97 protein-coding genes and 1 riboswitch (1 of these 98 running past the window's edge) are annotated in these 100,706 nt (G+C 74.2%); of the genes, 64 read left to right on the top strand and 33 right to left on the bottom strand.

Going from position 1 to position 100,706, the window contains the following annotated elements; translation table 11 throughout:
* The first annotated feature begins 469 nt into the window (after nt 1-469).
* Genes dprA through Q5530_RS19990 form a run of 3 tightly spaced genes read left to right on the top strand, consistent with a single transcriptional unit; the run spans nt 470 to nt 3,596 of the window.
* Nucleotides 470-1,618 carry a DNA-processing protein DprA gene (dprA, locus tag Q5530_RS20000; protein WP_415364179.1) on the top strand — a complete coding sequence of 383 codons (1,149 nt, stop codon included), beginning with the start codon at nt 470-472 and terminating at the stop codon, nt 1,616-1,618.
* A 33-nt stretch (nt 1,619-1,651) separates the two neighbouring features.
* On the top strand, nt 1,652-2,629 hold the full coding sequence (locus Q5530_RS19995; RefSeq protein ID WP_415364177.1) for a tyrosine-type recombinase/integrase: 978 nt from the start codon (nt 1,652-1,654) through the stop codon (nt 2,627-2,629).
* On the top strand, nt 2,604-3,596 hold the full coding sequence (locus Q5530_RS19990) for a FliA/WhiG family RNA polymerase sigma factor (RefSeq protein ID WP_380633239.1): 993 nt from the start codon (nt 2,604-2,606) through the stop codon (nt 3,594-3,596). The genes Q5530_RS19995 and Q5530_RS19990 overlap by 26 nt, the downstream gene beginning before the upstream one ends.
* Before the next feature lie 207 nt (nt 3,597-3,803).
* On the opposite strand, the gene Q5530_RS19985 is transcribed toward Q5530_RS19990, so the two are convergent.
* Entirely contained in the window at nt 3,804-4,622 is an 819-nt protein-coding gene (locus Q5530_RS19985; RefSeq protein WP_415364175.1) for a peptidoglycan DD-metalloendopeptidase family protein, read from the bottom strand.
* A 368-nt stretch (nt 4,623-4,990) separates the two neighbouring features.
* Here Q5530_RS19985 and rpsB point away from each other — a divergent pair, with 368 nt between their 5' ends.
* The 5 genes from rpsB (at nt 4,991) to Q5530_RS19960 (ending at nt 9,148) form a co-directional block, all read left to right on the top strand.
* Entirely contained in the window at nt 4,991-5,860 is an 870-nt protein-coding gene (gene rpsB, locus Q5530_RS19980; RefSeq protein WP_415364174.1) for a 30S ribosomal protein S2, read from the top strand.
* 100 nt (nt 5,861-5,960) lie between these two features.
* Nucleotides 5,961-6,776, top strand: a complete 816-nt coding sequence (gene tsf, locus Q5530_RS19975; protein WP_415364173.1) for a translation elongation factor Ts — start codon at nt 5,961-5,963, stop codon at nt 6,774-6,776.
* A 126-nt stretch (nt 6,777-6,902) separates the two neighbouring features.
* Nucleotides 6,903-7,613, top strand: coding sequence for a UMP kinase (gene pyrH, locus Q5530_RS19970; RefSeq protein WP_344035384.1), 711 nt, complete (start codon nt 6,903-6,905; stop codon nt 7,611-7,613).
* A 48-nt stretch (nt 7,614-7,661) separates the two neighbouring features.
* Entirely contained in the window at nt 7,662-8,219 is a 558-nt protein-coding gene (frr, locus tag Q5530_RS19965; RefSeq protein WP_380633232.1) for a ribosome recycling factor, read from the top strand.
* A gap of 80 nt (nt 8,220-8,299) precedes the next feature.
* Complete coding sequence (locus tag Q5530_RS19960) at nt 8,300-9,148, top strand: phosphatidate cytidylyltransferase (RefSeq protein ID WP_415364172.1); 849 nt, start codon at nt 8,300-8,302, stop codon at nt 9,146-9,148.
* Here the strand turns inward: Q5530_RS19960 and Q5530_RS19955 are convergent.
* The gene (locus tag Q5530_RS19955; RefSeq protein WP_415364171.1) at nt 9,145-9,951 is read right to left on the bottom strand and encodes a VOC family protein; all 807 of its coding nucleotides are present in this window, start codon (nt 9,949-9,951) and stop codon (nt 9,145-9,147) included. The genes Q5530_RS19960 and Q5530_RS19955 overlap by 4 nt on opposite strands.
* A gap of 75 nt (nt 9,952-10,026) precedes the next feature.
* Nucleotides 10,027-10,839: a VOC family protein gene (locus tag Q5530_RS19950; protein WP_415364169.1), complete on the bottom strand. Its 813-nt coding sequence runs from the start codon at nt 10,837-10,839 to the stop codon at nt 10,027-10,029.
* Nucleotides 10,840-10,894: 55 nt separating this feature from the next.
* Between Q5530_RS19950 and Q5530_RS19945 the strand changes: the two genes are divergently transcribed.
* Both Q5530_RS19945 and Q5530_RS19940 read left to right on the top strand, forming a co-directional pair.
* On the top strand, nt 10,895-11,641 hold the full coding sequence (locus tag Q5530_RS19945) for a class I SAM-dependent methyltransferase (RefSeq protein WP_415364168.1): 747 nt from the start codon (nt 10,895-10,897) through the stop codon (nt 11,639-11,641).
* A 164-nt stretch (nt 11,642-11,805) separates the two neighbouring features.
* Complete coding sequence (locus Q5530_RS19940; protein ID WP_415364166.1) at nt 11,806-12,789, top strand: aldo/keto reductase; 984 nt, start codon at nt 11,806-11,808, stop codon at nt 12,787-12,789.
* A 1-nt stretch (nt 12,790) separates the two neighbouring features.
* Here Q5530_RS19940 and Q5530_RS19935 read toward each other — a convergent pair whose 3' ends face one another.
* Nucleotides 12,791-13,441: a PadR family transcriptional regulator gene (locus Q5530_RS19935; protein WP_415364165.1), complete on the bottom strand. Its 651-nt coding sequence runs from the start codon at nt 13,439-13,441 to the stop codon at nt 12,791-12,793.
* Nucleotides 13,442-13,611: 170 nt separating this feature from the next.
* Here Q5530_RS19935 and rlmN point away from each other — a divergent pair, with 170 nt between their 5' ends.
* Nucleotides 13,612-14,718: a 23S rRNA (adenine(2503)-C(2))-methyltransferase RlmN gene (gene rlmN, locus Q5530_RS19930; protein WP_380639686.1), complete on the top strand. Its 1,107-nt coding sequence runs from the start codon at nt 13,612-13,614 to the stop codon at nt 14,716-14,718.
* Between the two features lie 7 nt (nt 14,719-14,725).
* Here the strand turns inward: rlmN and Q5530_RS19925 are convergent, their stop codons facing one another.
* Complete coding sequence (locus tag Q5530_RS19925; protein ID WP_415364163.1) at nt 14,726-15,709, bottom strand: hypothetical protein; 984 nt, start codon at nt 15,707-15,709, stop codon at nt 14,726-14,728.
* 174 nt (nt 15,710-15,883) lie between these two features.
* Here Q5530_RS19925 and Q5530_RS19920 point away from each other — a divergent pair, with 174 nt between their 5' ends.
* Nucleotides 15,884-16,084: a hypothetical protein gene (locus Q5530_RS19920; RefSeq protein ID WP_415364162.1), complete on the top strand. Its 201-nt coding sequence runs from the start codon at nt 15,884-15,886 to the stop codon at nt 16,082-16,084.
* 52 nt (nt 16,085-16,136) lie between these two features.
* Here Q5530_RS19920 and Q5530_RS19915 read toward each other — a convergent pair whose 3' ends face one another.
* Nucleotides 16,137-16,625, bottom strand: coding sequence for a beta-class carbonic anhydrase (locus tag Q5530_RS19915; protein WP_415364160.1), 489 nt, complete (start codon nt 16,623-16,625; stop codon nt 16,137-16,139).
* Between the two features lie 115 nt (nt 16,626-16,740).
* Between Q5530_RS19915 and Q5530_RS19910 the strand changes: the two genes are divergently transcribed.
* A complete protein-coding gene (locus Q5530_RS19910; RefSeq protein ID WP_415364158.1) occupies nt 16,741-18,315 on the top strand; it encodes a protein kinase domain-containing protein in 1,575 nt (524 codons plus the stop codon).
* 28 nt (nt 18,316-18,343) lie between these two features.
* Here the strand turns inward: Q5530_RS19910 and Q5530_RS19905 are convergent, their stop codons facing one another.
* On the bottom strand, nt 18,344-18,601 hold the full coding sequence (locus Q5530_RS19905) for a DUF2631 domain-containing protein (RefSeq protein ID WP_415364157.1): 258 nt from the start codon (nt 18,599-18,601) through the stop codon (nt 18,344-18,346).
* 209 nt (nt 18,602-18,810) lie between these two features.
* Between Q5530_RS19905 and Q5530_RS19900 the strand changes: the two genes are divergently transcribed.
* From Q5530_RS19900 to Q5530_RS19875, 6 genes are read left to right on the top strand one after another with little or no spacing between them, the layout of a single operon-like run.
* A complete protein-coding gene (locus tag Q5530_RS19900) occupies nt 18,811-19,986 on the top strand; it encodes an ABC transporter ATP-binding protein (protein ID WP_380639678.1) in 1,176 nt (391 codons plus the stop codon).
* Nucleotides 19,979-21,127: a spermidine/putrescine ABC transporter substrate-binding protein gene (locus tag Q5530_RS19895; protein WP_415364155.1), complete on the top strand. Its 1,149-nt coding sequence runs from the start codon at nt 19,979-19,981 to the stop codon at nt 21,125-21,127. The genes Q5530_RS19900 and Q5530_RS19895 overlap by 8 nt, the downstream gene beginning before the upstream one ends.
* Nucleotides 21,127-21,969, top strand: a complete 843-nt coding sequence (locus Q5530_RS19890; RefSeq protein WP_415364154.1) for an ABC transporter permease — start codon at nt 21,127-21,129, stop codon at nt 21,967-21,969. Before Q5530_RS19895 ends, Q5530_RS19890 begins: the two co-directional genes overlap by 1 nt.
* Nucleotides 21,966-22,772 carry an ABC transporter permease gene (locus Q5530_RS19885; RefSeq protein WP_415364152.1) on the top strand — a complete coding sequence of 269 codons (807 nt, stop codon included), beginning with the start codon at nt 21,966-21,968 and terminating at the stop codon, nt 22,770-22,772. The genes Q5530_RS19890 and Q5530_RS19885 overlap by 4 nt, the downstream gene beginning before the upstream one ends.
* Nucleotides 22,773-22,830: 58 nt before the next feature.
* Nucleotides 22,831-24,465, top strand: coding sequence for a sensor histidine kinase (locus Q5530_RS19880; RefSeq protein ID WP_415364150.1), 1,635 nt, complete (start codon nt 22,831-22,833; stop codon nt 24,463-24,465).
* A 3-nt stretch (nt 24,466-24,468) separates the two neighbouring features.
* Nucleotides 24,469-25,119: a response regulator gene (locus Q5530_RS19875; RefSeq protein WP_380639667.1), complete on the top strand. Its 651-nt coding sequence runs from the start codon at nt 24,469-24,471 to the stop codon at nt 25,117-25,119.
* Nucleotides 25,120-25,224: 105 nt separating this feature from the next.
* Here the strand turns inward: Q5530_RS19875 and Q5530_RS19870 are convergent, their stop codons facing one another.
* Nucleotides 25,225-25,491, bottom strand: coding sequence for a GlsB/YeaQ/YmgE family stress response membrane protein (locus tag Q5530_RS19870; RefSeq protein WP_033431425.1), 267 nt, complete (start codon nt 25,489-25,491; stop codon nt 25,225-25,227).
* A gap of 182 nt (nt 25,492-25,673) precedes the next feature.
* On the opposite strand from Q5530_RS19870, the gene dxr reads away from it, so the two are divergent.
* From dxr to map, 7 genes are all read left to right on the top strand, one after another.
* Nucleotides 25,674-26,894 carry a 1-deoxy-D-xylulose-5-phosphate reductoisomerase gene (gene dxr / locus Q5530_RS19865; protein ID WP_415364148.1) on the top strand — a complete coding sequence of 407 codons (1,221 nt, stop codon included), beginning with the start codon at nt 25,674-25,676 and terminating at the stop codon, nt 26,892-26,894.
* A 2-nt stretch (nt 26,895-26,896) separates the two neighbouring features.
* Nucleotides 26,897-28,090 (top strand): M50 family metallopeptidase, encoded by a 1,194-nt coding sequence (locus Q5530_RS19860; RefSeq protein ID WP_380639663.1) that lies wholly within the window; start codon nt 26,897-26,899, stop codon nt 28,088-28,090.
* 14 nt (nt 28,091-28,104) lie between these two features.
* Entirely contained in the window at nt 28,105-29,259 is a 1,155-nt protein-coding gene (gene ispG, locus Q5530_RS19855) for a flavodoxin-dependent (E)-4-hydroxy-3-methylbut-2-enyl-diphosphate synthase (RefSeq protein WP_415364146.1), read from the top strand.
* A 49-nt stretch (nt 29,260-29,308) separates the two neighbouring features.
* Complete coding sequence (locus Q5530_RS19850) at nt 29,309-30,163, top strand: GNAT family N-acetyltransferase (RefSeq protein ID WP_415364144.1); 855 nt, start codon at nt 29,309-29,311, stop codon at nt 30,161-30,163.
* Between the two features lie 55 nt (nt 30,164-30,218).
* The gene (locus Q5530_RS19845) at nt 30,219-32,018 is read left to right on the top strand and encodes a penicillin-binding transpeptidase domain-containing protein (RefSeq protein WP_415364142.1); all 1,800 of its coding nucleotides are present in this window, start codon (nt 30,219-30,221) and stop codon (nt 32,016-32,018) included.
* A gap of 14 nt (nt 32,019-32,032) precedes the next feature.
* Nucleotides 32,033-32,305, top strand: coding sequence for a hypothetical protein (locus tag Q5530_RS19840; protein ID WP_415364141.1), 273 nt, complete (start codon nt 32,033-32,035; stop codon nt 32,303-32,305).
* 216 nt (nt 32,306-32,521) lie between these two features.
* Nucleotides 32,522-33,379, top strand: a complete 858-nt coding sequence (gene map / locus Q5530_RS19835) for a type I methionyl aminopeptidase (RefSeq protein WP_415364139.1) — start codon at nt 32,522-32,524, stop codon at nt 33,377-33,379.
* Here map and Q5530_RS19830 read toward each other — a convergent pair.
* Nucleotides 33,366-34,064, bottom strand: a complete 699-nt coding sequence (locus tag Q5530_RS19830) for a hypothetical protein (protein WP_415364138.1) — start codon at nt 34,062-34,064, stop codon at nt 33,366-33,368. The genes map and Q5530_RS19830 overlap by 14 nt on opposite strands.
* Before the next feature lie 41 nt (nt 34,065-34,105).
* On the opposite strand from Q5530_RS19830, the gene Q5530_RS19825 reads away from it, so the two are divergent.
* Together Q5530_RS19825 and Q5530_RS19820 are read left to right on the top strand one after the other, a co-directional pair.
* Complete coding sequence (locus Q5530_RS19825; RefSeq protein WP_415364137.1) at nt 34,106-35,629, top strand: cobyric acid synthase; 1,524 nt, start codon at nt 34,106-34,108, stop codon at nt 35,627-35,629.
* Between the two features lie 108 nt (nt 35,630-35,737).
* Entirely contained in the window at nt 35,738-37,648 is a 1,911-nt protein-coding gene (locus Q5530_RS19820; protein WP_415364136.1) for an ATP-binding protein, read from the top strand.
* A 358-nt stretch (nt 37,649-38,006) separates the two neighbouring features.
* Here Q5530_RS19820 and Q5530_RS19815 read toward each other — a convergent pair whose 3' ends face one another.
* Nucleotides 38,007-38,915 (bottom strand): pentapeptide repeat-containing protein, encoded by a 909-nt coding sequence (locus Q5530_RS19815; RefSeq protein ID WP_415364135.1) that lies wholly within the window; start codon nt 38,913-38,915, stop codon nt 38,007-38,009.
* Nucleotides 38,916-38,936: 21 nt separating this feature from the next.
* On the bottom strand, nt 38,937-39,839 hold the full coding sequence (locus tag Q5530_RS19810) for an EamA family transporter (protein WP_415364134.1): 903 nt from the start codon (nt 39,837-39,839) through the stop codon (nt 38,937-38,939).
* Between the two features lie 73 nt (nt 39,840-39,912).
* On the opposite strand from Q5530_RS19810, the gene Q5530_RS19805 reads away from it, so the two are divergent.
* Nucleotides 39,913-40,821 (top strand): LysR family transcriptional regulator, encoded by a 909-nt coding sequence (locus Q5530_RS19805; protein ID WP_415364133.1) that lies wholly within the window; start codon nt 39,913-39,915, stop codon nt 40,819-40,821.
* A 163-nt stretch (nt 40,822-40,984) separates the two neighbouring features.
* On the opposite strand, the gene Q5530_RS19800 is transcribed toward Q5530_RS19805, so the two are convergent.
* Nucleotides 40,985-41,656, bottom strand: a complete 672-nt coding sequence (locus tag Q5530_RS19800) for a FadR/GntR family transcriptional regulator (RefSeq protein ID WP_415364132.1) — start codon at nt 41,654-41,656, stop codon at nt 40,985-40,987.
* 204 nt (nt 41,657-41,860) lie between these two features.
* Between Q5530_RS19800 and Q5530_RS19795 the strand changes: the two genes are divergently transcribed.
* The gene (locus Q5530_RS19795; protein WP_415364130.1) at nt 41,861-43,000 is read left to right on the top strand and encodes a CynX/NimT family MFS transporter; all 1,140 of its coding nucleotides are present in this window, start codon (nt 41,861-41,863) and stop codon (nt 42,998-43,000) included.
* A 94-nt stretch (nt 43,001-43,094) separates the two neighbouring features.
* On the opposite strand, the gene Q5530_RS19790 is transcribed toward Q5530_RS19795, so the two are convergent.
* Together Q5530_RS19790 and Q5530_RS19785 are read right to left on the bottom strand one after the other, a co-directional pair.
* Complete coding sequence (locus Q5530_RS19790) at nt 43,095-44,471, bottom strand: mycothione reductase (protein ID WP_415364129.1); 1,377 nt, start codon at nt 44,469-44,471, stop codon at nt 43,095-43,097.
* Nucleotides 44,472-44,515: 44 nt separating this feature from the next.
* Nucleotides 44,516-45,043, bottom strand: a complete 528-nt coding sequence (locus Q5530_RS19785; protein ID WP_415364128.1) for a YbhB/YbcL family Raf kinase inhibitor-like protein — start codon at nt 45,041-45,043, stop codon at nt 44,516-44,518.
* A 222-nt stretch (nt 45,044-45,265) separates the two neighbouring features.
* Between Q5530_RS19785 and Q5530_RS19780 the strand changes: the two genes are divergently transcribed.
* Nucleotides 45,266-46,903: a PstS family phosphate ABC transporter substrate-binding protein gene (locus tag Q5530_RS19780; RefSeq protein WP_415364127.1), complete on the top strand. Its 1,638-nt coding sequence runs from the start codon at nt 45,266-45,268 to the stop codon at nt 46,901-46,903.
* 165 nt (nt 46,904-47,068) lie between these two features.
* Here Q5530_RS19780 and lon read toward each other — a convergent pair whose 3' ends face one another.
* A complete protein-coding gene (gene lon / locus Q5530_RS19775; protein ID WP_415364126.1) occupies nt 47,069-49,435 on the bottom strand; it encodes an endopeptidase La in 2,367 nt (788 codons plus the stop codon).
* A gap of 389 nt (nt 49,436-49,824) precedes the next feature.
* Here lon and Q5530_RS19770 point away from each other — a divergent pair, with 389 nt between their 5' ends.
* Both Q5530_RS19770 and Q5530_RS19765 read left to right on the top strand, forming a co-directional pair.
* Nucleotides 49,825-52,587 (top strand): ATP-binding protein, encoded by a 2,763-nt coding sequence (locus tag Q5530_RS19770; protein WP_415364124.1) that lies wholly within the window; start codon nt 49,825-49,827, stop codon nt 52,585-52,587.
* Nucleotides 52,588-52,702: 115 nt separating this feature from the next.
* Nucleotides 52,703-53,503 carry an SAM-dependent methyltransferase gene (locus Q5530_RS19765; RefSeq protein ID WP_415364123.1) on the top strand — a complete coding sequence of 267 codons (801 nt, stop codon included), beginning with the start codon at nt 52,703-52,705 and terminating at the stop codon, nt 53,501-53,503.
* Between the two features lie 91 nt (nt 53,504-53,594).
* Here the strand turns inward: Q5530_RS19765 and Q5530_RS19760 are convergent, their stop codons facing one another.
* Together Q5530_RS19760 and Q5530_RS19755 are read right to left on the bottom strand one after the other, a co-directional pair.
* Nucleotides 53,595-55,487: a patatin gene (locus tag Q5530_RS19760; protein WP_415364122.1), complete on the bottom strand. Its 1,893-nt coding sequence runs from the start codon at nt 55,485-55,487 to the stop codon at nt 53,595-53,597.
* Between the two features lie 34 nt (nt 55,488-55,521).
* On the bottom strand, nt 55,522-56,178 hold the full coding sequence (locus Q5530_RS19755; protein WP_415364121.1) for a CatB-related O-acetyltransferase: 657 nt from the start codon (nt 56,176-56,178) through the stop codon (nt 55,522-55,524).
* 73 nt (nt 56,179-56,251) lie between these two features.
* Between Q5530_RS19755 and Q5530_RS19750 the strand changes: the two genes are divergently transcribed.
* From Q5530_RS19750 to Q5530_RS19740, 3 genes are all read left to right on the top strand, one after another.
* Nucleotides 56,252-56,833, top strand: coding sequence for a TetR/AcrR family transcriptional regulator (locus tag Q5530_RS19750; protein ID WP_415364119.1), 582 nt, complete (start codon nt 56,252-56,254; stop codon nt 56,831-56,833).
* A 180-nt stretch (nt 56,834-57,013) separates the two neighbouring features.
* Complete coding sequence (locus Q5530_RS19745) at nt 57,014-57,334, top strand: hypothetical protein (protein WP_415364118.1); 321 nt, start codon at nt 57,014-57,016, stop codon at nt 57,332-57,334.
* Nucleotides 57,331-57,990 (top strand): hypothetical protein, encoded by a 660-nt coding sequence (locus tag Q5530_RS19740; protein WP_415364116.1) that lies wholly within the window; start codon nt 57,331-57,333, stop codon nt 57,988-57,990. Before Q5530_RS19745 ends, Q5530_RS19740 begins: the two co-directional genes overlap by 4 nt.
* A gap of 58 nt (nt 57,991-58,048) precedes the next feature.
* Here Q5530_RS19740 and Q5530_RS19735 read toward each other — a convergent pair whose 3' ends face one another.
* Nucleotides 58,049-59,005, bottom strand: a complete 957-nt coding sequence (locus Q5530_RS19735) for an alpha/beta hydrolase (RefSeq protein WP_415364115.1) — start codon at nt 59,003-59,005, stop codon at nt 58,049-58,051.
* A gap of 69 nt (nt 59,006-59,074) precedes the next feature.
* On the opposite strand from Q5530_RS19735, the gene Q5530_RS19730 reads away from it, so the two are divergent.
* Nucleotides 59,075-60,109, top strand: a complete 1,035-nt coding sequence (locus tag Q5530_RS19730; RefSeq protein ID WP_415364113.1) for a M48 family metallopeptidase — start codon at nt 59,075-59,077, stop codon at nt 60,107-60,109.
* Nucleotides 60,110-60,163: 54 nt separating this feature from the next.
* Nucleotides 60,164-60,943, top strand: coding sequence for a S1 family peptidase (locus tag Q5530_RS19725; RefSeq protein WP_415364111.1), 780 nt, complete (start codon nt 60,164-60,166; stop codon nt 60,941-60,943).
* Nucleotides 60,944-61,014: 71 nt separating this feature from the next.
* On the opposite strand, the gene Q5530_RS19720 is transcribed toward Q5530_RS19725, so the two are convergent.
* Nucleotides 61,015-61,620 carry a LysE family translocator gene (locus tag Q5530_RS19720; RefSeq protein WP_415364110.1) on the bottom strand — a complete coding sequence of 202 codons (606 nt, stop codon included), beginning with the start codon at nt 61,618-61,620 and terminating at the stop codon, nt 61,015-61,017.
* A gap of 175 nt (nt 61,621-61,795) precedes the next feature.
* Between Q5530_RS19720 and Q5530_RS19715 the strand changes: the two genes are divergently transcribed.
* Both Q5530_RS19715 and Q5530_RS19710 read left to right on the top strand, forming a co-directional pair.
* Nucleotides 61,796-62,518: a serine protease gene (locus Q5530_RS19715; protein WP_415364109.1), complete on the top strand. Its 723-nt coding sequence runs from the start codon at nt 61,796-61,798 to the stop codon at nt 62,516-62,518.
* A 49-nt stretch (nt 62,519-62,567) separates the two neighbouring features.
* A complete protein-coding gene (locus Q5530_RS19710) occupies nt 62,568-63,029 on the top strand; it encodes a GNAT family N-acetyltransferase (RefSeq protein WP_380639603.1) in 462 nt (153 codons plus the stop codon).
* Here the strand turns inward: Q5530_RS19710 and Q5530_RS19705 are convergent.
* The gene (locus Q5530_RS19705) at nt 62,980-64,161 is read right to left on the bottom strand and encodes an 8-amino-7-oxononanoate synthase (RefSeq protein WP_415364107.1); all 1,182 of its coding nucleotides are present in this window, start codon (nt 64,159-64,161) and stop codon (nt 62,980-62,982) included. The genes Q5530_RS19710 and Q5530_RS19705 overlap by 50 nt on opposite strands.
* Before the next feature lie 36 nt (nt 64,162-64,197).
* Here Q5530_RS19705 and Q5530_RS19700 point away from each other — a divergent pair, with 36 nt between their 5' ends.
* From Q5530_RS19700 to Q5530_RS19650, 11 genes are all read left to right on the top strand, one after another.
* Nucleotides 64,198-65,427 carry a cytochrome P450 gene (locus Q5530_RS19700; RefSeq protein ID WP_415364106.1) on the top strand — a complete coding sequence of 410 codons (1,230 nt, stop codon included), beginning with the start codon at nt 64,198-64,200 and terminating at the stop codon, nt 65,425-65,427.
* Nucleotides 65,428-65,560: 133 nt separating this feature from the next.
* Nucleotides 65,561-65,674: riboswitch (cobalamin riboswitch) on the top strand.
* A gap of 39 nt (nt 65,675-65,713) precedes the next feature.
* Complete coding sequence (locus tag Q5530_RS19695; RefSeq protein ID WP_415364105.1) at nt 65,714-67,753, top strand: VWA domain-containing protein; 2,040 nt, start codon at nt 65,714-65,716, stop codon at nt 67,751-67,753.
* A 9-nt stretch (nt 67,754-67,762) separates the two neighbouring features.
* Nucleotides 67,763-68,377: a cob(I)yrinic acid a,c-diamide adenosyltransferase gene (gene cobO, locus Q5530_RS19690; RefSeq protein WP_415364104.1), complete on the top strand. Its 615-nt coding sequence runs from the start codon at nt 67,763-67,765 to the stop codon at nt 68,375-68,377.
* Nucleotides 68,371-69,753, top strand: a complete 1,383-nt coding sequence (locus Q5530_RS19685) for a cobyrinate a,c-diamide synthase (protein ID WP_415364103.1) — start codon at nt 68,371-68,373, stop codon at nt 69,751-69,753. Before cobO ends, Q5530_RS19685 begins: the two co-directional genes overlap by 7 nt.
* A 64-nt stretch (nt 69,754-69,817) precedes the next feature.
* A complete protein-coding gene (locus Q5530_RS19680) occupies nt 69,818-70,999 on the top strand; it encodes an SAM-dependent methyltransferase (protein ID WP_415364102.1) in 1,182 nt (393 codons plus the stop codon).
* A 1-nt stretch (nt 71,000) separates the two neighbouring features.
* Nucleotides 71,001-71,843 carry a bifunctional cobalt-precorrin-7 (C(5))-methyltransferase/cobalt-precorrin-6B (C(15))-methyltransferase gene (locus Q5530_RS19675; protein ID WP_415364101.1) on the top strand — a complete coding sequence of 281 codons (843 nt, stop codon included), beginning with the start codon at nt 71,001-71,003 and terminating at the stop codon, nt 71,841-71,843.
* Nucleotides 71,840-73,108, top strand: a complete 1,269-nt coding sequence (locus Q5530_RS19670) for a cobalamin biosynthesis protein (protein WP_415364100.1) — start codon at nt 71,840-71,842, stop codon at nt 73,106-73,108. The genes Q5530_RS19675 and Q5530_RS19670 overlap by 4 nt, the downstream gene beginning before the upstream one ends.
* Before the next feature lie 102 nt (nt 73,109-73,210).
* A complete protein-coding gene (locus tag Q5530_RS19665; RefSeq protein ID WP_415364099.1) occupies nt 73,211-73,996 on the top strand; it encodes a S1 family peptidase in 786 nt (261 codons plus the stop codon).
* Nucleotides 73,997-74,063: 67 nt separating this feature from the next.
* Entirely contained in the window at nt 74,064-74,411 is a 348-nt protein-coding gene (locus tag Q5530_RS19660) for a hypothetical protein (protein ID WP_415364097.1), read from the top strand.
* Between the two features lie 51 nt (nt 74,412-74,462).
* Nucleotides 74,463-75,680, top strand: coding sequence for a uroporphyrinogen-III C-methyltransferase (gene cobA / locus Q5530_RS19655; protein WP_415364096.1), 1,218 nt, complete (start codon nt 74,463-74,465; stop codon nt 75,678-75,680).
* 39 nt (nt 75,681-75,719) lie between these two features.
* Nucleotides 75,720-76,574: a DUF5937 family protein gene (locus Q5530_RS19650; protein WP_415364095.1), complete on the top strand. Its 855-nt coding sequence runs from the start codon at nt 75,720-75,722 to the stop codon at nt 76,572-76,574.
* A 4-nt stretch (nt 76,575-76,578) separates the two neighbouring features.
* Here Q5530_RS19650 and Q5530_RS19645 read toward each other — a convergent pair whose 3' ends face one another.
* From Q5530_RS19645 to Q5530_RS19615, 7 genes are all read right to left on the bottom strand, one after another.
* Nucleotides 76,579-78,204 (bottom strand): ABC-F family ATP-binding cassette domain-containing protein, encoded by a 1,626-nt coding sequence (locus tag Q5530_RS19645; RefSeq protein WP_415364094.1) that lies wholly within the window; start codon nt 78,202-78,204, stop codon nt 76,579-76,581.
* Between the two features lie 300 nt (nt 78,205-78,504).
* Nucleotides 78,505-79,989 carry a DEAD/DEAH box helicase gene (locus Q5530_RS19640; RefSeq protein WP_415364093.1) on the bottom strand — a complete coding sequence of 495 codons (1,485 nt, stop codon included), beginning with the start codon at nt 79,987-79,989 and terminating at the stop codon, nt 78,505-78,507.
* Nucleotides 79,990-80,326: 337 nt separating this feature from the next.
* Nucleotides 80,327-81,301, bottom strand: coding sequence for a serine protein kinase RIO (locus Q5530_RS19635; protein ID WP_415364091.1), 975 nt, complete (start codon nt 81,299-81,301; stop codon nt 80,327-80,329).
* A gap of 217 nt (nt 81,302-81,518) precedes the next feature.
* Nucleotides 81,519-82,007: a hypothetical protein gene (locus tag Q5530_RS19630; RefSeq protein WP_380639577.1), complete on the bottom strand. Its 489-nt coding sequence runs from the start codon at nt 82,005-82,007 to the stop codon at nt 81,519-81,521.
* A gap of 159 nt (nt 82,008-82,166) precedes the next feature.
* Nucleotides 82,167-82,904, bottom strand: a complete 738-nt coding sequence (gene yaaA / locus Q5530_RS19625) for a peroxide stress protein YaaA (RefSeq protein WP_415364090.1) — start codon at nt 82,902-82,904, stop codon at nt 82,167-82,169.
* Nucleotides 82,905-82,915: 11 nt separating this feature from the next.
* Nucleotides 82,916-83,728 carry an endonuclease/exonuclease/phosphatase family protein gene (locus Q5530_RS19620; RefSeq protein ID WP_415364089.1) on the bottom strand — a complete coding sequence of 271 codons (813 nt, stop codon included), beginning with the start codon at nt 83,726-83,728 and terminating at the stop codon, nt 82,916-82,918.
* An 81-nt stretch (nt 83,729-83,809) separates the two neighbouring features.
* Nucleotides 83,810-84,160, bottom strand: coding sequence for a VOC family protein (locus Q5530_RS19615; protein ID WP_415364088.1), 351 nt, complete (start codon nt 84,158-84,160; stop codon nt 83,810-83,812).
* A 151-nt stretch (nt 84,161-84,311) separates the two neighbouring features.
* Between Q5530_RS19615 and Q5530_RS19610 the strand changes: the two genes are divergently transcribed.
* On the top strand, nt 84,312-86,060 hold the full coding sequence (locus Q5530_RS19610; RefSeq protein ID WP_415364086.1) for a proline--tRNA ligase: 1,749 nt from the start codon (nt 84,312-84,314) through the stop codon (nt 86,058-86,060).
* Here Q5530_RS19610 and Q5530_RS19605 read toward each other — a convergent pair.
* From Q5530_RS19605 to Q5530_RS19595, 3 genes are read right to left on the bottom strand one after another with little or no spacing between them, the layout of a single operon-like run.
* The gene (locus tag Q5530_RS19605; protein WP_415364085.1) at nt 86,050-86,742 is read right to left on the bottom strand and encodes an HAD family hydrolase; all 693 of its coding nucleotides are present in this window, start codon (nt 86,740-86,742) and stop codon (nt 86,050-86,052) included. The genes Q5530_RS19610 and Q5530_RS19605 overlap by 11 nt on opposite strands.
* Nucleotides 86,739-87,428, bottom strand: a complete 690-nt coding sequence (locus Q5530_RS19600) for a hypothetical protein (RefSeq protein WP_415364084.1) — start codon at nt 87,426-87,428, stop codon at nt 86,739-86,741. The genes Q5530_RS19605 and Q5530_RS19600 overlap by 4 nt, the downstream gene beginning before the upstream one ends.
* The gene (locus tag Q5530_RS19595) at nt 87,428-88,531 is read right to left on the bottom strand and encodes a hypothetical protein (protein WP_415364083.1); all 1,104 of its coding nucleotides are present in this window, start codon (nt 88,529-88,531) and stop codon (nt 87,428-87,430) included. Before Q5530_RS19595 ends, Q5530_RS19600 begins: the two co-directional genes overlap by 1 nt.
* Nucleotides 88,532-88,652: 121 nt before the next feature.
* On the opposite strand from Q5530_RS19595, the gene Q5530_RS19590 reads away from it, so the two are divergent.
* Nucleotides 88,653-89,684 (top strand): ABC transporter permease, encoded by a 1,032-nt coding sequence (locus Q5530_RS19590; RefSeq protein WP_415364081.1) that lies wholly within the window; start codon nt 88,653-88,655, stop codon nt 89,682-89,684.
* Here Q5530_RS19590 and Q5530_RS19585 read toward each other — a convergent pair.
* A complete protein-coding gene (locus Q5530_RS19585; protein ID WP_380639563.1) occupies nt 89,580-89,987 on the bottom strand; it encodes a YjbQ family protein in 408 nt (135 codons plus the stop codon). The two genes, Q5530_RS19590 and Q5530_RS19585, sit on opposite strands and share 105 nt — an antisense overlap.
* Before the next feature lie 62 nt (nt 89,988-90,049).
* Here Q5530_RS19585 and Q5530_RS19580 point away from each other — a divergent pair, with 62 nt between their 5' ends.
* Genes Q5530_RS19580 through Q5530_RS19565 form a run of 4 tightly spaced genes read left to right on the top strand, consistent with a single transcriptional unit; the run spans nt 90,050 to nt 93,107 of the window.
* Entirely contained in the window at nt 90,050-90,826 is a 777-nt protein-coding gene (locus Q5530_RS19580; RefSeq protein ID WP_415364079.1) for an SDR family NAD(P)-dependent oxidoreductase, read from the top strand.
* 26 nt (nt 90,827-90,852) lie between these two features.
* Nucleotides 90,853-91,326: a DUF4442 domain-containing protein gene (locus tag Q5530_RS19575; protein ID WP_380639559.1), complete on the top strand. Its 474-nt coding sequence runs from the start codon at nt 90,853-90,855 to the stop codon at nt 91,324-91,326.
* Between the two features lie 7 nt (nt 91,327-91,333).
* Entirely contained in the window at nt 91,334-92,344 is a 1,011-nt protein-coding gene (locus Q5530_RS19570) for an aminotransferase class V-fold PLP-dependent enzyme (protein ID WP_415364078.1), read from the top strand.
* A gap of 55 nt (nt 92,345-92,399) precedes the next feature.
* A complete protein-coding gene (locus tag Q5530_RS19565; protein ID WP_415364076.1) occupies nt 92,400-93,107 on the top strand; it encodes a hypothetical protein in 708 nt (235 codons plus the stop codon).
* A 169-nt stretch (nt 93,108-93,276) separates the two neighbouring features.
* On the opposite strand, the gene Q5530_RS19560 is transcribed toward Q5530_RS19565, so the two are convergent.
* Together Q5530_RS19560 and Q5530_RS19555 are read right to left on the bottom strand one after the other, a co-directional pair.
* Nucleotides 93,277-93,705 (bottom strand): ferritin-like domain-containing protein, encoded by a 429-nt coding sequence (locus tag Q5530_RS19560; RefSeq protein WP_380639553.1) that lies wholly within the window; start codon nt 93,703-93,705, stop codon nt 93,277-93,279.
* Nucleotides 93,702-94,160, bottom strand: coding sequence for a hypothetical protein (locus Q5530_RS19555; protein ID WP_380639552.1), 459 nt, complete (start codon nt 94,158-94,160; stop codon nt 93,702-93,704). The genes Q5530_RS19560 and Q5530_RS19555 overlap by 4 nt, the downstream gene beginning before the upstream one ends.
* Nucleotides 94,161-94,315: 155 nt before the next feature.
* On the opposite strand from Q5530_RS19555, the gene rimP reads away from it, so the two are divergent.
* The 7 genes from rimP to Q5530_RS19520 all read left to right on the top strand — a co-directional run.
* Nucleotides 94,316-94,840 (top strand): ribosome maturation factor RimP, encoded by a 525-nt coding sequence (rimP, locus tag Q5530_RS19550; protein ID WP_380639550.1) that lies wholly within the window; start codon nt 94,316-94,318, stop codon nt 94,838-94,840.
* Nucleotides 94,837-95,859 (top strand): transcription termination factor NusA, encoded by a 1,023-nt coding sequence (nusA, locus tag Q5530_RS19545; protein ID WP_380639548.1) that lies wholly within the window; start codon nt 94,837-94,839, stop codon nt 95,857-95,859. The genes rimP and nusA overlap by 4 nt, the downstream gene beginning before the upstream one ends.
* A gap of 22 nt (nt 95,860-95,881) precedes the next feature.
* Nucleotides 95,882-96,226 (top strand): YlxR family protein, encoded by a 345-nt coding sequence (locus Q5530_RS19540; protein ID WP_415364199.1) that lies wholly within the window; start codon nt 95,882-95,884, stop codon nt 96,224-96,226.
* A gap of 87 nt (nt 96,227-96,313) precedes the next feature.
* Complete coding sequence (gene infB / locus Q5530_RS19535) at nt 96,314-99,436, top strand: translation initiation factor IF-2 (RefSeq protein ID WP_415364073.1); 3,123 nt, start codon at nt 96,314-96,316, stop codon at nt 99,434-99,436.
* 76 nt (nt 99,437-99,512) lie between these two features.
* Nucleotides 99,513-99,809, top strand: coding sequence for a DUF503 domain-containing protein (locus Q5530_RS19530; protein WP_380638800.1), 297 nt, complete (start codon nt 99,513-99,515; stop codon nt 99,807-99,809).
* A gap of 18 nt (nt 99,810-99,827) precedes the next feature.
* Nucleotides 99,828-100,277 (top strand): 30S ribosome-binding factor RbfA, encoded by a 450-nt coding sequence (rbfA, locus tag Q5530_RS19525; protein ID WP_380638799.1) that lies wholly within the window; start codon nt 99,828-99,830, stop codon nt 100,275-100,277.
* 10 nt (nt 100,278-100,287) lie between these two features.
* Nucleotides 100,288-100,706 carry the beginning of a DHH family phosphoesterase gene (locus tag Q5530_RS19520; protein WP_415364071.1) on the top strand. 583 nt of this gene lie beyond the right edge of the window, so only the first 419 of its 1,002 coding nucleotides appear in the window; its start codon is at nt 100,288-100,290; the stop codon falls past the right edge of the window.

The following is a 100,706-nucleotide window of genomic DNA, read 5'->3' as shown; positions in this document are numbered from 1 at the left end:
GACCACGTGGCAGCCGCCCTGGAGTTCCGCGAGCGGAGGAAGTCATGACCACCCACCGAACCTCCAGGCAACCCCCCACCCCCAGCCCTGCCACCACCCTCACCCCCATCCCTGCCACCACCCTCACCCCCATCCCTGCCACCACTCTGGCTACCACCCGGGTTGCCCCCGCCCCTGCTCCCGCCAACCCTGCCTCCACCAGTCCTGCCCCCGCCTGCTCCGCCTCCACCGGCCCTGCTCCCGCCAACTTCGCCTCCGCCAACCCCGCCTCCACCGGCCCCACCGCCACCGCCACTCGGGCCACTACCGCTGTTGCCGCCGCTCCCATCACCGCCCGCCTCGCCCCTCTCACTCCGTCCACCGCCGCCGTCCCCGCTCTTGCCCCACCCCTGCCATCCGCACCGCCGCGCCTTGCTCTCCCCCCAGTCCTTGCCGGGTTTTCAAGGGGCTCCATCCCCAGGAGCCGGCGATGAACAGCGATGAGCTCCGGCTGGCCCGCGCCTACCTCTCCCGGGTAGCCGAACCACCGGCGCTCGCCCTCACCGCCTTCGTCGCCGAGGTCGGTCCCGTCGAGGCCGCCGCCAGGGTCCGGGTCGGTGAGGTGCCCTCCGCCGTCGACGTCCAGACCTCCGCCCGCCGCGCCGAGGACCGGGCCGCGTTCGACCTCGACCTCGTCACCGAGGCCGGGGGTCGGTTGCTGATCCCCGAGGACGAGGAGTGGCCGAAATGGCCGTTCAACGCCCTGGCCATCGCCGCCGCCAACGGGCTGCGCTGCGGTCTCGAACCCCTCGCCCTCTGGGTGCGCGGCAGTCACGACCTCGCCGCGTTGACCCGGCGGGCCGTCGCGGTGGTGGGGAGTCGGGCGGCGTCCGACTACGGACGGCACGTCGCCGGCGAGTTCGGCTTCGGCCTCGCGGGAGCCGGGGTCACCGTGGTCTCGGGCGCCGCCTACGGCATCGACGGTGCGGCGCACCGGGGTGCTCTCGCCGCCGACGGCCCGACCATCGCGGTGCTGGCCTGCGGGGTGGACACGGCCTACCCGGCCGGTCACCGGGTGTTGATCGACCACATCGCCGCGCAGGGTCTGGTCGTGAGCGAGTACCCGCCCACGCACAGCCCGGCCCGCCACCGGTTCCTGACCCGGAACCGCCTCATCGCCGCACTGTCGGAGGGGACCGTGGTCGTCGAGGCCGGGCGGCGCAGCGGGGCCAAGAACACGGCCGCGTCCACCTCGGCCCTCGGACGGGTGCTCATGGCGGTGCCCGGTCCGGTTACCTCCGCCAGCTCGCTGGGATGCCACGAACTGCTGCGGTCGGGGGAGGCGCTGCCGGTGACCAGCGTCGCGGAGGTTCTCGAATCGACCGGGCGGCTCGGCGTCGACCTGGTCGAGGCCACGCGGGACACCGGCACCGGTCCGCCGCAGGGCGACGCGATGCGGGTCTTCGAAGCCCTGGGGCTTTCGTTCGGGTGCAGTCCCGAGGCCGTTTCGGTGGAGTCCGGCGTCGAGCTGAAGCGGGTGCGGGCGCTGCTACCCCAATTGGAACTGGCCGGTCTCGCCGAGCGGACCGAGTCAGGTTGGAAGCGCTCCCAGGAGGCGACTTGGCGTGGCGATACTTGACCAAGTGCGCTTGAGGGCGCAGCGTCTGGGTCTATGTCCCCGCCGCCGCCAGCTCGGACACCCAGAGTCGACCTCGCACGCCTGCGTCGAGGGCTGCCCGGCGACGTCGGGGCGGCGCTGGACCGCTACGAACGCCACCTGGCGTCGGAACGCTCGTTATCCCCTCACACGGTTCGCGCTTACCTGGGTGACGTGGTGGCCCTGCTGGTCCACCTGGCCGGTGGCGCACCCGAGCACGTCGCCGTCGAAGCGGTCGACCTCGCCGGTCTGCGGTCCTGGCTGGGGGTGCAGCACTCGGCCGGCACGAGCCGCACGACGCTCGCCCGCCGCGCCGCCGCCGCCCGCGCGTTCACCGCGTGGGCCGCCCGGACCGGTCTGCTCGCCGAGGACCCGGGCTCGCGGCTGGTCGCGCCCCGCCCGCACCGGACCCTGCCCCAGGTGCTGCGGCCGGAACAGGCCGGGGCTGCGATGGCAGCCGCCGAAGTAGGCGCGGAACAGGGCGATCCGGTTGCGCTGCGTGACCGGGCCGTGGTGGAGTTGCTGTACGCGACAGGTGTTCGGGTCGCCGAGTTGTGCGGTCTCGACCTCGACGACGTGGACTACTCCCAAAGGGTGATTCGGGTTCTGGGCAAGGGCAGCCGCGAACGTGTGGTGCCGTTCGGCGTTCCGGCCGAACGGGCAGTACGCCTCTGGGTGGAACGCGGCCGATCGGCGCTGGTCAACGACCGTTCACAGACGGCACTGCTGCTCGGTGCGCGCGGCGGTCGGCTCGACCCCCGTACCGCCAGGAAGATCGTCCACGACGTGGTCGGCGCGATCCCCGGCGGGGTCGACACCAGCCCCCACGGTTTGCGCCACTCGGCAGCCACGCACCTGTTGGAAGGGGGAGCGGACCTGCGCACCGTCCAAGAGCTCCTTGGTCACGCTACGCTCGCAACAACTCAGCTCTACACACACGTCACCGTCGAACGGCTGAAGGCGATCCATGACCGAACCCACCCCCGTTCCTGACGTCGCAGGGGGAGGTTCGCGGACCGCAACCGTGACCTCTCCTTCCGCCGCGCACGTCGGGACCTCGTCGGAGGCGAGCACCCCGGCCGGGGCGAACGGTCACCACGCCGACGGCGAGCCGTCGCACAACGGGCACGCCGTGAGCTCCGGTGGTAGACCGGCACACCCGGCCTCGGAGTCGCGCACGGCCGACGACGTGGAAGCCGGCATCATCGCGCTCTGGCACACCTACGGCGTGTCCGGCGAGCAGGCCCTGCGCGACCGCCTGGTGCTCCACTACGCCCCGCTGGTCAAGTACGTCGCGGGCCGCGTGGGCACCGGCCTGCCCGCGCACGTGGACGTGGCCGACCTGATCCAGTCGGGCATCTTCGGCCTGGTCGACGCGATCGAGAAGTTCGAGCCCGAACGCGGCCTGAAGTTCGAGACCTACGCGATGCAGCGCATCAGGGGCGCCATCCTCGACGACCTCCGGTCGCAGGACTGGGTGCCGCGCTCGGTCCGCAGCCGGGCCCGCGACGTGGAACGCGCCCTCGAACGCCTCGGCGCCCGCCTCCAGCGCACCCCGACCGACCGCGAACTGGCCGCCGAGCTGAAGATCGGCCTCGGTGAGCTGCGCGAGCTGTACGCCCAGCTCCAGCTGACCAGCGTGGTGGCGCTCGACGAGCTGATCGCGGCGGGCCGCAGCGCGGGCGGCGCGGGCTCGTCACTGGCCGAGTCCCTGCCCGACGAGGGCGCGGAGGACCCGATCGCCACGCTCGTCGACCAGGACAGCCGCCGCCAGCTGGCCGACGCCATCGCCCAGCTCGCCGAACGCGACCGCGTCGTGGTCACCCTGTACTACTTCGAGAACCTGACCCTGGCCGAGATCGGCAAGGTGCTCGGGGTGACCGAGTCCCGCGTCTGCCAACTCCACACCCGGGCGGTCCTGCGCCTCCGCACCAAGCTCAACGAGCAGCTGGAGAGCTGACCCGACCGGATGCCGTGGGTCGGATGCGGTGGGGCCGGATGACGGGGCGGGTCGGACGGGGCGGGTCGGACGGGGCGGGTCGGACGGGGCGGGTCGGACGGGGCGGGTCGGACGGGGCACGCAGTGAGTGGGTCGGCCGGAGCGAGCGAGTCGCATTGCCTCCTTGGCCGCTGGTCAAGCTTCTTGGGCTGCTTCCTTGGCCGCTGGTCAAGCTGGCGTGGGTTTCGGTAGGTCGGTTGGCGGCGGGCTGGCTGGGGTCAGGTCGGTTGGGGTCAGGTCGGTTGGCGGTGGGTCGGCTGGGGCCAGGCTGGCCGGGATTGGGTCGGCTGGCGGCGAATTAGTTGGGGCCAGGTTGGCTGGAGCCAGGTCGGCTGAGGCCAGGCTGGCTGGGGTTGGTTGGTTAGTTGGTGGCGGGTCGGCTCGGATCAGGCCGGCTGGGGTTGGGTCGGCTAGGGCCAGGTCGGCTGAGGTCGGGTCGGCAGGCGTTGGGGCGGCTGGCGTCGGGTTGGTCGGGAGTGCCGGCAGCAGGCGGATGCGGGGGCTTGTGAGCAGGCGCAAGGGGTTCAGGTGTTCCCGGGGGCGGGGTGGTTCCACCCTGAGCGCGCCCCAGTGCAGGCACGCTTCCGCCGGGCAGTCCCGGTGGCCCGTGCGCAGCGTCCCGATCCGCTCGCCCCGGCGCACCAGCGCACCGCGCACGACCGAGGGCTCCACCGGCTCGTAGGTGGTGCGCAGCCCACCTACGTGGGCCAACGACACCAGCGGCCGGTCAGCCACCGGGCCCGCGTGCACCACCACGCCGTCGGCGGCGGCCAGGACCGCAGTGCCGGGGGCGGCGCGCAGGTCCACGCCCCGGTGCCCCGCGGCGTAGGGGCCGGGTGGTGCCTCGAACGCGCGCACCACCTCGTGCGGCGGTACGAGCGGCCAGCCGAAGCGGGTTGCTCGGGCGCGGGCGTCCGGGTGCGCCGGCACGAGTACGAAGAGCACGGTCAGGGCCAGGACCAGCGGTGTTCGGGGTGGTGGGGTCATGGGTCCACGGTGCCGGGGGTGGGTGGGGGGTGCCAGGGGGTTGCGGGGATCTGTGGACAACTCGCGGGGCTGTGGACAACTGCCTGTGGACAACTGTCGGGGCCGGTTCGTGGTTCCGACCCCCGACGGCGTACACTCGTGCCGCGCCCCGTGTACGTGCAGGGCGACTTCGCGTGCCACTGCAGATCCGACCCGCTTCCGTGGTCGAGTCACGGCGTCCGGCGGTCCCGAGGGTCGGAAAAGACCCCCTGGTTCGGGCGACGGCAAGGGCACCAGGGCGGCGGTCCACCCCGGTCCGCCGCGATGAACCGGAACGCGTGCCGGCCCAGGTCGCCGGCGCGCCCGAACGAAGAGGTGCGAACCCGGCCATGGCCGTCGTCACCATGAAGCAGCTGCTCGACAGCGGCGTGCACTTCGGGCACCAGACCCGCCGCTGGAACCCGAAGATGAAGCGCTACATCTTCACCGAGCGCAACGGCATCTACATCATCGACCTCCAGCAGACGCTGAGCTACATCGACCGCGCCTACGAGTTCGTCCGCGAGACGGTCGCGCACGGTGGGTCGATCCTGTTCATCGGCACCAAGAAGCAGGCGCAGGAGGCCATCGCCAACGAGGCCCTCCGCGTCGGCATGCCCTACGTGAACCAGCGCTGGCTGGGCGGCATGCTCACCAACTTCTCCACGGTGCACAAGCGCCTCCAGCGGCTCAAGGAGCTGGAGTCGATGGAGCAGACCGGCGGTTTCCAGGGTTTCACCAAGAAGGAAATCCTGATGATGAACCGCGAGAAGGACAAGCTGGAGCGCACGCTCGGCGGTATCCGCGACATGTCCAAGGTGCCCAGCGCCGTGTGGATCGTGGACACCAAGAAGGAGCACATCGCGGTCGGTGAGGCGCGCAAGCTCAACATCCCGATCGTGGCGATCCTCGACACCAACTGCGACCCGGACGAGGTCGACTACCCGATCCCGGGCAACGACGACGCGATCCGCTCCGCCGCGCTGCTGACCAAGGTCGTGGCCGAGGCCGCCGCCGCGGGTCTGATGTCCCGCTCCGGCGCCCGCACCCAGGTGGCCGACGGCGCCGACAAGCCCGAGCCGGGCGCCAACGAGCCGCTGGCCGAGTGGGAGCAGGAGCTGCTGGTCGGCGCCGACGCGACGACCGACAAGCCGGCGCCCGCCGCTGAGGCCGCCGAGACCGCTGAGGTCGCCGAGGGCACCGAGGCCGTCCAGTCCTGAGCCGGCCGCACGCCGCGCTCCTCCTCCTCACCAGCGGAGGGGCGCGGCGTGCGCACAGAACCACCCGCGCGTCAACCGCAGAAGGAACGGATTCAGCACGATGGCGAACTACACCGCCGCTGACGTGAAGCGCCTCCGCGAGCTCACCGCCGCCGGCATGATGGACTGCAAGAAGGCGCTGGAGGAGTCCGACGGCGACTTCGACAAGGCGGTCGAGATCCTCCGCATCAAGGGCGCGAAGGACGTCGGCAAGCGCGCCGAGCGCACGACCTCCAACGGCCTGGTCCAGGCCGAGGACGGCGTGATGATCGAGCTGCGCTGCGAGACCGACTTCGTCGCCAAGAACGCGGACTTCCAGGCGCTCGCCTCCCGCATCGTCCAGGTCGCCAAGACCGGCCGCCCGGCCGACGTCGACGTGCTCAAGGCCGCCGACCTCGACGGCCAGTCCGTCGACGCGGTCGTCCAGGAGTTCTCCGCCAAGATCGGGGAGAAGCTGGAGGTGGCCAAGGTCGCGGTCTTCGACGGCAAGGTGACCACCTACCTGCACCGCCGTGCCGCCGATCTGCCGCCCGCCGTGGGCGTCGTGGTCGAGTACACCGGCGACAACGACGAGGCCGCCCGCGGCGCCGCGATGCAGATCGCCGCGATGCGCCCCCGCTTCCTCACCCGTGACGAGGTCCCCGCCGACGTGGTCGCCAACGAGCGCCGCATCGCCGAGGAGACCGCGCGCGAGGAGGGCAAGCCCGAGGCGGCGCTGTCCAAGATCGTCGAGGGTCGCGTGAACGGCTTCTTCAAGGACGTCGTGCTCCTGGAGCAGTCGTCGGTGACGGAGTCGAAGAAGACGGTCAAGGCCGTGCTGGACGAGGCCGGGGTCACCGTGACCCGCTTCGCCCGGTTCGAGGTCGGCCAAGCCTGATCCACGTGGGGGCGGGGTTGCGCGAGAGGTCGCGACCCCGCCCTTGCCGTGTCCAGAGGAGGACCTGTGAGCGCAGAGGTAGACCACGACCGCGGTGAGGACCCGGCCACCGGCTACCGCCGGGTGATGCTCAAGCTGGGCGGCGAGATGTTCGGCGGTGGCGGCGTGGGCGTCGACCCCGACGTCGTGCAGACCGTGTCCCGCCAGATCGCCGCGGTCGTCCGAACAGGGGCCCAGGTCGCGGTCGTCATCGGCGGTGGCAACTTCTTCCGGGGCGCCGAGCTCCAGCAGCGCGGCATGGACCGCAGCCGCGCCGACTACATGGGGATGCTCGGCACCGTCATGAACTGCCTCGCCCTCCAGGACTTCCTGGAGCGGGAGCACGGCATCGAGACCCGCGTGCAGACCGCCATCACCATGGGGCAGATCGCCGAGTCCTACATCCCCCGCCGCGCCATCCGGCACCTGGAGAAGGGCCGCGTGGTCATCTTCGGCGGCGGCGCGGGCATGCCGTACTTCTCCACCGACACGACGGCCGCGCAGCGCGCGCTGGAGATCGGCTGCGAGATCGTCCTGATGGCCAAGGCCGTCGACGGCATCTACACCGCCGACCCCAGGGTGGACCCGGACGCGCTGATGTTCGACAACATCACCCACCGCGAGGTGCTCGAACGCGGCCTGAACGTGGCCGACGCGACCGCGTTCAGCCTGTGCATGGACAACAACATGCCGATCATGGTCTTCAACCTGCTCACCGAGGGGAACATCGCCCGGGCCGTGCGTGGTGAGAAGATCGGGACGTTGGTGAGCACCCCCGGTGGTCGTCCGTCCTTCTAGACCTGCTGGGATTCGAGCCGAACCGCGCACACCCCAAGGGAGTCAGCCGTGATCGACGAGACCCTCCTCGACGCAGAGGAGAAGATGGAAAAAGCGGTGTCCGTGGCCAAGGAGGACCTGGCCTCGGTGCGGACCGGCCGCGCCACTCCCTCGATGTTCGCCCGCATCGTCGTCGAGTACTACGGTTCGCCCACGCCGCTGAACCAGCTGGCCAGCGTCGCGATCCCCGAGGCCCGCATGGCCGTCATCAAGCCCTACGACCAGAGCCAGCTCCACTCGGTCGAGAAGGCCATCCGCGACTCCGACCTGGGCGTCAACCCCGGCAACGACGGCACGGTGATCCGCGTGATGATCCCGCAGCTGTCCGAGGAGCGCCGCCGCGAGATGGTCAAGGTGGCCAAGGGCAAGGGCGAGGACGCCCGGGTCTCGATCCGCAACATCCGCCGCAAGGCCAAGGAGGAGCTGGACCGCCTGGTCAAGGACGGCGAGGTCGGCGAGGACGAGGGCACCCGCGCCGAGAAGGAGCTGGAGAACGTCACCCACCGGTACGTGGCGCAGGTGGACGAGCTGGTCAAGCACAAGGAAGCCGAACTGCTGGAGGTCTAGTCGGCGTCGGCTGCGTCCGGTCGGGTTCCCGGCCGCACGCCTCGCTCGGCCGGTCGGCGGCCGTGATGGGAGCACAACAGGTGTCAGGCGGTGAGCGGGGCGCGCCGGGGAAGAGCGCATCACGCGCGGGGCGCGACCTGCCCGCGGCCATCGCCGTGGGGGTCGGCCTGGGCGCGGTGATCCTCGTCGCGCTGCTGACGGTGCGGGAGCTGTTCATCGGCGTGGTCGCCGTCGCCGTCGCGATCTCCACGTACGAGTTGGCGAGCGCGCTGAAGCGCGGAGCGGGCATCCAGGTCGCCCTGGTGCCCGTGCTGGTCGGCGGGCAGGCCGCGCTGTGGCTGGCCTGGCCGCTGGGGCGCGCCGGGGTGCTGGGCGCGTTCGTGGTCACGATGCTGGTCTGCCTCATGTGGCGGCTCAAGGACGGCGCGGACGGCTACCTGCGGGACGTGACCGCGTCGGTGTTCACGGTGGCCTACGTGGCGGTGTTCGCCTCCTTCGCGGTGATGCTGGTGGTGCCGGAGGACGGGGTGTTCCGCGTCCTGGCGTTCCTGATCGGCGTCGTGCTGTCCGACACCGGCGGCTACGTGGCCGGCGTCCTCCTCGGCAAGCACCCCATGGCCCCCACCATCAGCCCGAAGAAGTCGTGGGAGGGCTTCGCGGGCTCGATGGTGGCGGGCATGGTCGGTGGCGCCCTCACCGTCGGCGTGCTGCTGGACGGCCAGTGGTGGCAGGGCGTGCTGTTCGGCGCCGCGATCGTGGTCACGGCCACGGCGGGCGACCTGGTGGAGTCGTTGATCAAGCGCGACCTCGGCATCAAGGACATGGGCACGCTGCTGCCCGGCCACGGCGGGCTGATGGACCGGATGGACTCGCTCCTGCCCTCGGCCGTCGTGTCCTGGCTGCTGCTGCACCTGTTCGTGCCCGCTTAGGCGCTGCGCCCCACCTCCAGGACCCGCTGGTGGGGGTCGACCAGCGAGAACCGCGCGCCGTACGGGTCGCGCAGGACCGCGGTGCGCCCGTGCGGCGAGTCGAACGGGGGCAGCTCCACCGCGCCGCCCAGGTCGATCGCCAGCTCGGTCGCCGCGTCCACGCCGGCGACCGGGTCGACGGCGAAGTGGACCACCCAGCGCGACGGCGGCGTGCGGGTCGACCGCCACCGGGCCGGCGCGGCGCCGGCGAACGCCGGCCGGGACCGCTCGCCCGCGCGGTGCTGCCCCTGGTCGTGGGTGAACGACCGGCCCGGGGGACCGGGCTGCCGCTGCTCCTGGCCGAACACGCCGCCGTAGAACCGGGCGGCCGCCGCCGTGTCCCGGGTGAGCAGCTCGACGCGGTTCAGCGCGCCGGTCCGGCCGGTGGCCAGGGGCCGGTCGGCGGTGGGCTGCCAGAAGCCGACCGCCGCGCCGGTCGGGTCGGTCGCCAGCAGGGCGCGCCCGGCGCCGGGCAGGTCCACCGGGCCCGCGACGACCTGCCCGCCCAGGGCCGGGACCCGGTCCCGCACGGCGTCCACGTCCGGCGCGTGCAGGTAGAGCAGCCAGCCGGGCGGCACGCCCTCGGACGCCTCGTAGAGGCCCGCGACCAGCTCACCGCCGCGCCGCGCGACGGTGTAGCCGTGGTTGAGCGGGTCGAGGGACACCTCGAAGGACCACCCGAGCAGCCTGCCGTAGAACTCCCGGCTCGCGGCCGGGTCCTCCGCCGAGACCTCCACCCAGGCGGGTGTTCCGGGCACGGGCATGACGCACCTCCTCGCACACGTGTTCGAATCCGTGCGGGACGGTACGCCGGGGGTACGACAGAAGCCGAGGGCGGCTCAGTCGTCGAGGTCGTCGATGCGGGACGAGTAGTCGTCCTCGGTCATCGGGGTGACGCGGGACGGGTCGATCACGGAGAACACCGCGCCGGAGTGGTCCGCCACCACGGTGACGCGGCCGAGCGGCGTGTCGTACGGCTCCACGGTCACCCGTCCGCCCAGCTCGAGCACCCTGGTCGCGACCGAGTCGGTGCCGATCTCGGGCGCGGCGGTGAAGTAGACCATCCAGTGCGGCGGGGTGTCCGGCGCGAACGCCCGGCCCATCCGCTGCCGGCCCAGCACGGTGTTCCCCTGGATGTCCCACAGCGTGTAGTCGACGGCCTGCCCATCACCTATCTGGGTGATTTCGAACCCGCACAGCTCGTGGAAGAACGCGTCCGCCGCGTACCCGTCGCGGGTGTTCAGCTCGGCCCACGCGTACGCGCCGTGCCCGTTGGTGCCGAACACCCAGTCCGGCGGCACGTGCCGGAAGCCCACCACCGCGCCGGTCGGGTCGGCCAGCAGGGTGACCAGCTCGGACGGTTCGCCGAGCACCGACCCGCCCAGCGCGTGCGCCTTCTCCGCGGTCGCCCGCGCGTGCGGGGTGTTGAGGTACAGCGTCCACGCGCTCGGCTCGGCCGCGGCGACCAGTTCGGCCACCGGCAGCCCGCCGACGACGGCGACCGCGCGGCCCTCGACGTCGGAGTAGTGCCAGCCGAACAGGCCGGTGTAGAAGTCGAGGGTGGCCTGGAGGTCGGTGGTGGCGAGGTCGACCCAGCAGGGCGCGCCGTGGTGCAGTTCGGCCAGGGCGGGGGAATTGGGGACGATCGACACCGGGGACCTCCTGGTAACCGAGGATTCGGCCACGCTACGGCTCTAGAGTCGTCCCGTGAAGGGATTCGTCCGCGCGGCCCTGGCCGCGGTCCGCCCGGCGGACGTGCTGCCGAGCCCGAACATCTGGCACTGGCCCGAGGTCTACGAGGTCGAGAACCGCGCGCAGGACGTGGGCGGCGCGATCTGGGCCGCGCTGCGCGAGGAGTGCGACTGGGCCGGTCGGGACGTGGTCGACGTGGGCTGCGGTGACGGGTTCCACCTGCCGGTGTTCGCCGCTCGGGCGCGCTCGGTGACCGGTGTGGAGCCGCATTCCCCGTTGGTGGCACGTGCGCGGGCCCGCGTGGCCGACGTGCCGAACGTCGAGGTCGTCGCCGGCCCCGCCCAGCGGCTGCCGCTGCGCGACGCGAGCGCCGACCTCGTGCACGCCCGCACGGCCTACTTCTTCGGTCCCGGCTGCGAACCCGGCCTGCGCGAGGCGGACCGGGTGCTGCGGCCCGGCGGCGCGGTGGCGGTGGTGGACCTCGACGGCCTGGCCGAGCCCTACGGGCCGTGGTTGCGCGCGGACGAGCCCCGCTACGACCCGGCCGAGGTGGAGCGGTTCTTCGCCGACCAGGGGTTCTCGCTGCGGCGGGTGCGGGCGCTGTGGCGGTTCGAGCGGCGGGCGGACCTGGAGGCGGTGCTGCGGATCGAGTTCTCCGGCGGGGTGGCGGAGCGGGCCCTCGCGGAGACCCCCGGGTTGGCGTTCGAGGTGGGTTATCGCGTCCACGTGCGGCGCAAGCCCTCCGGGCTCGTGCTGCCCTGAGGGGGACGGGGCTGAGGGGGACAGGGCTGAAGGGGCGGGGCTGAAGGGGCGGGGCTGAGGGGGCGGGCGAGAAGGAGCGGGACCCCGGGACAAGGCGCCGGTGTGGCGTTGGCGACGCGGCCCTGGGCGGCGCGCGGTGGGAGCGCGCACATAGGATCGGCCCCGTGGAGCAGAGGAACGCGGGCAGGTTGGGTCGGCAGGTCGGCGTCGTCGGGCTGGGCTGCTGGCAGCTCGGTGGGGACTGGGGTCGCGTCGAGGAGTCCGACGCGCTCGCGGTGCTGCACGCCGCCGCGGACACCGGGGTGGACTTCTTCGACACCGCCGACGTCTACGGCGACGGCCGCAGCGAGACCCTGGTGGGCAGGTTCCTGCGCGAGCGCGGCGACTCGGGCATCACGGTGGCCACCAAGATGGGCCGCCGGGTCGAGCAGACCCCGGAGAACTACACCCGCGAGAACTTCCTGGCCTGGAACGACCGGTCGCGCGCCAACCTGGGCGTGGACACCCTCGACCTGGTCCAGCTGCACTGCCCGCCGACGCCGGTGTACTCCACCGACGAGGTGTTCGACACCCTCGACGAGATGGTCGGGGCCGGGCGGATCGCCGCCTACGGCGTGAGCGTGGAGACCGCCGAGGAGGCGCTGACCGCGATCGCGCGGCCGGGTGTCGCGAGCGTGCAGATCATCCTGAACGCGCTGCGGCTCAAGCCGCTGGAGCGGGTGCTGCCCGCGGCGGCGGAGGCCGGTGTGGCGATCATCGCCCGCGTCCCGCTCGCGTCGGGCCTGCTGTCCGGCAAGTACACCGCGTCGACCACGTTCGGCGAGGACGACCACCGCAACTACAACCGCCACGGCGACGCGTTCGACGTCGGCGAGACGTTCTCCGGCGTGCCGTTCGAGGTCGGCCTCCAGGCGGTGGACCGGCTGCGCCCGCTGCTGCCCGAGGGAGCGACCACGGCCCAGTTCGCGCTGCGGTGGATCCTGGACCAGCCGGGCGTCACCGTGGTCATCCCGGGCGCCCGCAACGCCGACCAGGCGCGGGCCAACTCGACGGCCGCCGACCTCGCCCCGCTGCCCGAGGGGGCGCGGGACGAGGTGCGCGCGGTCTACGACGAGCTGATCCGGCCGCTGGTCCACGACCGCTGGTAGTTCACCCGTCCGTGACGTCGTCCTCTTCGACGTCCAGCTCGCCCAGGATCGCGTAGAGCTTGCGGCGGGCCTCGTTGAGGACCTCGACGGCCCGGGTCTTCTGCTCGCGCGTGCCCGCGTGGGCCATCTGCTGCATCGCCGAACCGAGGTGCCGCGCCGCCGTGCGCAGCTTCGCCGCGTGCAGGTCGACCTCGTCGTTGACCTGCTGCCACGGTGGCGCGCCCTCGTGCCCGGCCGCCTCGGCGCGGCCCGGTTCGGTCAGCGTGAACAGCTTCTTGCCGCCCGCCTCCTCCTCGACCGAGACCAGGCCCTCGTCGGCCAGCATCTGGAGGGTCGGGTAGACCGAGCCGGGGCTGGGCCGCCACAGGCCGTCGGTGCGGCGGCCGATCTCCTGGATCATCTCGTAGCCGTGCATCGGTCGTTCGGCCAGCAGCGTCAGGACCGCCACGCGGACGTTGCCCTTGCGCTGCCTGCCGCGCCCGCGACCGGGCCCCGGGCCGTGGCCGTGACCGGGGAAACCGGGCGGCTCGGGCGGCACCGGGGGACCGGGGAAGTGGCCGGGGCCGAAACCGCCGCCGAAGCGCGGGTCGCCCGTGCCGCGACTGCGGTGGTGCCGGTGTTCGTGGTGGGGGTGTTCGGAGGGAAAACGCATCGTTGGCTCCTGTCGTCGATCGGTCTTGATGTATCTACGATATATCGGAACGTATCGCGATGCAACGCCGATCGGTTGTTGGCTTGCTCGACGGTCCCGCCGACCCGTGTCCGGGGCCACGGGCGGCCGGCTCCGGCGAGGCCGTCCGGCGTGGGAGACTGGGAGGTGCTATGACTGCCCTCCCCCTCGTCTTCGACGCGCCCAAGCGCGGCCTGCCGCCGCGCCACCTCGCCGACCTGCCCGCCGACCAGCGCCGGGAGGCGGTGGCCGCGCTCGGTGAGAAGCCGTTCCGCGCCCAGCAGCTGTCGAACCACTACTTCTCGCGGCTCACCGTCGACCCCGACGCGATGACCGACATCCCGGCGGCGGCGCGCGAACGCCTGGTCGCCGACCTGATGCCGCCGCTGTGGACCGAGCTGCGCAGCGTCGAGGCCGACAGCGGGTCCACGCGCAAGACGCTGCTGCGCGCCCACGACGGCACGCTGGTCGAGAGCGTGCTCATGCGCTACCCCGACCGCGCCACGCTGTGCATCTCGTCGCAGGCGGGGTGCGGCATGGCGTGCCCGTTCTGCGCCACCGGGCAGGCCGGCCTCACCCGCAACCTGTCCACCGCGGAGATCGTCGACCAGGTGCGGCGCGGCGCGGCGGCCATGCGCGACGGCGAGCTGCCGGGTGGCCCGGGGCGCCTGTCGAACATCGTGTTCATGGGCATGGGCGAGCCGCTGGCCAACTACAAGCGGGTGGTCGAGGCGATCCACCGCATCTGCGACCCGGCGCCGGAGGGGCTGGGGATCTCGCAGCGCTCGGTGACGGTGTCCACGGTGGGCCTGGTGCCCGCGATCCGGAAGCTGACCGAGGAGAACCTCCAGGTCCGGCTCGCGGTGTCGCTGCACACGCCGGACGACGAGCTGCGCGACACGCTGGTGCCGGTGAACACCCGGTGGAAGGTCGCGGAGGTGCTGGAGGCGGCGCGCGGCTACGCCGACAAGACCGGCCGCCGGGTCTCCGTCGAGTACGCGCTGATCCGCGACATCAACGACCAGGGCTGGCGAGCGGACCTGCTGGGCAAGGTGCTGCGCCGGTACCTGGGGCAGCTGGTGCACGTGAACGTGATCCCGCTGAACCCGACGCCGGGGTCGAAGTGGGACGCCTCGCCGAAGCCGGTGGAGCGCGAGTTCGTGCGGCGGGTCAAGGAGCAGGGCGTGGAGTGCACCGTGCGCGACACGCGGGGCCAGGAGATCGCCGCGGCCTGCGGCCAGCTCGCCGCCGAGGGCTGAGCGCGGCTCACGCCCCCGCCGCGGGGGCGTGACCGGGCCCCGACGAGGCCCGTCCGGGCGGGCCCCCGGTCCCGTCGACGGGGACCACCAGACGGAGTCCGACCTCGGGGTGCCACTCGACCCTCATGAGGTCCGGCCGTTCCACGGTGGCGTGCACGAGCTGGATCACGATTCCCGAGTCCTTCCGGATCAACGCGCGCAGTCCGTGGTTGAGGCAATCCATCACCCTGCCGGACAGGTCGCGGTTCGGCGGATGGAACTCGTGCTCCGGGGGCGTGCAGTGCCGCCAGGCGAGGAGTGCGAGGAAGAACGCGTAGTAGACGTACGTCCCGCCGGTGCTGTACGTCGCGCAATCCGAACGCTGCGCCAGTTTTCCCAGTTTTCCGGCCAGGTGCCACGGCTTGCCGCCCGACATGACGCTCACGGCCATGCTGAGGTCGGAAAGGCTGTGCTCGATCAGTTCACCCACCCGGCCAGTCCGGTCGGCCGGCGCGGTGTCGAGGGCTTCTCGCATTCTCATGCCGCAAGAGAGGAACTTGCGGATCGTGTACTGGAGTTCGGAGAACGCGTCGGACAGGCTTTCCTGATCCGCCTCCGCGTCGTCCCCGGCGACGAGGTCCACCACCAGTTCGGCGACGTCCCGTTCCGCCGCCAGCTCCTCCAGTCGCTCCGGTGGCAGGCCGGTCCCGTACCGCTTCTGCGCCGCGGTCGTGCCGACCCCCAGGGCCTCGCCGATATCGCTCCACGGGACGCCCTCGGTGCGCGCCTCGGCGATCACCTCCCGCCGAACCTGATCGACCTGCGCCGCGATCTCGTTGATCGCCGACAGGGCCGCGAGCGCGGGAGTTCCCGGCCGCGGGTCCTCCTCACCGCGGTTCCGCAGAAGTTCGACCACTGCCCGGCGCACCTCGAAACCGGCGGGGGTCGACGTGTAAGGCCACATCGGCGATCCGCACCCAATGCCGGGCCACGGCGTCCGGGAAGTCGTCATGCCGTCACGTTACCGGTGTCCCGCCGCCCAGTGGAGAAAAGCCGATCCACTGCGGGTGGATCGGCTTCCACCCGTGGTGGACGACTTCCACCGGGCGTGGACGGGACCGGTGGACAGCGGAATCGCCCTTGCCGATGATTCGTGGACAGGTCTCGATCGGCGAGGAGCGGTGATATGAAAAACCGGTTGACGAAGAATGGTGCACGGGCTTGCACCCACTGCGCCGAAAATGATCGTCGGTTGCCGTTGCGGTGGGCGTTCATCGTTGTGGTGGGCGGTGTCGTGGGAGCGCTTGTCGGTATTGGTTTTTCGGTGCCGGCGGGTATCGCCGCCGCGATCACCGTGATGGGTTTCCTGCACAAAGTGCTCGCGTGAGCGGACCTCCCGGGTCCGCTTCGCCGGGGGCCTGACCGGGCCCGGGGAGGAACTACGCCACCTCGTTCAGCTCCCCCGTCGCCACGTCGAACACGAAGCCCCGGATCGAGTCCTTCACCGGCACGAACGGGCTGTTGCGGATCCGCGCGACCGACTGCCGCACGTCCTCGTCCAGGTCGGCGAACGCCTCCGCCGCCCACGCGGGCTTCACGCCGACCTCGTCCTGGATCGACCGCTTGAACCCGTCGTCGGTGAAGGTCAGCATCCCGCAGTCCGCGTGGTGGATCAGGACGACCTCCCGCGTGCCCAGCAGGCGCTGGCTGATCGCCGGCGACCGGATCCCGTCATCGGTCACCACGCCGCCCGCGTTGCGGATGACGTGCGCCTCGCCCTCCCGCAACCCGAGCACCCGGTAGACGTCGAGGCGGGCGTCCATGCACGCCACGACCGCGACCCCCTTGGCGGGCGGCAGGGGGAGGGGACCGGAGAACCCGGCGGCGTAGGCGGCGTTGTTGGCGAGCAGCTCGTCCGTCACGGACATGGCGTGGTCCTGTCTGCCGGGGGCAACGGAGCGTCACCGAGCCAACCGGCCGCACGCGGATGCGGGCAACCGGTGTTCAGCGGGTGGGACCAGGTGACCGGCTACCATCCAGCCGTTGGTCTACGAGGGGGGACTGGTGCGGTCGAAGCTGGTCGCGGGCCGCTACGCGACGGTCCGCGAGCTGGGTCGCGGCGGCATGGGCGTGGTCTGGTTGGCCGAGGACAGGGTCATCGGGCGGCGGGTCGCGCTCAAGGAGCTGCGGACCTCCTCGAACACCGACGTGGAGCGCGTCCTGCGCGAGGCCCGCACCGCCGGCCGCCTCAACAGCCCCGCCGTGGTCACCGTGCACGACGTGCTGTCCGAGCACGGCACCACCTACCTGGTGATGGAGCTGGTCGAGGCGCCGACGCTGGCCGACCTCATGCGCCGCGGCCCGCTGCCGGCCGACCGGGTCGTCGCGATCGGGCTGGCGGTCCTCGGCGCGCTGGAGACCGCCCACGCGGCGGGCGTGGTGCACCGGGACGTCAAGCCGAGCAACATCATGGTGCTGCCCGACGGGCGGGTGAAGCTCGCCGACTTCGGCATCGCCCGCGCGCTGGACGACCCGGCCCTGACCGCGACCGGCGGCGTGATGGGCTCGCCCGGCTACCTGGCCCCGGAGCTGTTCGCGGGCGCGCCGCCCTCGCCCGCCTCCGACCTGTGGGCGCTCGGCGCGACCCTGTTCCACGCCGCGGAGGGCCGCTCGCCGTTCCAGCGCGAGACGACCGCCGCCACGCTGCACGCGATCATGCAGGGGGAGCCGGTGCTCACCCGGTGCCGCGGTCCGCTCGCGACCGTGGTCAGGGGCCTGCTGACGCAGTCGACCGCCGACCGCATGACCGCCGGCCAGGTGCGCGCGAACCTGACGGGCTTACCGCCGCGCGCGGCCGAGCCGGACACGGTGGTCATGGCGCCGGTGGGGCACCGCGGCGGTGACACCCGCCTGAACCCGGTGACCTCCGGTGGCGACACCCGCCTGAACCCGATGACCCCCGGCGGGGTCGACACCCGCCTGAACCCGGTGACCCCCGGCGGGCGCCGGTCCCGGCGGGTCGCGGCGCTGGTGGGCGCGGGCGCCGCGGTGACCGCGGTCGCGGTGGTCTCGGCGTTCGCCCTGACCCCGGACCGGGAGCCGGGTCGCGCGTCGGGGATCGCGGTGGGGGACCGGTCCTCGACCGCCCCGACCAGCGCCCCGACCACGACCGCCCCGTCCTCGGCACCCGCGACCACCACGACGCCGGTCACCACCACGACCACCACCCCGCAGGCCCCGCCGCGGCAGACGACCGCGCTGACCCGGTTCCGCGACGCCGCGGGCTGGCACTACAGCGGCTCCACGCTGCTCGCCACGCCCGGTGGCTACGCGCCGGAGGTCTCGCTGGGCAAGCTGGTGGTCGACCAGGAGCCGGGCACCGCGCCGCTGTACTCGTGCCAGATCGCCAACAGCCCGGACCGGATGACCTCGACCGCCGCGAACTGCGAGGGGCAGGCGGTGTACGGGCTGCTCGGGCACGTGTTCGCCCAGCAGCCCGCCGACGCGCCCGCCCTGCCGATCTACCGCTGCAACGCGGGCGGCCACCACTTCGAGTCGCTCGACCCCGCCTGCGAGGGCCACCCGGCGGAGTTCCAGCTCGGCTGGGTCCTGCTCTGAGGGCCCGGCGTTCCGCTCCGGGGGTTCCTCAGCGCCGCCAGGGGGTGCGCCCGCGCACCTGGAGCCAGATCAGGCCCAGGGCCATGGCCGCGCCGATCCCGACGACCCAGATGTTCTCGACCTGGCCCTTGTGGTTGCCGATCAGCAGCGAGAGCACCGCCAGGGTGGACAGCCAGCCCGCGATCTTGATGCCCTTGGGGAACGTGCCGTGCCAGCCCCACTCGGCCGACGGCTCGTCGTGGGGGTCGACCGCCGGACGCCTGTCCAGCTCGGAGGACGAAGACACAGCCGCACGACCTTCCTGCCCGATCACGTTCGCTTGCACGGCAATCGTCGCACACGGGCGCGCCGCGTGAGACGTGAGGTGCGCGGCACCGCCGCGACGTCTACCCTCGGCCCTCGCGCCCGTCCGCACCGCACCCCACCCGTCCGAACCCACGCTCGGCGCTGCCCAAAAGGCGAGCCGCGGCCGTCGAGCCAGGAAAGGCCACGAAGTTGACCGAACAGCCGGTCCACGGCTTCCACCCGGCCGAGGCGCGCACGCCCGACACGTTCGCGCCCGTCGCGGTCGGCCTGCACGGCGTCACCAAGCGCTTCGCCGACCAGACCGCCGTGGACGACGTCACGCTGAGGGTGCACGAGGGTGAGTTCTTCTCGGTGCTCGGACCCTCGGGTTGCGGGAAGACGACGTTGCTGCGCATGATCGCGGGCTTCGAGCACCCGACGGCGGGTCGGATCGAGCTGGACGGCGTGGACATGGTGGGCGTGCCGCCCTACCGGCGGGACGTGAACACCGTCTTCCAGTCCTACGCCCTGTTCCCGCACCTGTCGGTGTGGGACAACGTCGCCTACGGCGTCAAGCGCAAGGGCGTGCGCGGCGCGGAGCTGAGGAAGGTGGTCGATGGGCACCTGGAACTGGTTCGACTCCAGCAGTACGCCAAGCGGCGGCCGGCGCAGCTGTCCGGCGGCCAGCAGCAGCGGGTCGCCATCGCCCGCGCGCTCGCCGCGGGACCCCGGATCCTCCTGCTCGACGAGCCGCTGGGCGCGTTGGACGCGGTGCTGCGAAAGGAGCTCCAGATCGAGCTGATGCGCATCCAGCGCGAGGTCGGCACCACGTTCCTCTACGTGACGCACGACCAGGAGGAGGCGCTGGTGCTGTCCCACCGCATCGCGGTGATGAACGCCGGCCGGCTGGAGCAGGTCGGCTACCCGGAGGACGTCTACGAGCGGCCCGCGACCCGGTTCGTGGCCGGCTTCATCGGCACCTCCAACATCCTGGACGCGCGCGTGTCCGGTGTGGACGGCGACTGGGTGGTGCTCGACGCGCCGGGCGTCACCGGCCTGCGCGCGCCGCTGGCGGGCCGGACCGTCCGGCACGGGCAGCGGGTCGCGGCGACCGTGCGCCCGGAGAAGGTGCACCTGCACGACCTGGACGACGAGCCGCCGGGCGGCTGGTGCGTGCTCACCGGCACCGTGCGCGACGTCGTCTACACCGGGGTGTCCACGCAGTACGCGGTGGACGTGCCCGGCGGGACCGGACTGGTCGCGTTCGCGCAGAACACCCGCCGCGTCGCCGACGCGGGCACCCCGGGGCAACCGGTGCGGATGGCCTGGGAACCCGACTTCACCGTGCTGTTGGAGAGCGCCGCCCAAGGAGGCAGGGATGACTGAGCAGAACCTCCGGATCGCCCGGTTGTGGGACCTCGACAGCGCCCGGGTGACGCGGCGCACGATGCTGCGCTCCTCCGCGTTCTTCGCGCTGGCGGCCACCGGCGCGTGCGGCGTGGGCAGCGGGCCGACCCCCGCGAGCACCGCGCCGGCGACCCCGGCGAAGGCCACCAACGCGCAGGCCGAGCCGAAGCTCAACTTCTACAACTGGACCGACTACATCGCGGACGACACGCTGTCCGGCTTCACCGCCGCCACGGGCATCGAGGTCACCTACGACAACTTCAGCACCAACGACGAGATGGAGGCCAAGATCGCCTCCGGCGCGGCGGGCTACGACCTCGTGGTGCCCAGCGACAACTTCCTGCGCCGGTTCCTGCGCTCCGGCCTGCTCTCGCCGCTGGACCACGACCTGCTGCCGAACCTGGCGAACCTGGAGCGGCGGTTCACCGAGGCCGACTACGACCCGGGCAACGCGTACTCCGTGCCGTGGGCGTGGGGCACCACCGGCCTGGCCTACTCCACCTCCCAGCTGGGCGAGGTGACCGGCTTCTCCGCCTACGACCTGGCCGCCGCGCAGGGCCGCGCCACGATCCTGGACGAGGCCCGCGACGGCCTGGCCGTGGGGCTGCTCAAGCTCGGGCACGACCCGAACACCACGGACGCGAAGCAGCTGGCCGAGGCCGTGACCGCGCTGCTGGAGCTGAAGAAGGCCCTGGGCCAGATCACCTCGGACGTGATCGAGCCGCTGACCTCCGGCCAGGTGCCGCTGGCCCAGGCGTACTCCGGTGACGCGTTCCAGGCCCGCGACACCAACCCGGACGTCGCCTACGCCATCCCCACCGAGGGCGGCCTGTCCTACGTGGACCTGCTGTGCGTGCCCAAGGACGCGCCGCACGCCGAGAACGCCCACCGGTTCATCAACCACGTCCTGACGCCGGAGGTCGGCGCGGCGCTGGCCAACGCCATCCGCTACGGCAGTCCGAACGAGGCCGCCAAGCCGTTCATCGACCCCGAGCTGCTCGACGACCCGCTGGTGTACCCGTCGGCCGAGCAGCTGGCCAGGCTGCCGTTCACCAAGGACCTGGGCGCGGACGTGGAGGCCCGCTACGCCGACGCGTGGACCAGGGTGAAGACCGGCTGATGGCGCGTCCCCGCTGGCTCGTCGCCACCGGTCTGCTCGCGCCGACCGGGCTGTGGCTGGGCCTGTTCTTCATCGCGCCGCTGGCGCTGGTGGTGCAGTTCAGCTTCGCCACCCGTGACACGGGCGTGGCGCGGGCGGTGCTGCCGTGGACCACGCAGGCGTACGCGACCGCGATGGACCCGGCGTTCCTGCCGATCTTCGGCCGCACGCTGGCCTACGCGGGCGCCACCACGGCGCTGTGCCTGCTGCTGGGCTTCCCGCTGGCCTGGTTCATCGCCCGGCACGGCGGCCGGTACCGGACCGCGCTGCTGGCGGCCGTGCTGGTGCCGTTCTGGTCGAGCTACCTGGCCCGGATCTACGCGTGGAAGGCGCTGCTGGACGGCGAGGGCCTGGTCAACGCCCTGCTCGGGTACGTGGGGCTGGACCGCGAGGGCGGGTTCCTGCTCACCCACGGCGCGGTGGTGCTGGGCCTGACCTACGGGTTCCTGCCGTTCATGGTGCTGCCGCTGTACGTGGCCTGCGAGCGGTTCGACCACCGCCTGGTGGAGGCGTCCCACGACCTGGGCCACGGGCGCGCGTCGACGTTCCTCCGGGTGGTGCTGCCGGGCGTCGCGCCGGGCGTGCTGGCCGGGTCGCTGCTGGTCCTGGTGCCCGCGGCGGGCGACTTCGTGACGCCGCGGCTGCTCGGCGGGGTCGGCCAGTCGACGTTCGGCAGCGTGATCGACGACCAGTTCCGGGGCGGCAACAACTGGCCGCTCGGGTCGGCGATGGCGGTGCTGCTGCTGGTGCTCGTGGTGCTGGTGCTGGTGCTGCGCGGCAGGCGCGGGGAGGACGTGCTGTGACCCGGCGGCCGTGGGTGCTCGGCGGCGTGGCCGCGCTGGTGCTCGCCTTCCTGTACGCGCCGATCGCCTGGCTCGCGGTGGTGTCGTTCAACGACTCGCGGTCGCTGAGCCGGATCACCGGCCTGTCCACCCGCTGGTACGCGCAGCTGGTCGCGGACGACCGCGTGCTCGACGCCCTGGGCCTGACCCTCAGGCTGGCCCTGACCAGCGCGCTCGTGTCCACCGCGATCGGCACGCTGGCCGCGTTCGGGCTGCGGCGGGCCTTCCCGGGGCGCGGTCCGTGGACGGTGCTGCTGAGCCTGCCGCTGGTGGTGCCCGAGGTGGTGCTGGGCGTGGCCGTGCTGGGGTTCTGCGTGAAGCTCGCGGGCATCCCGCTCGGCTTCGGCGCGCTGCTGGCCGCGCACGTGGCGTTCTCGCTGAGCTTCGTGGTCGTGGTGGTGCGCTCGCGGGTCGCGGGCATGGACCCCCGGCTGGAGGAGGCCGCCGCGGACCTGGGCGCGAGCCCGCTGGCGGCGTTCCGCACGGTCACCCTGCCGCTGGTGGCCCCGGCGGTGGCGGCGGGCGCGGCGTTCGCGTTCCTGCTGTCGTTCGACGACGTGGTGACGTCGAGCTACCTGACCGGCGTCGGCTCGACCACGCTGCCGGTGTTCGTCTACGCGCAGGCGAGCAAGCGGGGCGTGTCGCCGGAGATCGTGGCGCTGTCGACGCTGCTGGTCGCGGTGACCGCCCTGCTGCTGGTCGTGGGCGTGCTGGTGACCGCCTGGCGGGCCCGCCGGGCGGGGTCGGCGTCAACTTTCGTCTAACGCGCCCGATACCGACGCACGCCGACCCGGGCGCGGCGGTTCTCTACGGTGGGCGGCTGTGACGTCTGTCGTTCAGCGGCTCCGGCTCGACCCGCCGGGCCTCCGGGGAGCACCCGCGGCGTTCCTGCGGGAGCACGCCGACCGCCTGACCCGGGTGACGCCGTGGCGGGTGGGGCGCGAGGTGCTCGCGGTGCTCGTGGTGCTGCTCCTGGACGTGTTCCCGGGCTGGCTGGGCGGCGACCCGGACCTGCCGCCGTGGGTGCTGCTGGCCCTGGGCGCGGGCTACGCGGCGCTGTACCTCTCGCGGCTGATGTTCCCGGCCCTGGCGCTGCTGGCGGGCACCTGGTCGGTGTTCAGCACCCAGCACGGCGGCGTCGCGCTGGTCGTCATGCTGAGCTACGCCGCCGGCTACCGGATCATCCCGTGGCAGCGGGCGCTGCTCACCGCCGTGCTCGCGCTGGCGCTGCACATGCTGGCCTGGGACGTGTCCACGCCGGGGCTGAGCGGGCTGTTCGGGTCGTGGGTGATGCTGACCGTGTACGGCATGGTGGTGGCCCTGCCGTTCCTGGTCGGCCGGTACGTCGCGCAGCGCAACGCGCTGGTCGCCGCGTTGCAGGAGCGCGAGGAACGGGTGGTGCGCGAGCGGCGGATGGTGTCCCGCCAGGTGCGGCTGCGCGAGCGCAACCGGATCGCCCAGGACATGCACGACAGCCTCGGCCACCGGTTGAGCCTGATCTCGGTGCACGCGGGCGCGCTGTCGCTGGACGGCGGGCTGGGCGAGCACCAGCGGGAGGCGGTGCAGGTGCTGCGCAGCGCCGCGCTGACCGCCATGGAGGAGCTGCGCGGCGTCATCGGCGTGCTGCGGCGCGACGAGGAGCCCGAGGAGGACCCGGTCCGGCGCACCGTGGACGCGATCGACGAGCTGGTCGACGGCACGCGGCGGGCCGGGGTGCGGGTGAGCCTGGTGCGCGGCGGCCAGCCGGTCGCGCTGCCCGCGAAGGTCAGCCACGCCGCCTACCGCATCGCCCAGGAGGGCCTGACCAACGCCAGCAAGCACGCGCCGGGGGCGAGCGTGCAGGTGACGGTGAAGTACGAGCCGGACGCGCTGGTGGTGGAGGTGCGCAACAACGCGCCGCGCGTCAAACCGCCGAGGGGCGCCGGGTTCGGCCTGGTCGGGCTGGGGGAGCGGGTGCGGCTGGCGGGCGGGATGCTGCACGTCGGCGAGCCGCCCACCGGCGGGTTCCGGATCGCGGCCGTGCTGCCGTACGAGGACACCGCCGCGCCCGGCGACGAGCCCGCCGACGAGGAGCCCGCCGCGGCGGCCAAGCCCAGCGGCATCCGCAAGTGGGCGGGCGTCGGGTCGATAGTGCTGGCCGGCGCGGTGGTGGTCGTGGTGGTCGGCGGCTACACGTGGCTGGGCATCCAGCCCGCCACCAAGGTCGTCGACCAGCGGCTCTACGAGTCGATCGAGGTGGGGCAGGACGAGGCCGAGGTGGTGGCGCGGCTGCCCGGTGGGGCGGAGCCGCCGGTGGGCGACGTCAAGTCGCACGCGCTGCCCGAACCGCCGGGGGCCGAGTGCGTGTACCGCGTGGCCGACGAGCAGACCTACTCGTCGCGGGCGACGAAGGTCGTGCGCTTCTGCTTCGCGGACGGCAAGCTGATCGAGAAGAAGACTCACCTCCAGAGGATGTGAACGGTGATCCGGGTCCTCATCGCCGACGACGAGCCGCTGATGCGCGCGGGCATCAAGGCCATCCTCGGCACCGCAGACGACATCGAGCTGGTCGCCGAGGCCGGCGATGGTCGGGAGGCCGTGCGGATCGCGCGGGAGCGGCGGGTGGACGTCGCCGTGCTCGACATCCGGATGCCGCGGCTGGACGGGCTGTCGGCGGCGCGCGAGCTGCGGTCGGTGGCGCCCTCGGTGCGGGTGGTGGTGCTCACCACGTTCGGCGAGGACGACAACATCGTCCGGGCGCTGTCGGACGGCGCGGCGGGGTTCCTGCTGAAGGACTCGGCGCCGGAGGAGCTGCTGCGCGCGGTGCGGGCCGTGCACGCGGGCGAGGCGTACCTGTCGCCCATGGTGACCAGCCGGGTGGTCGGGATGGTCGCCCAGGTGGGGCAGCCGCGCCGACAGGAGGCGCGGCGGCAGGTCCAGGGTCTGACCGAGCGCGAGGTCGAGGTGCTGGCGCTGCTGGGGCTGGGCATGTCCAACGCGGACGTGGGCCAGCGGCTGCACATGAGCGAGGCGACCGTGAAGACCTACGTGAGCCGGTTGCTGGCCAAGCTGGGCCTCACCAACCGGGTGCAGGCGGCGCTGCTGGCGCGCGACGCCGGGTTGGCGGGCTGACAAGGCGGGGCACCGGCCCCGGAACGTGGAGCGGCCCCCTCCGACAGCTGTCGGAGGGGGCCGCTCGGGTGGGGCTCGTCAGACCCGCCGAGGCGGGTGATCAGGTCAAGCCCTGGCTCGGTTGCCGGTCACCAGGCGGTAGACGCCGAGCACGATGAGCGAGCCGAGGATGGCCAGCAGCCACGTGCTCAGGTCGAAGAACGAGTTGATGTCGGAACCGAAGATCGCACGGCCGACGAAACCGCCGATGATGGCGCCGACGATGCCGAGCAGCATCGTGATGATGATGCCACCGGGGTCGCGGCCAGGCATGATGGCCTTGGCGATGGCACCCGCGATCAGGCCGAGAATGATCCAACCCAAGATGCCCACGGGGGCTCTCCTTCCTGATGGCCGCGGCGGGCGGATCCGTCGCGGCGCTTGATCGAGGAGTGCCCACGTTCGGGTGAGAACACGCACCGGTTATCATTCTGTTATCAAACTACCGCTGTGCGGGTCCCCTGACCGGGTCCTCCGGGCGGGCCCTCAGGACGGGTCCGGAACAATGGTGCGTGATGAGCACACCACGCACCGTCCTGGTCCTCGGTTCCACGGGCTCCATCGGCACCCAGGCCCTCGACGTCATCGCGGCCGACCGCGACCGCTTCACCGTCGTCGGCCTGGCCGCGGGCGGCGCCGACCCCGCCGCCCTCGCCGCGCAGGCCCTGTCGGCCGGGGTCGAGGCCATCGCGGTGGCCCGCGCCACCGCGGTCGAGGACGTCACGCTCGCCCTCTACGCCGAGGCGCAGAAGCGCGGCTTCTCGCGCGGTGAGTTCACGCTCCCGCGCATCCTCGCCGGCCCCACCGCGATGACCGACCTGATCGACTCCACACCCGCCGACGTGGTGCTCAACGGCATCACCGGCTCCATCGGCCTCGCGCCCACGCTGCACGCGCTGGCCACCGGCGCGACCCTGGCCCTGGCCAACAAGGAGTCGCTGATCGCGGGCGGGCCGCTGGTGCTCAAGGCCGCGAAGCCCGGCCAGCTGGTGCCGGTCGACTCCGAGCACTCCGCGCTGGCCCAGTGCCTGCGCGGCGGCCGGGCCGACGAGGTCGCCAGGCTCGTGCTCACCGCCTCCGGCGGCCCGTTCCGCGGCCGCTCCCGCGCCGAGCTGGCCGGCGTCACCGCGGCCCAGGCCATGGCCCACCCGACCTGGTCCATGGGGCCGGTCATCACGATCAACTCGTCCACCCTGGTCAACAAGGGCCTGGAGCTGATCGAGGCGCACCTGCTGTTCGGCGTGCCCTACGACCGCATCGACGTGGTCGTGCACCCGCAGTCGGTCGTCCACTCCATGGTGACCTTCGTCGACGGCTCCACCCTCGCCCAGGCCAGCCCGCCGGACATGCGCCTGCCCATCTCCCTCGCCCTGGGCTGGCCCGAGCGCGTCCCCGGCGCCGCCGCCGCGTGTACCTTCGACGTGGCGACCGCCTGGACGTTCGAACCGCTGGACGACGAGACGTTCCCGGCGGTGCGGCTGGCCAGGCAGGCGGGCTCCGGCGGGGGCTGCCTCCCGGCCGTCTACAACGCCGCCAACGAGGAGGCGGTCGACGCCTTCCTCACCGGTGACACCCCCTTCACCTCCATCGTGGACACTGTGGAACGGGTGCTGGCGGAAGCGGGCGGCTGGTCGCGGGAACCGGCGGACGTGGCCGAGGTGCTCGCGGCGGAGGAGTGGGCCCGGGCACGGGCACGGGAACTCGTGGCCACCTCGGTGGGCCCCGGGAAGGACTGACAGTGGTCTACTTTTTGGGCATCCTGCTGTTCGCCCTGCTCATCGGCATCTCCATCGCCCTGCACGAGCTGGGGCACCTGGGTACCGCGAAGATGTTCGGGATGAAGGTCACCCGGTACTTCATCGGGTTCGGCCCGAAGATCTGGTCGTTCCGGCGCGGCGAGACCGAGTACGGCCTCAAGGCCATCCCGGCGGGCGGGTTCTGCGAGATCACCGGCATGACCTCGCTGGAGGAGGTCCGTCCCGAGGACCAGGCCCGCGCGTTCTACCGGCAGAAGACCTGGAAGCGCGTCGTCGTGCTCTCCGCGGGCTCCATCACGCACTTCATCCTCGGGTTCGTCATCCTCTACCTGATGGCCTTCACCCTCGGCCTGCCGAACCTGCGCAACACGCCCGTGGTCGAGGAGGTCTCCGCCTGCGTGCAGAGCAGCGTCGAGGCCGACTGCGCCCCCGGCGCGCCCGCGCCGGCCAGGGACGCGGGCTTCCTGGCCGGTGACGAGATCGTCGCCGTGGCCGGCACCGCGACGCCGACCTGGACCGACGTGCTGAAGGCCACCCGCGAGCGGTCCGGCGACACCGAGTTCACCGTGCTGCGCGACGGGCGGGAGCTGCGCCTGGACGTGGACGTGGCCCGGGTCGAGCGGGAGCTCGTGCGCGAGGACGGCTCGACCTACAAGGACGAGGTCGGCGCGATCGGCATCATCCACCAGCGCAACTTCGAGTACAACGCGCTGACCGCCCTCGGCGGCGCGGGCGACTTCACCGGCGACATGTTCGTCAACACCTGGCACGGCCTGCTCCGGTTCCCGGAGAAGATCCCGGCCGTCGTCGAGGCCATCGCGGGCGGCGAGCGCGACGTGGACAGCCCGGTCAGCGTGGTGGGCGCGAGCCGGCTCGGCGGCGAGGCGGTCGAGCAGGGCCTGTGGCAGTTCTTCTGGATGATGCTCGCGGGCCTGAACTTCTTCGTCGGTGTGTTCAACCTCCTGCCCCTGCTGCCGCTTGACGGTGGTCACATCGCCGTCAACCTCTACGAGCGGGTGCGAAACTGGGTGAGGAAGCTCCGCGGCCTGCCCGTCGGGGCGCCGGTGAACTACCTGAAGCTGCTCCCGCTGACCTACTTCGTGATCTTCGTCGGCGGTGCCATCACGCTGCTGACGGTCACCGCGGACATCGTCAACCCGATCCGGCTCCAGTGAGAGGTGTTCAACCGATGAGCGACGGCGTCATGCTCGGGATCCCGGCGATGCCGCCCCCGGTGTTGTCGGAGCGGCGCAAGACCCGGCAGCTCATGGTGGGCTCGGTCGGGGTCGGCTCGGAGTTCCCGGTGTCGGTGCAGTCGATGACCACCACCCTCACCTCGGACGTCAACGCGACGCTCCAGCAGATCGCGGAGCTGACCGCGGCGGGCTGCGACATCGTGCGGGTGGCGTGCCCGTCGCAGGACGACGCGGACGCGTTGGCGGCGATCGCGCGCAAGTCGCAGATCCCGGTGATCGCGGACATCCACTTCCAGCCGAAGTACGTGTTCGCGGCCATCGAGGCCGGGTGCGCGGCGGTGCGGGTCAACCCGGGCAACATCCGGAAGTTCGACGACAAGGTCAAGGAGATCGCCGCGGCGGCCCGCGACCACAACACGCCGATCCGGATCGGCGTCAACGCCGGGTCGCTGGACCCGCGGTTGATGGCGAAGTACGGCAGGGCGACGCCGGAGGCGTTGGCGGAGTCGGCGCTGTGGGAGGCGTCGCTGTTCGCCGAGCACGACTTCCACGACCTGAAGATCTCGGTCAAGCACAACGACCCGGTGGTGATGATCCGGGCCTACGAGATCCTGGCCGAGCAGTGCGACTACCCGCTGCACCTCGGGGTGACCGAGGCGGGCCCGGCGTTCCAGGGCACGATCAAGTCCGCGGTGGCCTTCGGCGCGCTGCTGCGCCAGGGCATCGGCGACACGATCCGGGTCTCGCTGTCGGCGCCGCCGGTGGAGGAGGTCAAGGTCGGCCACCAGATCCTCCAGTCGCTCAACCTGCGGCCCCGCAAGCTGGAGATCGTGTCCTGCCCGTCGTGCGGCCGGGCCCAGGTGGACGTCTACACCCTCGCCGAGCAGGTCACGGCCGGTCTGGAGGGCATGGAGGTGCCGCTGCGCGTGGCCGTCATGGGCTGCGTCGTCAACGGCCCCGGCGAGGCCCGCGAGGCCGACCTGGGCGTGGCCTCGGGCAACGGCAAGGGCCAGATCTTCGTCAAGGGCCAGGTGATCAAGACCGTGCCCGAGCACCAGATCGTGGAGACCCTCATCGAGGAGGCCATGCGCCTCGCCGAGGAGATCGGGGAGTCCGCCCCCGGCGAGCCGGTCGTGACGGTCGGCTGAGCGGGTGGCCGGCGCGCGCGACCAGCCGTCCATCTGGCACGCTTGACGCGTGTTGAGGCTCGCTGGCGCGCGGATGCTCGACGAGCGGGACCTGCCCGAGGTCCTCGCGGTGCTCGCGGCCGACCCGGTGGCGTCCTGCATGGTCGCCTCGCGGGTCGAGGTCGCCGGGCTCGACCCGTGGCGGCTGGGCGGTGAGCTGTGGGCCTACGACCAGCGCTCGCTGCGCGGCGGCCGGATCGACGCGCTGTGCTTCGCGGGGCCCAACCTGATCCCGCTGTGCGGCAGCCCGGCGGCGCTGCGCAGCTTCGCCGACCGGGCCCGCCGCCGGGGCCGGATGTGCTCGTCGCTCGTCGGGCCCGCCGAGCAGGTGCTCGGCCTGTGGGAGGAGCTGACCCCGGACTGGGGTCCCGCCCGCGAGGTGCGCCCCGAGCAGCCGCTGATGGCGCTGGGCGGCAGCCCGGAGGTCCGGGCCGACCCGCTGGTGCGCCCGGTGCGGCCCGACGAGCTGGACCGGTACCTGCCCGCGGCGATCGCCATGTTCATCGAGGAGGTCGGCGTCGACCCCTGCGCCGACGACGGCGGCGCGTCCTACCGGGCGCGGGTGGCCGAGCTGATCGCGGGCGGGCGGGCGTTCGCCCGGTTCGAGGGCGGCGAGGTCGTGTTCAAGGCCGAGATCGGCGCCATGTCGAGCAAGGTCGGCCAGATCCAGGGCGTGTGGGTGCGGCCGGACCGGCGCGGGCACGGCCTCGGCGCGACCGGCACCGCGGCCGTGTCCGAACGCCTGGTCAGGGGCCTGGGCCGGACCGCCTCGCTGTACGTGAACTCCTACAACGACGTCGCCCGGTCCGCCTACCGCAAGATCGGCTTCACCCAGGTCGGCCAGTACGCGACCGTGCTGTTCTGACACCGGCCCCGAACCGGTCGAACCCCGGTGGCCGCGGACCGGCATACTCGGGGTCGTGATCCCGCGCACGGTGGCCCTCTCCGGGGCCGTGCTGCTGCTCGTCAGCGGCTGTGGCCTGTTCTCCTCCCGACCGGGTCCCGACGAGGTGGCGAACGACTTCCTGACCCGGGTCGCGAACGGGGACCTCGACGGCGCGGCGGCCGCCACCGACGACCCCGCCGGTGCCCGGGAGCTGCTGGGCAGGGTGCGCGAGGTGCTCAAGCCCGCCGGTCTGCGCACCACCGTGGACCAGGTCCGCTCGTCGGGGGAGTCCGCGGTCGCCGAGGCCGAGGTGCGCTACGACTGGGACCTCGGGCACGGCCACTCGTGGGGCTACCAGGCGGGGCTGGAGCTGCGCCGCGAGGAGGACGACTGGAAGGTGCGCTGGGCGCCGTCGGTCGTGCACCCGAAGCTGGGCGCGCAGCAGGTGCTGGGCATGGTCGAGGTGAAGCCCGACCCGGCGCCCGTGCTGGACCGCGAGGGCGTGCCGCTGCTCTCGCCCGAGGTCGTCGTGTCCGTGCTGCTCGACCCCCGCGAGGCGGGGGACCTGGAGGCGGTCGCCGGGTCGCTGGCGGCGGCGCTGTCCCCGATCGACGCCGGGATCACGCCCGCGTCCGTCGTGGAGGGCGCCTCGGCCGTGGCCTCCGGGCAGGTCTACCAGGTGGCCGCCCTGCGCGACGCCGACTACCAGACCGTCAAGCCCGCCATCTACGAGCTGCCGGGCGTGCGGTTCACCACGCAGAAGTCGCTGCTCGCGCCGTCGCGGACGTTCGGCTCGCAGGTGCTGCCCGCGGTGCGGCGGTTCGTGGAGGAGGACATCGCGGGTCGCTCCGGCCTGCGGGTCTACACCGTCAACGCGACCGGCGAGGAGGTGGAGACCCTGCACGACGTGCCGCCCCAGCACGCGGAGGCGATCCGGACCGTGCTCAGCCGGTCGGTGATGACGGCGGCCGAGGACGCGGTGGAGCCGGTGCCCGGGGCGGCGATGCTGGTGGCGGTGTCCGCGTCGACCGGCGACCTGCTGGCCGTGGCGCAGAACGAGCCCGCCGACAAGGAGGGCGCGGTGGCGCTGACCGGCCAGTACCCGCCCGGGTCGACGTTCAAGGTGGTGTCCGCGGCGGCGGCCCTGGGCGCCGGGCAGGTGACCGCGGAGAGCCCCGTGCCGTGCCCCGGGAGGACCACCATCGACGGGCGGCGGATCGTGCCGAACGACCGCGAGTTCGACAAGGGCACCATCCCGCTGCGCACGGCGTTCGCGGTGTCGTGCAACACGACGTTCGCGCAGCTCGCGGCCGGCATGGCGCCCGACGCGCTGACCAAGGCCGCCGACTCGTTCGGCCTGGGGGTGGACTTCGGCATCCCGGCCGTCACCACGATCACCGGCTCGGTCCCGCCCGCGACCGACGTGGTGGAGCGCGCGGAGGACGGGTTCGGCCAGGGGAAGGTGCTGGCCAGCCCGTTCGGCATGGCGCTGGTGGCGGCCACGGCGGCGTCGGGGGAGGTGCCGGTGCCGTCGGTGCTGGCCGATCGGGAGACCGAGGTGGACCACGTGCCGGCCCCGCCGTCCCCGGCGGTCCTGGAGCCGCTGCGGGCGATGATGCGCGAGGTGGTCGAGTCGGGGTCCGCGCCGCAGCTCAAGCCGTTCGGGGACGTGCGGGGGAAGACGGGCACGGCGCAGTTCGGGGACGGCACCAACTCCCACGGCTGGTTCATCGGGTACCGGGGTGACGTCGCCTTCGCCACGCTGCTGCTGGGCACGAACTCGTCGGGGCCGGCGGTGGAGGCTTCGGCGCGGTTCCTGGGCGCGTTGGGCTGAATGGAGCGGGTGTGATGACCGATCACGGACGTGTGGTGGCCGAACCGGGCCTGCCCGGCGAGGGCACGCCGGGGTGGTGCGATCGGCTCGTCCTCGGCGGCGAGCTGATCCGTGGTCGGGGCGGGGCGTTCCCCGAGCCGCTGCCCCCCCGCCTCCGGCACGCCGGTCCCGGAGGTGCTGCGCCGGCTGCGCGAGGACGAGCGCCGGTGATCCACCTCGACACCTCCGCCCTGGCCAAGTTGGTGCAGACCGAAGTCGAGACGCCGGCGCACTCCCGCTCCCGCTGAAGTCGCTCGACGCGATCCACCTCGCGTCCGCCCTGCGGCTGCGCGGCGACCTCGACGCGTTCGTGGCCTACGACAAGCGCTTGCTCACCGCCGCCGACGAGATGGGGCTGCCGGTCGCGGTCCCGGGAACGGCGGAAGAGGCCGCCTGATCGGCACGTCCGCCGGCGTTGACCACGTGGTGGTCGCCCGGCGCGCGTCCCGCCGTAACCTGGGGGCATGTCCGTGCGTGCCGTCCTCCAGCCAGGTGTGCAGTCCCCGCGTCGCCCCGTGCCCGCCCACATCGTGCGGCCCGAGTACGTCGACCGGCCCGAACCCCAGCGCAACACCGATCCCTGGGTGCAGCCGCCGGAGGTCGTGGAGGCGATGCGGGTGGCCGGGCGGCTCGCCGCGCAGGCCCTCCAGGAGGCGGGCAAGGTCATCGTGCCCGGGGTCACCACCGACGAGATCGACGCGGTCGCCCACGAGTTCCTGTGCGACAACGGCGCGTACCCCTCGACGCTGGGCTACCGCGGGTTCCCGAAGTCCTGCTGCACCTCGCTGAACGAGGTCATCTGCCACGGCATCCCCGACTCGACCGTGGTCGAGGACGGCGACATCGTCAACGTCGACGTCACCGCCTACCTCGGCGGCGTGCACGGCGACACCAACGCCACCTTCCTCGCCGGTGACGTCCGCGAGGACGTGCGGCTGCTCGTCGAGCGCACGCACGAGGCCACCATGCGCGCCATCAAGGCGGTCAAGCCGGGCCGCCGGCTCAACGTCGTGGGCCGCGTCATCGAGGCGTACGCCAACCGCTTCGGCTACGGCGTGGTCCGCGACTTCACCGGCCACGGCATCGGCCGCACCTTCCACAGCGGCCTGGTCGTGCTGCACTACGACGCGCCGCACGTCCCGACGGTGATCGAGCCGGGCATGACCTTCACCATCGAGCCGATGATCACCCTCGGCGGCATCGAGCACGACATGTGGGACGACGGCTGGACGGTCACCACCCGCGACAAGAGCTGGACCGCCCAGTTCGAGCACACCATCGTGGTGACCGAGGACGGCGCGGAGATCCTCACCGTCTGCTGAGCAGCGGCACCAGCGCCGCCGCGACCCGGTCGGGCGCGGTGGCGGCGGCCAGGTGGTGCGCGTCGAGCGACACCACCGGCCAGCCCATCGACCGGGCGGCCTCGGCCGCGCCGTCGTAGGTCCCGCTCAGCCGCAGGTACGAGCACGCCCCGGTCCACGGCACGGTGGGCCGGGGCTCCTTGAGGAACGCCAGCGGCACCTCGGGCGCCTCGGCGACGATCTCCTCCAGCAACCGCACGTCGGGCACCATCGCGGACAGCGCCTCGGGCGCGAACCACAGGTCCCAGCGCGGCATCAGGCCGTCCCGCGAGATGGCTTTCAGCCTGGTCATGCGCTCCGCGGGCGCGCCCTCGCGCCAGCTGCGGCCGGGCGTGGGCAGCTCGGCGTCGAGGAACACCAGCCCGCGCACGGGCGTCTCCAGGGCGTCGGCGAACGCGGGCAGCAGCGGACCGGCCCCGCTGTGCCCGACGAGCACCAGCTCGCCCTCGACCCCGGCGTCCTCCACGGCGTCGGCGAACACGCCGATCAGGCGCTGGTGCACGGGCGCGGCGTTGACCGTGACCCGCAGGTCGAGCAGGAGCACGGGGTGACCCAGCTCCGCCAGCGCCCCGGCGAGGGGCCGGAGGCTGGCCGGTCCGAGGTAGGGGCTGTGCACCAGGACTGCGGTGGCGGGCTGGTCGACCATGACGTGGATGATGTCAGCCTGGACCGACACAGGGGGCGTTCGTGCGAGGTGCGTTGCTGGTGGCGGGGACCACCTCGGACGCCGGGAAGAGCGTGCTGACCGCCGGTTTGTGCCGGTGGCTGACCCGGCAGGGCGTGCGGACGGCGCCGTTCAAGGCGCAGAACATGTCCAACAACTCGGTGGTCACCCGGGACGGCGGCGAGATCGGCCGCGCGCAGGCGCTCCAGGCCGCCGCGTGCGGGCTGGAGCCGAGCGTGCGGTTCAACCCGGTGCTGCTCAAGCCGGGCGGTGACCGCAGTTCGCAGGTCGTGGTGCTGGGCCGGGCGGTCGGCGAGGTGTCCGCGCTGTCCTACCGCGAGCGCAAGGCCGAGCTGTTCACCACCGTGCTGGCCACCCTGGAGGGGCTGCGCGCCGATTACGACGTGGTGGTCTGCGAGGGCGCGGGCTCGCCCGCCGAGATCAACCTGAGGGCGAACGACATCGCCAACATGGGCCTGGCGCGGGCGGCGGACCTGCCGGTGCTGGTGGTCGGCGACATCGACCGCGGCGGGGTGTTCGCGCACCTGTTCGGGACCCTGGCCCTGCTCGACCCGGCGGACCAGGCGCTGGTCGGCGGGTTCGTGGTGAACAAGTTCCGCGGCGACCCGGAGCTGCTGCGGCCCGGCCTCGACCAGCTGCGCGCCCTCACCGGGCGGCCCGTGCTCGGGGTGCTGCCGTGGCGCGAGGAGCTGTGGCTGGACGCCGAGGACTCGCTGTCCTACGCCGCCGACGGCGTCATCGGCCGCCCGGAGCCGCCGCGCGGCGACCAGTGGCTGCGGGTGGCCGTGGTGCGGTTGCCGAGGATCTCCAACGCCACCGACGTGGAGGCGCTGGCCTGCGAGCCGGGCGTGTCGGTGAGGTTCGTCACCGAGCCGTCCCGGCTGGCCGACGCGGACCTGGTGGTCGTGCCGGGCTCCAAGGCGACCGTGACCGACCTGGCCTGGTTGCGCGCCACCGGCCTGGCCGACGCGATCACCGCGCACCCCGGCCCGGTGCTCGGGATCTGCGGCGGGTTCCAGATGCTCGGCGCGCGGGTCTCGGACGAGGTCGAGTCGCGGCGGGGCGACGTGCCCGGCCTGGGCCTGCTCGACGTGGACGTGCGGTTCGAGCCGGACAAGACCCTGGAGCAGCCGCGCGGCACGGCGTTCGGCGAACCCGTCACCGGCTACGAGATCCACCACGGGCGGGTGGTGCGCACCGCCGAGGAGGGCCTGGTCACCCTGCCGGACGGCACGTCGGAGGGCGCGCTGCGCGGCCGGGTCGCCGGCACCCACTGGCACGGCCTGCTGGAGAACGACGCCTTCCGCCGCGCGTTCCTGCGCTGGGCCGCGGGGCACGCCGACCGCAGCGGCTTCGAGCCCGCGCCGGACACCTGCTTCGCGGGCCGCCGGGCGGCGCAGCTCGACCTGCTCGGGGACCTGGTGGCCGACCACCTGGACACGGACGCGGTGCGGGCGCTGGTGGAGCGCGGCGCGCCGGCCGGGCTCCCGGTGGTCCCCCCGGCGGGCGCGCCACCCGTGGGGTGAGGCGGTCGGGGGACTCCGCGGGCCGGGATGCCCGGCGGGGGTGCCCGACCGGCGGGTCCGGGAGTAGAAAGGATCGTGGGCGATTCGCGCAACGAGGTGAGCGGGACCGTGTCGGGGCCGCTGATCCAGGCCCGCGACGTCGCCTTCGCCGCCGCCCCGCCCGCCGCGCCGGCCGGCCTGCCGCCGGTGGACCTGTTCACCGGGCGCACCACCGACCTGGCCGTGCTGGCGGCCGCCCTGCGTCCCGACCCGGCCGCCGCCCCCGTGGTGATCTCGGCGGTCGCGGGGCTCGCCGGGGTCGGCAAGACCACCCTCGCGGTGCGCGCCGCGCACGAGGCCGTCGAGGAGGGCTGGTTCCCCGGCGGCGTGCTGTTCATCGACCTCCAGGGGTACGACCCGCGCGGGCGGCCGAGCCCCGACGCGGCACTGTCGACCCTGCTGCGCGCCCTCGGCGTGTCGGCGGAGCACATCCCCGACGAGCGGGCGGGGCGCGAGGCGCTGTACCGGTCGCTGCTCGCCCGCCGGGAACCGGTGCTCCTCGTGCTGGACAACGCCTCGTCGGCGGACCAGGTGCGGCCGCTGCTGCCCGGCACCCGGACCCACCGCGTACTGGTCACCAGCCGGCACACCCTGGCCGACCTCATCGGTGCCCGCCAGTTCGACCTGAACGTCCTGGCCGAGGCCGAGGCGGTGAGCCTGCTCGACAGCGCGGTGCACGCGGCCCGCCCGGACGACGACCGCGTGGCGGCCGACCCGGCGGCGGCCGGTGAGCTGGTCCGGCTGTGCGGGTGCCTGCCACTGGCGCTGAGCATCGTGGCGGCGCTCCTGGTGGCCGATCCCGGGCAGCCGCTGGAGGACCTGGTGGCCGCGCTGGGGGAGGCGTCGACCAGGTTGGGCGAGCTGGCGTTCGGGGACAGCTCCGGCGTGCACGCCGCGTTCGACCTGTCCTACCACCGGCTCGCGCCCGCCGAGGCGCGGCTGTTCCGGCTGCTGTCGCTCAACCCGGGCCGGCAGGTCGGCACGGCGGCCGCGGCGGCGTTGGCCGACCTGTCGGAGCGGCGGACCGACAAGCTGCTGAGGTCGCTGTGCCGGGCGCACGTGCTGGAGCCGGGCGAGCCGCGCGGCTGGTACCGCTACCACGACCTGCTGCGGCTCTACGCCCAGGAGCGCGCGGCCGACGACCCCGACGAGGCCGAGCGCGCCTTCGCCCGGCTGCTCGACCACTACGTGGAGGCGGTGCGGGAGGCCGACGAGCGGCGCAACCCCGCGCACGAGTACTCGCGTGCCGCGCTGGCCTGGTTGGACGTCGAGCACCCGACCCTGGTCGAGGCGGCGCTGGTGGCCTCGCGCACCGGCCACCGGGAGCGCGCGCCGGCGTTGGCGTTCCCCCTCACGGGGTTCCTGTTCTACCGGCGGCACTGGGACGACTGCGCGGTGCTGTACACCACCGTGTACGAGATGGCGGTGGACGCGGGCGACCGCGCCGGCGAGGCCGGCGCCGTGCACCGGCTCGCCCGGCCGGCCCGGGAGATGCGCGAGCACCAGCGGGCGCGTCGGCTGTACGAGAAGTTCCTGGGGTTGAGCCGGGAGGCGGGGGACCTGCCCGCCGTGGCGCAGGCGCTGCACAACCTCGGTTCGATCGCCCGCCGCAGCGGGGACCTCACGGCGGCGCTGGGCCACTACGACGAGGCGCTGGACCGCTACCGGCAGCTGGGGGACTGGCGCGGCGAGGCCGACATCGTGTTCAACCTCGGCACGGTCGCGCGGGAGCTGCGTCGCGACGAGGAGGCCGCCGCCCGCTACGCCGAGGCCATGCGGCTCGTCGTGGCGCACGGCGACCGGCTGCGCGAGGCGCGGGTGCTGGTGCACCTCGGCACCCTGGCCAGGCGCCGCCGGGACCACGACGACGCCCGGCACCGGTGGGTGCGCGCGATGAACCTCTACGCGGCTCTGGGGCACGAGGACATGGTCCGCGGCATCCGCAAGCGGCTGGTGGGGCTGCGCCGCCGCGGGCGCTGAGGAGGGGTTTCCGGTCATCCCGCCCGGGAAGGGCAGCCCGTCGCCTGGCGGAACCCGGTGGCCGCGTGCGACCACCAAGCCGCTCTGGTCACCGGTGCCGCGTGGGCGACCGGTCCCCGACCGGAGAAGGTGCCCGACCACCAAGTCGGGCGGAGCACCGCGCCGGGAACCGTCGGGCCGCTGTGCCGCGGACGAGACGGGTGGAATCCGCAGTGGACGCCTGCTCGGCGTCCGGGAAACCGCTGAGGCGCGAACGGTTCCGGTACCGCATGTCGCACCTCCGCTCCGGTTCGGGCCTACACCCTGAAGGTACCGAGGACGGCTCAGGGGATACGTCGCCCGATCGGGCCAAGGGCGCTCACGATCCGTGCACGAGAGCGGCCCAGTCGGGACCGTCGGCGCGCTCCACCCACCCGTCGGGCCACTTCCGCCGCACGTCGCGGGTCCGCGTGCGGGCTCCGGTCAGCGTCGCGTCGGTGTGCACGCCGAAGTCGGTCTCGCCCTCGAACACCGCGCCGCGGAACGCCGACTCCCCGAACCCGACCCGCCGGAAGTCCGCCAGGCCGCGGAAGCGCGCCTCGCGGAAGTCGGCGCCCCGGGTGAAGGTCGTGCCCCGGAACGTCGCCGGCCCGGTGAACGTGGTGCCGACGAACGAGGCCGTGCGCACCTGCGCGCGCGTCAGCACCAGCTTCACCAGGGTCGCGTTGGACAGGTCGAGCGCGATGTCCGCCCAGAACGCCTCCGCCCGGTCCGGCCGCAGGTGCTCGGCGAGCAGCCCGGTGGCGGTCCGCCTGACCTCCAGCTCCTCGAACCGGTGGGCGTCGCGCGGCCCCACCCGCACCTCGGGCGGCGGCGTGAACGGCATCCGCAGGTAGGCGCAGACCAGGTTCACGATCGTCTGCCGGTGCGCGGGGTGGTGCTGCGTGAGCCGCTCCAGGGCGTAGAGCCCGGCCAGCCGCACCGGCGCCTTGTCGCTGCCCAGCTGGTCGGCCGCCTTGCCGTACATCTCGGTGACCCGCCGCTCGGTGGCGTCGTGGTCCTTCTGCCGCAGGTCCAGCTCGGTGGAGCGCTGGCGGCGGGCGGTCAGCAGCAGCGCGGCGCCGCCGCCCGTGCCGAGCACGATGCCGGAGGCGGTGCGCACGACGTCGAGCCGCACCCCGTCCCGGGGTTCGCCGGAGCCGAGGGCGATCAGCAGCACCGCGGTCGAACCGGCGGCCACGACCGCCAGCCCGATCGCCCAGAGCGTGATCGTCCTGGTCGACAGCACCCGGTGCTCCACCCGTCCAGCTCAGCGAACCCCCGCGGCCGCGTCAACCGCCCGTGCGGGGGTCCCGGGCGCCCGTCGCCGCACCGTGGCCGCGGCCATGCCCAGCACCACCAGGCCCGCCCCGGCCAGGCGCACCGCCATGGTGGTCTCGCCGAGCAGCAGCCACCCGGACAGCATCCCGGTGACCGGCACCAGCAGCGCGAACGGCACCACCGCGCTCGCCTCGTACCGGCGCAGCAGGAAGTTCCACAGCCCGAAGCCGAGCAGCGTCGACACCCACGCGATGAACAGGACCGCGCCCACGCCCGTCCAGGTCAGCGCCCGCAGCGCGGCCAGGTCCGCCGCCGCGCCCTCGAACACCAGCGACAGGCCCAGCAGCGGCGGCACGGCCAGCGCGCTCACCCACACGATGAAGTTCAGCTGGTCCGGCGGCTGCGCGCGGCGGGTGGCCACGTTCGCCAGGCCCCACGCCACCGCGCCCAGCACCACGAGCAGGAACGCCGACAGCGGGCCGCCCACCCCGTAGTCCAGGGCGATGACCACGATGCCGACCGCCGCCACGGTCATCCCGACCAGCTGCGCGGGCCGCGGCCGCTCGCGCAGCAGCACGGCCGCGAACAGCACGGTGAAGAACACCTGGCTCTGGAGCACCAGCGACGACAGGCCGGCCGGCATCCCGGCGGCCATGCCCAGGAACAGCAGCCCGAACTTGGTCACGCCCAGCGCCAGCGCCACCGCCACGACCCAGCGCCACGCCACCTTGGGCGCGCCGACGAACAGCAGCGCGGGCACGGCGGCGACCAGGAACCGCAGCGCGGAGAAGAACAGCGGCGGGAAATCACGCAGGCCCACCTTGATGACGACGAAGTTGATCCCCCAGATGGTGACGACGAGGACCGCGAGGGCGACGTGGCGTGGCTTCACACCGCTCACCCTCGACGCCACGACCGTTAAGCACCAGCAATTAATACTCACGCTTGTCGTTTAGCATCGCTGCATGTTGGATCTCGGCAGGCTGCGCGCCCTGCACGCGGTGGCCACCCACGGCTCGGTCGGCGCGGCGGCCACCGCGATCGGCTGCACGCCCTCGGCGGTGTCCCAGCAGATCGCCAAGCTGGAGCGGGAGACCCGCACCACGCTGCTGGAGCGCCGGGGCCGGGGCGTCGCCCTCACCGACGCGGCCCACCTGCTGGCCGGCACCGCCCGCCAGGTGCTGGCGCTGGTCGAGCACGCGGAGGTGGCGCTGGAGGAGCAGCGCGGCGAGGCGGTGGGCCAACTGCGCGTCGGCGCGTTCCCCACGGCCGCGCGCGGCCTGCTGCCCGCCGCGCTGGAGGCGCTGTCCCGGGACCACCCGCGGCTGGACGTGCGCGCGGTCGAGCTGGACCCGCCGGACGGACTGGACGCGGTGGCGCGCGGCGAACTGGACCTCGCCGTCACGCACGACTGGGTCAACGCGCCGCTGCCCGTGCCCGAGCCGGTGTCGCGGACGCGCCTGGGTGAGGACGTCGCGGACGTGCTGCTGCCCGCTTCGCACCCGCTGGCCGACCGGGCGGCGGTGACCCCCGAGGACCTGGCCGGGGAGCGGTGGATCTGCCAGCCGGAGGGCACGATCTGCCACGACTGGCTGGTCAACACCTTCCGGAGCGCGGGGCGGGAGCCCGACCTGGCGCACCGGGTCGCGGAGTACGAGACGCAGCTGGCCCTGCTGACCAGGGGGATCGGCGTGGCGCTGCTGCCGCGGCTGGGCCGGAGCGGGCTGCCGGGCACGGTGCGCGCGGTGCCGTTCGTGCCCACGCCGACCCGCCGCGTGTTCGCCGTCTGGCGCACCCGGGCGGGCCGCCGACCCGCCGTCACGGCCGCCCTCGCGGCCCTGCGCGCGTGCTGGGAGCGGCGCGACACGGCGTAGAGGCGGCGCGGGGCCGCCGGCCCTTCCTCGCGGCCCGTCGCGTCGGGAGTTCGGCCTCGTCGCACCGGGAGCGCGGGCCCGTTGTACGGGGAGCGCGGCCTCGCCGGGTCGGGAGCGCGGCCCCGTCGCGCCGGGACCGCGGCCCCGTCGCGCCGGCCCGCGGTCAGCCCCTGTGGCGCTCGAGCAGGTCCTCCAGGAACCCGCCCGCCTCGGCGGCGGCCCGCGCGGCGTCGCGGTCGCGCACGGCGTCGAGCAGGCCGGCGTGCGAGACGTGCTCGTCCTCGTGGTCGGTCTCCACCGTGGCCGTGATGCTGGCCCGGACCGCCTCGGTCAGGCCCTGGTACAGCTCGGCGAGCAGGGTGTTGTGCGAGCACTGCACCAGCAGCACGTGGAACGCGGTGTCGCGCTCGACCAGCCGGGCCCAGTCCTTCGCGGCCAGCGCCTCGTCCCGCTGCGCCAGCAGCTCCGCCAACCGGCCGAGCTCCTCCTCGGTCCGCTGGACGGCGGCCAGGCGGGCGCCCTCGACCTCCAGCGTCCGGCGCACCTGGAGCACCTCGCGCAGCTCGGTCCCGCACATCCGGCGGACCGCGCCGGACAGCTCGCTGGTGGCGCGGACGAACGTGCCGTCGCCCTGGCGGACCTCCAGCAACCCGGCGTGGGACAGCGCGCGCACGGCTTCCCGCACGGTGTTGCGGCCCACGCCCAGGGCGGTCACCAACTCGGGTTCGGGCGGGATGCGGCGACCGACCGGCCATTCACCGGCGGTGATCGCTCCCCTCATCTGGTCGATCACCTGGTCGACGAGCCCGGCCCGCCGAGTAGTGGCCAATGGCACAGGTCCATCCTTTCATCCGAACATCCCATGTCTGCAATAGTAAGCCGCGTGACGCTCCAGCAGACCCAGCCCGACCCGTCACCGTCGATGGTCCACAGTGCCACCGAACACGGTGCCGAGGCGACGATCGCGGCCCATCCTGCTGGTGATGCTGCCGGTCCCGGGGGCCGGAGCAGGCAGGTTGCCCTGGTCGGCAGCACCCTGTTGGCGATCGGCGTAGCGCTGGCCGCCGCCAACCTCCGCCCCGCGGTCACCAGCCTGGCCTCCGTGCTCGGCGACGTGCGCGCCTCCCTGGGCGTCTCCACGGCCTGGACCAGCCTGCTGACCGCCGTGCCGACGCTGTGCTTCGGCGTCGCCGCGTTCCTCGCGCCGTGGCTCGGCCGCCGCCTGGGCATGGCCCGCGCGGTCGGCCTGTCCCTGGCCGTGCTGACTCTCGGCCTGGTGCTGCGCGTGGTCAACGGCCCGTCGACGGTGCTCGGCGGCACGTTCATCGCGTGCGCGGGCATCGCGGTCTGCAACGTGCTGATCCCGGTGGTGGTGAAGGACTCGTTCCCGACCCGCGTGGGCCTGGTGACCGGCGTCTACACCGCCGCCCTGGCCGCCGGCGCGGCGCTCGGGGCCGCCCTCACCCCCGGCCTGGAGTCCCTGCTCGGCTCGTGGCGGCTCGCCGCGGGCGCCTGGGCGACCCTGTCGCTGGCCGCCCTGCTGATCTGGCTGGCCGGCGCCCGGCACGGCCGCGAGGTCCGCGCCACCGCCGCGCCCGCCGCGGTCGGCCGGTCCCTGCTGCGCAACCCGCTGGCCTGGGTGATCACCGTGTTCTTCGGCCTCCAGTCGCTGCTGGCCTACACGGTGATGGGGTGGCTGCCGCAGATCCTGGTCGACGCCGCCGGCGTGGACCGCGCCACGGCCGGCCTGCTGCTGGCCGTCACCATGGTGCTGGGCGTGCCGGTGAGCCTGGTCGTGCCGCCGCTGGCCGCCCGCCGGCCCGGTCAATCCGGCCTGGTGGCGGTGCTCGGCGCGCTGTCGGTGCTCGGCGTGCTCGGCCTGGCCGTGGCCCCCGCCGCCGCGCCAGCCCTGTGGGTGGTGCTGATCGGCGTGGGCATGGGCATGTTCCCGCTCGCGCTGGTGATGATCTCGCTGCGCACCTCGTCCGGCGCGGACACCGCGCGGCTGTCGGCGATGGCCCAGAGCATCGGCTACCTGATCTCCGCGGCGGGCCCGTTCGCGTTCGGGGTGCTGCGCGGGGCGACCGGCACGTGGACGACCTCGATGCTCGTCCTGGTCGGCCTGCTGGTCCTGCTGACCGCCCTGGGCTGGGTCGCGGGCCGGCCGCGCACGCTCTAGGTGATAACGCCCCACCCGGCACGCGCGATGTGCCGGTGACGGGGAAGAGGCGGAGAGCCCGGCCGCTCGAGGGGTCCGGCCGGGCTTCCGCTCCTCAGTACTCCAGCGGCAGGTTGAGCAGCGCGTTCTCGACCACCTCGGGCATACCCGGGTGGATCCAGTACTGACCGCGCGCCACCGACCTGGCGTCCTGGCCGAAGCTCATCGCCTGGATCAGCGGCTGGATCACCGTCGGCGCCTGCGGCCCGATGACGTGCGCGCCCAGGATCTCCCCGGTGCCCGGGTCGGCCAGCACCTTCGCGAACCCGGTCGTGTCCTCCATCGCCCACCCGTACGCGATCGACGCGTACGCCTGCGACCCCACCACGTACCGCACGCCGCGCTCGGCCGCCTGCTCCTCGGTCAACCCGACCGAGGCGATCTGCGGCGAGGTGAACACCGCCGCCGGCACGTGCCGGTGGTCGGCGGCGATCGGCTCGTCCGGGTGCAGCAGGTTGTGCTGCACGACGCGCGCCTCGTGGTTGGCCACGTGCTTGAGCTGGTGCTCGTTGCTGATGTCGCCCAGCGCGTAGACGCCCGCCGCGGAGGTCCGCTGGTGCTCGTCCACGACCACCCGGCCGTCCGGGTGCAGCTCGACCCCGGCGGCGGCCAGGTCCAGCAGGTCCGAGTTGGGCGTGCGGCCGACCGCGACCAGCAGCTCCTCGCCGTCCACGGACACCGAGCCCTGGGGCCCCTCCAGGTGCAGCCGCACCACGCCGTCCACGCGCTCGGCCCGCACCGCCTTGTGGCTCAGCCGCACGTCCCACTTCTCCGACGCGAGCCGGGTGAACCGCTGGGCGACCTCCCGGTCCTCGCGCCGCAGCAGCAGGTCGGACCGGGCGATCAGGGTCACCCGCACCCCGAACGACGAGAACACGTGCGCGAACTCCGCGGCCACGAACCCGCTGCCCAGGATGGTCAGCCGGGGCGGCAGGGCGTCGAGGCGCATGATCGTGTCGCTGGTGTGGTAGCCGACCGACTCCAGGTCGGCCACGTCCGGCACCACCGGGCGGCTCCCGGCCGCCAGCACGAAGCGGTCGGCCGTGATGGTCTCCCCGGTGCCCGTGTCGAGGGTCCGGGGGCCGACGAACCTGGCCGTGCCCGCGAACACGGTGACGTTGGCGTTCTCCTCCGCCCGCCACCGCCGGCCGCCCTCGGAGATCGGGTCGATGCGCCCGAAGATCCGGTCGCGCACGTCGGTCCAGCGCACCCCGTCCAGGTGGGCGTCGACGCCCAGCCGCGCGCCGGAGGCGGGCGCGGCGGCCACGTCCGCGGTGTGCACGAACATCTTGGTGGGGATGCACCCGACGTTCAGGCAGGTGCCGCCGAAGACGCCCTTCTCGACGATCGCGACCCGCTGGTCGGCGAACCTCTCGTCGAGGATGGAGTTGCCGGAGCCGGAACCGATGATGACCAGGTCGAAGTGCCTCACGTCGTGCTCCAACCCGCGGCGCGGGGCACTTGTTCCCGGCCCCGTCAGTGCGCGTAGGTCGGCACGAGCAGCGCCCGCGCGAGGGTGTGGAAGGCCAGGTTGAAGCTCACCACGGCGGGCGAGGCGTCGCCGTCCACGTCCAGCCGCTCCACGTCCACCGCGTGCACGACGAAGCAGTACCGGTGCACCTGGTCGCCGGGCGGCGGGGCGGCACCGTCGAACGCGCGCGTGCCGTAGTCGTTGCGCACGTGGAACGCGCCGTCGGGCAGCGTGTCGTCGGACTCTCCCGCGCCGGTGTCCAGGGACGTCACCGACGCCGGGATGTTCACCGCGACCCAGTGCCAGAAGCCCGAGGGGGTCGGGGCGTCCGGGTCGAAGCAGGTGACCACGAAGCTCCTGGTCCCCTCCGGGAACCCGGTCCAGCTCAGCTGCGGCGAGGTGTTGCCGCCCTCGTGCACCTGGGCCTGCGGCAACGCCTGCCCGTCCTCGACGTCGGTCGAGGAGACGGTGAACGACGGCACCTGCGGCAGCAGGGCGTAGGGGTCGGGGGTGACAGGGCGCTCGAGGCTCATCGGGTCCTCCCACACGTGATCTTGTCGGACCGCACGACCCTATCCCCGCGCGAACGGCCGCGCAGGCGGCAACCGGTCAGCCGGGTGACGCAGAACACGCACCGGCCCGGGGCCGACGCCGGCAGGCCCGTCCCATCCCTCCTCCCCTTACCGGTCGGTGAAGTGGTGGTGAACCCCTGGCGATCGCCGGAACACCGCCGGATCCCCGACCGAGAATCCGGTGTGGAGAAGCTGAGGTCCGCGCTGGACTTCCTCGGCGGCCCCGGGCCGGTGGCGCTGGCGATCGCGCTGCTGTTCGCGGCGCCGGTCATCGACCGGCTGTTCGTGCGCCGCAAGCGGCTCGGGTACCGCGTGCTGTACAACTCGAAGATCGGCCTCGGCCCGGAGCAGCTGCACGACGGCTCCGACCCGAACCCGCCGCAGCTGCGCGAGCTGGTCCGGGTGCTGGACCGGATGAGCATCGTGGTCATCCGAATTCGCAACACCGGCAGCTACCCGGTCCACGGCGGCGACTTCACCACGCCGCTGACGTTCACCTTCGGCGACCGGGTGGTGTGGAACGCCAGGGTGTCCGAGGCCGGCAGCGAGGAGCGGAAGGCGGAGATCCGGCGCACGCTCCAGTTCTTCGGCACGGAGGCGAGCCCGGTGCGCGCGTCGCTGCCGACCGTGCGCGAGCGGATGGCGCAGCTGGTGGCGAAGTGGGGTCGGCTGCCGGTGACCGCGGAGGTGCCGGGGGAGCCGGTATGGCACGGCGTGCGGCTGGAGAAGCTGTCGCTGGGGCGCAAGGAGAAGTTCAAGCTGCTGGTGGTGCTGCGCGAGCCGGACGGCAACCCGGACGGCGAGCTGGGCAAGGAGGTCGAGGTCGTCGGCGACCTCGGCGGCGCCGGGATCGTGCACGACGAGCGGCCGGAGCGGCTGGTGACGCTGCCCCGGCTCACGGGCGGGCTCGCGACGGTGCTGGCGGCCGTGCTGGTGCTCGTGCTGGCGTGGCCGCCGTCGTCGACGGACGCGTCCGTGGCGTGCGGGACGGGGACGCTGCGGGTGGAGGGGTCGAGCGTGTTCATGCCGACCGCGCGGACCATCGCCGACCGGTACCAGCGGGCGTGCCCGGACGCGCGGGTCGTCACCCGGGCGACGGGCAGCATCCAGGGCGTCCGCGAGGTGGCCGGCGGCGACGCGGACCTGGTGGTGCTGTCCGACGGCAGGCAGGACGTGCCGGGCGTGCACGCGCAGCAGTTGGCGATCGTGGTCTACCACGTGGTGGTGCACGCGTCCGTCGGGGTGGACGCGATCAGCCTGGAGCAGCTGCGCGGCGTCTACTCCGGCGCGTACACGGACTGGAGCCAGCTGCGGGGCGGCGACCCGCTGCCCATCCGGGTCGTCGGGCGCGGTGGCGAGTCGGGGACGCGGGAGCTGTTCGAGCGGCGGGTGCTGGGCACGAGCGAGAGCGCGCTGTCGTCCAACGACTGCCGGGTGAAGGACCGGGCGCCCGACGCGCCGGTGATCCGTTGCGAGCGGGACGACAACGCCGACGTGGTGCGGGAGATCGGCGCGGTGGAGGGCGCGATCGGGTACGCCGACGCCCCGTCGGTCGCCGAGGCCCGCAAGACCAACCGGCTGACGGCCCTGTCCCTGGACGGCAAGGTCTTCGACGCCGCCGCGGGCGTGGAGGCCGGCTACCCGTTCTGGACCGTCGAGTACCTCTACACCCGCACCGAGCCCGCCCCCGGTTCCGCCGCCGCCCGCTTCATCACCTACGTCCGCCAGCACGAAGCCCCGCGCCTGCACCTCAAGGACGCGGGCTACCTCCCCTGCCACACCCCCGACAACCTCCCCCTCCCCCTCTGCACCCACCGCTGACCCCGCGCGAGTCGTACGTCCAGGTCACGCGAGTCGTACGTTCCGGACCCCCGAGTTACACGTTCAGGACCCCCGGGCTGCACGTTCGGGGGATCCTGAACGCTGAACTCGGGGGTCCTGGACGTACGACACGACGGGTCTGGACGTACGACTCGCGCCTGGGGTTTAGGCGGCGGTGACGGTGGTGGCTGTGGTGGCTGCGGTGGTGGGTTCCAGGGCCAGGGTCAGGACTTCGCTCACGTCGCGGACCAGGTGGACGGTCAGGGCGTCGCGCACCTGCTCCGGCACGTCGTCCAGGTCCGGCTCGTTGCGCTGCGGCAGCAGCACGGTGGTGATGCCCGCGCGGTGCGCGGCCAGCAGCTTCTGCTTGACCCCGCCGATCGGCAGCACCCGCCCGGTGAGCGAGACCTCGCCCGTCATCGCCACGTCGGAGCGCACCGGGCGACCCGACAGCAGCGACGCCAGCGCCGTCGTCATCGTCACGCCCGCGGACGGCCCGTCCTTCGGCACCGCGCCCGCCGGCACGTGGATGTGCACCCCGCGCTCGGCCAGCTCCTCCGCGCCCGCGTCGTGCGACTTCAGGTACGACAGCGCGATCTGCGCGGACTCCTTCATCACCTCGCCCAGCTGCCCGGTCAGCACGACCCCGGCCGACCCGGTGCCCTTCGGCGCCAGCGACGCCTCCACGAACAGCACGTCACCGCCCGCGCCGGTCACCGCCAACCCCGTGGCCACGCCCGGCACGGCGGTCCGCTCGGCCGACTCCGGCGTGTGCTTGGGCGAGCCCAGGTACCCGCGCAGCTCCGGCACGTCCACCGCCACCGGCAGCGCCGCCTCGTCCAGCGCCACCCGGGCCGTCACCTTCCGCAGCACCCGTGCCAGCGAGCGCTCCAGCTGCCGCACGCCCGCCTCGCGGGTGTACTCGCCGGCCAGCTTCCGCAGGGCCGCCTCGCTGATCGAGACGTCCTCCGGCGCCAGCCCGGCGCGCTCGACCTGCCGGGGCAGCAGGTGGTCGCGGGCGATGGTGACCTTCTCGTCCTCGGTGTACCCGTCGAGCCGGACCAGCTCCATGCGGTCCAGCAGCGGGCCCGGGATGGACTCCAGCACGTTGGCCGTGGCCAGGAACACCACGTCCGACAGGTCCAGCTCGACCTCCAGGTAGTGGTCCCGGAACGTGTGGTTCTGCGCCGGGTCCAGCACCTCCAGCAGCGCGGCGGTCGGGTCGCCCCGGTAGTCCGCGCCCACCTTGTCGATCTCGTCCAGCAGCACGACCGGGTTCATCGAGCCCGCCTCGGAGATGGCGCGCACGATCCGGCCCGGCAGCGCGCCCACGTAGGTGCGCCGGTGGCCGCGGATCTCGGCCTCGTCGCGCACACCGCCCAGGGCGACCCGGACGAACTCGCGCCCCATGGCCCGCGCGACCGACTCGCCGAGCGAGGTCTTGCCGACCCCGGGCGGGCCCACCAGGGCCAGCACCGCGCCGGACCGCCGCCCGCCGACGACGCCCATGCCGCGGTCGGCACGCCTGCGCCGCACGGCCAGGTACTCGACGATGCGCTCCTTCACGTCGTCCAGGCCGGCGTGGTCGGCGTCCAGCACGGCCCGCGCGCCCGCGATGTCGTAGGAGTCCTCGGTGCGCTCGTTCCACGGGATGCCCAGCACCGTGTCCAGCCACGTGCGGATCCAGCCGACCTCGGGGGACTGCTCGGAGGTCCGCTCCAGCTTGTCGACCTCGGTCAGCGCGGCCTGCCGCACGTGCTCCGGCAGGTCGGCGCCCTCGACGCGGGCCCGGTAGTCCTGCTCCTCGGTGGCGGGCTTGCCGTCCAGCTCGGCCAGCTCCTTGCGGATCGCGGCGAGCTGCTGGCGCAGCAGGAACTCGCGCTGCTGCTTCTCCACGCCCTCCTTGACGTCCTTGCGGATCGTCTCGGCCACGTCCAGCTCGGTCAGGTGCTCCCGGCCCCACTCGATCAGCCGCTCCAGCCGCCGCGTGGTGTCGGGCGTCTCCAGCAGCCACACCTTCTGCTCGTCGCCCAGGTACGAGGCGTACCCGGCGAGGTCGGCCAGCGCCGACGGCTCGTCGACCTGCTGCACCGAGTCGACCACCTGCCACGCGCCGCGCTGCTGGAGGATCGACGTGACCAGCGCGCGGTACTCGCGGGCCAGCTCGTGCGTGCGCTCGTCGGCGGGCGGCACGTCGGCGATCGTCGCCTCGACCCACAGCGCCGCGCCGGGACCGGTCGTGCCGGTGCCGATGCGCACCCGCTCGGTGCCGCGCACCACGGCCGCGCGCTCGCCGCCGGACAGCCTGCCCACCTGCTCTATCACGCCCAGTGTGCCGACCTTGGCGTACTTCCCGTCCAACCGCGGCACCAGCAGCACCTTGGACTGACCACCGGCGGCGGTCGCGGCCTCGACGGCGGCGCGGGCCTCGGCGCCGGCGTCCACGCCGCTGAGCCGGATCGGCACGACCATGCCCGGCAGCACGACCACGTCGTCCAGCGGCAGGACCGGCAGCGCCAACGTCTCGCCCATGATTCCTCCAAAGTTGAGTCTGACTGGCTCAACCAAGGTGAGCGGGGAATTGTTTCCGCCGCCTGTTCGCCCAGAGCGAGCAGGCGGGGAGGGGCGCAGGGGGAGAGGGGGCAGGGGCGCAGGGGGAGGTGGCGGTGGGGGAGGCAGCGGTGGGGGAGGCGGCGCGGGGCAGGCGGTGAGGAGGGCAGGCGGCGGCGGAGGCAGGCGGCGGCAGCAGGCGACGAGAGGCAGGCGGTGAGGGGTAGGCCGTGGTGGGACGGCCTGCGACGGGGGCAGGCCCGAGGGCGCAGCCTGCGACGGGACGGGCCCCGAGGGCGGTGCTGCGGCTTTCGGGTGCACTTCTCCGGTTGTGATCGTGTTCACCCGCCGTCACCGGCACGATGCACGGTGTGGCTACGACGGCCGGCGGCCCGGGCTCGGCGGTGCACCGCACGATCGTGGTGGTCGACGTGGAGGGCTTCGGCGACCCGCGCCGCACCCTGCCCCACCAGCTGGGCACGCGCGCCGGGCTGTACCGGGTCGTCGAGGCGGCGCTGCGGGCGGCCGGGGTGGCGTGGGAGGACTGCTACCACGAGGACCGCGGCGACTGCGTGTTCGTCCTCGTGCCGCCGGACTTCCCCAAAGGCCCGCTGGTGGAGGTGGTGCCCGCCGCGCTGGTGGCGGCGCTGCGCGCCCACAACGACGCCTGCCCGCCCGAGCAGCGGGTCCGGCTGCGGGTGGCCGTGCACGCCGGTGAGGTCGCCTTCGACGGCCACGGCGCCACCTCCACCGCGCTGACCACCGCGTTCCGGCTGATCGACGCGGCGCCGCTGAAGCGGGCCCTGGCCGGTTCCCCCGGCGTGCTGGCGCTGGTGGTGTCCCGCTGGGTCTTCGACGAGGTGGTCCGCAACTCCGCGGTGCTCGACCCGGCCACGTTCCGGCCCGCGCCGGTGAGCGTGAAGGAGACCCGCGACACCGCCTGGATCGCCCTGCCCGACCACCCCTACCCGGCCGACCGGACCGCCGCGGACCACCCCGCGCCCGACCCGGCGTCCGCGCCCCACCAGCTGCCCGCCCCGCCCTCGCCGTTCGTCGGCCGCCAGGAGGAGCTGGACCGCCTGGACGCCGCCGTGGCGAACAGCTCCACGGTGGTCGTCTCCGCGATCGCCGGCGCCGGGGGCATCGGCAAGACCTGGTTGGCGCTGAACTGGTCCCACCGCGACCTCGGGCGGTTCCCGGACGGCCAGCTGTTCGTGGACCTGCGCGGGTTCAGCCCCGACGGCGAGCCGATGGACCCCGCGGTGGCGGTGCGCGGCTTCCTCGACGCCCTGGGCGTCGACCCCGGCCGCATCCCCGTCGACCCGCACGCCCAGGCCGCGCTGTTCCGCGGCCTGGTCGGCGACCGGCGGATGCTGCTGGTGCTGGACAACGCCGCCGACACCGCCCAGGTCACCCCGCTGCTGCCTGGCGGCGACACCTGCACCGTGCTGGTCACCAGCCGTAGACGGCTGGCCGGGCTGATCACCGCCCACGACGCCCACCACCTGCCGCTGGACGTGCTGGCCGACGACGAGGCCCGCGCCCTGCTGACCCACCGGCTCGACCCCGGCCGCCTCGCCGCCGAGCCCGCCGCCGTCGCCGAGCTGATCGCCCTGTGCGGCGGGTTCCCGCTGGCGCTGAGCATCGTCGCCGCCCACGCCCACACCCGTCCCCAGCTCACCCTGACCGCCCTGGCGGCCGAGCTGCGCGACCTCGGCCTGGACGCCCTGGACGACGACGACCCGACGGCCAGCCTGCCCACCGTGCTGTCGTGGTCCCTGCGCTCCCTGACCCCCGACCAGGCCACCGCCCTCGCCCTGCTCGGCATCGCGCCTGGGCCGGACATCGGCCTGCCCGCCGCCGCGAGCCTCACCGGCCTGCCGCCCGGCGCGGCCAGGGCGGTGCTGCGCGGCCTGGTGCAGGCGTCGCTGATCGGCGAGGACGCCCGCGGTCACCACCGGATGCACGACCTGATCCGCAGGCACGCCGCCGACACCGCGGCCACCCTGCCCCGGCGGACCCGGGACGAGGCCCTGCGCCGGGTGGTCGACCACTACCTGCACACCGCCCACGCCGCCGACCGGCACCTGATGGCCGACCGCACCCCCGCCGAGCTCGACCCGCCCGAACCCGGCACCCACCTGAGCCCGCCGACCGACTACGCCGCCGCCCTGGCGTGGTTCGACGCCGAGCACCCCAACCTGCTCGTGGCCCAGCGCACCGCCGCCGCCACCGGCCGGCACCGGGCCGCGTGGGGCCTGGCCTGGGCCCTGACCACGTTCCACCACCGGCGGGGGCACCTGCACGACCGGCTCGCCGTGTGGCGGATCGGGCTGGCCGCGGCCGAGTGCCTGCCCGATCCCGTCGCCCGCACCCTGGCCCACCGGTACAGCGGCCGCGCCTGCGCCGACCTGGGGCGCTACGACGAGGCGGAGGAGCACCTGCGCCAGGTCCTGGTGCTGGCCGAACGCGCCGGGGACGCCGATCGGCAGGCTCGGGCCCACCAGGAGTTCACCCGGCTCTGGGCGCTGCGGGGCGACAACGCGAAGGCGCTGGAGCACGCCACCCACGCCCTGCGGCTGCAACGCGCCCTGGACGACCGGGTGGGCGAGGCGCTGTCGCTCAACCTCGTGGGCTGGTACGAGGCCCTGCTGGGCGATTACGACCGGGCCCGCGAGCACTGCCGGGCCGCGCTCGCCCTCCAGCGCGAGCACCACGCCCGCGAGGGCGAGGCGATGAGCCTGGACAGCCTGGGCTACGTCGACCACCGCACCGGCCACCACGACCGGGCCTTGGAGCACTACCGCCAGGCCCTCGCCGTGTTCCGGGAACTCGGCCACAGCTACGCCGAAGCCGACAGCCTGGAGGGCCTGGGCCACCCGTACGCCGCCCTGGGCCGGGTCGACCGGGCCCGCGAGGTGTGGCGGCAGGCGTGGGAGCTGTACCGGGGCCAGGGTCGTGACGCCGAAGCCGAGGGGGTGCGGCGGCGGCTCGACGAGCTCGACCACCCGGACGACCCGGACGGCCACGGCGACCCGGCCCACCACGACGACCCGGCCCACCACGACGACCCGGCCCACCACGGCGACTCAGCCCACCACGACGACTCCGACGACCAGTGCGCGCCGAGGTGAGCCGCGGACCCATCCGCTAGGTTGCCGCGAAACGGGCACGAGCGTCCGTTAGGGGGTTGTGCCCGTTCGGGCGACCCACGACGATCACGCCTTCGGCTGACGAGGAGATGTGCGCATGGAGCAGGCGAGCTGGGTTCCGTCCTCGGTGGACCTGAACCGGCCGAGCGCGGCCCGGATGTACGACTACTACCTGGGTGGTTCGCACAACTTCGCGGTGGACCGCGAGGCCGCGAAGTCCGTCGAGCAGATCTTCCCCGGCATGTCGGGCGCGGCGCGGGCCAACCGCTCGTTCCTGCGCCGCGCGGTACGCCACCTGCTGGGGCAGGGCATCGACCAGTTCCTGGACCTGGGCTCGGGCATCCCGACCGTCGGCAACGTGCACGAGATCGCCCACCAGACCAACCCGGCGGCCAAGGTCGTCTACGCCGACGTGGAGCCGGTGGCGGTCGCGCACAGCACGGCGCTGCTCGCGGACAACCCGCTGGCCTGCGCCATCCAGGCCGACCTGCGCGACCCGGACTCCGTGCTGGGCAACGAGGACGTCCGCCGGATGATCGACTTCGACCGGCCCGTGGGCCTGCTGATGGTCGCGGTGCTGCACTTCGTGCCGGACGCCGACGAGCCGCACAAGGCCGTCGCGCGCTACCGGGAGGCCCTGGCGCCGGGCAGCTACCTGGCCCTCTCGCACGCCAGCTGGGACGGGATCTCGGCGGAGGGCATCGAGGGCGGCGAGCAGGTCAACGCGATCTACCGCAAGACCGACAGCCCGCTGGTGCTGCGGCCGGGCGACGAGATCGCCTCCTTCCTCACCGGGTTCGAGGTGGTCGAACCGGGTGTCGTGCCGCTGTCGGAGTGGCACCCCGACTCCGACGACGCCTACATCAGCGCGTACGCCGGGGTCGGCCGCAAGCCCTGACCGGAGGGGGACCGGGCGGGGTCACTCCGGGAGGGGCCCCGCCCGGTGCCACCCCGGGCCGGGCCACCCCGGCGAGGTCACTCCGGCTGGGTCACTCCGGCGGGGTCAGGCGCAGATCCGGGTCGATCGGCGGCTCGCCGTCGAACGGCCCCCTCGGCAGGCCGCCCAGCGCGTCCAGGGTGATCGCGATCTCCCGGGCGTGCGGGTCGGTGCCGGTCGGCGGCACGGTGAACCAGTCCCGCAGGTCGGCCGGGACCCGGTAGCGCTCGGCCAGCTCCCGGTAGAGCGGGCCGCGCTGCTCGGCCTGCTCGGCCAGCTGCTGGTACTCGCGCATGGCCAGCCGCATCCGGATCCAGCGGTACCGGTCGGTCCGGGCGTCCTGGGTGAACCGGGTGCGCAGCAGCCTGCCCGCCTCCTCGCCCCGCCGCGCCAGGGCGAGGATCGTCTCCGGCCGCATGAACAGGTTGGTGCCGCCCTCGTCCTGCGCGATCCGGCCCCGGTAACCGGGCAGCGCGGACTGCGCGGTGTCGCGCCAGCCGAGCAGGGTGTCCAGGATCGCGGACGCGAAGTGCTGCACGAGCCCGATGCCGCGCCACGGCGCGCCGCCGGTGGAGGCGTCCTGCTCGGGCAGCCACACGTCCCGGTCGTCGCCCGGCGGGTACGGCTGGAGGCTCAGGCCGAACGTCGGCCAGCGGGGCAGCAGCTGGTCGAAGAAGTGGATGGGGAAGTTGCTGGTGATGCCGCCGTCGGAGAACCAGTGCACGCGGGGCTCAGGCTCGGCGCGCACCAGCGGCACGGCGGCGATCAGGCCGGGCAGCGGCGTGCTCATCCGGACCGCGAGCGCCACGGGCAGGTCGCGCGGCAGGACGTGGACCGGTTCGTCCGGGTGCCGCGGGCAGCGGTGCCCGGACTCCTCGCGGCCCAGGGCCTCCACGGTCCGCCGGGGCAGCACCACGCCCAGGCACGTGCGGCAGAACAGCCACGCGTCGGCCGGCTCGGTGAACGGCAGCCGGTAGGGGCGGCCCTCGGACAGGTCCGTGGTCATCAGCACCAGGGTGGTGTTCAGGTCGGCGAAGGTCAGGTCCGGCACGCCGGACAGGTCGTCGAGCCGGTCGGCGATCCAGTCGCCCAGCGGCGGCACGCCGGTCGATCTCGGCACCCCGCAGCGGCGGTCCCAGAAGTTCGCCTCGAACCGGCCGGTGCCGGGCACCAGCCCGAAGTGGACGGTGGCCGCCATCCGGTCGAGGAACCGCTTGGCGCTCAGGCCGAAGGTGAGCGCGACGACGCTGACCAGGGCGAAGCCCAGCACGAGCCAGCACACCGCGGCGGTGGCCGCGCTCGCCAGGCTCGGGGCGTTCCACCGGGTGGCGAGCGCGACCGGCGCGAGCGGGGCCAGGAGCAGCAGCGCGGTGCCCGCGCGCCGCGGCCGGGAACCCCCGCCCCGCACGGACAGGAGCACCACCACGACCGGCACGACGACCAGCGCCGCGGCGGCGATCGCGACGAGCACCCACGTCGGCGTCGAGCCCCACCGCACGACGCGGGACCACAGCGCGGGCCCGATCAGCCACAGGACCAGCGCCAGGGCCGGCAGCAGCCGCGCCCGCCAACCGACCGCGCCGAGCAGCGCGAGCAGCAGGCAGGTCAGCGGGCTGCGCCCGGTGGTGTCCCGCCGCTGCATGGAGGCCATGACGATGCGGAACAGCTTGCGGGTGTCCTCGCCGGGTTGGAACAGCTGGGCCATCCGCCAGCCCGGCGCGGCGAACCAGTCGACCAGGTCGTGGAGCTTGCGGAACCCGCCCTGCTCGCGCCCCCTCTCGGCGGCGGCGGTGAAGGCGGCCCCGATGGCGCCGGCGGACGCGCCGCCCAGCGACCGGAAGCGGTAGTGCTCGGCCAGCTCCACCACCGCCCACGGGTACACCACGCCGCTGGTGGTGCCGCCCCGCATGGTCAGGTCGCAGTACCGGTCGTGCTCCTCCGCCATGCCCCCATGATCCACCCGCCGGGGGGACGGGGCGCTAGGCCGATCGGTGGTGCTCGGCGGCGATGCGCTCGACCTCGGCCGGCGTGCCGGTCATGATCGTGCGGGCGTGCTCGGTGATCAGCTCCACCGGCCAGTCCCACCACCGGGCGCGCAGCAGGCGGGCCACGTCCTCGTCCGGGAAGCGCCGCTTCAGCACGCGCCCGGGGTTCCCGCCGACCACCGAGTACGGCGGCACGTCCGACACCACCACGGCCCCGGCCGCGATGATCGCCCCGTCGCCGATGGTGACGCCCGGCATGACCAGGCAGTCGTAGCCGAACCACACGTCGTTGCCCACGACGGTGTCCCCGCGCGTCCCCATGTCCGCGAACAGGTCGGCCGTGCGCTCCTGCCAGGCCCCGCCGAAGATCGTGAACGGGAACGTCGACACGCCGGTGTTGAGGTGGTTCGCGCCGGCCATGATGAACCGGGTGCTGCTGGCGAGGGCGCAGAACTTCCCGATGACCAGCTTCTCCGGCCCGTACCCGTAGAGCACGTTGCGCGTCTCGAACTCGGTGGCGTGCTCGGGGTCGTCGTAGTAGGTGTACTCGCCGACCTCGACGGTCGGCGCGGTCACCAGCGGCTTGAGCAGCACCACGCGGTCGGTGTGCGCCAGCGGGTGCAGGGTGGTCGGGTCGGGGACGAAGGTCAAAGAGAACTCCTTGTCGCAACTCGTGTTGCGTTAGAGTGGCACGCCCGCACCCCTGACGCAACTGGAGTCGCACTTGAGCACACGACCCGGCGGCCGGTCGGCCCGCGTCCGCGACGCCGTGCTGGAGGCCGTGCACGCCGAGCTCGTCGACCGCGGCTACCTCGGGATGACCGTCGAGAACGTCGCCGACCGCGCGGGCGTCCACAAGACCACCGTCTACCGCCGCTGGGGCACCGTGGACGTGCTCATCGCCGACGCCCTGGACCGCGGCCGCGACGTCGCCTGGACCGCGCCCGACACCGGCTCCGCCGAGGGCGACCTGATCGCGCTGGCCCACGAGGTCGTCGACACCTTCACCGACCCCGTGCGCAGCCGCGTCCCCATCGCCCTGGTCGCCGCCGCCCTCCAGTCGAGCCGTGCCCGGCAGGCCAAGCACGACTACTACGCCGCCCGGCACGCCGCCGCCGCGGGAATCGTGGAGAGGGCGGTCGAGCGCGGCGAGCTGCCGCCCCGCACCGACCCCGCCGAGCTGGTGCGGCAGACCTGCGCCCCGCTGTTCTACCGGGTGTTCGTGTCCGGTGAACCGCTCGACCGCGCCACCGGCGAGCGCGCGGCGCGGGCGGCGCTCGCCGCTGCCCGCGCCGGGGTGCTCTGAGGATCGCCGGGTGCTCTGAGGATCGCCGGGTGCTCCGAGGATCGCCGGGTGCTCCGAGGATCGGGGACGGGGTGTTCCGAGGGGCGGCGCCGGGGTGCTCCGGGGACCGGTGGCGGAGTTCCGCGACGGATCGGGGCCGGGGTTCCGCAACGATCCGGCCCCGCCGCGCGATGATCGGTTGTGTCGAGGACGTTGCGGACCAACGTGGTCAAGGTGCTGGGGGCGCTGGCGTCCGCCGGCGCGCTGTGCTGGGTCTTCCTCCCGCCGGCCGTGGACGTGATCGACCGGCCCCGGACCGTGGCCGAGGGCAGCCGGCCCCTGCTGGTCTTCTCCACCGAGGGCGGCCAGACCGACCACGAGCTGCACGCGCACTTCACCGGTGACGTCGGTGACGACATCACCGCGTGGTTCGGGGTCCGGACCGTCGACGCGGACGCCACCGAGTACGAGCAGCTCGGCGTGCGCGTCACGTTCTTCGGCCCGGACCTCCCCGCGAGGTGACTTGTCAGGGCAAACCCGTCCCGACTGCGGCGTGGGACGACCTCGGCGCCGGGGCGAGGAGCGCGTTCGCCGCGGACCGGACGAGCCGGAAGCGGGGCGCCCACCCCCGCGGCGCGCTCGCGGAGGACCCGGTCTCCGCCTCCTTCCCCCAGTGGGCGGGCACCGTGACCACGGCGGTCAAGAGGAACACCGCGGAGGACCGGAACGCCGCGGCGCTGCACTGCGTGGTGCCCGCGGCCTGGGTCTGGACCCGGACCCCGCGGCGCCTCACCGCACTGCTGCCCCAGGTCAACTACAACGGGGTCCAGGACCGGACCGACCACCAGAGCGACCTGCTGGGCAGCGTGGCGCTGAACCGGGACCCGGACTGGGTGCTGTCCGAGTCCTACCCCGAGGCGGGCCTGGACGCCTTCTCGGTGAACCAGGAGCTCACGCAGCACTGGGTGGGCAAGAAGGGACAGGAGCACAACTTCGGCTACCTGACGCAGCCCGACCTGCTGTTCGCCGCCCGGGGCACCGACCAGGACGACGTGCGGGCGCTGACGATCGCGGGCATCGTGCTCGGCATCGCCGGGAGCCTGGTCGTGTCGGCCCTCGCCCGGCTGGTGGACGTCGTGGCGGAACTCGTCGCCCCGGAGCGCCCCACCGGCACCTGAGGCGCGCGGGCACCCGAAGCGCGCGCGCCCGGGTCGGGACGAGCCAGGGCCGGTCCGGTCAGAGCGCGTCCAGGAACCCGTCCACCTCGGCCAGCGCCCGCTCGCGCACCGGCCCGGCCGACAGGAACAGGTCGTGCATCCCGTTCTCCACCGTCACCACCCGCACCCGCCGCCCGATCTTCGGCGCCCACTTCCGCATGTGCGCCACGTCCAGCACGGTGTCGGCGGTCATCGCCTCGGGCGCCCACCGCTTGGCGCGCAGGTGGCTGCGGCTCGCGCGCAGCACCAGCACCGGCACCCGCACGTCCAACCCCCGGTGCAGCCGGGCGTGGCCGCGGCGGACCGCGCGCAGCCACCCGGCGTGCACCGGGAACGCCTCGATCGGCTTCCACGCGACGTCGAAGTCCCACTCGCCGTGGTGGTCGCGGTGGATGCTGTGGCCGTACACCGGGCCCAGGCCGGGCTTGAGCACCAGCCGGGGCGCGATCCGGCCGACGCCCCGGACCACCGCCGTGCCGACCGTGCGCAACAGCCACGACTCGGCCAGGTCGAGCCACGGGCTGTTGAGCACCAGGGCGTCGAGCACGTCGTCGTCCCGCCGCTCGTGCGCCCACAGGCTGGTGATCAGCCCGCCGGTGGAGTGGCCGATCACGACCAACCGCCGGTGGCCGTCCTCCTCGCGGATCACCCGCACCGCGGCGTCGACCTCCTCGAAGTGCTGCGTGAGGTCGGTGACGAAGTTCGCCGCCTGCCCCGGCCGCAGCGAGCGGCCGTAGGCGCGCAGGTCGAGGGCGTAGAAGTCGAAGCCCCGCGCGGTGAAGTGCTCGGCCACGTGGGTCTGGAAGAAGTAGTCCGCGAACCCGTGCACGTACAGCACCGCGCCCCGGGTCGCGGGCTCCGCGCGCCGGCGCACCAGCACCGCGCCCACGTCGCCGCCCAGCGGCAGCCCGCGTGCCTCGTAGCCGCTGCCGAGCACGTCCGCCTGCTGGGCGGCCCGGCCGCCGGTCTCGTCCACGCCGCCAGTGTGCCCGGCGGTTGTCCCGTTCGGGAACGCCGACCCGCCGCACCGTGGCACCCTGGGCCGATGGGCGAGGAAATCGAGCGGTCCACCGCACGCGTGCGCTTCCCGGGCATCAGCCCGCGGGCTTACGAGCACCCGGTGGACCGGGGGGCGTTGGCGGTCCTGCGGGCGGTGCCGGGCATCGGTCCGGTGCTCCAGGCGGTGGCGGGCGCGTTCACCGAGCGCGGTGAGCGGCTGGGCCACCTGGCGTCGAGCGTCCGGGTGGGGCCGAAGCAGTACCCGGCGCTGGACCGGCTGCGGCTGGAGACCGCGGCGACGCTGGACGTCGACCCGGTGCCGGAGCTGTTCGTGCGGCGCGACCCGGTGCCCCACGCGATGACCATCGGCATCGACAAGCCGTTCATCGTGCTCACCACGGGGCTGGTGGAGCTGCTCGACCAGGACGGCCTGCGCTTCACCATCGGGCACGAGATGGGGCACGTGCTGTCCGGGCACGCCCTGTACCGGACGATCCTCCAGCGCCTGATGCAGGTGCAGTACGGGATGGGCTGGATGCCCGTCGGGTACTGGGCGATCCGCGCGGTGATCGCGGCGCTGGGCGAGTGGTACCGCAAGACCGAGCTGACCTGCGACCGCGCCGGCCTGCTGTGCGTGCAGGACCCGGCCGCCGGCCTGCGGGTGCACGTGGCGATGGCGGGCGGCATGGACCTCAGCGAGGTCGACACGGCCGAGTTCCTCAACCAGGCCCGGGAGTACGAGCAGGTCGAGGACGTGCGCGACTCGGTGCTCAAGCTGATCCGCACCTGGCCGCTGACCCACCCGCTGGCGGTGGTGCGCGCGGCCGAGCTCCAGAGGTGGGCGGCGAGCGAGGAGTACCGGACCATCCTGACCGGCGACTACGCGCGCCGCGAGGACGACCGGCCGACCACGTCGTTCACCGAGGACCTCAGGGCGGCGGCCCGCTCGTACAAGGAGTCGGCGGCCCAGTCCGAGGACCCCCTGATGAAGATCTTCAACGAGCTCGGCGACGTCGTGGTGGGCACGGCGGACAAGGTCCGTAGCAAGTTCGGTGGAAATAAGGCCGAACAGTCCAACTGACTCGCCCGTTCGGGCTAACTTCCTCCTGGGTGTCCTTGACCAGGAGGAGGGGCGATGCGGCTGGCCGCGTTGTTGATGACGTTGATGATGGCACTGGCGGGCGCCGCCACGGCGGAGGAGCTGACGCCGGGTGAGCGCGTGGTGGGCGGCGGGCGGGTGGCCATCGCGGACCACCCGTGGGTGGTCTACCTGGCCGATTCCAACGGTTACCAGTTCTGCGGCGGCACCCTGGTGGCGCCGGACAAGGTGGTCACCGCGGCGCACTGCGCGGTGAACATGACGCCGCGCAACGCGCGGGTCGTGGTGGGTCGCGAGGACAAGGAGAGCAGGCAGGGGCGGGTGGTCCGGCTGAACGAGGTCTGGGTCCACCCGGACTACGTGGCGGCGGACCGGGGCGCGGACGTCGCCGTGCTGACCCTGCGCGAGCGGGTGCCCAACCAGCCGCTGCCGCTGGCCGGCCCGGAGGACGACGAGCTGTACGCGCCGGGCACCGAGGCGCTGGTGCTGGGCTGGGGCCGCACGAGCGAGCAGGGCGCCCCGTCGCGGTACCTGCTGGCGGCGTCCGTGCCGGTGATGTCCGACGAGGACTGCGAGGCCGCCTACTTCCAGTACGACGCGGGCGAGATGACCTGCGCGGGCTTCCCGGAGGGCGGCATCGACACCTGCCAGGGCGACTCCGGCGGTCCCATGGTGGCGGGCGGGAAGCTGATCGGCGTCACGTCGTGGGGTGAGGGGTGCGCGCGCCGGGGCAAGCCCGGCGTCTACGGCCGGATCGCCACCCACTTCGACGCGCTGACCGAGCAGTTGACCGGGCAGCCTGCCGGCGCGGCGTAGTCCCGGCGCCCGTCGGTCCCGGGGTGGGACCGGCGGGCGCGGCGGGGCCCGGCGGGCGCCGGACCCGCGCGTCAGACCACCAGGCCGATCGACATGGCCAGGAACACCGTCGCGCACACCGCGTCCAGCGCCGTGGTCACGCCGGGCCTGCGCAGCGGACCCGCGACCCGCGCCGCGGCGACCACGATGGTCAGCTCCCACAGCGCGGCCAGGCCGAGGAACACCGCGGCGAGCAGGGTGAGCTGGGGCGCGGGATCGCCCGAGCCGATGAACTGCGGCAGGAACGCCAGCGAGAACAGCAGCATCTTCGGGTTGGTGATGTTGGTCAGGAACCCCTGCCGGAACGGCCGGGGCGCGACCGCCGACTCCCCCTCGGACGTGGGCCGCAGCAGGCCGCGCGTGATCGACACGGCCAGGTGGAGCAGGTAGGCGGCGCCGATCCAGCGCAGCGCGGTCAGCGCCGCCGGGTAGCGGGCGATCACCGCGCCGACGCCCGAGATCACCAGCGCGACCTGGAGGAGCGCCGCGGTGTGGATGCCCGCGAGCGCCAGCAGGCCGGCGCGCGTCCCGGCCCGCACCGAGGTGCGCAGCAGCAGGAAGGCGTCCACGCCCGGGGTCAGGACCACCACCGCGCAGGCGATGAGGAACGCGGGCAGTTGGGTGAGATCCAGGTGCATGGAACCTCCCTCATGTTCCGGACAGATACTCGTGATCTGTCTCACTGGCAGTGGAATCTTCGGTACTGAGGGATTCTAACAACAGATTTTCCGGTTCCCATACCCGGATAGGAGAGCCGTGCGCCCTCCGCTACGGTCTGTGCCCGTTCGTCCACGTGACGTAGGGGAGTGGTCCATGCGCATCAGCGCGCCGGTGTTCGCCGTGCTCGTCCTGCTCTTCTCCGGGCTCCCCGCGGCCGCGGTCGTCGGCGGCCGGGAGGCCCCGCCCGCGCCGTGGGTGGTGGCCCTGTTCGACCAGGCGGGCAACTTCTTCTGCGGCGGAGCGCTGATCGCGCCGGACAAGGTCGTCACCGCCGCCCACTGCACGGTCGAGCGCTCCGCCGTTGGCCGGCGCGACCGGCGCGCGGAGGAGCTGACTGCCGTCGCGGGCCGGGCCGACCTGGACAGCCGGGTGGGTCGCGGCAGCCGGGTCGCGGCGATCTGGCGGCACCCAGACTTCACCGCGGTCACCGCGGGCGACGACGTGGCGACCCTGACCCTGGTCGACCCGCTGCCCTACCAGCCGGTCCGGGTCGCCGAGCCCGGCACCGGGCCCGCCGTGGTCCGCGGCTGGGGCCGCACCGGCGAGCTGCGGCCGCCCAGCCGCGTCCTGCGCGAGGTCGACGTGCCGATCCGCGCGGACGCCGAGTGCGCGGACCTGGTGCGGGGCTACCGGCCGGGCGCGATGCTGTGCGCGGGCTACCCCGAGGGCGGCAAGGACGCGTGCGAGGGCGATTCGGGCGGTCCGCTCACCGCGGCCGGCGAACTCGTCGGCGTGGTGTCCTTCGGCCACGGCTGCGCCCGCGCCGACCACCCCGGCGTCTACACCGCCCTGGCCCGGTACCGGGAGTGGCTCTGATGCGGGGTCGGTGCCGGTCGTGGCGCTGATGCTGTGGTACCACGGTGCCGTGCGCTCACCCCAGTACCCGGCGACCCTGCGTCGCCGGTGGTCGGCCGACCTGACGCCGGACCAGCTCTACCGACTGCTCAAGCTGCGCTGCGACGTGTTCGTGGTGGAGCAGAAGGCCGTGTACCAGGACCTGGACGGCCGCGACCTGGAGCCGGGCACCCGGCACCTGTGGCTGGAGGCCGACGGCTCACCGGAGCCGGTGGCCTACCTGAGGCTGCTGGAGGAGCCCGGCGGCGGGTTCCGCATCGGCCGGGTCTGCACGGCCCGCGCCGCCCGCGGCCGCGGCTACAGCCGCCGGCTGGTGGACGCGGCGCTGGCCGAGGTGGGCCGGGCCGACTGCGTGCTGGACGCGCAGACCTACGTGGTCGACTTCTACGCCTCGTTCGGCTTCGAGCCGCAGGGCGCGGAGTTCACGGACGAGGACGGGATACCGCACCGGCGGATGCGCCGGTCTCCGTGATCACCCGCACGGCCCGCTCGACGTCGGCCCCGGTGAGGTCGGCGCGGGCGGTCAGCCGCAGCCGGGAGACGCCGTCCGGCACCGAGGGCGGCCGGAAGCAGCCCACGGACACGCCCCGGGCCCGGCACTCCTCGGCCCAGCCGAACGCCGCCTCGGGCGAGGGCGCCCGCACCGACACCACCGCCGCGGTCGGCGTGCTGACCGACAGCCCCGCCTCGCGCAGCCGGAACGCCAGGTCCTGGGCCACGTCCAGGGCCCGCGCGGGCCGGTCCGGCTCCTCGCGCAGCACCTTCAGCGCGGCCAGCGCCGCCGCCGCGCTGGACGGGGCCAAACCGGTGTCGAAGATGAACGTGCGCGCGGTGTCCACCAGGTGCTTGACCACCCGGCTCGGCCCGAGCACCGCCCCGCCCTGCGCGCCCAGCGACTTCGACAGCGTCAGCGTGGTCACCACGTCCGGCGCCTTGGCCAGGCCCGCCGCGTGCACCGCGCCGCGCCCGCCCTCGCCGAGCACGCCCAGGCCGTGCGCGTCGTCCACGATCAGGGCCGAGTCGTGCTCGCGGCAGGCCGCCAGCAGCTCGGCCAGCGGCGCGAGGTCGCCGTCCACGGAGAACACCGAGTCGGTCACCACCAGCGCCCGCCGCTTGCCGCGGGTGGCCAGCGCGTGGGCGACCTGCGGCACGTCGCAGTGCCCGGCGACCACCACGTCGGCCTTGGACAGCCGCGTGCCGTCGATCAGCGAGGCGTGGATGTGCTGGTCGGCGACGATCGCGGTGCCCGGCCCGGACAGCGCGGCCAGCGCGCCGAGGTTGGCCAGGTAGCCGGAGGAGAACACCAGGGCCGACTGGGCGCCGCAGAAGTTCGCCAGCTCGTACTCCAGCTCGGTGTGCAGCTCGGTGGACCCGGTGACCAGGCGGGACCCGGTGGACCCCGCGCCCCAGCGCAGCGCGGCCGCGGCCGCCGCCCCGGTGACCCGCTTGTCGCGGGCCAGGCCCAGGTAGTCGTTCGAGGCCAGGTCGAGGTCCGCGGAGTCGGCGGGGCGGGGCCGGACGCGGCGCGCGAGGCCGGCCTTCGCGCGGGCCCCGGCGCGCGTGTCGATCCAGTCGAACACCGACTCACCTGTGCGCACACTCACGCCGGCAGTGTCGCACCCGGCGGCTACCGTGCCGGCGTGGACCTCTTCCAGCCCGGACCGGCCGACCTGCGGTCGCTGCGCGAGCGGGCGCCGGTGCACCGGGACGGGCGCACCGGGCTGTGGTTGGTCAGCCGGTACGACGACGTGCGCGCGGTGCTGGCCGACCCGCGCCGGTTCCGCCCGGACAACGCGCTGACCGCGGTGGTCCCGATCCCCGGCCCGGTGCTGCGGGAGCTGGCCCGCGCCGGGTTCTCGCTGCCGCCGACGCTGGCCAACAACGGGACCCCGACCCACGCCGCCCTGCGCCGGCTGGTCGCCCGCTTCCTCACGCCCGCGCGGGTGGCGTCGGCGGGGCCGCGGATCGCGGAGCTGACCGCGGCGCGGCTGGCCGGGCTGACCGGGGTGGTGGACCTGCACCCGGCGCTGGCCCGCGACCTGCCGGCGGTGGTGCTGCTGGAGGTGCTGGGCATCCGCGACGTGGACGTGGCCGCGCTGAAGGCGTGGAGCACCGCGTCGCTGGAGCTGTTCTGGGGCGACGTCTCGCCGGCGCGGCAGCGGGAGCTGGCCGGGCCGGCCGCCGCGTTCCACCGGTGGCTGACCGGGCGCATCGAGGCCGCCGACCCGCGCGGCGACGACCTGTTCGGCGCGCTGCGGGCCCGGGGCGTGCCGCTGCGGGAGGCGGCCGGGCTGTGCTACTTCCTGCTGATCGCGGGCCAGGAGACGACGACGCAGCTGCTGTGCGCGGCGTTCCACGCGGTGCTGCGGCACGGCGACCTGTGGTCGCGGCTGCCCGAACCCGGCCTGGCGGCCGCGTGCGTCGAGGAGGTGCTGCGCCGGGAACCGCCGGTCACCACCTGGCGGCGGGTCGCGGCCGAGCGGGTCGTGCTGTCCGGCGTCGAGGTCCCGGCGGGCGCGCCGCTGCTGCTGATGCTCGCGGGCGCGGGCTCGGACCCCGGCGCGTTCGAGGACCCCGAGCGGTTCTGCCCCGGTCGCCCGAACGCCCGCGCGCACCTGGCGTTCGGCCACGGCAGGCACTTCTGCCTCGGCGCGGGCCTGGCCCGGCTGGAGGCGGAGGTGGTGCTGCGGGAGACCGCGCTGCGGTTCCCGCGCCTGCGGCTCGCCTCGGCGGACCCGCCGCCGGTGCTGGGGCTGCTGTCGTTCCGGGCGCCGCTGACCGTCGAGGTGGACCTGGGGGACCGGGACGGGCCCGCCGGCGAGGCGGCCACCCGGCGGCTCGTGGCCCCGGGCGGGGTCGGCCGGCGGTAGCGCATCGACAGCGCATCGACGACCCGGAACGCCTCCACCGGCCTGGTCCGCGGCGGTGCCGGGGGCGCGCGGCCGGCCCCGGTGTGATCGCGCTCGCGTCCCCGGGGCTTGGAGCCGCCGGCCGCAGGTGCGACGATGCCGGGGCTGTAGGGGTGCGCGAGGAAGCCGGTGCGAATCCGGCGCGGTCCCGCCACTGTGACCGGTTCACCCCGGGAGCCAGGAACTCGCCCCCCGACGTCATCGCTACCGGACCCGGGCGTGGACACCCGAGGAAGGACACCGCCGCATGGGCGCGCGTTTCCCCTTTTCCGCCGTCGTCGGACAGGACGACCTCCGCACGGCGCTGCTGCTCAACGCCGTGCACCCCGGTATCGGCGGGGTGCTCGTCCGAGGTGAGAAGGGCACCGCGAAGTCGACCGCGGTCCGCGCGCTGGCCGCGCTGCTGCCCGGCCTGGACGTGGTGCCGGGCTGCCGGTTCGGCTGCGACCCGGCGGTGGCGACCGACTGCCCGGACGGACCGCACGCGGCGGGTTCCGAGCGGCGGCCCGCGCGGCTGGTCGAACTGCCGGTCGGCGCCACCGAGGACCGGCTGATCGGCTCGCTGGACCTGGAGCGCGCCCTCACCGAGGGCGTGCGCGCCTACCAGCCGGGCCTGCTGGCCGCCGCCCACCGGGGCGTGCTGTACGTGGACGAGGTCAACCTGCTGCACGACCACCTCGTGGACCTGCTGCTCGACGCCGCCGCCATGGGCCGCGCGCACGTGGAGCGCGAGGGCGTGTCCGTGTCGCACGCCGCGTCGTTCCTGCTGGTGGGCACCATGAACCCGGAGGAGGGCGAGCTGCGCCCGCAGCTGCTGGACAGGTTCGGCCTGACGGTCACCGTCCGCGCCGCCCGGGACGTGCCCACGCGCACCGAGGTGGTCCGGCGGCGGCTGGCCTACGAGGCGGACCAGGACGGGTTCGCCGCGCGCTGGGCCGAGCAGGACGCCGCGCTGGCCGCGCGGATCGTCGGGGCCCGCGCCCGGCTGGCGGCGGTCGTGCTGCCGGACGCCGAGCTGCGCCGCATCTCCGCGATCTGCGCCGCGTTCGAGGTGGACGGGATGCGCGCGGACCTCGTGGTCGCCCGCACCGCGACCGCGCACGCCGCCTGGCGCGGCGCCGACGAGGTGGCGGAGGAGGACGTGGAGGCGGCCGTGCGGCTCGCCCTGCCGCACCGCAAGCGCCGCGACCCGTTCGACGAGCCGGGGCTGGAGGAGGAGCAGCTGGACGACGCCCTCCGGCAGGGCGAGGAGGCCGCCCGGGAGCCGGACGGGCCCGACGGCGGCCCCCAGGACGGCCCTGACGGCGATCCCGACGACGAGGGACCCGACGACGACGGTGGCGGTCCCGGCGGCGGTCCGGGGGACGACGTGCCCGACGGCGACGTGCCCGACGGTGATGGTGCGGAGCTGCCGGGCCGCCCGCCCGAGCAGCCCGCCGGGAACGGCGGCGGCCCCTCCGCCGAGCGCACGCACACCCCCGCCCCCGCCTTCCGCGCCCGCCTGCTCCAGGTGCCCGGCGTCGGCGACGGCGCGCCCGGCAAGCGCTCCCGGGCCCGCGCCCGCACCGGCCGCGTGGTCCGTCCCTCCACAGTGGACGGATCGGGCCTGCACCTGCTCGGCACGCTCGCCGCGGCGGCGCCCCACCAGGCCGCCCGGGGTCGCGGCGGTCCCGGCCTGGAGCTGCGCGGATCGGACCTGCGCCGGTCGGTGCGCGAGGGCCGGGAGGGCAACCTCGTGCTGTTCGTGGTCGACACCTCCGGGTCGATGGCCGCGCGGCAGCGGATGTCCGCGGTCAGCGGCGCGGTGGTCTCCCTGCTGCGCGACGCCTACCAGCGGCGCGACAAGGTCGGCGTGGTGACGTTCCGGGGCCGGGAGGCCACCGTCGCCCTGCCGCCCACCCACTCGGTGGACGCCGCGGCGGCCCGGCTGCGCGCCCTGCGCACCGGCGGCCGCACCCCGCTGGCCGACGGCCTGCTGCGCGCCCGGCGCGTGCTGGGGACCGAGCGCGTGCGCGACCCGCGCCGCCGCGCGCTGCTGGTGCTGCTGACCGACGGGCGCGCGACCGCCTCCGGCACGGGCGGCGACCCGCTGCGCGACGCCCTGCGCGCCGCGGGCCTGCTGGCCGCCGACCGGGTGGCCGCGGTGGTCGTGGACTGCGAGCACGGCCCGATCAGGCTCGGCCTGGCCGGGCGGGTGGCGGGCGCGCTGGACGCCGCGTGCCTGCGCCTCGAAGAGCTGTCCGCCGACCAGGTCGCCGGCGTGGTCCGCGCCGCCCGAGCCGCGTAGGAGCCGAAGATGCCCCAAGGCCAACCGTCCGCCGTGCCCGTCGACGGGCTCACCACCCGGCAGCGCCGCAACCGTCCCCTGGTCGTCCTGCACACCGGGGAGATGAAGGGCAAGTCCACCGCCGCCTTCGGCCTCGCCCTGCGCGGGTGGAACCAGGGCTGGTCCATCGGTGTCTTCCAGTTCGTCAAGTCCGCCAAGTGGAAGGTCGGCGAGGAGTCGGCCTTCCGCGCCCTGGGCCGCCTGCACGAGCAGACCGGCGAGGGCGGCCCCGTCGAGTGGCACAAGATGGGCGAGGGCTGGTCCTGGTCCCGCAAGCAGGGCACCGAGGACGACCACGCCGCCGCCGCGCGGGAGGGCTGGCAGGAGATCGCCCGCCGGATCCGGGACGGGCGGCACGGGCTGTACGTGCTCGACGAGTTCACCTACCCGATGCACTGGGGCTGGGTGGACGTGGCCGAGGTGGTCGAGACCCTGCGCGACCGGCCCGGCCACCAGCACGTCGTCATCACCGGCAGGCACGCGCCCGCCGCCCTGGTCGAGGCCGCCGACCTGGTGGTGGAGATGACCAAGGTCAAGCACCCGATGGACGCGGGTCAGAAGGGCCAGAAGGGGATCGAGTGGTGAACCGGCTGGTGGTCGCCGCCCCCGCCTCCGGCAGCGGCAAGACCACCGTGGCCACCGGCCTGATGGCGGCGCTGCGCCGGGCGGGCGACCGGGTGGCCCCGTTCAAGGTCGGCCCCGACTACATCGACCCCGGCTACCACGCGGTGGCCACCGGCCGGCCGGGCCGCAACCTCGACCCGGTCATGGTCGGCGAGCACCGGGTGCCCGCCCTGTTCGCGCACGGCGCGCGCGGCTGCGACCTGGCCGTGGTCGAGGGCGTGATGGGCCTGTTCGACGGGCGGGTGGACACCGAGGGCCTGGGGTCCACCGCGCACGTCGCGAAGCTGCTGTCCGCGCCCGTGCTGTTCGTGGTCGACGCCCGGGGCCAGAGCCGCAGCCTGGCCGCCCTGCTGCACGGCTTCCGCGGCTACGACCCGACCGTGCGGCTGGGCGGCGTGGTGCTCAACCAGGTCGGCTCCCCGCGCCACGAGCAGGTGCTGCGCGGCGCCTGCGCCGAGGTCGGCCTGGAGGTGCTGGGCGCGCTGCCGCGCGACGACCGGTTCCGGCTGCCCTCCCGCCACCTCGGCCTGGTCACCGCCGCCGAGCACGGCCCGGCGGCGGTCGAGGCGGTGGAGGCCATCGCGGACTCCGTGGCCCGGCACGTCGACCTGGACGGGGTGCGCCGGCTCGCCGCCGAGGCCCCCGCGGTGACCGCGACCGCCTGGGACCCGAGGGAGGAGGCGGGCCCGGCTCACGCCCACGGCGCGCCGGTGATCGCGGTCGCGGGCGGCGCGGCGTTCACCTTCGGCTACGCCGAGCACGTCGAGCTGCTGGCGGCGGCGGGCGCGGAGGTGGTCGTGCTCGACCCGCTGCGCGACGAGGCCCTGCCCGCGGGCACGACGGGCCTGGTGCTGCCCGGCGGGTTCCCCGAGCAGCACGCGGCCGAGCTGAGCGCCAACGAGCGGCTGCGCGAGGACGTCACCCGGCTGGCCCGCGCCGGCGCGCCCGTGCACGCCGAGTGCGGCGGCCTGCTGTACCTGGCCAAGTCCCTCGACGGCGCGCCGATGTGCGGCGTGCTCGACGCGGACGGCGCGATGACGCCCCGGCTCACCCTGGGCTACCGCGACGCGGTCGCGCCGCACGACTCGGTGCTCGCCCGGCCGGGCGCCCGGATCACCGGCCACGAGTTCCACCGCACCGCGCTGAGCGTCCCGCACGGCGCGAAACCCGCCTGGCGGTGGCGCGGGCACGACCTGCGCCCGGTGGCCGAGGGGTTCGTGCTCGGCGGCGTGCACGCGTCGTACCTGCACACCCACCCGGCGTCCGCGCCGGGGGCCGTGGCGCGCTTCGTGCGGGCCTGCGCGGCCGGGGCGGCACCCGTTGAGGCCACTCGATAGTGGAACCCCCGAACGCGGTACGGTCCATGCCCACCAGCCGAACGCGTCATGGGGAGCAGTGGTGATGACTGGTCGGGTCTCCTTCGTGGGCGCCGGTCCCGGCGCCGCCGATCTGATCACCGTGCGCGGCGCCAGGCGGATAGCCGAGGCGGACGTGGTGCTCTGGGCGCCCGCCGTGGTCGAGGCCGAGTGCGTGCGCGAGCACGCCCGCCCCGACGCGGAGCTGGTCGACTTCTCCCGGGTGCCCGAGCCCGAGGTGGTGGAGCTGTACCGGCGGGCCGCGGCGGGCCGGCTCAGGGTGGTGCGCCTGCACGCGGGCGACCCGGCGCTGTGGGGCGGGCTCAACGAGCAGCGGGACGTCTGCCGGCGGCTCGGCCTCGACACCGAGGTGGTGCCCGGCGTGTCCCAGGTCTCCGCGGCGGCCGCGTCGGTCGGCCGCGAGCTGACCGCGTCGGACGTGGCGCAGTCGCTGGTGCTGGTCGGCCCCGAGACCGCCGAGCACGTCGAGGCGTTCGCCGCGCACGGCACCACGATGGCGATCTCCGCGTCCGGCGCGCGGGCCGGCCAGGTGGTCGAGCGGCTACGCGCCGGCGGCTACCCCGACGACACGCCCGTCGTGGTCGCCTACAAGGTCTCCCTGCCGGACGAGACGGTCGTGCGGACCACCGTCGGCGGGCTGGAGGCGTGCGTCAAGGAGCACAAGCTCTACCGCACCACGCTGTTCCTGGTCGGCAAGGTGCTCGCGCCGCCCGCGCCCCGCGGCCGGTCCGCCGCGGTGGTGGTCGAGGGCGACGAGCCGGTGCGCCGGTCGCGGCCGTCGCGGTGGGCGCTGCGCGCCGGCCGGTCGGCGGGCGAGCGTTCGGCAGAGCGGTCGGGTGAGCGGACGGCCGAGCGGCCGACGGGCGACTCGCCGTCGGCGGCCGCGTGGTCGGCGGTGCACGACTGGCAGGAGACCGCGCGCAGCAAGCGCGCCGCGGCCAGGGTGAGGGACGAGCCGGTGCTGGAGCTGGTGATCGGCACGGGTGAGCCGGAGGACCGGGAGGACCGGGAGGACCCGGCCGGCCCCGCCGACACCCGGGACCCCGCCGAGGACCCCGCCGTCCCGGCCGAGGACGTGGACACCGCCGCCGGCGAGCCCAGGCCGAAGCCGGTGGTCGCCGCCGCCGCGAAGCCCAAGCCGACCACGGTCCGCGCCAGCACGACGCCGCGCACGCCGCGGACCAAGAAGAGCAAGCGCGCGCACTGACGTGGACGTCGTCGCGCTGCACCGGTTCGTGACCGGGGCGGGTCGGTCCTGGGCGGACGTGACCGCCGTCGACGCCGCCGCCGTCGGCGAGCGGCACGCGCTGAACGTGTGCCGGGCGCGCCCCGCCGTCGTGGTCTCCGGCGCCGACCCCGCCGCGCTCGGGCGCGGCCTGGCCGGGTGGCGGCGCACCCTGGTGGTCGACTCGGCCGCCGGCGCGTCCACCGTGGACCCGGCGGACGCCGTGGTGCGCCGCTGGGAATCGCCGGGCGCGGTGCTCTGCCTGGCGGAGCAGGACTTCGCGCCCGCGCCCGGTGGCTGGGCGCTGCCCGACGACGAGTTCGCGCACCGCGCCGGCATGGTCGCCGCGGTCGAGGTGCGGGCCCTGGCGCTGGCCCGGCTCGCCCCGCGCCCCGGCGTGCTGGTCTGGGACGTCGGCGCGGGCCCCGGCGCGGTCGGCGTGGAGTGCGCCCGGCTGGGCGCGGCGGTCGTGGCGGTGGAGCGGGACCCGGTGCAGTGCGTGCGGATCATCGCCAACGCCTCCGCGCACGGCGTGGACGTGCGGGTGGTCGAGGCGGAGCTGGGCGAGGCGGGCGAGCTGCCGACCCCGGACGCGGTGTTCGTCGGCGGCGGTGGCCCGGAGGTGGTGCGCCGGGTCGCCCGGTCGGGCGCCCGGCGGGTCGTGGTGGCCACCCCGCGCCTGGACCGCGTGGTGCCCGCCCGGGACGCGCTGGCCGGGGCCGGCTACGAGGTCGAGGGCAGCCAGCTGTCCGCCGCCAGGCTGGCCGGCGGCTCGCTGCTGGCCGCCAACCCGGTGACCGTGCTGTGGGGGAGGAAAGAACCGTGATCGGGATCTTCGCCGCGGGTGCGGCCGGCCGGCGCGCCGCGGTCGAGCTGGCCGGGTTCCTCGGCCCCGACGCGGTGGTGCCGGACGGCCCGGTCGGGCCCGCGCTGCGCCGCCTGTGGCCGCTGCTGGGCTCGGCGGTGTTCTTCCTCGGCACTGGCGCCGCCGTGCGGCTGGTCGCGCCGCTGGTGCGCGACGAGCGGTCCGACCCCGGCGTGGTGTGCGTGGACGGCGGGTTCGCCGTGGCGCTGCTGGGCGGCGCGGACGCGCTGGCCGAGCGGGTCGCGGACGTGCTGGGCCTCCAGGCGGTGGTGACCTCCGCGACCGCGGACTCCCCGCTGGACGAGCTGGTGGAGCTGCTCGACGCCACCGTGGAGGGCGACGTCGCCGGGTGCGGCGAGGCGATCCGGCGCGGCGAGCCGGTGCTGCTGGCCAACCCGCTGGGCTTCCCGCTGCCCGCGATGCCGGAGAACGTCGCAGGGACCGGCGACCACGGCCACGACCGGGCGTGGACCGTGCTGGTGGACGACCGGGTGCCCAAGGGCCCGCCGAAGGAGCGCGTGGTGCGGGTGGTGCCGCGCACCCTCGTCGTCGGTGTCGGGTCGAGCACCGGGGTGCCCGCGTCGGCCGTGTCGGCGGCGCTGGCGCGGCTCCAGGAGGAGGGCGGCCTGGACCTGCGGGCGATCCGGGCGTTCGCCACGCTCGACCGCAAGGTGGCCGAGCAGGGCATCGCGGACGCCCTGGAGGACTGGGGCTTCTGGCACGACTCGACCACCGCGCCGCTGCTGACCTACCCCGGCGCGGAGCTGGCGGTGATCCCGGTGCCCAACCCGGCGGAGCTGGCCATCGGCATCCCGAGCGTGGCCGAGGCGGCGGCGCTGCGCGGCGCGGCGGAGCTGTCCGGCGGCGGGCGGGTGGAGATCGCCGCGGAGAAGGCCAAGGGCGCCGGGGTGACGGTGGCCGCGGCGCGCGTGCTGCCGCGCGGCCGGCTGGCGCTGGTGGGCCTGGGTCCCGGCGACGCGGACGAGCGCACGCCCCGGGCCGAGGCCGAGCTGCGGCGGGCGTCGGTGGTGGTCGGCAGCGAGGAGTGCGTGGCGCGGGTGCGGCACCTGCTGCGGCCCGGCACGCGGGTCCGCGCGGACGGCGCGGTGCGGCTGGCCGAGGCCGGTGCGGCGGTGGCGTTCGTCGACGTGGGCGCCGGTCCGGTCGTTACCGGTCCGGTTCGGGCGGATGTCGTGCGTGTGACGGGTGTCACCGGTCAACTGTGAAGTCTCCGGTCCCCTTCGAAAGTTGGTTGTCCGCTTCGCCGTCTTGGTCCTAGCTGTGAGGGGTGCGCCGCACCAGGCGCACCCCTGCTCGGAAGGATCGACATGGCGAAAACCCTGCATCGCCTGATCACGTCGTTGGTCGCGGCCGTGGCCGCGGTGGGCCTGATGACCACGGCCCCCGCCGTGGCGTCCACGTCCGACGGCGTCTCCCCGTACGTCGTCGGTGGGTCCCGCGTGTCCACCAGCACCTACCCGTGGGTGGTCTACCTGGCCACCAGCAGCGGCGGCCAGTTCTGCGGCGGCACCCTGGTGGGGGCCACCAAGGTCGTCACCGCGGCGCACTGCGTCAGCGGCCGCTCGGCGTCCAGCACCCGCGTGGTGCACCGCCGGGACGACAAGCAGAGCACGGCGGGCACCGTGGCCACGGTGTCGCGGATCTGGGTGCACCCCAGCTACCGCACCGCCAGCTCCGGCTACGACGTGGCGGTGCTGACCCTCGGCACCAGCCTGCCCGCGCCGTACCTGCCGCTGGCCACCCCGTCGGACACCGCCCTGTACGCGGCGGGCACGAACGCGACCATCCTCGGCTGGGGCACCACGTCCTCGGGCGGCTCGGCCTCGCGGTACCTGCTCGGCGCGACCGTGCCGGTGACGTCCGACGCGACGTGCCGCACGGCGTACTCGAACTACAGCCCCACCGCCATGGTGTGCGCCGGTTACCCGCAGGGCGGCGTGGACACCTGCCAGGGCGACTCGGGCGGCCCGCTGGTGGCCGGTGGCAAGCTCATCGGCGCGACCTCGTTCGGTCGCGGCTGCGCGCTGGCCGGCTACCCCGGCGTGTACGCGCGGATCGGCGCCTACTACTCGGCGATCGCCGCGCAGCTGTAGGCACCACCGCCGCGCAGCTGTAGGCGGCACCACCACGACGTGCCCACGACCGGGTTGCCTCCCGGTCGTGGGCACGTCGTTCGTGTTCGATGCGGAGGTGCGTCCCCCGCTGCTGGTGCTCCCCCTGCTGCTCCTGCTCCCCCCGCCGCTCCTGGCCGCCACCGCGGCGTCCGCGTCGCCGGGAACGGGCTCGCGCCCGGCCGGCCTGCACTCGTGCGGCACCTCGGTGCGGGGCGACTCCGGCACCGGCTGGTGCTCCGGCTCGGGCGCCTTCCGCCTGGTGGTGGCCTGCGACGACGGGGAGTTCGCGCGCAGCGCCTGGCTCGACGTCCACGGCGACCGGGGCACGGTCGGCGTCTCGTGCGTGGCCGGTTCCCCGGCGGTCGGCGCGGAGATCGAGCACGGCGAACCGTGATGTGACGCACGCCCGTTGGACACCACCTGCCTGGCGTGGATCCTTCTACCCATGCACGGTGAACAGCACTACCTCGTGGGCCTGGACCTGACCGGACGCCGGGTCGTCGTCGTGGGCGGCGGCACGGTCGCCCAGCGCCGCCTGCCCAGGCTGGTCGCGGCGGGGGCCGCGGTCGAGGTCGTCTCGCCCGCGGTCACCCCGGCGGTCCAGGGCATGGTGGACGGCGGCGAGGTGGCCTGGCAGCCCCGCGAGTACGCCGACGGCGACCTGGACGGCGCGTGGTACGTGCTGGCCTGCACCTCGGACCCCGTGGTCAACGCCCGCGTCACGGCCGACGCCGAGGCGCGCCGGGTGTTCTGCGTGCGCGCGGACGTGGCGGTGAAGGGCACCGCGGTGACGCCCGCCGCCGGCGAGCACGACGGGCTGCTGCTGGGCGTGCTGGCGGGCGGTCAGCACCGCCGGTCCGCGAGCGTGCGCGACGGGCTGCTGGCCGCGCTGCGCGACGGTTCCCTGGCCGACCACCACGACCAGCCCGCGGGCGTGGCCCTGGTCGGCGGCGGGCCCGGTGACCCGGACCTGATCACGGTGCGCGGCCGGCGGCTGCTGGCGCGGGCGGACGTGGTGGTGGCGGACCGGTTGGGGCCCCGCGAGCTGCTGGACGAGCTGCCGCCGCACGTGGAGGTCGTGGACGCGGCCAAGATCCCCTACGGCCGGGCCGCGACGCAGGACTTCATCAACTCGACGCTGGTGGACAACGCCAAGGCGGGCAGGTTCGTGGTGCGCCTCAAGGGCGGCGACCCGTACGTGTTCGGGCGCGGGTTCGAGGAGCTGATCGCGTGCGCCGAGGCGGGCGTGCCGGTCACCGTCGTACCGGGCGTGACCAGCGCGTTCGGCGTGCCGGCGCTGGCCGACGTGCCGGTCACGCACCGGGGCGTGGCGCACGAGGTGGTGGTGGTGTCCGGCCACGTCGCCCCGGACGACCCGAGGTCGCTGGTGGACTGGGACGCCCTGGGCCGCCTGAGCGGCACCGTGGTGATCCTGATGGGCGTGGAGCGGGCGGGCGCGTTCGCGGCGGCGCTGCGGGCGCGGCGGCCCGGCGACACCCCGGTGTCGGTGATCCAGGAGGGCAGCACCCGGTCGCAGCGCGTCCTGTCGTCCACATTGGACTCGCTGGGCGAGGACGTGGTGGCGCACGGCGTCCGCCCGCCCGCGATCATCGTCGTGGGACCGGTCGCCGGGCTGGCGCGCGAGCTGCCGTTCCGCTCCTGAGCGACACCCCGCCCCGGCGGCCCGCCTAGTCTGCACGGCGTGGCGGTGTGGGTGAGGCTGGCCGGGGTGGGGCTGGCCAGGGTGAGGTTCGCGTACTCACCGGTGTTCGAGACGGTCATGGCGGTGGACGGCCTGCGCACGCCCGGCGCGCACGCCGTGCACCTGCCGTGGGTGCGGTGGGCCCGGGAGCGGGCGGCGGGCATCCCCGGCCTGGACGTGCTGCTGGCGCGCCTGGAGGGGCCGGTGAAGCCGGCGGAGCTGATGCCCGTGCCGGACGTCCGGGTGCCCGACCTGGAGACCGAGCTGCGCGCGGTGCCGCCGGCGGAGGCCGAGGTCATCCGCCGCTGCCACGCGGTGCTGGTGGCGCCGCACTGGGAGCGCATCACCGCCGTGCTCGAGGCCGACATCGCCACCCGCGCGGCGACCCTGGCCGACCGGGGCGTGGAGGCGGTGTTCCACGACCTCCACCCGGAGATCACCTGGTCCGGCGGCGAGCTGGTGCTGCACCGCAAGCCCGAGCACCGGGTGGACCTCGCCGAGCACGGCCTGGTGCTGAGCCCCAGCGCGTTCTGCTGGCCGAAGGCGTGGGTCGAGGTCGACCCGGTCGGCCAGGGCGTGCTGCGCTACCCGGCGCGCGGGATCGGCGCGCTGTGGGAGGACCGGTCGGCGCCGCAGGACCTGGCGGCGCTGATCGGGCGCACCAGGGCCCGGCTGCTGGCGCTGCTGGAGGCCCCGCGCGGCACGGCGGACCTGGCGGCGGCGCTGGACGTGACGGCGGGGGCGGTGTCGCAGCACATCGCGGTGCTGCGCGCGGCGCGGCTGGTGACGACCAGGCGGGAGGGCCGGCACGTGTTCCACGTGCGCACCACCCGCGCCGACGCGCTGCTGGGGTGAGCGGCTAGGCGGGCGCCCCGCCCTCGGCCAGCTCACCGCCCTCCAGCCGCAGCCACCGCCGCACGCCGATCCCGGCCAGGAACCGGTCGTCGTGGCTGACGACCACGAAGGCGCCCCGGTAGGCGTTCAGCGCGCTCGTCAGCTGCTCCACGCTGACCAGGTCCAGGTTGTTCGTCGGCTCGTCCAGCAGCAGCAGCTGCGGCGCGGGTTCGGCGCACAGCACGCACAGCAGCGTCGCCCGCAACCGCTCCCCGCCCGACAGCACGCCGACCGGGAGGTGCGCCCGGTCGCCCCGGAACAGGAACCTCGCCAGCAGGTGCATCACCTCCGAGTCCGCCAGGCCCGGCGCGAACGACCGCAGGTTCTCGGCCGTGCCGCGGTCGAGGTCGAGCAGGTCCAGGCGCTGCGACAGGTGGGCCACCCGGCCCCCGGGCCGGCTCATCACCCCGCTGTCGGGGTCCTGGAGCCCGGCCACCAGCCGCAGCAGGGTGCTCTTGCCCGTGCCGTTGGCCCCGGTCAGCGCGATCCGCTCCGGACCGCGGACGACCAGGTCGACCCCGGCGCCCGCGAACAGCTCCCGCCCGCCGACCGCGACCCGCAGCCGCTGGCCGTGGAACACCGTGCGGCCGGCGGGGACCTCGGTGCCGGGCAGGGACAGCGCGATCACCGGGTCCTCGCGCGCGGCGCGGTCGGCCTCGTCGAGCCGGGTCCGGGCGGCGTCCACGCGCTGGGCGTGCTGGTCCTCGGCCCGCCCTGCGGACGCCTGCGCCCACCGCTTCAGGTTGCCCTGCGCGATGCGCGGGATGTCGGCGCCGGCCCGCGCCCCGGTGCTCGCGCGGCGGGCGGCCCGTTCCCGGGCCTGCTGCATCTCGCGCTTCTCCCGCTTCAGCTCCTGCTCGGCGTTGCGCAGGTTCTTCTCCGCGACCTCGCGCGACGCCTGCTTCGCGGCCTCGTAGGAGGAGAAGTCGCCGCCGTGCAGGCGCAGCTGCCCCGGGCTCAGCTCGGCGACGCGGTCCACCCGGTCGAGCAGCGACCGGTCGTGGCTGACCAGCAGCAGGCAGCCGCGCCAGTCGCCCACCACGGTCTCCAGCCGCCGGCGGGCGTCCCGGTCGAGGTTGTTGGTGGGCTCGTCGAGCAGCAGCACGTCCGGCCGCCGGAGCAGCTGGGCGGCGAGGCCCAGGGAGACGACCTGGCCGCCGCTGAGCGTGCCCAGGCGCCGGTCCAGCGCGACGTCGCCGAGGCCGAGCCGGTCGAGTTCGGCGCGGGCGCGCTCCTCGACGTCCCAGTCGCTGCCGACGGCGGCGAAGTGCTCCTCGCTCGCGTCGCCGGACTCGATCGCGGCCAGCGCGCGGACGACCGGGGCGATGCCCAGCACCTCGGCCGCGGTCAGGTCGGCGGTCAGCGGGAGCGACTGCGGCAGGTAGCCCAGCACGCCGTCGACGACGACCGCGCCCGCGGTGGGCGCGAGTTCGCCCGCGACGAGCTTGAGCAGCGTGCTCTTGCCCGCGCCGTTGGGCGCGACCAGCCCGGTGCGGCCGGGGCCGGCGGTGAAGGTCAGGTCCTGGAAGACGGGCGTGCCGTCGGGCCAGGAGAAGGACAGGGAGGTGGCGGTGATGGAGTTCTTGGACACGTGTGGGAGCCCTCGTGCGCGGTACGGGCGGCCGCCCGTCGGGTGGAAGGGTGGACGACGGGAGCACGACCGGTAGCGGTGTCACCGCACTGCGCGGGCACCGCCGGTCGTGGTTCCGGGTATCACCCGGAGACGTCGTCTTCCGCCACCAACAAGGGCACGAACTCCCTGGAGAACCTCGTTCGGGCTGCCGAGCCTAGCAGCGCCGGCACGGCGAAAGGCCGGTCCTCACCTGGGTGAGAACCGGCCGTTTCACTCGTTCGTGTGGATCTTCAGTGCTGGACCCTTAATGCTGGACCCTCAGTGCTGGGCCACCCGGCGCGGGCGACCGCCCGTGCGGTCCCGGTCACGGCCCTGGTCGGAGCGACCGCCGCGGAAGCCGCCGGCGCGGCGCGGTCCGCCGACACCGCCACCGCTGCCACCGCGACGACCCCGGACGGGGATGATCTCGGGCTCCGCCACCGGAACACCGCTGGGCACCTGGGCGCCCGTGATCCGGATCAGGTCCTCGTCACCCGGGCGCACCTTGGTCGAGGCGGGCCGGACGCCGGCGCGGGCGGTCAGGCCCTGGACGGCGCGCCGCTGGTCGTGCGTCACCATGGTCACCACGGTGCCCGACTGGCCGGCGCGGGCGGTGCGGCCCGCCCGGTGCAGGTAGTCCTTCGGGTCGGCGGGCGGGTCCACGTGCACGACCAGGCTCACGTCGTCCACGTGGATGCCGCGCGCGGCGACGTCCGTGGCGATGAGCACCGGCGTGCTGCCGTCGCGGAACTGGGCCAGCACCCGCGTGCGCGCGCTCTGGGCCTTGCCGCCGTGCAGCGCGCCCGCCCGCACGCCGACCGACCGCAGCTTCTTGGCCAGGCGGTCCACGTGGTGCTTGGTGCGCACGAACATGATCGTCCGGCCCTCGCGGGCGGCGACCTCGGTCACCACGGACTGCTTGTCGTCGGCGGAGACGAACAGCAGGTGGTGCTCCATCGTGGTGACGCTGCCGGTCGGCGGCGCGACCGAGTGGACCACCGGGTCGTGCAGGTACTGGCGGACCAGCTTGTCCACGTCGCCGTCGAGCGTCGCGGAGAACAGCATCCGCTGGCCGTCCTGCGGGGTCAGGTCGAGGATGGCGCGCACCTGGGGCATGAAGCCCATGTCGGCCATCTGGTCGGCCTCGTCCAGAGCGGTGAACATGACCTCGGACAGGTCGGCCGTGCCCTGCCGCACGTGGTCGGAGAGCCGACCGGGCGTGGCGATCAGGAGGTCGACACCGCGGCGCAGCGCGTCGACCTGGCGGGGGAACGACGTGCCGCCGACGACCGTGCGGCACCACAGGCCCAGGGACCGCGCGAACGGCGCCAGGGCCTCCTCGACCTGCATGGCCAGCTCGCGCGTCGGCACGAGCACCAGCGCGCGCGGCTTGAGCGGCTTGGCCCGGCCACCGGCCAGGCGGGACAGCAGCGCCAGGCCGAACGCGAGCGTCTTGCCCGAGCCGGTCTGGCCGCGACCCAGGAGGTCACGGCCGGCCATCGCGTCCGGCAGCGTGGCGGCCTGGATGGGGAACGGGTCGGTGATGCCCGCCTGGACCAGGGCGCGCAGCAGCTCGTCGGCCAGGCCCAGTTCGGCGAACGAGGGCAACGGGCCCTCGGGGAGGGTGCTCTCGACGTGTTCTGGAACGGTGGTCGCCAGCTCCACGACGGAAGCCGGACGACGATTGCCCTGGCCAGGGCGCCTGCTGCGGGAACCACCGCGGTACTGCGGGCGCTCGGAACGGCCTTGGGACGTATGCGGCAAAACAAACCTCCGGGACACGGCACGTCTCGGCGGATTGCTCTGCACGGGTTGAGCAGGCGCGATCGCGGGACGGGCCCGGCGCGCGGTCCGCGCCGATAGTGGTTGGGAGCACCACCGGCCACTCTGGCGGCCTGGGGCGCTTCGTGGCGCCACCGGGCGGTGCACTACCCAGTGTAGCTGATCACGGCGGGCTCCGGGGCACGACGTCCGTCCGGCGTGCTCACGGGGGTTCGGGGTCACCCGGTCGGGACGGCGGTGCCCCCCCACCGGGCGCACGCGCCCGACGGGGTGCGCCGGGACGTGGCGCGCGGCCGGAACCCGCCGCGCGCCACGCGGTTCAGCGCAGGCCGGCGAGGTCCAGCAGCTCCCGGGTGACCTCGACCGGCTCGGCCAGCTCGGGCGGCAGCCCGCGCCCGGTGAACCAGCCGGTGACGTTGCGCACGTCGCGCTCCAGGAACTCCGGGCCGTGCGGGTTGGCCGCCAGGTCCACCACCTGCGGCAGGTCGATCACGACCAGCCGCCCGTCGTGGACCATCAGGTTGAACGCGGACAGGTCGCCGTGCGCCAGGCCCGCCGAGGCCAGCACGCCCAGCGCGTCCACCAGCTGCCGCCACAGGTCCAGCAGCTCGTCCGGCTCCGGTCGCAGCTGCGCGAGCCGGGGCGCGGCCTCGCCGTCGGAACCGACGAACTCCAGCAGCAGCTCGGTGCCGTCCCGCTGCACCGGGTAGGGCACCGGCGCGCCCAGCTGCCACAGCCGGGTCAGCGCGGCGAACTCGGCCACCGCCCACCGCTCGGCGATGAGGTTGCGGCCGAACGCGCTGCGGTTGGCCATCGCGCGCATCTCGCGGGAGCGCCGCATCCGGCGGCCCTCCAGGTAGCCCGCGTCGCGGTGGAACATCCGGTGGTCGTTGCTGCGGTACCGCTTGGCGGCCAGCAGGCACGACCGGTCGGCGCCGGGCGTGGCGCGCTCCAGCAGGAAGACGTCCGCCTCCTTGCCGGTCTTGAGCACGCCCAGCTCGCGGTCCACCGCGGCCAGGTCGGTGACCAGCCACGACGGGTGCGGCTTGGGGCCCTGCTCGGCATCGCCCCAGGTGGACCACCGGTCGCCGTCCGGCGGGACGTCCGCGACCTGCGCGTCCGCCCGCATCTGGACGAGGCGGTCCTTGGCCTCCTCGGTGAGCCGGCCGCGGCGCTCCGGCGCGACCCCGTCGTCCCGGCGGGACCGTCGACGGGTCTTCCCGGTCCGCCAGCGCACGTCGTCGGCGTGGTCGAACCCGGTTTCGAACTCGGTGTACTGATCGTGCTCGCGCACTGGTGATCGCTCCAGGTGAAGGGGGTGATCGCCCCACCCGGCGCGCGGCGTTGCCGGTTCGCGTCAGGCGGGCGGGGCGAGCGGACGGGTCGGTGCCACGTCCCGGACGGCAATGGCCATCTGGCACCTCCTCTGGTCCGCCGTGGTCTTGCCACCACCGGCGCTTCACGCGTTCACGCACAGGTTGCCCGGCCGCTCGGCGCGGGCGCAACCGGTTTTACCGCCGGTCCACCCGGTAGCCGGCGCGGTTGCCCCGCCACGCCTCGCCCAGCTCGCCGATCACCTTCGAGTCGTGCCGCAGCACGCGCTCGTCGTGCCACTGGGTGGCCAGCGGCGCGGCGGCGAGCATCCGGCGGCGGGCCGTGGTGCTGAACCCCACCAGCGCGGCCACCGCCTCGTCCACCTCGTCCCCGGCCAGCGGCGGCGGCGCGTCGTCGTCGGGCAGGCGCAGCGCGGTGTCCGCGAACGTGGCGGTCGTGCCGAGGTCGCGGGCGAGCTGGTGCTCCACCGACGCGGCGTTGCCCTGCCGCCGGTGCCACGTCTGGTCCGCCAGGGCCAGCCGCAGGCCGAGCAGCCGGGCCAGGCACAGCCCCGACCAGACCCGCTTCAACGCCTCGGGGGCGTCGAGCGCGGCGGCCTCCAGGTCCTGCGTGTGGTTCCTGAGCAGGGCCGGAGTCACCACGTCGGCGGGTGTGTCGGGGCTCACGCGGTCATTCTGGCATTCCCGTCACGAGAGGTGACAGGTCACTGCGCTCTGTCACACTTATGGCCGCTCGCCGGTGCGGGGAGGACCGCCGGTGCTCCAGGGACGGGATTCCCGCCGCGGCGGTGGAGTGGTGGCGCGGCACCGCCGCCGGACCACCCGCTACACCACCAGGTCGGCCGCCCGCGGCCCGGTCGGCTCCAGCAGGAACCCGGCCCTCGTCACCACCCGCACCAACCCCCTGAGGTCGGCCGGCTCGGCCCGCGACCGCACCAGCGCGCGGGCGAGCCGTCCCTTGTGCGCCTTGTTGGAGTGGCTCACCGCGTTCCGCCGCCCCCTCTCGTCCTCGGTCACCACCCGCACCACCACCGCCCCCGGCACCCGCGCGAACGAGGTGTAGGGACTGGACCGCAGGTCCACCACGAAGTCGTCGGCGACCGCCAGCAGCGGCTCCAGCGCCGGTCGCCACAGCGCGGCGAACGGACCGGTGGCCGGCAGCGCGCTCCCGCCGGACAGCCGGTACGCCGGCACCGGGTCACCACCGCCCAGCAGCCCGAACAGCGCCGACGCGACGGCCAGCCGCCGGAACGCCCGCTCCCGCTCCACCCTGGTGAACGACCCCGGGGCGAGCGCGTCGTAGAGCACGCCGGTGTAGCGCGCCAGCGCGGGCAGGGTGGGGGAGCGGCGCAGTTCGGCGTTGCGCGCCACCTCGCCGGACTGGCGCTCGGACAACCCGAGCGCGACCAGGCTGGCGGGGACGTCGGCGGCGAGGTCGACCAGCGCGTCCACCAACCCGTCGCGCACCGGGTTCAGCTCCGGGTGCGACAGCAGGTCGAGGTCGAGCGGCGCGCCGGACCCGCCCTCGGCCTTGGTCTCCGACGGTGGCAGCAGTACGAGCACGACGGGCGAGCCTAGTGCGGCGGCTCGGGGAGCACCCGCAGCCGGGTCACCACGGCGTAGTGGTCGGACGGCACCGTGCCGCGCACCGCCGACACCCCGGCCAGCTCGCAGCTGTCCACCTCGAACCAGCCCATCCGCTTCTCCCGCACCAGACCCAGGTCGGGCAGGCCGATGAGCACGTAGTCCAACCGCCGGCGCGGCCACGGCGTGCACGCGGCGTACGGGTTGGCGTGGTCCCACGTGTACCCGGGCTGCCCGCTGCGGACCTGCTCCCAGCAGTCGACGAACACCGGCCCCGGCGGCTCGTCGGCCCGCAGCCCGGTGAACGCGCGCAGCTCGTCGGAGGTGGGCTCGGCGTTCAGGTCGCCCATGACGACCGGCGGCAGCGCGGCCGGCTCCCGCGACCCCAGGTGCTCCCGGATCGCGCGCACCTGCCGCAGCCGCGTCCCGCCCTCCTCCGGGCGCCACGACAGGTGCGTGCTGACGACCGGCGCCGCGCCCCACGGCGTCTCGACGTCGGCCACCACCGCCGAGCGCGGGTCGGCCGGGTCCCGGTTGAGCTCCAGCGCCCGCCACCGGCTGATGGGCCACCGGCTCAGCACCGCGTTGCCCTGCTCCAGCCCCGTGTCGCCGAGCGGCTGGGTCCAGCCCGCGCTGTGCATCCCGAGCGCGTCGGCCACGACCCGCAGCTGCGAGGTGCCGTCGCCGGCCGCCCACACCTCCTGGATCGCCAGCACGTCCGGGTCGACCACCCGCAACGTGTCGATGATGGCCGCCTCGCGCTCCCGCCACGGTCCGAAGCGCCCCCACAGGTTCCACGTCATCAACCGCAAGTCCGCGCTCCGTCCCGTGAATCGCCTCCCCGCATGGTGGCGGAAGTCCCGCCACCACGCGCAACGAGCGGGTCAGCCGGTCTGGGCCAGGCAGAACCGGTTGCCGTCCGGGTCGGCCAGCACCTGCCAGGTCAGGCCGGGGTGCGAGTGCCGCTCCACGGCCGTCGCGCCCAGCTCCACCAGGCGCGCCACCTCGGTGTCCAGGTCGGTCACGTGCGCGTCGAAGTGCACCCGGTTCTTGCCCGGCGTCGGGTCGTCGACCCGCTGGAACGCCAGGTTGACCCCGCCCTCGGTGGCGGGGGCGAGGATGACGAAGTCCCCGTGGTCCTGGAGCACGGTGGTCTCCAGCGCCCCGGTCCAGAACTCCACCAGCCGCCGGGGGTCCAGGGTGTCGAAGGTGATCATGCCGATCGCGATGGTCATGCCCGGACGCTAGCGGCGACCACCGACAGGACCCGGCCGCACGGGGGCCCACCAGCGGCGCGGCCGGTCGCCGCCGGCGGAACCCGGGAGCGCGAACCGCGCCGCGTTCACTACCCTTGCCGCCAAACCCGCGCCACGAGGAGCACCCACCGTGATCACCAGGATGTCGTCGCTGTTCCTGCGCACCCTGCGCGAGGACCCGGCCGACGCCGAGGTACCCAGCCACAAGCTGCTGGTCCGCGCCGGCTACGTGCGCCGCGTCGCGCCGGGCGGGTACTCGTGGCTGCCGCTGGGCCTGCGGGTGCTGCGCAACGTCGAGCGGGTCGTGCGCGAGGAGATGGACGCCATCGGCGCGCAGGAGATCCAGTTCCCCGCGCTGCTGCCCAAGGAGCCCTACGAGGCCACGAACCGGTGGACCGAGTACGGCCCCAACCTGTTCCGCCTCAAGGACCGCAAGGGCGCGGACTACCTGCTCGGCCCCACCCACGAGGAGCTGTTCGCGCTCACCGTGAAGGGCGAGTACTCCTCCTACAAGGACTACCCGGTCACGCTGTACCAGATCCAGACCAAGTACCGGGACGAGGCGCGCCCCCGCGCGGGCATCCTGCGCGGCCGCGAGTTCGTGATGAAGGACTCCTACTCCTTCGACCTCGCCGACGAGGGCCTGGCCGAGTCCTACCGGCGGCACCGCGAGGCGTACGTCCGCATCTTCGACCGGCTGGGCCTGGACTACGTGGTCGTCTCCGCCACGTCCGGCGCGATGGGCGGTTCGGCGTCGGAGGAGTTCCTGGCCGTCGCGGAGACCGGCGAGGACACCTTCGTGCGCAGCACGGAGTCCGACTACGCGGCCAACGTCGAGGCGGTCACCACGCCCGCGCCCGCGGAGCAGCCGGTGGAGGACAAGCCCGCGGCGCGGGTGCACCACACGCCGAACACGCCCACCATCGCCTCGCTGGTCGACTTCCTCAACGCGGCCGACCTGGGCCGCGCCTTCACCGCGGCCGACACCCTGAAGAACGTCCTGGTCAAGACCCGGGTGCCGGGTGCGGCGGAGTGGACCCTGCTGGCCGTCGGCGTGCCCGGTGACCGCGAGGTCGACCTCAAGCGCCTGGAGGCCGCGCTCGCGCCGGCCGAGGTGGCGATGCTGGAGGAGGCCGACTTCGCCCGCAACGCGTTCCTGGTCAAGGGCTACATCGGCCCGGGTGCGCTCCAGGCCAACGGCGTGGAGTACCTCGTCGACCCGCGCGTGGTGCGCGGCACGGCGTGGGTGACCGGCGCGGACGAGGCCGACCACCACGTGGTGGACCTGGTCTCGGGCCGCGACTTCACGCCCGACGGCGTGATCGACGTGGCCGAGGTCCGCGAGGGCGACCCGTCGCCGGACGGCAAGGGCGTGCTGGTCGCCGCGCGCGGCATCGAGATCGGGCACATCTTCCAGCTGGGCCGCAAGTACTCCGACGCGTTCGGGCTGGACGCCCTGGGCCCCGACGGCAAGCCCGTCCGGATCACCATGGGCTCCTACGGCGTCGGCGTGTCCCGCCTGGTCGCGGTGATCGCCGAGCAGAGCCACGACGGGCGCGGCCTGATCTGGCCCCGCAACGTCGCGCCCTTCGACGTGCACCTGGTGGTGGCGGGCAAGGACGAGGCGCTGCTGGCGGGCGGCGAGAAGCTGGCGGGCGAGCTGTCCGCGGCCGGCGTGGACGTGCTGCTGGACGACCGCAAGGCGAGCCCCGGCGTGAAGTTCGCCGACGCCGAGCTGGTCGGCGTGCCGACCATCGTGGTGGTGGGCCGCGGCCTGGCCAACGGCCTGGTCGAGGTCAAGGACCGCCGCTCGGGCGAGCGCGTCGAGGTCCCGGTGGACGACGTGGTGGCACACCTGACCGGCTTGGTCAGGGGCTAGGGCGGTCGAGCACGGCGGCCAGCACGGCCGCCGTGTCGGAGAGGTCGGCGAGCACGGTGTGCGCGCCGGCCTCCCGCAGCTCCTCGGCGCTGCTGCGGCCCGTGGCCACGCCGACCGCGACGGCGCCGTGGCGCAGCGCGGCCTCCACGTCGTGCGGGGTGTCGCCGACGACCGCGGCGCGGAACTCGCGGGCGTGCTTGGCCGTGGCCAGCCGCACCGCCTCCAGCACCAGCTCGGGCCGGTGCTCGGACAGCTGCCCGTAGCCGCCGACCTCGAGGTCCAGGTGCCGGTCCAGGTCGAACGCGGCGAGCTTGAACCGGGCGATCTCGGGCAGGTTCCCGGTCACCAGGGACTGCACCACGTCGTCCCGCCGCGCCAGCGCCTCCACCGCGGCCCGCGCGCCGGGCAGGGCGCGGCCCAGCTCGGGCAGCCGCGCGTGCTCCCGGCCGGCGGCCGCGACCAGCTCGACGTGCAGCCGCGCCACCAGTTCCTCGGTGGGCGCGAGGTCGTGCAGGGCCAGCAGCTCCAGGGTGATCCAGCGCTCCGTGCGGCCGCCGAACGGCGGCGTGCGCGCCAGGTCCAGCCCGGTGGCCGCGCGCAGCGCCGCGCGGTACCAGTCGACCCCGACGGGTCCGGCGTCGACCAGGGTCCGGTCGATGTCCCACAGCACCAGCGTGTTCACGACAGCCGCACGCTCCCCAGGATGCGCCGCACCTCGTCCTCGGACGGGCCCTGCGCGACGTGCGGGCCGCCCCGGGCGACGTTGACGACGAGGACGGACGTCCGGCTGCCGTTGCGCAGCGCCACCGCGGTGATCGTGGCCTTGGGCGCGTAGCAGGCGTTGGCGGCCCGGGGCGTCACCTCGACGCTGAGCACCACCCGGTCCTCGGACGAGGACTCGACGCGTGGTTCGCCCACCTCCGGCGGCGCGCCCTCGACCGTGTAGCTGTTGCGGGCCAGTTGGCCCACCAGCTCGGCGGCGACGCCCTCGGGGTCGTCGTCGACGACCGCCCCGGACACCGACTGGGCCTGCACCATGTCGCGCCCCTGGCACTCGAACGGCCGCGACACGTGGGACCCGGTGACCCGGAGGCGGCCCACCACGCCCTTGCCGGAGCTCTCCCAGGACGGCGGCAGCTCGTAGCGCACGCCCGCCGAGTCGTCCTCCACGACCGGCCAGTCCGGTTCGGCCGGGCTCGACGTGGCCGGCGTGGCGCGGCCGTCCTCGTCACCCCCGAGCAGCGCGAACGCCACCCCGCCGCCGACCGCGAGCACACCCGCGGCGCCGAGCGCGAGCCACAGCGGGGCCCGGTTGGGCCGCCGCGGCGGCGGGTGCGGCGGGTACGCGCCCAGCCCGGAGTAGCTCATCAGCCCAGCGGCCGGACGGAGTCGACCATGGCCTGGAGGTCCGCCTCGGCGACCGGCTTCGGCTGGGCGGGCCCGCCCTCCAGGTCGCCGTTGGCGAAGAACACGTGGTAGCCGCGGTCGCCCTTGAGGACCAGGACCTTGACCATGCCCTTGGTGGCCAGGCACTCGTCGCCGGAGGTGGTGGCGGTGGAGTCGACCTGCACGCCCTCGATGTCACCGATCTTGACGGCCTTCGGCTCCCCGAGCGCGACCTCGGACCGCGGCGCGGAGCGGTAGAACTGGGTGCCGAGCTTCTGGGCGAAGTCCTTGGCCACCGCGGTCAGGTCGCTCTGCCCCACGACCACGCCGCCCGCGCCGCCGCGGGTGAAGTTCTTGCCGCCGCAGTCGTAGGCGTCGACCAGGGACAGCCCGGTCAGCCGCACGTCGGCCATGCCCTCGACCGAGGCGCCCGCCGAGGTGGGGGACCAGCCCCTGGGCAGGTCGTAGCTGTAGGACAGCGCGGGCACCGGCAGGCAGTTCCAACCCGCCTTGACGGGGTCGCAGCTGACGTCCTCGTCGGTGGGCGTCGTGGTGGTCGTCGGCCTGGGGCTGCTCGACGTGGTGGGTGGTCGTGACGAGCTGGTGGGCTGGGCGGTGGGTGAGCCGTCGTCCCTGGTGAGCAGGAACGCGGTGACGCCGGCGCCGACGAGCAGCAGCACGACCACGCCGATGGCCGGCCAGACCTTGGTCCTGCCGCCCTTGGGCGGCTCGCCGCCGCCGGAGAACACGCCGAGGCCGCCGTAGGACCCGCCGTAGTTCTGCTGCCCGTAGCCCTGGCCGTAGCCCGGCTGTCCGGTCGGCTGCCCGGTCGGCTGCCCGGTCGGCTGCCCGCCCGGTTGGCCTCCCGGTTGGCCGTAGCCCTGCTCGGGGGCGCCGTAGGCGGGCTGCCTGTAACCGGGGTAGCCCTGGTCGGGCCCGCCGTAACCGGGCTGGCCGTAACCGGGTTGGCCGTGCTCGGGACCGCCGAGGCCCGGCTGCGGTTGGCCACCCTGTCCCTGCGGGCCCCAGCCGCCCTGGTTGGGCCGTCCGTCCCAGCCGCTCTGCCCGTCACCTGGGTAAGTCACGGGCGAACCGTACCTTGCCGCATCCGCCGATCGGGTGGTACGAGGGAATTCATCACGCGTTGACTTCTAGGTCCGCCGAGTCGTAGCCTTCAATTCAACACCTGATGAACAAGGGGGAACCATGATCGCGCTGCACGATCGGCCACCCGCGGTCCTCGCGGTGGCCACCGCCGTCGCGGGCGCGCTCGTCGCGCTGGTGCTCGGCCTGCTCACCTTCGGCGTCCAGGCGACGGCGCACCCGGACGGGGTGCCGCTGGCGGTCGCGGTCGGGGCCGACGCCCCGCCGCAGCTGCGCGGGATCGCCGACCGGGTGGTGAACGCGGGGTCGGCGGAGGTCTCGTGGCGGGTCTCCACGCCCGACCGGACCCGTGACCTGCTGTCCCGCCAGGAGGTCTACGGGGTGCTCGAACTCGCGCCCGGCGGCGCGACCGTCGTGCTGTCCGGCGCGGTGAACCCGTCCGGCACGCAGGTCGCCCAGCAGGTGCTGGGCGCCGTCGCGCAGGGCGCCGGCCTCCAGGCCCGGGTCGTGGTGCTCGACCCGGCGTCGGCGGCCGGGCGGACCGCGCCGTTGGCGGCGAGCGCGCTGCTGTGGATCGGCGGGCTGGTGGCCGGGGCGGCGTTCACGCGGCTCGCGCGCCGGCCGGACGTGCCGAGCCGGCTGGTGGGCATCGCGGCGGCGACCGCGCTGGGCGTCGGCGTGGTGGCGGGCCTGGTCGCGCTGTGGGACCCGGCCCTGCCGCTCGGCTGGGCCGTGCTCGGCTACCTGGCGCTGGTCGGCGCGGCGTTCGCGCTGGTCCAGGGCGCGCTGCTGCGGCTGCTCGGGCTGCGGGCGATGGCCGTGCTCGCGCCGCTGTACCTGGTGGCGCCCGCCGTGGCGGGGCAGGCGCCCGAGCTGCTCGACCCCGGGTACCGGGCGCTGCTGTGGTCGTGGACGCCGTTCCGGTTCTCCACCGAGGGGCTGCGCGCGCTGTTCCAGGGCGGCGCGCCGGACGCCGCTCAGCTGTGGGTGCCCGCGGCGCTGGCCGCGGTCGGGCTGGTGGCGCTGCTGCTACCCCGCCAGGAAGCTCAGCCGGACCTTGCGGACGGGGTTGTCGACGTTGGTGTCGACGAGGCAGACCGACTGCCAGGTGCCCAGCGCGAGCACACCGCCTAGCACCGGGATCGTCGCGTGCGGCGGCACCAGCGCGGGGAGCACGTGGTCACGGCCGTGGCCGGGGGTCCCGTGGCGGTGCCGCCAGCGGTCGTCGGCGGGCAGGAGGTCCTTCAGCGCGGCCAGGAGGTCGTCGTCGCTGCCCGCGCCGGTCTCCAGCACGGCCACGCCCGCCGTGGCGTGGGGGACCCAGACGTGCAGCAGCCCGTCGCCCTCCACGTCGGCGAGGAAGTCCTCGCAGTGGCGGGTCAGGTCGTGGACGACCTCTTCGGAACCGGTGCGGACCTGGATCTCTTCGCTGCGCACGAGGGGCATTGTGCCGGTAAAGGCGGTGCGCCCGCGCGCGGTGATCCGGCACGATGCCCCGTGTGATCCACACCGCCATCGTCACCGGGGCCAACCAGGGCATCGGCGCCGCGACCGCCAAGGCGCTGGCGGCCCAGGGGGTCCAGGTCCTCGTCACCTACCTGAGGTTCGTGCCCGCGCCCGACCCCAGCCTGCCGAGGGCGTACTTCACCGCCCGGGAGTCCGGCGCGGAGGAGGTCGTGGCCGCCATCACCGAGGCGGGCGGCCGGGCGCACGCCGTCGAGGCCGACCTCGCGGACGTCGGCACGCCCGCGCGGCTGTTCGACACCGCGGAGCGGGTGCTCGGTCCGGTGGACATCCTGGTCAACAACGCCTCCGGCTGGGTGCAGGACACCTTCCTGGCCACCGAGACCGACCGGTTCGGCCGGGTGCTGAGCGGGGTGACGGCGCAGACGTTCGACGCGCAGTTCGCGGTGGACGCGCGGGGGTCCGCGCTGATGATCGCCGAGTTCGCCCGGCGGCACCTCGCGCGCGGCGGCAACTGGGGCCGCGTCGTCGGGCTGACCTCCGGCGGGCCGCTCGGGTTCCCCAGCGAGGTCACCTACGGCGCGGCCAAGGCGGCGATGGACAACTACACCCTGGCGGCGGCGCACGAGCTGTGGCCGCACGGCGTGACGGCGAACGTGGTCAAGCCGGGGGTCGTGGACACCGGTTGGGTCAACGACGCGGTGCGCGCCGCGCACGACGTGTCGCAGCCGGAGGACCCGGCCGGCGTGGTCGCGTTCCTGTGCTCGGACGCGGCGGCGAGGGTGACCCGGAACGTGATCACCATGTACTGAAATTACCCATGGGTAACATGTGGCTCATGAAGGCATCACGTCTCCGGCGGGGCATGAACCTCTGGCCGCCGTTCCTGTTCGCGGGCATCCGCGTGGTCGAGCTGTCCGACGACTACCGCTACGCGCGGGTGCGGCTGCGGATGCGCCCGTGGAACCGCAACTACGTGGGCACCCACTTCGGCGGCTCGCTGTTCGCCATGACCGACCCGTTCTGGATGCTCCTGCTGCTGCACCACCTCAAGCGCGACCACGTGGTGTGGGACAAGGCCGGCGAGATCGAGTTCGTCAAGCCGGGGCGCGGCACCGTGCACGCGGAGTTCCGGCTCACCGACGAGCACCTGGCCGAGGTCAGGTCGCTGGCCGAGGACGGCGGCAAGGCGCTGGTGTGGTTCACCGCCGACGTGGTGGACGCGGCCGGCGAGGTGGTCGCCCGCACCCGCAAGCAGGTCTACGCCCGCCGCAAGAAGTCCTTGGACGGCGGGGCGCTCCGGGCGGTGTGATGGCCCCATGAGATCGGCTTTCGGCACGACCTTCGACGTTCCGCCCGGCTACCTGAACACCGCGAGCATCGGCGTGCCGCCCACGCCGACCGCCGCGGCCGTGACCGCCGCCGCGGGGCGGTGGGCGAGCGGGCGGGACGGGCCCGACGCGGTGGACGCGTCGATCGCGGTGGCGCGGGAGGCGTTCGGCCGGCTGGTCGGCGTGCCGGTGGACCGGGTGGCCATGGGCGCCTCCGGCTCGCAGCTGGTGTCCCTGGTCGCGGCCTCCCTGCCCGAGGGCGCGTCGGTGCTGGTGGCGCGCGGCGAGTTCACCAGCCTGACCTTCCCGTTCGCGGCCCGGGGGCTGCGGGTGGTCGAGGTGGACCTGGACGAGGTGCCGGCCGCCGCCGCCGGGCACGACCTGGTCGCGGTGAGCGTGGTGCAGTCGGCGGACGGCCGCCTCGTCGACCTGGGGGCGCTGCGCGCGGCCGGGGTGCCGGTGCTGCTGGACGCCTCGCAGGCGGTCGGGTGGCTGCCGCTGGACCTCGGGTGGGCGGACTGGGTGGTGGCCGTCGGGTACAAGTTCCTGATGTCGCCGCGCGGGTGCGCGTGGCTGGCGTGCTCGCCGGGCGCGCTGGAGCGGACCGTGCCGGCGGCGGCGAACTGGTACGCCGGTGACGAGCCGTGGCGCACGGTCTACGGGCTGCCGCTGCGGCTCGCGCCGGATGCGCGCCGGCTCGACCTGTCGCCGGTGTGGCTGTCGCAGGTCGGGGCGGCGGTCTCGCTGCCGTACCTGGCCTCGCTGGACATGGCCGCGGTGCGGGACCACGGCGCCGGGCTGGCCGACGCCCTGCTGGTCGGGCTGGGTCTGCCGCCGCGCGGGAGCGCGATCGCGTCGCTGGACCTGCCCGCCGCCGCGGCGGACCGGCTGGCGGCGGCCGGCGTGCGGTCCGGCGTGCGCGCCGGGCGGGTCCGGGTGGCGTTCCACCTGTACAACTCGGTGGCCGACGTCGAACTGGTGCTCGGGGCGCTGGGCTGAGCGGCTTCCGTTACCGTGGGTCTTTGTGTCGGTTCCTCCCGAATCACCTGAAGAGGTGACGCAACGGATCCCGCCGATCCGGCCCTCGGACACCGCGCCGCTGTGGCGCTCCGGGATCGGGCAGCTGGACTCGCTGACGAGCCCCGCCGAGCCCCCACCACCTGGGTCGACCCGCGCGCGGCGCGGCCTCCTGCTCAAGGGGCTGGGGCTGCTCGGCGTGGCGGTGCTGTCCGGCCTGGTGTGGGTGCTGGTGAAGCCCTCGGGCGAGACCACGACGGCGCCCACGTCGACGTCGGCGCCCGCCGGTCAGTTCGTCTTCACGAAGTCACCGCAGGTGCCCGACCCGCTGCGGGACAGTGACTGCGCGTCACACGCGTACGGGAAGACCAGGGACTACCTGACCAGCACGCCGTGCCAGCAGCTCACTCGCGCCCTGTACACGACCACCACCCCGGACGGGGCAACTGTGTACACGTCCGTGTCAGTGGTCCAGATGAAGACGACCGAGGACGCCACCGCCCTCAAGGACCTGACCAACCGCAACGGCACCGGCAACGTGAACGACCTGATCAAGGACGGCGCGGTCCAGGTCCAGGGCATGACCACCCTGGGCAACGGCGGCTACGCCTCGGACCAGCGCGACCGCGAGGTGATCATCATCGAGTCGGACACCGCGACCCACGGCGCCAACGAAACCGAGCACAACCACCTGATGAAGAAGATCAGCTTCGACGCCCTGCGCCTGGCCACCACCCTGACCTGACCGCGAGTCGTACGTCCAGACCCGGCGTGTCGTACGTCCAGGCCCCCCGAATTCAGTGCTGAACACTCAACTCGGGGGTCCTGAACACTCAACTCGGGGGTCCTGAACACTCAACTCGGGGGTCCTGGACGTACGACTCGCGAGGTCTGTACGTACGACTCGCGCGGGGTCAGCCCACGGCGGTGCCGGGGAAGGTGATGGACAGGGGGGTCAGGCCGGCGGCCTTGCGCCACCGGGTGGCGCGGACCGCCGAGGCGGTCAGGGCGTCGAGGGCCGACCTGCGCAGGTCGGCGTCCTCGGTGCGCTCCAGCACGCCCCGCCACCCCACGCAGCAGTCCGTCTCCACCGCGATCAGCGCCGCGATCGCCGAGGCCGCGCTGTCCACGGGCTGCGGCGGCAGGTAGGCCGGCGCGGGCGGCTCCGGCGCGGCCCCCTGGTCGCGCAGCCACCGCTCGGTGGTGTCCCGACGGGCCCGGTGGGCGTTCGCGCCCTCCGCCACCGCCGCGCCCTGCTGCGAGATGAACGCGCTGACCAGCCCGTACGTCCACACCGCCGCGTGCTCGGCCCCCAACGCGCCCTGCACCGCGTCCACGCTCACGACATCGCCTCCACCAGGCTCGCGCACCCGGCCGCCACCGCGGCCACCAACCCCACCCGGTACGTCGGCACCGACGCCACCAGGCCCGCCGCCTGCTCCTGCGCCGCCCGCAGCGCCGCCAGCAGCTCCTCCCGCGTCCCACCCGCGGGCGGCGCGGCGGACGGCGGTGTCGAGGGCGGTGCCGACGAGCCCGGCGCCGACGAGCCCGGCACGCGCGGCGTGGCGCGGTCGATCTCCGCCCGCAACCGGTCGGCGTGCTCGGTCCGCGCCGCGGCGGTCTCCGGCGCGCCCGCGGCGGTGGCCAGGGCGGCGTCCGACCGGGCCGACCTGACCAGCTCTTCCAGGACGTCCGGCGGCGGTGGGGGCGGCGGGGGTGTGGTGCACGCGACTGCCAGCGGCGCCGTGGCCGCCGCCAGCAGCACCCCTCGCCTGCTGAACGCGGTTCTACCGATCACGTGTCCCGATCCTGCCAGAGCCGCCGCGGCGGCCCGTGGGACGTGCGACCCCGCCCGGACCAGATACGCTGGGCGACCACGGCCGGCGAGTGCAGCGTCGACCGGGGTTGCCGTGCCCTCTGCACACCAGCACGGACGAACAGGGAGTCATCAACGTGTCCAGCCCGCCGCGCGGAGAACTCGCCGCGCAGCTAACGCCCGTCGTGCGCGAGGCGGTCGAGGCCATCGGCTACGACCTGGAGTCGCTCGACGTGAACCAGGCTGGGCGTCGCAGGCTGGTCAAGGTCGTCGTGGACGGCGACGAGGGGATCGGCCTGGACGAGGTCGCACGCGCCAGCCGCACCGTGTCCGCCACCCTGGACGCGCACGAGCACCTGCTCGCGGGCCCGTACACCCTCGAGGTCACCTCACCGGGTGCCGACCGCCCGCTCACCAGGCCGCGCCACTGGAGGCGCAACCGCTTGCGCCTGGTCAAGGTCAAGCAGCCCGATCAGGTCGAGTGGTTCGGCCGGGTCGGCGACGCCGACGACACGGGGGTCGTGCTCCTGGTCAAGGGCGAGCTGCGCCGCATCGAGTACGACTCGGTCGAGCGCGCCGTCGTGGAAGTGGAGTTCAAGCAGCCGCCGGTCGAGGAGCTCGCGCTACTCGACGGCCATTCCCCGGAGGAGGAGTCGGAGTGAACGTTGACATCGCCGCTCTCAGGGCGATCGAACGGGACAAGGACATCCCCTTCGACACGGTGCTCGAAGCGATCGAGACCGCCCTGCTGACCGCCTACAAGCACACCGACGGGCACCACCCGCACTCGCGCGTGGAGATCGACCGCAAGACGGGGACGGTCCGGGTCCTCGCGCAGGAGCTGAACCCCGACGGCTCGGTCGCCGAGGAGTGGGACGACACGCCGGAGGGCTTCGGCCGCATCGCCGCGACCACCGCCCGCCAGGTCATCCTCCAGCGCCTGCGCGACGCCGAGCACGAGCGCACCTTCGGCGAGTTCTCCGCCAAGGAGGGCGAGATCATCGGCGGCGTGGTGCAGCGCGACGCCCGCGCCAACGCCCGCGGCATGGTCGTGGTCCAGCTCGGGGACACCGAGGGCGTGCTGCCCCCGGCCGAGCAGGTGCCCGGCGAGTCCTACGAGCACGGCTCGCGCCTCAAGTGCTACGTCGTCGGCGTGTCGCGCGGCGCGCGCGGTCCCCAGATCACCCTCTCCCGCACCCACCCGAACCTCGTGCGCAAGCTCTTCGCGCTGGAGGTCCCGGAGATCGCGGACGGCACCGTGGAGATCCCCGCGGTGGCACGTGAGGCAGGTCACCGTTCGAAGATCGCGGTACGCTCGGGGGTGCCCGGGGTGAACGCCAAGGGCGCGTGCATCGGCCCGATGGGCGCTCGTGTCCGCAACGTCATGAGCGAGCTCGCGGGCGAGAAGATCGATATCATCGATCACTCGGACGACCCGGCCACGTTCGTCGGGAATGCCCTCTCGCCTGCGAAGGTTGTCTCCGTGAGGGTGCTCGACGAGCGTGCCAAGACGGCCCGCGTGGTGGTGCCGGACTTCCAGCTCTCCCTCGCCATCGGCAAGGAGGGCCAGAACGCCCGGTTGGCCGCCCGGCTGACCGGTTGGCGCATCGACATCCGGTCGGACGCGGACGCCGGCGGGTCCGCTCCGGCGGGTGCGGCGACATCCGGTTCGGCTGAATAAGCAACAGGGGATAGACTTCTCAGTGGTTCAACGTCGGGGATCGGATCTCAGGCACGCCGGCCCGGTTCGTACGTGCGTAGGATGCCGCGCCCGGACGTTGCCCTCCGAACTGTTGCGCGTGGTGGTAGTGGACGGGGCCGTGGTCCCGGACACCCGCCGAAGGTTGCCCGGTCGGGGCGCGTGGCTGCACCCCGACCAGGACTGCCTCCGCAACGCCGAGAAGCGGCGCGCGTTCCCCCGGGCCTTCCGGGTCCAGGGACCGCTCGACGTCGAGGGCGTGCGCGGGCACTTGGCGCAACAGGGGAAGGAGGTCGCGGGATCGCCCCGCGGCCGACAGGAAGCAAGGAAGCAGGTCGACCCGTCATGAGTCAGCCGTGAAGCTGAAGACATGAACGCGCGACGTTAAGACGAGGTCGACGGGACTGCCGCCGGCCTCCATCGCCAGAGGAGTGCAGTGGCAGGTAAGGCCCGCGTGCACGAGCTCGCCAAGGAGCTCGGAGTCACGAGTAAAGAACTGCTCACGAAGCTCGCCGATCAGGGCGAGTACGTGAAGTCGGCGTCCAGCACCGTCGAGGCCCCCGTGGCCCGTCGGCTGCGTGACGCGTACGCCAAGAACGACGGCAAGTCGAAGTCGTCCGGCGCCCGTCCGGCGCCCCCCCGGCCCCAGGCCGCCGCGGCCGACAACCGCGGTGCCGAGCCCCGCACCGAGGCCCCGCGCCCCGGCGCGCCCGGCCCCCGGCCCGGTCCGCGCCCGATGCCCGGCCCGAAGCCGCAGGCCCCGAAGCCGCCGCAGCCGCAGCAACCGCAGCAGCAGCCCCAGGCGGCCAAGCCGGCTCCGGCCGCGGCCGCCGCTCCGGCACCGCAGGCCGCTCCGGCACCGCAGCAGCAGCCGCAGCCGCAGGCGGCCGCCCCGGCTCAGGCCCCGGCGCCCGCACCGCAGCAGCAGCCGCAGGGCCCCCGGCCCGCCGGTCCGCGTCCCGGCCCGCGTCAGCAGCCTCAGCAGCCTCAGCAGCAGCAGCCCGCGGCGGCCCAGCAGGGTCCGTCCGTGGTTCCGCCGCGCCCCCAGTCGCCCAAGCCGCAGGGCCCCAGGCCCCCGCGTCCGGGCAACAACCCGTTCGGCGTCGGCGGTGGCGCACCCGCGCCGCGTCCGCAGGGCCCGCGCCCGCAGTCGCCCGGTGGCGGCGAGCGCCCGTCCGGCCCCAAGCCGGGCGACCCGCGTCCGGCGAGCCCCCGTCCGGGTGATTCCCGTCCGGCCGGTCCCCGTCCGGGTGGTTCCGCCGGCTCCGGCGGCCCGCGCCCGAACCCCGGCAACATGCCGCCGCGGCCGAACCCGGGCATGATGCCCGGTCGCCCGGCCGGTCCCCGCCCCGGTGGCGGTGGCGGTCGTCCCGGCGGCGGCCCCGGTGGCGGTGGCCGCGGTCCCGGTGGCGGCGGCGGTCGTCCCGGTGGCGGTCCCGGTGGCGGCGGCGGTGGCTTCCGCGGTGGTCCCGGTGGCGGCGGCGGCGGTGGCGGTGGCGGCTTCCGCCCCGGTGGTGGCGGTGGCGGTGGCGGCGGCTTCCGCCCCGGTGGCGGTGGCGGTGGCGCCCCGGCCGGTGGTGGCGGCGGTGGCTTCCGCGGTCGTCCCGGTGGCGGTGGCCCCGGTGGTCGTGGTGGCGCCGCGGGCGCCTTCGGCCGCCCCGGTGGTCCCGCGCGCCGCGGTCGCAAGTCCAAGCGCCAGAAGCGCCAGGAGTACATGGACAACATGCAGGCGCCGTCGGTTGGTGGCGTCCGCCTGCCCAAGGGCGGCGGCGAGACCATCCGCCTGCCCCGCGGCGCCTCGCTGACCGACTTCGCCGACAAGATCAACGCCAACCCGGCCTCGCTGGTGCAGGTGCTGTTCCACCTCGGCGAGATGGTCACCGCGACGCAGTCGGTGTCCGACGAGATCCTGGAGCTGCTCGGCTCCGAGATGAACTACGTCGTGCAGGTCGTGTCCCCCGAGGAGGAGGACCGCGAGCTGCTCGGCACGTTCGACATCACCTACGGCGAGGACGCGGGCGACGAGGAGGACCTCCAGATCCGCCCGCCGGTCGTCACCGTCATGGGTCACGTCGACCACGGCAAGACGCGACTGCTCGACACGATCCGCACGGCGAAGGTGGCCGAGGGCGAGGCCGGTGGCATCACCCAGCACATCGGCGCCTACCAGGTGAACACGGAGCTCGAGGGCAACGAGCGCCTGATCACCTTCATCGACACCCCGGGCCACGAGGCGTTCACCGCCATGCGTGCCCGCGGTGCGAACTCGACCGACATCGCGGTCATCGTGGTGGCGGCCGACGACGGCGTGATGCCGCAGACGGTGGAGGCGATCAACCACGCCCAGGCGGCCAACGCGCCGATCGTGGTCGCGGTCAACAAGATCGACAAGGAGGGGGCCAACCCCGCCAAGATCCGCCAGCAGCTCACCGAGTACGGGCTGGTCGCCGAGGAGTACGGCGGCGACACGATGTTCGTGGACATCTCGGCGAAGCAGGGCATCAACATCGACGGCCTGCTGGAGGCGATCCTGCTGACCGCCGACGCCTCGCTGGACCTCCGGGCCAACCCGGACATGGAGGCCCAGGGTGTCGCGATCGAGGCGCACCTGGACCGCGGTCGCGGTCCGGTCGCCACGGTGCTGGTGCAGCGCGGTTCGCTCCGCGTGGGTGACTCGATCGTCGCCGGTGACGCCTACGGCCGCGTCCGCCGCATGGTGGACGAGCACGGCGCGGACATCACGGTCGCGACCCCGTCGCGCCCGGTGCAGGTCATCGGCCTCACCTCGGTGCCCGGCGCCGGCGACAGCTTCCTGGTCGTCGACGAGGACCGCGTCGCCCGGCAGATCGCCGAGCGCCGCCAGGCCCGCACCAGGAACGCGCTCAACGCGGCCCGCCGCAAGCGCGTCAGCCTGGAGGACCTGGACGCCGCGCTGAAGGAGACCAGCCAGCTCACGCTGATCATCAAGGGTGACAACTCGGGCACCGTCGAGGCCCTGGAAGACGCCCTGATGAAGATCGAGGTCGGCGACGACGTCGAGCTGCGGGTCATCCACCGGGGCGTCGGTGGCATCACCGAGGGCGACATCAACCTCGCCGTCGCCGGTTCCGCGATCGTCCTGGGCTTCAACGTCCGGGCCGAGGGCAAGGCGACCGAGCTGGCGAACCGCGAGGGCGTGGACGTCCGCTACTACACGGTGATCTACCAGGCGATCGACGAGATCGAGCAGGCCCTCAAGGGCATGCTCAAGCCGGAGTACGAGGAGGTCCAGCTGGGCCGCGCGGAGATCCGCGAGGTCTTCAAGTCCTCCAAGGTCGGCACGATCGCCGGTTGTATCGTCCTGTCGGGCGAGATCCGCCGCAACGCGCGGGCCCGCCTGCTGCGCGACAACAACGTCGTGCAGGAGAACCTGCCGGTCAGCTCGCTCAAGCGGTTCAAGGACGACGCGACCGAGGTCCGCGAGGGCTACGAGTGCGGTCTGACGCTCGGCAACTACGCCGACCTCAAGGTCGGCGACGTCATCGAGACGTTCGAGATGCGCGAGAAGCCGCGCGCCTGATCGTCTTCAGGTAGTGGTGCGGGGCCGTCCCGGTGGGCGGCCCCGCCCCCTGAGCACCCAATGGTGATCATCAGCCTTGTTCGTCGGTGCCCTTGAGCTGGACGTGCTGCTCGGTGACGTCCACTCGCTCAAGCAGAAGCGGTCCGTGGTGAAGCCCGTGGTGGCGGAGCTGCGGCGCAAGTTCGAGGTGTCCGTGGCCGAGGCGGGCCACCTGGACCTCCACCGCCGCGCGTTGATCGGAGTGGCGGTCGTCGCGGCGGACGCCGAGCATGTCAGGGACGTCCTGGTCGCCTGCGAGCGACTCGTGGCCGGACGCCCCGAACTGGAGCTGCTCTCCGCCCGCCACAGGTTGGTCGGGCCGGAGGACGAGTAGGAAGAGGAGGGGAGCGCCGTGGCCGACCAGGCACGGGCTCGCAAGCTGTCCAAGCGGATCTCGCAAATCGTGGCCTCCGCCCTGGAGCACGAGGTGAAGGACCCGAGGCTGGCCCGGGTGACCATCACCGACACCAGGGTGACCGGTGACCTGCACGACGCGACGGTCTACTACACCGTCCTCGGGGAGAAGCTGGACGCCGAACCCGACCTCGCGGGCGCGGCGGCGGCGCTGGAGAAGGCCAAGGGCGTGCTGCGCACCATGGTCGGCCAGCAGACCGGGGTGCGGTTCACGCCGACCCTGACGTTCGTGACCGACACCGTGCCCGACGAGGCGCGGCGGATGGACGAGCTGCTGGCGCGGGCGCGGGAGGCGGACGCCGAGGTGGCGCGCATCGCGTCGAAGGCCGAACCCGCGGGCGAGGCCGACCCGTACAAGCCGCCGCGCGAGGACGAGGACGCGGACTAGCGTTCCGGGTGTGTCCAACGACCTGAGCGCTCCCGCCGCCGACCTGGCCGCCGACCTGTCGGCGGCCGTTCGCGTCCTGTCCACCGCCACCGACGTCACGCTGCTGGCGCACGTGAACCCCGACGCGGACGCGTTGGGCAGCGCGCTGGCCCTCGGGCTGGTCCTGCACCGGCGCGGGGCCGTGGTGCGGGTGTCGTTCGGCGCGCCGGACGAGGTGCCGGAGACGTTGCGGGAGCTGGACGTGGCCGGGCTGCTGGTGCCGGCGGCCGAGGTGCCCGCCGCGCCGCCCGTGCTGGTGGCGCTGGACGCGGGCAGCGTCGGTCGGCTCGGGCCGCTGGGCGACCGGGTGTCCACCGCCGGTGTGGTGGTGGTGCTGGACCACCACGTGTCGAACCCGCGGTTCGGGCACGTGAACGTGGTCGACGACCG

Origin of the sequence: Saccharothrix sp. BKS2, from assembly GCF_047689505.1 — a bacterium.
Lineage (GTDB): Bacteria > Actinomycetota > Actinomycetes > Mycobacteriales > Pseudonocardiaceae > Actinosynnema > Actinosynnema lopnurensis.
The sequence above is the reverse complement of the archived record's forward strand: the minus strand, read 5'-3'. Positions and strand labels throughout refer to the sequence as shown.

Bases quoted from the DNA above. Each gene is read 5' to 3' on its own strand.
- dprA (WP_415364179.1), top strand. From the start codon at position 470: ATGAACAGCGATGAGCTCCGGCTGGCCCGCGCCTACCTCTCCCGGGTA.
- Q5530_RS19995 (WP_415364177.1), top strand. From the start codon at position 1,652: ATGTCCCCGCCGCCGCCAGCTCGGACACCCAGAGTCGACCTCGCACGC.
- Q5530_RS19990 (WP_380633239.1), top strand. From the start codon at position 2,604: ATGACCGAACCCACCCCCGTTCCTGACGTCGCAGGGGGAGGTTCGCGG.
- Q5530_RS19985 (WP_415364175.1), bottom strand. From the start codon at position 4,622: ATGACCCCACCACCCCGAACACCGCTGGTCCTGGCCCTGACCGTGCTC.
- rpsB (WP_415364174.1), top strand. From the start codon at position 4,991: ATGGCCGTCGTCACCATGAAGCAGCTGCTCGACAGCGGCGTGCACTTC.
- tsf (WP_415364173.1), top strand. From the start codon at position 5,961: ATGGCGAACTACACCGCCGCTGACGTGAAGCGCCTCCGCGAGCTCACC.
- pyrH (WP_344035384.1), top strand. From the start codon at position 6,903: ATGCTCAAGCTGGGCGGCGAGATGTTCGGCGGTGGCGGCGTGGGCGTC.
- Q5530_RS19955 (WP_415364171.1), bottom strand. From the start codon at position 9,951: ATGCCCGTGCCCGGAACACCCGCCTGGGTGGAGGTCTCGGCGGAGGAC.
- Q5530_RS19935 (WP_415364165.1), bottom strand. From the start codon at position 13,441: ATGCGTTTTCCCTCCGAACACCCCCACCACGAACACCGGCACCACCGC.
- rlmN (WP_380639686.1), top strand. From the start codon at position 13,612: ATGACTGCCCTCCCCCTCGTCTTCGACGCGCCCAAGCGCGGCCTGCCG.
- Q5530_RS19925 (WP_415364163.1), bottom strand. From the start codon at position 15,709: ATGACGACTTCCCGGACGCCGTGGCCCGGCATTGGGTGCGGATCGCCG.
- Q5530_RS19920 (WP_415364162.1), top strand. From the start codon at position 15,884: ATGAAAAACCGGTTGACGAAGAATGGTGCACGGGCTTGCACCCACTGC.
- Q5530_RS19915 (WP_415364160.1), bottom strand. From the start codon at position 16,625: ATGTCCGTGACGGACGAGCTGCTCGCCAACAACGCCGCCTACGCCGCC.
- Q5530_RS19895 (WP_415364155.1), top strand. From the start codon at position 19,979: ATGACTGAGCAGAACCTCCGGATCGCCCGGTTGTGGGACCTCGACAGC.
- Q5530_RS19890 (WP_415364154.1), top strand. From the start codon at position 21,127: ATGGCGCGTCCCCGCTGGCTCGTCGCCACCGGTCTGCTCGCGCCGACC.
- dxr (WP_415364148.1), top strand. From the start codon at position 25,674: ATGAGCACACCACGCACCGTCCTGGTCCTCGGTTCCACGGGCTCCATC.
- ispG (WP_415364146.1), top strand. From the start codon at position 28,105: ATGAGCGACGGCGTCATGCTCGGGATCCCGGCGATGCCGCCCCCGGTG.
- Q5530_RS19840 (WP_415364141.1), top strand. From the start codon at position 32,033: ATGACCGATCACGGACGTGTGGTGGCCGAACCGGGCCTGCCCGGCGAG.
- map (WP_415364139.1), top strand. From the start codon at position 32,522: ATGTCCGTGCGTGCCGTCCTCCAGCCAGGTGTGCAGTCCCCGCGTCGC.
- Q5530_RS19830 (WP_415364138.1), bottom strand. From the start codon at position 34,064: ATGGTCGACCAGCCCGCCACCGCAGTCCTGGTGCACAGCCCCTACCTC.
- Q5530_RS19805 (WP_415364133.1), top strand. From the start codon at position 39,913: ATGTTGGATCTCGGCAGGCTGCGCGCCCTGCACGCGGTGGCCACCCAC.
- Q5530_RS19785 (WP_415364128.1), bottom strand. From the start codon at position 45,043: ATGAGCCTCGAGCGCCCTGTCACCCCCGACCCCTACGCCCTGCTGCCG.
- lon (WP_415364126.1), bottom strand. From the start codon at position 49,435: ATGGGCGAGACGTTGGCGCTGCCGGTCCTGCCGCTGGACGACGTGGTC.
- Q5530_RS19765 (WP_415364123.1), top strand. From the start codon at position 52,703: ATGGAGCAGGCGAGCTGGGTTCCGTCCTCGGTGGACCTGAACCGGCCG.
- Q5530_RS19760 (WP_415364122.1), bottom strand. From the start codon at position 55,487: ATGGCGGAGGAGCACGACCGGTACTGCGACCTGACCATGCGGGGCGGC.
- Q5530_RS19730 (WP_415364113.1), top strand. From the start codon at position 59,075: ATGGGCGAGGAAATCGAGCGGTCCACCGCACGCGTGCGCTTCCCGGGC.
- Q5530_RS19725 (WP_415364111.1), top strand. From the start codon at position 60,164: ATGCGGCTGGCCGCGTTGTTGATGACGTTGATGATGGCACTGGCGGGC.
- Q5530_RS19720 (WP_415364110.1), bottom strand. From the start codon at position 61,620: ATGCACCTGGATCTCACCCAACTGCCCGCGTTCCTCATCGCCTGCGCG.
- Q5530_RS19715 (WP_415364109.1), top strand. From the start codon at position 61,796: ATGCGCATCAGCGCGCCGGTGTTCGCCGTGCTCGTCCTGCTCTTCTCC.
- Q5530_RS19695 (WP_415364105.1), top strand. From the start codon at position 65,714: ATGGGCGCGCGTTTCCCCTTTTCCGCCGTCGTCGGACAGGACGACCTC.
- cobO (WP_415364104.1), top strand. From the start codon at position 67,763: ATGCCCCAAGGCCAACCGTCCGCCGTGCCCGTCGACGGGCTCACCACC.
- Q5530_RS19680 (WP_415364102.1), top strand. From the start codon at position 69,818: ATGACTGGTCGGGTCTCCTTCGTGGGCGCCGGTCCCGGCGCCGCCGAT.
- Q5530_RS19665 (WP_415364099.1), top strand. From the start codon at position 73,211: ATGGCGAAAACCCTGCATCGCCTGATCACGTCGTTGGTCGCGGCCGTG.
- cobA (WP_415364096.1), top strand. From the start codon at position 74,463: ATGCACGGTGAACAGCACTACCTCGTGGGCCTGGACCTGACCGGACGC.
- Q5530_RS19620 (WP_415364089.1), bottom strand. From the start codon at position 83,728: ATGACGTGGAACCTGTGGGGGCGCTTCGGACCGTGGCGGGAGCGCGAG.
- Q5530_RS19615 (WP_415364088.1), bottom strand. From the start codon at position 84,160: ATGACCATCGCGATCGGCATGATCACCTTCGACACCCTGGACCCCCGG.
- Q5530_RS19600 (WP_415364084.1), bottom strand. From the start codon at position 87,428: ATGAGCTACTCCGGGCTGGGCGCGTACCCGCCGCACCCGCCGCCGCGG.
- Q5530_RS19590 (WP_415364081.1), top strand. From the start codon at position 88,653: ATGATCGCGCTGCACGATCGGCCACCCGCGGTCCTCGCGGTGGCCACC.
- Q5530_RS19575 (WP_380639559.1), top strand. From the start codon at position 90,853: ATGAAGGCATCACGTCTCCGGCGGGGCATGAACCTCTGGCCGCCGTTC.
- Q5530_RS19570 (WP_415364078.1), top strand. From the start codon at position 91,334: ATGAGATCGGCTTTCGGCACGACCTTCGACGTTCCGCCCGGCTACCTG.